122 protein-coding genes and 2 tRNA genes (2 of these 124 cut by a window edge) are annotated in these 108,442 nt (G+C 60.3%); 85 read left to right on the forward strand and 39 right to left on the reverse strand.

From position 1 onward, the window contains the following. Positions 1-1,742: the 3' portion of an ATP-binding protein gene (locus ACI3GR_RS12620; RefSeq protein ID WP_407494990.1), read on the forward strand. It extends 220 nt beyond the left edge of the window; the window shows 1,742 of its 1,962 coding nt (coding positions 221-1,962); its start codon lies off the left edge, out of view; its stop codon occupies positions 1,740-1,742. On the opposite strand, the gene ACI3GR_RS12625 is transcribed toward ACI3GR_RS12620, so the two are convergent. Together ACI3GR_RS12625 and ACI3GR_RS12630 are read right to left on the reverse strand one after the other, a co-directional pair. Beyond that, complete coding sequence (locus ACI3GR_RS12625) at positions 1,726-3,531, reverse strand: putative bifunctional diguanylate cyclase/phosphodiesterase (RefSeq protein ID WP_407494994.1); 1,806 nt, start codon at positions 3,529-3,531, stop codon at positions 1,726-1,728. The genes ACI3GR_RS12620 and ACI3GR_RS12625 overlap by 17 nt on opposite strands. A 194-nt stretch (positions 3,532-3,725) precedes the next feature. Continuing rightward, entirely contained in the window at positions 3,726-5,111 is a 1,386-nt protein-coding gene (locus ACI3GR_RS12630; RefSeq protein WP_407494995.1) for a cytochrome P450, read from the reverse strand. A gap of 169 nt (positions 5,112-5,280) precedes the next feature. On the opposite strand from ACI3GR_RS12630, the gene ACI3GR_RS12635 reads away from it, so the two are divergent. The 8 genes from ACI3GR_RS12635 (at position 5,281) to ACI3GR_RS12670 (ending at position 11,073) form a co-directional block, all read left to right on the forward strand. Beyond that, positions 5,281-5,871, forward strand: a complete 591-nt coding sequence (locus ACI3GR_RS12635; protein WP_407494996.1) for a hypothetical protein — start codon at positions 5,281-5,283, stop codon at positions 5,869-5,871. Between the two features lie 102 nt (positions 5,872-5,973). Further along, a complete protein-coding gene (gene tuf / locus ACI3GR_RS12640; protein ID WP_407494997.1) occupies positions 5,974-7,149 on the forward strand; it encodes an elongation factor Tu in 1,176 nt (391 codons plus the stop codon). A 204-nt stretch (positions 7,150-7,353) separates the two neighbouring features. After that, entirely contained in the window at positions 7,354-8,031 is a 678-nt protein-coding gene (locus ACI3GR_RS12645; protein WP_407494999.1) for a CatB-related O-acetyltransferase, read from the forward strand. 84 nt (positions 8,032-8,115) lie between these two features. Continuing rightward, positions 8,116-9,099 (forward strand): zinc transporter ZntB, encoded by a 984-nt coding sequence (locus tag ACI3GR_RS12650; protein ID WP_407495001.1) that lies wholly within the window; start codon positions 8,116-8,118, stop codon positions 9,097-9,099. Between the two features lie 80 nt (positions 9,100-9,179). After that, positions 9,180-9,255 (forward strand) — tRNA-Trp (locus tag ACI3GR_RS12655). A gap of 158 nt (positions 9,256-9,413) precedes the next feature. Next, positions 9,414-9,605 (forward strand): preprotein translocase subunit SecE, encoded by a 192-nt coding sequence (secE, locus tag ACI3GR_RS12660; protein ID WP_407495002.1) that lies wholly within the window; start codon positions 9,414-9,416, stop codon positions 9,603-9,605. Positions 9,606-9,803: 198 nt separating this feature from the next. Further along, positions 9,804-10,337, forward strand: coding sequence for a transcription termination/antitermination protein NusG (gene nusG / locus ACI3GR_RS12665; RefSeq protein WP_407495004.1), 534 nt, complete (start codon positions 9,804-9,806; stop codon positions 10,335-10,337). Between the two features lie 142 nt (positions 10,338-10,479). Continuing rightward, positions 10,480-11,073, forward strand: a complete 594-nt coding sequence (locus tag ACI3GR_RS12670) for a hypothetical protein (protein WP_407495005.1) — start codon at positions 10,480-10,482, stop codon at positions 11,071-11,073. Positions 11,074-11,128: 55 nt separating this feature from the next. Here the strand turns inward: ACI3GR_RS12670 and ACI3GR_RS12675 are convergent, their stop codons facing one another. Beyond that, positions 11,129-11,704, reverse strand: a complete 576-nt coding sequence (locus ACI3GR_RS12675) for a hypothetical protein (protein ID WP_407495006.1) — start codon at positions 11,702-11,704, stop codon at positions 11,129-11,131. Positions 11,705-12,021: 317 nt separating this feature from the next. On the opposite strand from ACI3GR_RS12675, the gene rplK reads away from it, so the two are divergent. Both rplK and rplA read left to right on the forward strand, forming a co-directional pair. Beyond that, on the forward strand, positions 12,022-12,447 hold the full coding sequence (rplK, locus tag ACI3GR_RS12680; RefSeq protein WP_407495008.1) for a 50S ribosomal protein L11: 426 nt from the start codon (positions 12,022-12,024) through the stop codon (positions 12,445-12,447). A 1-nt stretch (position 12,448) separates the two neighbouring features. Then, entirely contained in the window at positions 12,449-13,147 is a 699-nt protein-coding gene (rplA, locus tag ACI3GR_RS12685; protein ID WP_407495009.1) for a 50S ribosomal protein L1, read from the forward strand. Between the two features lie 65 nt (positions 13,148-13,212). On the opposite strand, the gene ACI3GR_RS12690 is transcribed toward rplA, so the two are convergent. Both ACI3GR_RS12690 and ACI3GR_RS12695 read right to left on the reverse strand, forming a co-directional pair. Then, complete coding sequence (locus ACI3GR_RS12690; protein ID WP_407495011.1) at positions 13,213-13,809, reverse strand: protein-methionine-sulfoxide reductase heme-binding subunit MsrQ; 597 nt, start codon at positions 13,807-13,809, stop codon at positions 13,213-13,215. A 133-nt stretch (positions 13,810-13,942) separates the two neighbouring features. Beyond that, complete coding sequence (locus ACI3GR_RS12695) at positions 13,943-14,119, reverse strand: hypothetical protein (RefSeq protein WP_407495013.1); 177 nt, start codon at positions 14,117-14,119, stop codon at positions 13,943-13,945. A 160-nt stretch (positions 14,120-14,279) separates the two neighbouring features. Here ACI3GR_RS12695 and rplJ point away from each other — a divergent pair, with 160 nt between their 5' ends. From rplJ to ACI3GR_RS12725, 6 genes are all read left to right on the forward strand, one after another. Next, positions 14,280-14,792 (forward strand): 50S ribosomal protein L10, encoded by a 513-nt coding sequence (rplJ, locus tag ACI3GR_RS12700; protein ID WP_407495015.1) that lies wholly within the window; start codon positions 14,280-14,282, stop codon positions 14,790-14,792. Positions 14,793-14,861: 69 nt separating this feature from the next. Then, positions 14,862-15,245 carry a 50S ribosomal protein L7/L12 gene (gene rplL / locus ACI3GR_RS12705; protein ID WP_407495017.1) on the forward strand — a complete coding sequence of 128 codons (384 nt, stop codon included), beginning with the start codon at positions 14,862-14,864 and terminating at the stop codon, positions 15,243-15,245. 245 nt (positions 15,246-15,490) lie between these two features. Further along, positions 15,491-19,627, forward strand: coding sequence for a DNA-directed RNA polymerase subunit beta (gene rpoB / locus ACI3GR_RS12710; protein WP_407495572.1), 4,137 nt, complete (start codon positions 15,491-15,493; stop codon positions 19,625-19,627). 71 nt (positions 19,628-19,698) lie between these two features. After that, positions 19,699-23,937, forward strand: coding sequence for a DNA-directed RNA polymerase subunit beta' (rpoC, locus tag ACI3GR_RS12715; RefSeq protein WP_407495019.1), 4,239 nt, complete (start codon positions 19,699-19,701; stop codon positions 23,935-23,937). A gap of 299 nt (positions 23,938-24,236) precedes the next feature. Continuing rightward, a complete protein-coding gene (locus ACI3GR_RS12720) occupies positions 24,237-25,058 on the forward strand; it encodes a glycosyltransferase (RefSeq protein WP_407495021.1) in 822 nt (273 codons plus the stop codon). Between the two features lie 3 nt (positions 25,059-25,061). Then, on the forward strand, positions 25,062-25,958 hold the full coding sequence (locus tag ACI3GR_RS12725; RefSeq protein WP_407495023.1) for a DMT family transporter: 897 nt from the start codon (positions 25,062-25,064) through the stop codon (positions 25,956-25,958). A 3-nt stretch (positions 25,959-25,961) separates the two neighbouring features. Here ACI3GR_RS12725 and ACI3GR_RS12730 read toward each other — a convergent pair whose 3' ends face one another. Beyond that, the gene (locus ACI3GR_RS12730) at positions 25,962-26,765 is read right to left on the reverse strand and encodes a glycosyltransferase (protein WP_407495026.1); all 804 of its coding nucleotides are present in this window, start codon (positions 26,763-26,765) and stop codon (positions 25,962-25,964) included. A gap of 349 nt (positions 26,766-27,114) precedes the next feature. Here ACI3GR_RS12730 and rpsL point away from each other — a divergent pair, with 349 nt between their 5' ends. The 8 genes from rpsL (at position 27,115) to ACI3GR_RS12770 (ending at position 33,651) form a co-directional block, all read left to right on the forward strand. Continuing rightward, complete coding sequence (gene rpsL, locus ACI3GR_RS12735; protein WP_005862801.1) at positions 27,115-27,486, forward strand: 30S ribosomal protein S12; 372 nt, start codon at positions 27,115-27,117, stop codon at positions 27,484-27,486. A gap of 12 nt (positions 27,487-27,498) precedes the next feature. After that, positions 27,499-27,969: a 30S ribosomal protein S7 gene (gene rpsG, locus ACI3GR_RS12740; protein ID WP_407495029.1), complete on the forward strand. Its 471-nt coding sequence runs from the start codon at positions 27,499-27,501 to the stop codon at positions 27,967-27,969. Positions 27,970-28,005: 36 nt separating this feature from the next. Then, positions 28,006-30,129 carry an elongation factor G gene (gene fusA, locus ACI3GR_RS12745; protein ID WP_407495031.1) on the forward strand — a complete coding sequence of 708 codons (2,124 nt, stop codon included), beginning with the start codon at positions 28,006-28,008 and terminating at the stop codon, positions 30,127-30,129. 84 nt (positions 30,130-30,213) lie between these two features. After that, positions 30,214-31,389 (forward strand): elongation factor Tu, encoded by a 1,176-nt coding sequence (gene tuf, locus ACI3GR_RS12750; RefSeq protein ID WP_407494997.1) that lies wholly within the window; start codon positions 30,214-30,216, stop codon positions 31,387-31,389. Positions 31,390-31,541: 152 nt separating this feature from the next. Then, positions 31,542-31,850 carry a 30S ribosomal protein S10 gene (rpsJ, locus tag ACI3GR_RS12755; protein ID WP_407495032.1) on the forward strand — a complete coding sequence of 103 codons (309 nt, stop codon included), beginning with the start codon at positions 31,542-31,544 and terminating at the stop codon, positions 31,848-31,850. 15 nt (positions 31,851-31,865) lie between these two features. Then, positions 31,866-32,747 carry a 50S ribosomal protein L3 gene (gene rplC, locus ACI3GR_RS12760; RefSeq protein ID WP_407495034.1) on the forward strand — a complete coding sequence of 294 codons (882 nt, stop codon included), beginning with the start codon at positions 31,866-31,868 and terminating at the stop codon, positions 32,745-32,747. Further along, positions 32,744-33,358: a 50S ribosomal protein L4 gene (rplD, locus tag ACI3GR_RS12765; protein WP_407495036.1), complete on the forward strand. Its 615-nt coding sequence runs from the start codon at positions 32,744-32,746 to the stop codon at positions 33,356-33,358. The genes rplC and rplD overlap by 4 nt, the downstream gene beginning before the upstream one ends. Further along, positions 33,355-33,651 carry a 50S ribosomal protein L23 gene (locus ACI3GR_RS12770; RefSeq protein ID WP_407495038.1) on the forward strand — a complete coding sequence of 99 codons (297 nt, stop codon included), beginning with the start codon at positions 33,355-33,357 and terminating at the stop codon, positions 33,649-33,651. Before rplD ends, ACI3GR_RS12770 begins: the two co-directional genes overlap by 4 nt. Positions 33,652-33,725: 74 nt before the next feature. Here the strand turns inward: ACI3GR_RS12770 and ACI3GR_RS12775 are convergent, their stop codons facing one another. Continuing rightward, a complete protein-coding gene (locus tag ACI3GR_RS12775; RefSeq protein ID WP_407495040.1) occupies positions 33,726-34,439 on the reverse strand; it encodes an ankyrin repeat domain-containing protein in 714 nt (237 codons plus the stop codon). A gap of 416 nt (positions 34,440-34,855) precedes the next feature. Then, positions 34,856-35,272 carry an SRPBCC family protein gene (locus ACI3GR_RS12780; RefSeq protein WP_407495041.1) on the reverse strand — a complete coding sequence of 139 codons (417 nt, stop codon included), beginning with the start codon at positions 35,270-35,272 and terminating at the stop codon, positions 34,856-34,858. 297 nt (positions 35,273-35,569) lie between these two features. Here ACI3GR_RS12780 and rplB point away from each other — a divergent pair, with 297 nt between their 5' ends. From rplB to rplP, 5 genes are read left to right on the forward strand one after another with little or no spacing between them, the layout of a single operon-like run. Then, positions 35,570-36,412 (forward strand): 50S ribosomal protein L2, encoded by an 843-nt coding sequence (gene rplB, locus ACI3GR_RS12785; protein WP_407495042.1) that lies wholly within the window; start codon positions 35,570-35,572, stop codon positions 36,410-36,412. 3 nt (positions 36,413-36,415) lie between these two features. After that, complete coding sequence (gene rpsS / locus ACI3GR_RS12790) at positions 36,416-36,694, forward strand: 30S ribosomal protein S19 (protein ID WP_407495043.1); 279 nt, start codon at positions 36,416-36,418, stop codon at positions 36,692-36,694. A 3-nt stretch (positions 36,695-36,697) separates the two neighbouring features. Continuing rightward, positions 36,698-37,078 carry a 50S ribosomal protein L22 gene (gene rplV / locus ACI3GR_RS12795; protein WP_407495045.1) on the forward strand — a complete coding sequence of 127 codons (381 nt, stop codon included), beginning with the start codon at positions 36,698-36,700 and terminating at the stop codon, positions 37,076-37,078. Continuing rightward, the gene (gene rpsC, locus ACI3GR_RS12800; RefSeq protein WP_407495046.1) at positions 37,078-37,803 is read left to right on the forward strand and encodes a 30S ribosomal protein S3; all 726 of its coding nucleotides are present in this window, start codon (positions 37,078-37,080) and stop codon (positions 37,801-37,803) included. Before rplV ends, rpsC begins: the two co-directional genes overlap by 1 nt. Positions 37,804-37,815: 12 nt before the next feature. Further along, a complete protein-coding gene (rplP, locus tag ACI3GR_RS12805) occupies positions 37,816-38,229 on the forward strand; it encodes a 50S ribosomal protein L16 (protein ID WP_407495048.1) in 414 nt (137 codons plus the stop codon). Positions 38,230-38,306: 77 nt separating this feature from the next. Here rplP and ACI3GR_RS12810 read toward each other — a convergent pair whose 3' ends face one another. Then, positions 38,307-39,650: an alpha/beta hydrolase family protein gene (locus ACI3GR_RS12810; protein ID WP_407495050.1), complete on the reverse strand. Its 1,344-nt coding sequence runs from the start codon at positions 39,648-39,650 to the stop codon at positions 38,307-38,309. A gap of 171 nt (positions 39,651-39,821) precedes the next feature. Here ACI3GR_RS12810 and ACI3GR_RS12815 point away from each other — a divergent pair, with 171 nt between their 5' ends. From ACI3GR_RS12815 to ACI3GR_RS12885, 15 genes are all read left to right on the forward strand, one after another. Next, positions 39,822-40,442: a 2OG-Fe(II) oxygenase family protein gene (locus ACI3GR_RS12815; RefSeq protein WP_407495052.1), complete on the forward strand. Its 621-nt coding sequence runs from the start codon at positions 39,822-39,824 to the stop codon at positions 40,440-40,442. Between the two features lie 5 nt (positions 40,443-40,447). Continuing rightward, positions 40,448-40,903, forward strand: a complete 456-nt coding sequence (locus ACI3GR_RS12820) for a DUF3237 domain-containing protein (protein ID WP_407495054.1) — start codon at positions 40,448-40,450, stop codon at positions 40,901-40,903. 285 nt (positions 40,904-41,188) lie between these two features. Next, positions 41,189-41,389, forward strand: coding sequence for a 50S ribosomal protein L29 (gene rpmC / locus ACI3GR_RS12825; protein WP_407495056.1), 201 nt, complete (start codon positions 41,189-41,191; stop codon positions 41,387-41,389). Between the two features lie 12 nt (positions 41,390-41,401). Further along, the gene (gene rpsQ, locus ACI3GR_RS12830; protein ID WP_407495057.1) at positions 41,402-41,632 is read left to right on the forward strand and encodes a 30S ribosomal protein S17; all 231 of its coding nucleotides are present in this window, start codon (positions 41,402-41,404) and stop codon (positions 41,630-41,632) included. Positions 41,633-41,708: 76 nt separating this feature from the next. Then, positions 41,709-42,077 (forward strand): 50S ribosomal protein L14, encoded by a 369-nt coding sequence (gene rplN, locus ACI3GR_RS12835; protein WP_009805806.1) that lies wholly within the window; start codon positions 41,709-41,711, stop codon positions 42,075-42,077. Continuing rightward, the gene (gene rplX / locus ACI3GR_RS12840; RefSeq protein ID WP_407495059.1) at positions 42,077-42,388 is read left to right on the forward strand and encodes a 50S ribosomal protein L24; all 312 of its coding nucleotides are present in this window, start codon (positions 42,077-42,079) and stop codon (positions 42,386-42,388) included. Before rplN ends, rplX begins: the two co-directional genes overlap by 1 nt. Next, positions 42,381-42,944 (forward strand): 50S ribosomal protein L5, encoded by a 564-nt coding sequence (gene rplE / locus ACI3GR_RS12845; protein WP_407495061.1) that lies wholly within the window; start codon positions 42,381-42,383, stop codon positions 42,942-42,944. Before rplX ends, rplE begins: the two co-directional genes overlap by 8 nt. 17 nt (positions 42,945-42,961) lie before the next feature. Continuing rightward, on the forward strand, positions 42,962-43,267 hold the full coding sequence (gene rpsN, locus ACI3GR_RS12850) for a 30S ribosomal protein S14 (RefSeq protein ID WP_407495062.1): 306 nt from the start codon (positions 42,962-42,964) through the stop codon (positions 43,265-43,267). 13 nt (positions 43,268-43,280) lie between these two features. Further along, positions 43,281-43,673 carry a 30S ribosomal protein S8 gene (gene rpsH / locus ACI3GR_RS12855; protein ID WP_407495064.1) on the forward strand — a complete coding sequence of 131 codons (393 nt, stop codon included), beginning with the start codon at positions 43,281-43,283 and terminating at the stop codon, positions 43,671-43,673. Between the two features lie 12 nt (positions 43,674-43,685). Then, the gene (rplF, locus tag ACI3GR_RS12860) at positions 43,686-44,219 is read left to right on the forward strand and encodes a 50S ribosomal protein L6 (protein WP_407495067.1); all 534 of its coding nucleotides are present in this window, start codon (positions 43,686-43,688) and stop codon (positions 44,217-44,219) included. Positions 44,220-44,230: 11 nt separating this feature from the next. Then, positions 44,231-44,590, forward strand: a complete 360-nt coding sequence (rplR, locus tag ACI3GR_RS12865) for a 50S ribosomal protein L18 (RefSeq protein WP_407495069.1) — start codon at positions 44,231-44,233, stop codon at positions 44,588-44,590. Between the two features lie 173 nt (positions 44,591-44,763). Then, complete coding sequence (gene rpsE, locus ACI3GR_RS12870; protein ID WP_407495072.1) at positions 44,764-45,342, forward strand: 30S ribosomal protein S5; 579 nt, start codon at positions 44,764-44,766, stop codon at positions 45,340-45,342. 3 nt (positions 45,343-45,345) lie between these two features. Beyond that, entirely contained in the window at positions 45,346-45,531 is a 186-nt protein-coding gene (gene rpmD / locus ACI3GR_RS12875; RefSeq protein ID WP_093453146.1) for a 50S ribosomal protein L30, read from the forward strand. Positions 45,532-45,928: 397 nt separating this feature from the next. Continuing rightward, positions 45,929-46,657 carry a gamma-glutamylcyclotransferase gene (locus ACI3GR_RS12880; protein WP_407495077.1) on the forward strand — a complete coding sequence of 243 codons (729 nt, stop codon included), beginning with the start codon at positions 45,929-45,931 and terminating at the stop codon, positions 46,655-46,657. Then, a complete protein-coding gene (locus tag ACI3GR_RS12885; RefSeq protein ID WP_407495079.1) occupies positions 46,654-47,037 on the forward strand; it encodes a nuclear transport factor 2 family protein in 384 nt (127 codons plus the stop codon). The genes ACI3GR_RS12880 and ACI3GR_RS12885 overlap by 4 nt, the downstream gene beginning before the upstream one ends. Before the next feature lie 3 nt (positions 47,038-47,040). Here the strand turns inward: ACI3GR_RS12885 and ACI3GR_RS12890 are convergent, their stop codons facing one another. Beyond that, positions 47,041-47,781 carry a vWA domain-containing protein gene (locus ACI3GR_RS12890; RefSeq protein ID WP_407495082.1) on the reverse strand — a complete coding sequence of 247 codons (741 nt, stop codon included), beginning with the start codon at positions 47,779-47,781 and terminating at the stop codon, positions 47,041-47,043. A gap of 170 nt (positions 47,782-47,951) precedes the next feature. Here ACI3GR_RS12890 and rplO point away from each other — a divergent pair, with 170 nt between their 5' ends. The 20 genes from rplO (at position 47,952) to ACI3GR_RS12990 (ending at position 65,705) form a co-directional block, all read left to right on the forward strand. Next, entirely contained in the window at positions 47,952-48,422 is a 471-nt protein-coding gene (gene rplO, locus ACI3GR_RS12895) for a 50S ribosomal protein L15 (RefSeq protein ID WP_407495085.1), read from the forward strand. Between the two features lie 108 nt (positions 48,423-48,530). After that, positions 48,531-49,901, forward strand: coding sequence for a preprotein translocase subunit SecY (gene secY / locus ACI3GR_RS12900; RefSeq protein ID WP_407495087.1), 1,371 nt, complete (start codon positions 48,531-48,533; stop codon positions 49,899-49,901). Further along, a complete protein-coding gene (locus ACI3GR_RS12905; RefSeq protein ID WP_407495088.1) occupies positions 49,898-50,479 on the forward strand; it encodes an adenylate kinase in 582 nt (193 codons plus the stop codon). Before secY ends, ACI3GR_RS12905 begins: the two co-directional genes overlap by 4 nt. Positions 50,480-50,622: 143 nt before the next feature. Next, on the forward strand, positions 50,623-51,525 hold the full coding sequence (locus ACI3GR_RS12910) for an MBL fold metallo-hydrolase (protein ID WP_407495090.1): 903 nt from the start codon (positions 50,623-50,625) through the stop codon (positions 51,523-51,525). 10 nt (positions 51,526-51,535) lie between these two features. Next, positions 51,536-51,913, forward strand: coding sequence for a rhodanese-like domain-containing protein (locus tag ACI3GR_RS12915; RefSeq protein ID WP_407495092.1), 378 nt, complete (start codon positions 51,536-51,538; stop codon positions 51,911-51,913). A gap of 160 nt (positions 51,914-52,073) precedes the next feature. Next, a complete protein-coding gene (locus ACI3GR_RS12920; protein ID WP_407495094.1) occupies positions 52,074-52,556 on the forward strand; it encodes an alpha/beta hydrolase in 483 nt (160 codons plus the stop codon). A gap of 228 nt (positions 52,557-52,784) precedes the next feature. Beyond that, the gene (gene rpsM, locus ACI3GR_RS12925; RefSeq protein WP_407495096.1) at positions 52,785-53,153 is read left to right on the forward strand and encodes a 30S ribosomal protein S13; all 369 of its coding nucleotides are present in this window, start codon (positions 52,785-52,787) and stop codon (positions 53,151-53,153) included. Positions 53,154-53,168: 15 nt separating this feature from the next. Continuing rightward, positions 53,169-53,558 carry a 30S ribosomal protein S11 gene (rpsK, locus tag ACI3GR_RS12930; protein ID WP_009805788.1) on the forward strand — a complete coding sequence of 130 codons (390 nt, stop codon included), beginning with the start codon at positions 53,169-53,171 and terminating at the stop codon, positions 53,556-53,558. 110 nt (positions 53,559-53,668) lie between these two features. Then, entirely contained in the window at positions 53,669-54,685 is a 1,017-nt protein-coding gene (locus ACI3GR_RS12935; RefSeq protein WP_407495098.1) for a DNA-directed RNA polymerase subunit alpha, read from the forward strand. Between the two features lie 126 nt (positions 54,686-54,811). Further along, the gene (rplQ, locus tag ACI3GR_RS12940; protein WP_407495099.1) at positions 54,812-55,231 is read left to right on the forward strand and encodes a 50S ribosomal protein L17; all 420 of its coding nucleotides are present in this window, start codon (positions 54,812-54,814) and stop codon (positions 55,229-55,231) included. A 130-nt stretch (positions 55,232-55,361) separates the two neighbouring features. Then, positions 55,362-56,753 carry a trypsin-like peptidase domain-containing protein gene (locus ACI3GR_RS12945; RefSeq protein ID WP_407495101.1) on the forward strand — a complete coding sequence of 464 codons (1,392 nt, stop codon included), beginning with the start codon at positions 55,362-55,364 and terminating at the stop codon, positions 56,751-56,753. After that, the gene (locus tag ACI3GR_RS12950) at positions 56,753-58,060 is read left to right on the forward strand and encodes a replication-associated recombination protein A (RefSeq protein WP_407495103.1); all 1,308 of its coding nucleotides are present in this window, start codon (positions 56,753-56,755) and stop codon (positions 58,058-58,060) included. Before ACI3GR_RS12945 ends, ACI3GR_RS12950 begins: the two co-directional genes overlap by 1 nt. Positions 58,061-58,191: 131 nt before the next feature. Further along, positions 58,192-58,566: a fluoride efflux transporter CrcB gene (gene crcB / locus ACI3GR_RS12955; protein ID WP_407495105.1), complete on the forward strand. Its 375-nt coding sequence runs from the start codon at positions 58,192-58,194 to the stop codon at positions 58,564-58,566. After that, entirely contained in the window at positions 58,563-59,606 is a 1,044-nt protein-coding gene (locus ACI3GR_RS12960; protein WP_407495106.1) for an RluA family pseudouridine synthase, read from the forward strand. Before crcB ends, ACI3GR_RS12960 begins: the two co-directional genes overlap by 4 nt. Then, positions 59,606-60,274, forward strand: coding sequence for an HAD-IA family hydrolase (locus ACI3GR_RS12965; protein WP_407495107.1), 669 nt, complete (start codon positions 59,606-59,608; stop codon positions 60,272-60,274). Before ACI3GR_RS12960 ends, ACI3GR_RS12965 begins: the two co-directional genes overlap by 1 nt. Beyond that, positions 60,271-60,990: an ATP12 family chaperone protein gene (locus ACI3GR_RS12970; RefSeq protein ID WP_407495108.1), complete on the forward strand. Its 720-nt coding sequence runs from the start codon at positions 60,271-60,273 to the stop codon at positions 60,988-60,990. The genes ACI3GR_RS12965 and ACI3GR_RS12970 overlap by 4 nt, the downstream gene beginning before the upstream one ends. 241 nt (positions 60,991-61,231) lie before the next feature. Next, entirely contained in the window at positions 61,232-62,251 is a 1,020-nt protein-coding gene (locus tag ACI3GR_RS12975) for an amino acid ABC transporter substrate-binding protein (protein WP_407495109.1), read from the forward strand. 133 nt (positions 62,252-62,384) lie between these two features. Beyond that, positions 62,385-63,605 carry an amino acid ABC transporter permease gene (locus ACI3GR_RS12980; protein ID WP_407495112.1) on the forward strand — a complete coding sequence of 407 codons (1,221 nt, stop codon included), beginning with the start codon at positions 62,385-62,387 and terminating at the stop codon, positions 63,603-63,605. A gap of 3 nt (positions 63,606-63,608) precedes the next feature. Next, positions 63,609-64,907, forward strand: a complete 1,299-nt coding sequence (locus tag ACI3GR_RS12985) for an amino acid ABC transporter permease (protein WP_407495113.1) — start codon at positions 63,609-63,611, stop codon at positions 64,905-64,907. Between the two features lie 27 nt (positions 64,908-64,934). Continuing rightward, complete coding sequence (locus ACI3GR_RS12990; RefSeq protein WP_407495574.1) at positions 64,935-65,705, forward strand: amino acid ABC transporter ATP-binding protein; 771 nt, start codon at positions 64,935-64,937, stop codon at positions 65,703-65,705. A gap of 66 nt (positions 65,706-65,771) precedes the next feature. Here the strand turns inward: ACI3GR_RS12990 and ACI3GR_RS12995 are convergent, their stop codons facing one another. The 4 genes from ACI3GR_RS12995 to argB all read right to left on the reverse strand — a co-directional run bounded on the left by ACI3GR_RS12995 (position 65,772) and on the right by argB (position 68,219). After that, positions 65,772-66,101: a DMT family transporter gene (locus tag ACI3GR_RS12995; RefSeq protein WP_407495115.1), complete on the reverse strand. Its 330-nt coding sequence runs from the start codon at positions 66,099-66,101 to the stop codon at positions 65,772-65,774. Between the two features lie 67 nt (positions 66,102-66,168). Further along, complete coding sequence (locus tag ACI3GR_RS13000) at positions 66,169-66,678, reverse strand: SixA phosphatase family protein (RefSeq protein ID WP_407495117.1); 510 nt, start codon at positions 66,676-66,678, stop codon at positions 66,169-66,171. Positions 66,679-66,691: 13 nt separating this feature from the next. Then, positions 66,692-67,381 carry a ferredoxin gene (locus ACI3GR_RS13005; protein WP_407495119.1) on the reverse strand — a complete coding sequence of 230 codons (690 nt, stop codon included), beginning with the start codon at positions 67,379-67,381 and terminating at the stop codon, positions 66,692-66,694. Continuing rightward, the gene (gene argB / locus ACI3GR_RS13010; RefSeq protein ID WP_407495120.1) at positions 67,353-68,219 is read right to left on the reverse strand and encodes an acetylglutamate kinase; all 867 of its coding nucleotides are present in this window, start codon (positions 68,217-68,219) and stop codon (positions 67,353-67,355) included. The genes ACI3GR_RS13005 and argB overlap by 29 nt, the downstream gene beginning before the upstream one ends. Before the next feature lie 184 nt (positions 68,220-68,403). Between argB and ACI3GR_RS13015 the strand changes: the two genes are divergently transcribed. Further along, positions 68,404-68,985 (forward strand): outer membrane protein, encoded by a 582-nt coding sequence (locus ACI3GR_RS13015; RefSeq protein WP_407495122.1) that lies wholly within the window; start codon positions 68,404-68,406, stop codon positions 68,983-68,985. A gap of 6 nt (positions 68,986-68,991) precedes the next feature. Here the strand turns inward: ACI3GR_RS13015 and yihA are convergent, their stop codons facing one another. From yihA to ttcA, 5 genes are all read right to left on the reverse strand, one after another. Beyond that, positions 68,992-69,645, reverse strand: a complete 654-nt coding sequence (yihA, locus tag ACI3GR_RS13020) for a ribosome biogenesis GTP-binding protein YihA/YsxC (protein WP_407495123.1) — start codon at positions 69,643-69,645, stop codon at positions 68,992-68,994. Beyond that, on the reverse strand, positions 69,642-70,370 hold the full coding sequence (locus tag ACI3GR_RS13025; RefSeq protein WP_407495124.1) for an MOSC domain-containing protein: 729 nt from the start codon (positions 70,368-70,370) through the stop codon (positions 69,642-69,644). The genes yihA and ACI3GR_RS13025 overlap by 4 nt, the downstream gene beginning before the upstream one ends. Before the next feature lie 8 nt (positions 70,371-70,378). Continuing rightward, positions 70,379-72,193, reverse strand: a complete 1,815-nt coding sequence (gene yidC, locus ACI3GR_RS13030; RefSeq protein WP_407495125.1) for a membrane protein insertase YidC — start codon at positions 72,191-72,193, stop codon at positions 70,379-70,381. 166 nt (positions 72,194-72,359) lie between these two features. Further along, positions 72,360-73,907 (reverse strand): putative bifunctional diguanylate cyclase/phosphodiesterase, encoded by a 1,548-nt coding sequence (locus ACI3GR_RS13035; protein WP_407495126.1) that lies wholly within the window; start codon positions 73,905-73,907, stop codon positions 72,360-72,362. A gap of 57 nt (positions 73,908-73,964) precedes the next feature. Beyond that, positions 73,965-74,828, reverse strand: a complete 864-nt coding sequence (gene ttcA / locus ACI3GR_RS13040) for a tRNA 2-thiocytidine(32) synthetase TtcA (protein WP_407495127.1) — start codon at positions 74,826-74,828, stop codon at positions 73,965-73,967. 114 nt (positions 74,829-74,942) lie between these two features. Between ttcA and ACI3GR_RS13045 the strand changes: the two genes are divergently transcribed. Continuing rightward, positions 74,943-76,187 (forward strand): NAD(P)/FAD-dependent oxidoreductase, encoded by a 1,245-nt coding sequence (locus ACI3GR_RS13045; RefSeq protein ID WP_407495128.1) that lies wholly within the window; start codon positions 74,943-74,945, stop codon positions 76,185-76,187. A 3-nt stretch (positions 76,188-76,190) separates the two neighbouring features. On the opposite strand, the gene ACI3GR_RS13050 is transcribed toward ACI3GR_RS13045, so the two are convergent. The 5 genes from ACI3GR_RS13050 to rpmH all read right to left on the reverse strand — a co-directional run bounded on the left by ACI3GR_RS13050 (position 76,191) and on the right by rpmH (position 78,444). Further along, complete coding sequence (locus ACI3GR_RS13050) at positions 76,191-76,397, reverse strand: hypothetical protein (protein ID WP_407495129.1); 207 nt, start codon at positions 76,395-76,397, stop codon at positions 76,191-76,193. Further along, entirely contained in the window at positions 76,394-77,554 is a 1,161-nt protein-coding gene (locus tag ACI3GR_RS13055; protein ID WP_407495130.1) for an aromatic ring-hydroxylating oxygenase subunit alpha, read from the reverse strand. Before ACI3GR_RS13055 ends, ACI3GR_RS13050 begins: the two co-directional genes overlap by 4 nt. Before the next feature lie 100 nt (positions 77,555-77,654). After that, on the reverse strand, positions 77,655-77,876 hold the full coding sequence (gene yidD, locus ACI3GR_RS13060; RefSeq protein WP_407495131.1) for a membrane protein insertion efficiency factor YidD: 222 nt from the start codon (positions 77,874-77,876) through the stop codon (positions 77,655-77,657). Then, positions 77,873-78,214, reverse strand: a complete 342-nt coding sequence (gene rnpA / locus ACI3GR_RS13065) for a ribonuclease P protein component (protein ID WP_407495132.1) — start codon at positions 78,212-78,214, stop codon at positions 77,873-77,875. Before rnpA ends, yidD begins: the two co-directional genes overlap by 4 nt. Before the next feature lie 95 nt (positions 78,215-78,309). Next, positions 78,310-78,444, reverse strand: coding sequence for a 50S ribosomal protein L34 (rpmH, locus tag ACI3GR_RS13070; protein ID WP_005980833.1), 135 nt, complete (start codon positions 78,442-78,444; stop codon positions 78,310-78,312). A gap of 335 nt (positions 78,445-78,779) precedes the next feature. Here rpmH and ACI3GR_RS13075 point away from each other — a divergent pair, with 335 nt between their 5' ends. From ACI3GR_RS13075 to ACI3GR_RS13090, 4 genes are all read left to right on the forward strand, one after another. Then, complete coding sequence (locus ACI3GR_RS13075) at positions 78,780-79,493, forward strand: TVP38/TMEM64 family protein (protein ID WP_407495133.1); 714 nt, start codon at positions 78,780-78,782, stop codon at positions 79,491-79,493. Then, the gene (locus tag ACI3GR_RS13080) at positions 79,490-80,908 is read left to right on the forward strand and encodes a dihydrolipoyl dehydrogenase family protein (protein ID WP_407495134.1); all 1,419 of its coding nucleotides are present in this window, start codon (positions 79,490-79,492) and stop codon (positions 80,906-80,908) included. The genes ACI3GR_RS13075 and ACI3GR_RS13080 overlap by 4 nt, the downstream gene beginning before the upstream one ends. 22 nt (positions 80,909-80,930) lie before the next feature. Further along, the gene (locus ACI3GR_RS13085) at positions 80,931-82,331 is read left to right on the forward strand and encodes a sensor histidine kinase (protein WP_407495135.1); all 1,401 of its coding nucleotides are present in this window, start codon (positions 80,931-80,933) and stop codon (positions 82,329-82,331) included. A 71-nt stretch (positions 82,332-82,402) separates the two neighbouring features. After that, positions 82,403-82,479 (forward strand) — tRNA-Arg (locus ACI3GR_RS13090). A 29-nt stretch (positions 82,480-82,508) separates the two neighbouring features. Here the strand turns inward: ACI3GR_RS13090 and ACI3GR_RS13095 are convergent. After that, on the reverse strand, positions 82,509-83,384 hold the full coding sequence (locus tag ACI3GR_RS13095) for a glycosyltransferase family 2 protein (protein ID WP_407495136.1): 876 nt from the start codon (positions 83,382-83,384) through the stop codon (positions 82,509-82,511). 186 nt (positions 83,385-83,570) lie between these two features. On the opposite strand from ACI3GR_RS13095, the gene ACI3GR_RS13100 reads away from it, so the two are divergent. The 9 genes from ACI3GR_RS13100 to ACI3GR_RS13140 all read left to right on the forward strand — a co-directional run bounded on the left by ACI3GR_RS13100 (position 83,571) and on the right by ACI3GR_RS13140 (position 91,701). Then, positions 83,571-84,500, forward strand: coding sequence for an ABC transporter ATP-binding protein (locus ACI3GR_RS13100; RefSeq protein WP_407495137.1), 930 nt, complete (start codon positions 83,571-83,573; stop codon positions 84,498-84,500). Further along, positions 84,497-85,258, forward strand: coding sequence for an ABC transporter permease (locus ACI3GR_RS13105; protein WP_407495138.1), 762 nt, complete (start codon positions 84,497-84,499; stop codon positions 85,256-85,258). The genes ACI3GR_RS13100 and ACI3GR_RS13105 overlap by 4 nt, the downstream gene beginning before the upstream one ends. A gap of 90 nt (positions 85,259-85,348) precedes the next feature. After that, positions 85,349-86,146, forward strand: coding sequence for a S49 family peptidase (locus ACI3GR_RS13110; RefSeq protein ID WP_407495139.1), 798 nt, complete (start codon positions 85,349-85,351; stop codon positions 86,144-86,146). A 159-nt stretch (positions 86,147-86,305) separates the two neighbouring features. Then, positions 86,306-87,256 (forward strand): calcium/sodium antiporter, encoded by a 951-nt coding sequence (locus ACI3GR_RS13115; RefSeq protein ID WP_407495140.1) that lies wholly within the window; start codon positions 86,306-86,308, stop codon positions 87,254-87,256. 9 nt (positions 87,257-87,265) lie between these two features. Next, on the forward strand, positions 87,266-88,042 hold the full coding sequence (locus tag ACI3GR_RS13120) for an SDR family oxidoreductase (RefSeq protein ID WP_407495142.1): 777 nt from the start codon (positions 87,266-87,268) through the stop codon (positions 88,040-88,042). 297 nt (positions 88,043-88,339) lie between these two features. Further along, complete coding sequence (gene uvrC / locus ACI3GR_RS13125; protein ID WP_407495143.1) at positions 88,340-90,205, forward strand: excinuclease ABC subunit UvrC; 1,866 nt, start codon at positions 88,340-88,342, stop codon at positions 90,203-90,205. A gap of 147 nt (positions 90,206-90,352) precedes the next feature. Next, complete coding sequence (pgsA, locus tag ACI3GR_RS13130) at positions 90,353-91,015, forward strand: CDP-diacylglycerol--glycerol-3-phosphate 3-phosphatidyltransferase (RefSeq protein ID WP_407495576.1); 663 nt, start codon at positions 90,353-90,355, stop codon at positions 91,013-91,015. Next, the gene (gene moaD / locus ACI3GR_RS13135; protein ID WP_407495144.1) at positions 91,015-91,260 is read left to right on the forward strand and encodes a molybdopterin converting factor subunit 1; all 246 of its coding nucleotides are present in this window, start codon (positions 91,015-91,017) and stop codon (positions 91,258-91,260) included. Before pgsA ends, moaD begins: the two co-directional genes overlap by 1 nt. 3 nt (positions 91,261-91,263) lie before the next feature. Further along, on the forward strand, positions 91,264-91,701 hold the full coding sequence (locus tag ACI3GR_RS13140; protein WP_407495145.1) for a molybdenum cofactor biosynthesis protein MoaE: 438 nt from the start codon (positions 91,264-91,266) through the stop codon (positions 91,699-91,701). A gap of 4 nt (positions 91,702-91,705) precedes the next feature. Here ACI3GR_RS13140 and ACI3GR_RS13145 read toward each other — a convergent pair whose 3' ends face one another. The 3 genes from ACI3GR_RS13145 to ubiA are packed head-to-tail and all read right to left on the reverse strand — an operon-like array spanning position 91,706 to position 94,975. Then, the gene (locus tag ACI3GR_RS13145) at positions 91,706-92,035 is read right to left on the reverse strand and encodes a hypothetical protein (RefSeq protein ID WP_407495146.1); all 330 of its coding nucleotides are present in this window, start codon (positions 92,033-92,035) and stop codon (positions 91,706-91,708) included. After that, the gene (locus ACI3GR_RS13150; protein WP_407495148.1) at positions 92,032-93,933 is read right to left on the reverse strand and encodes an OmpA family protein; all 1,902 of its coding nucleotides are present in this window, start codon (positions 93,931-93,933) and stop codon (positions 92,032-92,034) included. Before ACI3GR_RS13150 ends, ACI3GR_RS13145 begins: the two co-directional genes overlap by 4 nt. A 58-nt stretch (positions 93,934-93,991) precedes the next feature. Continuing rightward, positions 93,992-94,975, reverse strand: a complete 984-nt coding sequence (gene ubiA, locus ACI3GR_RS13155; protein ID WP_407495149.1) for a 4-hydroxybenzoate octaprenyltransferase — start codon at positions 94,973-94,975, stop codon at positions 93,992-93,994. Positions 94,976-94,987: 12 nt separating this feature from the next. Between ubiA and ACI3GR_RS13160 the strand changes: the two genes are divergently transcribed. From ACI3GR_RS13160 to ACI3GR_RS13170, 3 genes are read left to right on the forward strand one after another with little or no spacing between them, the layout of a single operon-like run. Continuing rightward, positions 94,988-95,713 (forward strand): 16S rRNA (uracil(1498)-N(3))-methyltransferase, encoded by a 726-nt coding sequence (locus ACI3GR_RS13160; RefSeq protein WP_407495150.1) that lies wholly within the window; start codon positions 94,988-94,990, stop codon positions 95,711-95,713. Further along, positions 95,713-96,228 carry a hypothetical protein gene (locus ACI3GR_RS13165; RefSeq protein WP_407495578.1) on the forward strand — a complete coding sequence of 172 codons (516 nt, stop codon included), beginning with the start codon at positions 95,713-95,715 and terminating at the stop codon, positions 96,226-96,228. Before ACI3GR_RS13160 ends, ACI3GR_RS13165 begins: the two co-directional genes overlap by 1 nt. A gap of 60 nt (positions 96,229-96,288) precedes the next feature. Then, a complete protein-coding gene (locus ACI3GR_RS13170) occupies positions 96,289-97,659 on the forward strand; it encodes a glutamate--cysteine ligase (protein WP_407495151.1) in 1,371 nt (456 codons plus the stop codon). Positions 97,660-97,698: 39 nt separating this feature from the next. Here ACI3GR_RS13170 and ACI3GR_RS13175 read toward each other — a convergent pair whose 3' ends face one another. The 6 genes from ACI3GR_RS13175 to ACI3GR_RS13200 form a co-directional block, all read right to left on the reverse strand. Next, a complete protein-coding gene (locus ACI3GR_RS13175; RefSeq protein ID WP_407495152.1) occupies positions 97,699-98,256 on the reverse strand; it encodes a GbsR/MarR family transcriptional regulator in 558 nt (185 codons plus the stop codon). Positions 98,257-98,331: 75 nt separating this feature from the next. Next, positions 98,332-98,940, reverse strand: coding sequence for a glycerol-3-phosphate 1-O-acyltransferase PlsY (plsY, locus tag ACI3GR_RS13180; protein ID WP_407495153.1), 609 nt, complete (start codon positions 98,938-98,940; stop codon positions 98,332-98,334). Then, positions 98,937-100,199 (reverse strand): dihydroorotase, encoded by a 1,263-nt coding sequence (pyrC, locus tag ACI3GR_RS13185; protein ID WP_407495154.1) that lies wholly within the window; start codon positions 100,197-100,199, stop codon positions 98,937-98,939. Before pyrC ends, plsY begins: the two co-directional genes overlap by 4 nt. After that, positions 100,196-100,744, reverse strand: coding sequence for a hypothetical protein (locus ACI3GR_RS13190; protein WP_407495156.1), 549 nt, complete (start codon positions 100,742-100,744; stop codon positions 100,196-100,198). The genes pyrC and ACI3GR_RS13190 overlap by 4 nt, the downstream gene beginning before the upstream one ends. Next, positions 100,741-101,691 carry an aspartate carbamoyltransferase catalytic subunit gene (locus tag ACI3GR_RS13195; protein ID WP_407495157.1) on the reverse strand — a complete coding sequence of 317 codons (951 nt, stop codon included), beginning with the start codon at positions 101,689-101,691 and terminating at the stop codon, positions 100,741-100,743. Before ACI3GR_RS13195 ends, ACI3GR_RS13190 begins: the two co-directional genes overlap by 4 nt. A 244-nt stretch (positions 101,692-101,935) precedes the next feature. Beyond that, entirely contained in the window at positions 101,936-102,952 is a 1,017-nt protein-coding gene (locus tag ACI3GR_RS13200; protein ID WP_407495158.1) for a ribose-phosphate pyrophosphokinase, read from the reverse strand. Between the two features lie 105 nt (positions 102,953-103,057). Between ACI3GR_RS13200 and ACI3GR_RS13205 the strand changes: the two genes are divergently transcribed. Continuing rightward, positions 103,058-103,660 (forward strand): 2-hydroxychromene-2-carboxylate isomerase, encoded by a 603-nt coding sequence (locus ACI3GR_RS13205; protein ID WP_407495160.1) that lies wholly within the window; start codon positions 103,058-103,060, stop codon positions 103,658-103,660. After that, complete coding sequence (locus ACI3GR_RS13210; RefSeq protein ID WP_407495161.1) at positions 103,657-104,466, forward strand: alpha/beta fold hydrolase; 810 nt, start codon at positions 103,657-103,659, stop codon at positions 104,464-104,466. The genes ACI3GR_RS13205 and ACI3GR_RS13210 overlap by 4 nt, the downstream gene beginning before the upstream one ends. A gap of 101 nt (positions 104,467-104,567) precedes the next feature. Here the strand turns inward: ACI3GR_RS13210 and ACI3GR_RS13215 are convergent, their stop codons facing one another. The 5 genes from ACI3GR_RS13215 to ACI3GR_RS13235 form a co-directional block, all read right to left on the reverse strand. Next, a complete protein-coding gene (locus ACI3GR_RS13215; protein ID WP_407495162.1) occupies positions 104,568-105,614 on the reverse strand; it encodes a threonine aldolase family protein in 1,047 nt (348 codons plus the stop codon). Next, the gene (locus ACI3GR_RS13220; protein WP_407495164.1) at positions 105,614-106,099 is read right to left on the reverse strand and encodes a YcgN family cysteine cluster protein; all 486 of its coding nucleotides are present in this window, start codon (positions 106,097-106,099) and stop codon (positions 105,614-105,616) included. The genes ACI3GR_RS13215 and ACI3GR_RS13220 overlap by 1 nt, the downstream gene beginning before the upstream one ends. Next, the gene (locus ACI3GR_RS13225; protein ID WP_407495165.1) at positions 106,096-107,034 is read right to left on the reverse strand and encodes a bifunctional riboflavin kinase/FAD synthetase; all 939 of its coding nucleotides are present in this window, start codon (positions 107,032-107,034) and stop codon (positions 106,096-106,098) included. The genes ACI3GR_RS13220 and ACI3GR_RS13225 overlap by 4 nt, the downstream gene beginning before the upstream one ends. A 161-nt stretch (positions 107,035-107,195) precedes the next feature. Continuing rightward, positions 107,196-107,639, reverse strand: a complete 444-nt coding sequence (locus ACI3GR_RS13230; protein ID WP_407495166.1) for a MaoC family dehydratase — start codon at positions 107,637-107,639, stop codon at positions 107,196-107,198. A 114-nt stretch (positions 107,640-107,753) separates the two neighbouring features. After that, positions 107,754-108,442 carry the 3' portion of a TIGR01459 family HAD-type hydrolase gene (locus tag ACI3GR_RS13235; RefSeq protein ID WP_407495167.1) on the reverse strand. It continues 187 nt past the right edge of the window, so 689 of the gene's 876 nt are visible here — the last part of the coding sequence; its start codon lies beyond the right edge, outside the window — the gene reads right to left on this strand; it ends in the stop codon at positions 107,754-107,756.

Genomic DNA, 108,442 nt, shown 5'->3' on the forward strand with positions numbered 1-108,442 from the left:
CCGTTGCTGCGATTTTCAGCCGCCCCAGATCGACTTGGTTGTCGATCTTGGTCGCGCCCGGCGCAGGCGGGCGATTGGCACGCCGATATTTGCCCTGGGCCTTCGTGATCCCGATCTTGCTGGGCCAATTCGCCGTTGTCCTGACCGAGTCCGGCATTGTGGACAGCGGGTTGCGATTGCTTGCCTTTACTGTCGTCTTCGTGGTGCTGGCGTCTTGTGCGGTGATCGTCTTGGCGCATGTGCTGTCCGCGTCAGAACGGCGGGATCTCGGGTCTCGGCAGAACTTGCAGGCAATCCTCTCTGGGTTGAACGCGGCGATCTTTGTTTTGGACGAAAAAGGTGAAGTCTTGGGCCGCAACCAAGCGGCGGATCAGATGTTCGGCGTGAATGTCGATCGCATCGAGGATCTGACCCAACTGGCCTTTTATTCCATGCCGGATCGCGTTGACCTGACAGCGGCGCAACACCCTGTGACGAAGGTGTTGCGCCAGTCTCAGCAAACAATGGCCGGGTGGCTTGACCCGATGGGGAACGAAAAGGTTCTCCGATTTACGTCTTTTGACACGGAAGGTGAGGCGACGCGCTTTCGGGTGGTCGTCATTGCCGATGTGACAGAACCGTGGATGCTGCAGCAGACCGTCGCGCAGTCAGAGCGTGCGGATGCGCTGGCGCAATTGGTCAGCGGCGTGTCGCATGAGATGCTGAACGTTTTCGGTGTGATCAATCTGGCCGCAGGCAGCGTGGAGCCCGTCGCGCCAGACGCATCGCGGGTCATCACCAAGGCCAGCACGCGTGGCAGCGATCTGGCGGAGAAGCTGCAAAAGTTGACGATGGTCCACAACGGCGCCGTGACGGTGGTCGAAACGGGTGATTCTCTGCATTCCGCCGTTGAACTGGCGCGGCGGGCCTTGCCGGACAGTATCATTCTGGACGCAAACATTTCCGACGTCAGAGCCCCGGTTGCCTGCGAAGGAAGCGAGCTGGAGCTGGCAATACTGAACCTGATCCTGAACGCCCGGAACGCGATCGTGGACGCAGGACAGGAGGATGGGCGGATCAAGGTTTCGCTACGCACCAATTCGGCGGAGGCGATCATTTGGGTATCCGACAACGGCCCCGGTATCCCCGCGGCCTTGATAGACCGGGTAAAAGAGCCGTTCTTTTCCACGCGTCGGGACAGGGGCGGCACTGGGCTGGGGCTGGCCACCGTATCGGATTTCGCTGCCAAAAACGGCGGGCAGTTTCTGCTTGGGGATGGGGAGAATGGCGGGGCCGTGGCAGAGGTTATCCTACCCATCAGTCATGAATTGGCGGACCCGCAGGATGATGGGCAGATGCTGCAGTCGCTGGACGGCCTGTCGATCTTGGTCAGCGATGGAGACCCGGATTTTCTGGCGATTCTGTCGGACACGCTGATCCTGTTGGGTGCCAAGGTTGCGCGGGCGGCATCCGGCCAAGAGGCATTGGCGGCGCTGTCAGACGGTGCGCAGTTCGATCTGGTGATCACGGATCATGTGCTGACTGGGCCCATGGACGGTGGGCAGTTGGTCGAAACGCTGCGGCGTAGGTGTCCGGGGCTTGCCGTGATCTACATGGCCAGCGGGATGCGTGGCAGCGCCCCTGTCGATGTGTCTGTTGCGGGAATGACGCTGCGCAAGCCGATCAACATGGCGCATCTGACGAATGCTATTCTTAAGGTGTGCGGCCGCGAAGGCGGGGTGCGCGTTATGGCGACAGAGTGATCGGGGCGACTGTCTGGAAATAACTCGCTAGAACGGCGCGATCCAATGGGGCGTCGAACAGGAAACCTTGCCCGTACTGGCAGCCGCCATCGCGCAGCAACACGGCCTGATCGGGGGTCTCGATCCCTTCGGCGACGACCGTGATCTGCATATTGTGCGCCATGTCCAAGATTGCCTCTAGAACGGCGCGGGCGCGGCTGCCGGTCTCAAGACTGTCGACAAAGAACTTATCGATCTTGAGGACATCAATCGGCCAATCTGCCAGATGCCTGAGCCCGCCGTAGCCCGTGCCGAAATCATCCATAGCGATCTGGGCACCGCGGGCGCGCAGCTCTCTCAGCGTGCGGAGGATCTGGCCTTTGGGTTCGTCCAGAATGATCTGTTCCGTAACTTCGATCGTCAGCAGGGACCAATCGAAGCCGGTTTCATTTACCAACGATTGCACCTCGAACACGAACTCGGGATTCATCAGATCAAAGAAGGTCACGTTCAGGCCAAGGCGCGGGGTCCGACCCGTTGGGGCGATGTCGGATTTATAGATTTGAAACGCCTTTTCCATGATCGTGCGGGTCATTCTTTCTGCCAGCGCGTGGTCACGGAAAATGGTCGAAAACTGCGCTGGGATCATGTCTTTGCCCATGGCGTCGCGCCAGCGGGCCAAGACCTCGAACGCGGCGCATTGGCCGGTTTTCAGGTCGATAATGGGCTGGAAATTCGGGTGAATGTCGCCGTTCTGGGTCGCGGTGTGAAATTGCTGGGTCAGTTCGGCGGTGTTGTAGCGCAGATGCTTGTTGGGGTGGTAGACCGCGCTTTTGCCGCGGCCCGCGTTCTTGGCGGAATAAAGCGCGCTGTCGGCCAGTTCATACAGCATGGCATAGCTTGTCGCGTCCTTTGGCGTCTGACTGGCCCCGATGCTGACGTGACCAAGGTCCGGTTTGCTCAGCATGGCCGTTGCGCGCTGAATGTGGCTGCGGCAGCGTGACAGAAGCCCGTTCAGATAGGCTTTGCCAGACGAAGGTAGCGGCGTGAAAACCCCGAATTCGTCGCCGCCCAGTCGCCCGACGATACTGGTTTCGGGGAAGGAGCTGCGCAGAGCGCGGGCGATGGTTTTCAGGTACCGGTCGCCGAACTGGTGGCCATAGATGTCATTGATCAGCTTGAAGTGGTCGATGTCGATCACGATGAAGGCATGGTCGATGTGGCTGTCGTCCAGTGCCGCGCGGACCTTGTTTTCAAAGTAATACCGGTTGTTCAGTTGGGTCAGCGCATCGGTTTCCGACAGCCGTTGCAGCCGCGTCGCGCGGCTGGAAAGGGTCATCATGTCGTAGGTCAGGTCCGACAGGTTTTCCTGCGCTTTCCAGATCGCCTGTAGGTTCTGCGCCAGATGTCCGCAGATTTGCAGCCCGCGCGTCTCAACCCATGCGTCGGGGAGAAAGGCGAAGGCCAGCACGCCGACATAGTCGCGGTCCGGCCCTTTGACGGGCAGACACAGCGTGTCATAGTCGATGCCCTCGGCAGTGGTTGTCCCCCGGGTCGGCCCGGGTTGCGCGGCTGGCGGGGCGGACAGATCGGCGGTCAGCACCGGAGGCGGGGTGCGCGCCAGAGCGTCCAGCAGTTTCATTCCGGGGCCGTACAGCGATCGCGCGATGAGGTCGGTACTGCCCAGAGACATGGAGGGAGAGACATTAGCCAGCCCGGTCGGCGCGGCCAAGAACAGCGTGGCGACGGCGCCACTGACCACCTCGGCCGAAGTGCGGAACTGGTCCAGCGCTGTTTCAAGTTCGGTCACGGAAGCCATGTCCTGTGAGGATGGCACTGGTTTAACATAGCTGGACATCGGTGGCACGGTTCCATGCAAAATGACGAATAGGTCACGGCAGGCGCACCTGTCGTTCGTTGCTTCATCATTTGGTCAGAACGCTTAACAAAGGGTTAACAGGGCGTGCGCTGTACAAGAACCGGTTAACCAATTTCGCCCTATGATCAGTCGTCTCGGGGTTCTGCGGTCAGCCAGACGCCGCCTTCGGGGCGCGTTGTGATGATCAGCACGGGCTTGGGCGTGCGCCCCCGGACCTGATCAAAGCGGAACCGCGACAAAAGCGTGGACAGGATGATCACGGCCTCTTGGATGGCAAAGCTTGCGCCGATGCAGATGCGCGGACCGTCGCCAAAGGGCAGGTAGGCGTAACGCTCGGGCGTGGTGTTCAGGAACCGGTCGGGATCGAACTGGTCGGGGTTGTCCCACAGCAGTTTATTGCGGTGCAGCACGTAAATCGGGATCATGACCGTATCGCCCGGTTTGATTTCCCGGTCGCAAAGCGTGTCGGCAACCTTCGCCGTCCGAGAGATGATGCCCGCCGGGGGATACAGCCGCAGGGATTCGTCAACGATGGCCCGGATCAACGGCAAGTCTTTGACATCTTCAGCCGTGGCCGCGCGGCCCTGAAGAACGCCGCGTGCCTCTTCTGCCGCACGCTCCTGCACACCCTTGTCGAATGCGCAGAGGTAGAGCGCCCAAGCCAGTGTAAGCGCGGTGGTTTCGTGTCCTGCGACGATGAAGGTCAACAGGTTGTCGCGGATTTCCGGCGTGCTCATCGCCTGTTTGGTTTCCGGGTCGGCGCCCGCCATCAACAGGTCCAAGAGGTCGGGCGGCGATTTCGCTTCGGCCCGGTCGGTGATGGCGGTGTCGGCCATCATCTTCATCTTTTTGACCGCGTTGCCGGAAAACATCCGACCGGGGCGGGGCACCCAGCCGGGCATGCCCGCCATATCCAGCAACGACACGCGACCGGCCACGTCGATGTAATTGTCGATGGCGCGGTGCATGGCATCACGGTCGAACCGCCGTTCGCCGGAAAGCGTCACGTCAGAGATCACTTCGAACGTGGCTTGGACCATGTCGGCGTAGACATCGACCGCGCGCGGCCCGGCGTTGGCGATCCGTCTGGCGCTGGCTTCGGCCGCCATGGTCATCACGGGGCCAAGGGCAGCGACGTTGCGGGCGGAAAAGGCGGGGGCGGCGGCGCGGCGCTGCCAGCGCCAGTGGGCGCCTTCGGCGATGAACAGCGATTCCCCGATGGCGGGGCGCAGCAGGTTCTTGGTGACCACCGACTTCGGGTAATCGTCGACCTTTTCCAACAGGACGCGGCGCAGGGCGGTGGGGTCCATGACCATGTGCCAGCGCACGCCGGTCTTGCCCGATACCATGGGTTGTTTGACGGCCAGTTCCGGAAGGATTTCCAGCAGATTAGACCGCGCGGCTTTCAGGCTGCCGAAAAACCCAAGGGGTTGCGTGGCCAGCGCGGCCTTAACCGGCTCTGCCCGCGGGGTGGCATCGGTGTCTGGGCGGTCGGCTGTGGTGGTGTCCATCTGATCGTCCTTACCGGCGAGGGGCCATATCGTGACTGGGATGCGTTAAAGATAGGTCTGCCATGGCAGTGCGCCAAGCCGGGCGTCGTGATTTGCATGATCCGCGCCCTTGGGCTATGCGGAACAAAATGCGCCGTAAGCGATCTGGCGCGGGATGAAGGGGACCATGATGATCCGTAAATTTGCCGCGCTGGCCCTGATGGCCTTGGCTGTCGCCTGTACCGACGTGTCCGACCTGAACGAAGCGCCTGCCGATCTGGGCGATTTCCGCTTGGGCCATAACGTGGTTGTCGCGTCTAAGATGCGTCAGGCCGCACTGTCGCGTTCAGCCAGTGAAGAGGAATGGGTCGATAGCTTGAAAACTGCGATCGACGAACGGTTTGGCCGCTATGAGGGTGACCGTCTGTACCATCTGGGCGTGTCGGTCGAAGGCTTCTCTATCGCGCCTCCGGGGGTGCCTTTGGTGGCGTCGCCCAAGTCCATCCTGATCATCCGCGTCACTGTCTGGGACGACGCGCTGGGCCGGAAACTGACGGACGAACCGAAGCAGATCACCGTGTTTGAATCGCTGTCGGGCGAAACGCTTGTAGGGTCTGGGCTGACGCAGTCCAAGGAGCAGCAGATGCGCAATCTGTCGCGTAATGCGGCCAAGCTGATCCAGAACTACATGCTGCAAAACCCCGAATGGTTCCCCGGCATCGGTGAGGCCGAGGCGGCCAAGCCCGAAGAGACGGTGGAAGAAGAGGTCGCCGAGGGCTAAGCCCCGGTTCTTTACTTGATTATCCCTCCAGAACCTCTTAAATCGCCGCCGAAGTAAAACCGGGCTTTGGCGGCCCCCCAATTCACGAGGCTCCTGAGGAAGATGGGTAAGGAAAAGTTTGAACGCGGCAAACCGCACTGCAACATCGGCACGATCGGTCACGTTGACCACGGCAAGACGACGCTGACGGCGGCGATCACGAAGTACTTCGGTGACTTCAAAGCCTACGACCAGATCGACGGCGCACCGGAAGAAAAAGCACGCGGCATCACGATCTCCACCGCACACGTGGAATACGAAACCGACGCGCGTCACTACGCCCACGTCGACTGCCCCGGCCACGCCGACTACGTCAAGAACATGATCACCGGTGCTGCCCAGATGGACGGCGCGATCCTGGTTGTGAACGCAGCTGACGGCCCGATGCCCCAGACGCGTGAGCACATCCTGCTGGGCCGCCAGGTGGGTATCCCCGCCATGGTCGTTTTCATGAACAAAGTTGACCAGGTCGACGACGAAGAGCTGCTCGAGCTCGTCGAGATGGAGATCCGTGAACTGCTGTCCGAATACGACTTCCCGGGCGACGATATCCCGATCATCGCGGGGTCCGCTCTGGCAGCCATGGAAGGCCGCGATCCGGAAATCGGCGAAAACAAGATCAAGGAACTGATGGCCGCAGTGGATGAGTACATCCCGCAGCCCGAGCGTGCTGTTGACCAGCCGTTCCTGATGCCGATCGAAGACGTCTTCTCGATCTCTGGTCGTGGTACGGTTGTGACCGGCCGTGTTGAGCGCGGTGTTGTGAACGTTGGTGACGAACTGGAAATCGTCGGCATCAAAGACACGCAGAAAACCACCTGCACGGGCGTTGAAATGTTCCGCAAGCTGCTGGACCGCGGTGAAGCCGGCGACAACATCGGCGCGCTGCTGCGTGGTATCGACCGTGAAGCGGTTGAGCGTGGTCAGGTTCTGTGTAAGCCGGGTTCCGTGAACCCGCACACCAAGTTCGAAGCCGAGGTCTACATCCTGACCAAGGAAGAAGGTGGCCGTCACACGCCGTTCTTCGCGAACTACCGTCCGCAGTTCTACTTCCGTACGACCGACGTGACCGGCACCGTGACCCTGCCTGAGGGTACGGAAATGGTTATGCCCGGCGACAACCTGAAGTTCGTTGTTGAGCTGATCGCCCCGATCGCCATGGAAGACGGCCTGCGCTTCGCCATCCGCGAAGGTGGCCGGACCGTTGGTTCGGGCGTTGTGTCTAAAGTCGTCGAATAATCGACGTCGGTGCGTGGTGGGTGGTAAAGCCACCCTACGCCTACTGAGATTGATAAATACGAAACGCCGCCCTTACCGGGGCGGCGTTTTGCTTTGCCTTGACCCGCTGCGGCGCGGTCACCTAGACAGGCGCCACAACCGATGGAGGGTGCTGTGGAGCAGTAACTGAATTTCCAATTTCAACCGAAATGTCAGGAGATCAGTATGCCCAATGCTTCCAGTGGCGCGTTTTTGAACGCGAACCTCACCCATCCCATCACTCTGCCGGATGGCAGCACCTATCCCAACACCGTCTGGCTGAACAACGTCATCGACCATCCGAATATTCATGTCGGCGCGTTCAGCTATTACAACGATTTTGATCCGGTCAGCGATTATGCCGCGCGGATCGCCCCCTATCTGCATCCCGGCGGGCCAGAGCATCTGTACATCGGGCGCTACGGCCAGTTCGCGCATGGCGTTCGGTTCATCACCTCGTCCGCCAACCACCCACTGGACTGGTTCACCACCTTTCCCTTTGCCGTCTTCGATCACGATCAGATGGAATATTTTGGTGATGAGTTCGCCAAAGGGCAGGACACACGGATCGGCCATGACGTCTGGATTGGCCATAACGCGCTGATCATGCCCGGCGTGACGATTGGCAATGGGGTCATCGTGGGCGCAGGCTCCGTGGTGACGCGGGATGTGCCCGATTGGTCCATCGTGGCGGGCAATCCGGCGCGTGTGATCCGGCGGCGCTTTGACCAGCCGATTTGTGATATGCTGGATCGTCTAACGTGGTGGGACCGCGACCCCGAGGACGTGCGCGAGTTGATCCCTTTGCTGGCCACTCAGGATCAAGATGCGCTTCGCCAGACTTTGGAACACTTGGGCCTCTAAGCGCTGCCTGCGCGGGGCAAAGGTTTCCCCTTTCCCCGCGTAGGCATTGATCTAAACTCAGCGGACGCAACACATAGGACTTCGATGACCGACACGCCACACAGCCCCATTCGTTTCGCCTATGCTCTGTCCGGTCCTTTGGCCGGGCAAAAGCTGGAGGGTGAGGATATCGACCGCACCCTGCGCGAAGACACCTTGGGCTGGGTGCATCTGGCCGCCGATCATGACGGGGCGGAGGAGTGGATCGCGCAGCATATGCCGTATCTGGACGATTCCATCCCAGAGGCGCTGACCGAAGCCGCGACCCGGTCGCGGGCGTCGCGGATCGGACGGGGGGTTCTGGTCGTCTTGCGCGGGCTGAACCTGAACGAGGGCAAAGACCCCGAAGACATGGTTGCCATCCGCATCTGGGCCGAGGCCGAACGCATCGTTACCCTGTCGCGTCAGCGGGTCCGGGCGCTGGAAGACATCGCTGCCGAGATTCAGGCCGGCGACGGACCAGATGGCACCGGAGATTTCCTTGTCCGGCTGGCAGAGCGGTTGAACGCGCGGCTGGAGCCGATGATCGAGGATCTGGACAGCGAAACCGACGCGCTAGAGACTCAGGTGATCGGCACGCCTGATCAGGACATGCGCCACCGGATCGTGTCGATGCGCCTGCAGGTGATCGAGTTGCGTCGCCACATGGCCCCGCAAAGAGAGGCGCTGCAACGGTTGGAGGGGGACGACATCGGGCTGTTGGACGAAAACGACCGTCGGCACATGCGCGAAGCGCGGGAAAAACTGGTGCGGCTGGTCGAAAACCTGGACGAGATGAAGGATTCTCTGGCGGTTCTGCGCGAAGAGCTGTCGGGGCAAATTTCGGACCGGCTGAACCGGCATATGTACATCCTGTCGATCCTGTCGGCGATCTTTCTGCCGCTTGGGTTCCTGACCGGATTGCTGGGGATCAACGTGGGCGGTATGCCCGGCGCGGATAACCCAAATGCCTTCTGGTACGTCTGTGGCGGGCTTGTCGGGGTCGTGCTGGTGCAGCTATGGATCCTGCGGCGGGCGCGGTGGTTGTGACGCTTTGAAAAGGTTGGGCGGAAAGGTGTGAATTCCCGCTTGATCTTGCCCGCTGGCTGCCCTATCCCACGTCACGGCCTAGGGGTATAGCTCAGTTGGTAGAGCATCGGTCTCCAAAACCGAGGGTCGCGGGTTCGAGTCCCTCTGCCCCTGCCAATTTCTTCCGGACATCGCGAAGGGTGCGCAACGCGCAGGCCGCCGGGGCCAAATGGGCCTTGGCATAACGACCTTGAATTCGCCACTTTGATTGGCTATCTCGGCCAGCACATATGACGCCTGATGAGGCGGCCCCATTGACCCGAGGCATAGACCAGATGGCAAATCCAGTTCAGTTCATCAACCAGACCCGCGCTGAGATCTCCAAGATCACTTGGCCGACCCGCCGCGAAGTTCTGCTGACCACCGTCATGGTCTTTATCATGGCTGCGCTGACGGCCGTGTTCTTTGCGCTGGTCGATCTGCTGATCCGGTCTGGCCTTCAGGGCGTGCTAAGCCTCTTTGGTTGACAATTGGCCCGGGGCAGGGCGGCGTTTTAACCTTTGGTGCCTTGCCTTCACGTCACAAACCTTTTAGGTGACGGCTATTCCCCCGACATGACGCGCGACGATTCGAGACGCGCGTCGCTTTGTTTCTGGGGATCGGATGTCAGGAATTTTCTGGCCCTTGGTTAGGCAACAGGGTCAGGCAGGAAGGAACGAAATCAGATGGCGAAGCGGTGGTACTCGGTCAGTGTTCTGTCGAATTTCGAGAAAAAGATCGCCGAGCAGATCCGGACCTCGGTCGAAGAGAACGGCCTTGAGGACGAAATCGAAGAAGTTCTGGTTCCTACAGAAGAGGTGATCGAAGTCCGTCGCGGCAAGAAGGTCACCACCGAACGTCGTTTCATGCCCGGCTATGTGCTGGTGCGGATGGAGATGTCGGACCGCGGCTACCACCTGATCAACTCGATCAACCGCGTCACCGGGTTCCTTGGTCCGCAGGGCCGCCCGATGCCGATGCGCGACGCCGAAGTGGCCGCCATCCTGGGCCGCGTGGCCGAGGGCGAGGAAGCCCCGCGCACGCTGATCCACTTCGAAGTGGGCGAGAAGGTCAAAGTCAACGACGGCCCGTTCGAAGACTTCAGCGGCATGATCGAAGAGGTCGACGACGAAAACCAGCGCCTGAAGGTGTCGGTGTCGATCTTCGGCCGCGAAACCCCGGTGGAGCTGGAATATACGCAGGTTACTAAGCAGGGGTGAGGCTCTGCTGAGGTGAGTTTGGGAAGAGGCGGTCTGAGAGGACCGCCTTTTTTGCGTTTGGGGGGGCGACCAATTGGGTCTGGCGTCGTTTGACCGCCTTGAACCGCTTCAAAGCGGCGGTTCTTTCTGCTAACTGATTTGTATGCAGCACAATACCCTTTACAAATTTCAACGTAATCAGAAGAAGGCTCTGTTTTGGCTCTCGCTGCTGTTTCTTGTTCTTTCTATCGCTTGGTGGGTCGCAGAAATTGCTGGCTGGTTGTTTCCACTTGAGCCACCGGTCGTTTTTGTCGGAGGACTAACAACCCTTGCTGCCATTCACTGGCCTTTCCAAGCCTCAAACATGGACAAGCGCTGCGCTGGAAGGAACACGTTTGCGTACAATACAAACGATGGATTGTTTAATATTGGACAAGGTGAAGTCGAAATAACACTGAAATTTACGAATGCTTCGGATGAGTCGATATACGTCTATTCAGATCCTGAAAATGTTCAACGTGTTGCTATAGCAAAAGGTGTCGGCCAAATAACGGACATCAAGGATGTGAGTGTTTTCGACTATTCCAGCCGACAAATAATTCCAAAAGAAGGTCAGATTGTCTGCCTTGAGAACATTAATGGAAGCTTTGCGTGCATTCATATTCACGACATCAAGGCTGAATCGCATGGTGACGATGTCTCAGAGCTAACCTTCTCTTATGTTATCAATCCCGCAGGCAACACAGACTTCTCTTAGGAGATGTCAGGTTCGTCCGCGTGGCGGCCACTCACTGGCTCATTGGCCAGAGCCCTTACTCCCCATCCCCATGGTTCGCCGCCCAAACCGGACCACCATTGAATAGTGCGAACCGCGCGTCGGACGGGCGTTTGTGCATCAGCCATGTGGCATGAGCGACGGCCTTAGCCGCCATCTCATCCGAAATTGCCAGAGCGGGCTGGCCTTCGACGATGCGGGCGTAAAGCTCCAACCCGCGGGTCGAGATGATGGGGGTGGAGGAATAGCGCATCGGGTAGGTGTCGGCGTTGATGCCCTCGACCAGTCGTAGGGCCAGCGATTTGATCGCGTCGGCGGAGGCCACTTCGGGGTAGATGCGCAGCAGAACGGCGAGGGCGATCCAGAAATCGGTCTGGGGATGTTCGGCAATGTCGGCGAGGGCCTGCATGTCGGTCACGCGGCCTCGGGACCAATGGCGCAGGACCAGAAAGCCCGCCAGATCGTCGTGATCGGCATAGGCAAGGGCCGCCGTCAGAACGTCGGGGCGGTCGTCGGCCAGATAGTTCAGGTATTCCGGCACGTTCACCATGGGAAAGGGCAGGGGGGCCACCATCAGGATGTGGTCGGGGAAGGTGTCTTCCGGGTAGTTCATGGGGCTGCCTTGGTCTTTGGTCGTTACTGCTCGGCGTGCTTAATCAATGGTTAATGCGGCAAGTTCGTGGCAGGGGCGGGGTGATGCGGGGGCATGGGGTGTTCTTTGAACGTGGCCGAGATTGGGCCGCGTTCGGCGCGTTGGCTGGGCGGGCTTGCAATATGGCGTCAGGGGCGTATAAGGCGCCTTCGTCCGCGCGGGGGGATTCCCGGCGCGGGCATCCCCGTGGGAGGCGAGGGTCGCGCGCGATCCAGACCTGACCACATCGACCATATCCTTCGGGACGCGTTCCGAAGGTGTTGAAAAGGAGAAGGCCAATGGCCAAGAAACTTGTGGGCAGCCTCAAGCTGCAAGTGCCTGCCGGTCAGGCAAACCCGTCCCCGCCGGTTGGTCCGGCACTGGGTCAGCGCGGCATCAACATCATGGAATTCTGCAAGGCGTTCAACGCCAAGACGCAGGAGATGGAGCCCGGCGCGCCCTGCCCGACGATCATCACCTATTACCAGGACAAATCCTTCACGATGGAAATCAAGACGCCGCCCGCGTCTTATTACCTGAAGAAGGCTGCCAAGCTGAAATCCGGTGCCAACGCGCCCGGTAAAGAAACGGCTGGCACGGTCACGGTTGCTCAGGTCAAGGAAATCGCGGAAGCGAAGATGAAAGACCTCAACGCGAACGACGTTGACGCAGCCATGCAGATCATTCTGGGTTCGGCCCGCTCTATGGGCATCGAGGTGAAGTAAGATGGGTAAGGTTGGAAAACGTATCGTCGCCGCACGCGAATCTTTCGCGGGCAAAGAAGATCTGACGGTTGAAGAAGCCGTGTCGCTGATCAAAGCCAACGCCAAGACGAAGTTCGACGAAACCGTCGAGATCGCGATGAACCTGGGCGTTGACCCGCGTCATGCTGACCAGATGGTTCGTGGTGTTGTCGGTTTGCCGAACGGCACCGGTAAAGACGTGCGCGTGGCTGTGTTCGCTCGTGGCCCCAAGGCTGACGAAGCAAAAGAAGCTGGTGCAGACATCGTTGGCGCCGAAGACCTGATGGAAACCGTGCAGGGCGGCAAGATCGACTTTGATCGCTGCATTGCAACCCCGGACATGATGCCGATCGTTGGCCGTCTGGGTAAGGTTCTGGGCCCGCGTAACCTGATGCCGAACCCCAAGGTCGGTACGGTGACGATGGATGTTGCAGACGCCGTCAAAGCTGCCAAGGGCGGCGAAGTGCAGTTCAAGGCTGAAAAAGCCGGTGTCGTGCACGCGGGTGTTGGCAAAGTGTCCTTCGACGAAGGCAAGCTGGTCGAAAACGTCCGCGCCTTTGTTGACGCGGTCGCCAAGGCCAAGCCGACGGGCGCCAAAGGGACTTACATCAAGAAGGTTTCCCTGTCGTCCTCCATGGGCCCCGGCGTGACCGTTGCCTTGGACAGCGCGACTGGCAACTGATCCTAGACGGATTTAAGAATTTGAAGCGGCGGGGCAGCGATGTCCCGCCGTTTTTCGTTGACTGCTTAGGCATGCGCAGGACGGGGGCGCAGGGTCCAGTACCAGATCCGGTAGCCTTCCAGCACCACCAGCGGTGCAAAGTGCACGAGTGCCACGGTCGGGTGACCCCAGTCATGCAAACTTGCCCAGTGCAGCAGCGTCAGCACCGCAGACGCGTAGGTGAAGCGCTGTAGCGTTTTCCAATGCCGCCCCATCAGCCGCTGGAAATAATCCATCGAGGTGACGGCCAGCGGGATGAAGACCGCGAAGGCCAGCCAGCCTGTCCAAATATAAAAGCGGGGCAATTCGCCGGCGATCCGATCAAGCGTGGATTTGTCGATCACGTAAAAGATCGTGTGCAGGGCGGCGTAGCCAAATGCCGCAACGCCAAGGTAGCGGCGGTTGCGCATCAGCCAGCGGGGCCAGGACTTGCCTTTGAATAGCAGGGTCAGCGGGGTGATCATCAGCGTCAGGATCAGGACGCGCGCGGCCCATTCCCCGGTCGGGTGCACAAGGATGTGGATGCTGCGGGCGTTGTCGGAAGTGGTGGCGGTCCAGATCCAATAAAGCGCGGGCGCGGTCAGAAGCGCCCATAGCCAGTAGGGTGTCTTGCGGGTGGTCATCGGGGGCTCCTTCTGCTGTGGGTTCAGTCCTGATACGGGGCGCTCCGATGTTTCCGTCGCGATCGTCAGCAAAAAGCATGGAAACCACTGGGCGCATTTTTTGCTGCACCTGCGTGCGTTTTGTGTTAATTATTCAGGGTCTACGAATAACTTCGGGATCGCCTTGGGGCAGATCACGAATGTTTTGACGATGTGAGGCGAATTTTGACTTCACATTCGTTTCCGGATTCTCTACACCGCGCACTTGTCGCAATGCCCCGGGTTCGGGGTGTTCGGCGATTCGTCCGAGATGGAGGGTGGAGAAATCCATAATTCCTTCCTGAGACGGGAAAGACCCAGATTTCTTCGGTCGCTCAGTCGAGCCCCGGGGCGATGATTTGGACGGACCCGTAAGGACCCGCATAGTCGGGGCTTTCGTCCCGGCTGAACTGAGCCGGAGGGTCTGACCCTCCACTACTTGGAGTGAAACTGTGGATAGAGCCCAGAAAGAGAAAGTGGTCGAGGAACTCGGCCAGATCTTTGAAAGCTCTGGCGTTGTTGTGGTTGCCCACTACACCGGTCTCACGGTTGCAGAGATGCAGACACTGCGCGCAAAGGCTGCTGAAGCCGATGCAAGCGTCCGCGTCGCCAAGAACAGGCTCGCCAAAATCGCCCTGGACGGAAAGCCTTGCGAAAGCATTGGCTCGCTCCTGACAGGCATGACCGTTCTGACCTATTCCGAGGACCCTGTCGCAGCCGCGAAAGTGGCCGAGGGCTTTGCCAAGGAAAACTCGAAATTCGAGATCCTCGGCGGTGCGATGGGTGAGAACGCTCTGGACCGCGCCGGTGTTGAAGCCGTGTCGAAAATGCCGTCCCGCGAGGAGCTTATCGCTACCATCGCTGGCATGCTTGGCGCACCCGCTTCGAATATCGCCGGGGCCATTGGCGCACCTGCTTCGAATATCGCCTCCATCCTGTCCACGATCGAGGACAAGGCGGCGTAAGCAACCATTGAGTCGGCGTAGGGTTGAACACCTTAACGTTGGAACACATCTAAATACGGAAACAGTAAAATGGCTGATCTGAAGAAACTGGCTGAAGAGATCGTTGGTCTGACGCTTCTCGAAGCACAAGAACTGAAAACCATCCTGAAAGACGAGTACGGCATCGAGCCCGCAGCTGGCGGCGCAGTGATGATGGCCGGCCCGGCAGCTGGCGGCGACGCTGGCGCAGCAGCAGAAGAAAAGGACGAATTCGACGTCATCCTGAAATCTGCTGGCGCGTCCAAAATCAACGTCATCAAAGAAGTCCGCGGCATCACCGGTCTGGGCCTGAAAGAAGCCAAAGAGCTGGTGGAAGCCGGCGGCAAGGCTGTCAAAGAAGGCGCATCCAAAGCGGAAGCCGAAGAGATCAAAGCCAAGCTGGAAGCAGCTGGCGCAGAGATCGAACTCAAGTAATCCGGTCCGGGCATTGCGCCCGGCCAAGGATTTCAAGGCTGGACCCGGCAAAATCCGGGTTCAGCCGAACCTGTCTTAGAGAGAGCTTTTGCGAAAGCTCTGCCTAAGGCGCGGTTCAGCGGATCGGGAGGTCACCATACGGGAGGTGGCTAAGAATGGATCCGAACCCCCTGTTTCGAAAAGGGCGCGATGCTGAGGCCCGGCAGCAGTCGTTCCCCGATGTGAAACGAAAGGTGACTTACGTCATGGCTCAGACCTTCCTCGGTCAGAAACGTCTTCGGAAATATTACGGTAAAATCCGTGAAGTTCTTGAAATGCCGAACCTTATTGAGGTTCAAAAAGCGTCCTACGATCTGTTCCTGAAATCTGGCGACCAGCTGGATCCCATGGACGGAGAAGGCATCATGGGTGTCTTCCAGTCGGTTTTCCCGATCAAGGACTTCAACGAAAACTCGATCCTCGAGTTCGTTAAGTACGAGCTGGAAAAGCCCAAGTACGACGTTGAGGAATGTCAGCAGCGCGACATGACCTATTCGGCCCCGCTGAAGGTCACGCTGCGCCTGATCGTGTTTGATGTCGACGAAGACACTGGCGCGAAGTCCGTGAAGGACATCAAGGAACAAGACGTTTTCATGGGCGACATGCCCCTGATGACTCCGAACGGGACGTTCATCGTGAACGGCACCGAACGTGTGATCGTGTCTCAGATGCACCGCTCTCCGGGCGTGTTCTTCGACCACGACAAAGGCAAAACCCACTCTTCGGGCAAACTGCTGTTCGCCTGCCGCATCATCCCGTACCGCGGTAGCTGGCTGGACTTTGAGTTTGACGCCAAAGACATCGTGTTCGCGCGTATCGACCGTCGCCGCAAACTGCCTGTCACGACCCTGCTGTACGCACTGGGTCTGGACCAGGAAGGCATCATGGATGCCTATTACGACACCGTGGATTACACGCTGCGTAAAGGTCAGGGCTGGGTCACCAAATTCTTCCCGGAACGTGTTCGCGGCACCCGCCCGACCTACGATCTGGTTGACGCCGACAGCGGCGAAGTGATCGCCGAGGCCGGCAAGAAGGTCACGCCGCGCGCGGTGAAGAAGCTGATCGACGAAGGCAACGTCAAGAACCTGCTGGTCCCTTACGACCGCATTCTGGGCAAGTTCGTCGCCAAGGACATCATCAACGAAGAAACCGGCGCGATCTATGTCGAAGCGGGTGATGAGCTGACGCTGGAATACAACAAGGACGGTGAAGTCACTGGTGGGTCCCTGCAAGAGCTGATCGACGCAGGCATCACCGATATCCCGGTTCTGGACATCGATAACGTGTCCGTCGGTCCGTACATGCGCAACACCATGGCGCAGGACAAGAACATGGACCGCAACAGCGCGCTGATGGACATCTACCGCGTTATGCGTCCGGGTGAGCCGCCGACCGTCGAAGCGGCGTCGGCCCTGTTCGACACGCTGTTCTTCGACAGCGAGCGTTACGACCTGTCCGCCGTTGGCCGTGTAAAGATGAACATGCGTCTGGCACTGGATGCCGAAGACACCGTTCGTACCCTGCGCAAGGAAGACATCGTCGCCTGTATCAAGGCGCTGGTTGAACTGCGTGACGGCAAGGGCGACATCGACGACATCGACCACCTTGGTAACCGTCGTGTCCGCTCCGTTGGCGAACTGATGGAAAACCAGTACCGCGTCGGTCTGCTGCGCATGGAGCGCGCGATCAAAGAGCGTATGTCGAGCGTCGAGATCGACACCGTCATGCCGCAGGACCTGATCAACGCGAAACCGGCGGCTGCGGCTGTGCGTGAATTCTTCGGCTCTTCGCAGCTGTCGCAGTTCATGGACCAGACGAACCCGCTGTCCGAAGTGACGCACAAGCGTCGTCTGTCGGCGCTTGGGCCGGGCGGTCTGACCCGCGAACGTGCTGGCTTTGAGGTCCGCGACGTTCACCCGACCCACTATGGCCGGATGTGCCCGATTGAAACGCCGGAAGGCCCGAACATCGGTCTGATCAACAGCCTCGCGACCTTTGCCCGCGTGAACAAGTACGGTTTCATCGAAACGCCTTATCGTAAGGTCGAAAACGGTCAGGTTACGGACGAAGTCAAATACATGTCCGCGACCGAAGAAATGCGTCACACCGTGGCGCAGGCCAACGCGAACCTGGATGAAAACGGCAAGTTCGTGAACGAGCTGGTGAACACCCGTCAGTCGGGTGAATACACGCTTGCCCCGAACGAGTCGGTCGACCTGATCGACGTGTCGCCGAAACAGTTGGTGTCGGTTGCGGCATCGCTGATCCCGTTCCTTGAAAACGACGACGCTAACCGCGCCCTGATGGGTTCGAACATGCAACGTCAGGCGGTTCCGCTTCTGCGGGCCGAGGCGCCGCTGGTCGGCACCGGGATCGAAGAAATCGTGGCCCGTGACTCTGGCGCGGCGATCATGGCGAAACGCGCCGGTGTCATCGACCAAGTCGATGCGCAGCGTATCGTTGTGCGCGCGACTGAAGATCTGGAACTGGGCGACGCTGGCGTGGACATTTACCGTCTGCGTAAATTCCAGCGGTCGAACCAGAACACGACGATCAACCAGAAGCCGCTGGTCAAGGTGGGTGACACCGTGGTCAAGGGCGAGGTGATCGCCGATGGTCCGTCGACGGATATGGGTGAACTGGCCCTTGGTAAGAACGTGGTCGTCGCGTTCATGCCGTGGAACGGTTACAACTACGAAGACTCGATCCTGATCTCCGAGCGGATCGCGCGTGATGACGTCTTTACCTCGATCCACATCGAGGAATTTGAAGTCGCCGCCCGTGATACCAAGCTGGGGCCGGAAGAAATCACTCGCGACATTCCGAACGTCGGTGAAGAAGCGCTGCGCAACCTCGACGAGGCGGGCATCGTTTACATCGGTGCGGACGTGGAGCCGGGCGATATTCTGGTCGGTAAGATCACGCCGAAGGGTGAAAGCCCGATGACGCCGGAAGAAAAGCTGCTGCGCGCCATCTTTGGTGAAAAGGCATCTGACGTCCGTGACACTTCGCTTCGTGTGAAGCCGGGCGATTACGGTACGGTTGTCGAGGTTCGCGTGTTCAACCGCCACGGCGTCGAAAAGGACGAACGTGCCCTGCAGATCGAGCGTGAGGAAATCGCGCGTCTGGGCCGTGACCGTGACGACGAGCTGGCGATCCTGGATCGTAACATCTATGCCCGTCTGCGTGACCTGATCATCGGCAAAACCGCTGTGAAGGGTCCGAAGGGCGTCAAGGCGAACTCGACCATCGACGAAGACCTGCTGGCCTCGCTGCCTCGGTCGCATTGGTGGCAGCTGGCGCTGGCCGAGGATCAGGATGCTCAGGTCGTTGAGGCCCTGAACGAGCAGTACGAGATCCAGAAGCGCGCGCTTGATGCACGGTTCGAAGACAAGGTCGAAAAGGTCCGTCGCGGCGACGATCTGCCCCCGGGCGTGATGAAGATGGTCAAAGTCTTCATCGCCGTGAAGCGTAAGCTTCAGCCGGGCGATAAGATGGCCGGTCGTCACGGGAACAAGGGTGTTATTTCCCGCGTGGTTCCGATGGAAGACATGCCGTTCCTCGAAGACGGGACGCCTGTCGACTTCTGTCTGAACCCTTTGGGTGTGCCGTCGCGTATGAACGTTGGTCAGATCCTTGAAACCCACATGGGCTGGGCCGCACGCGGTCTGGGTATCCAAGTAGACGATGCACTGGGTGAATACCGCCGTTCCGGCGATCTGACCCCGGTCAAGGATGCGCTGAAGATCGTTTATGGCGACGACGTCTATGAAGAAGGCTTTGCCGACATGGACGAAACCCTGATGGTCGAAGCGGCAACCAACGTGACCCGCGGTGTTCCGATCGCCACGCCCGTCTTTGACGGTGCGAAAGAGGCGGACGTGAACGACGCGCTGGCACGTGCTGGCTTTGATACCTCGGGTCAGTCGGTGCTGTACGATGGCCGGACCGGCGAGCAATTCTCGCGCAAGGTCACGGTTGGCGTGAAGTACCTGCTGAAGCTGCACCACCTTGTGGACGACAAGATCCACGCCCGTTCGACCGGGCCGTACTCGCTCGTTACTCAGCAGCCGCTGGGTGGTAAGGCGCAGTTCGGTGGTCAGCGCTTCGGGGAAATGGAGGTCTGGGCTCTGGAAGCTTACGGCGCCGCCTACACCCTGCAGGAAATGCTGACGGTCAAGTCGGACGACGTGGCTGGCCGGACGAAGGTCTATGAATCGATCGTCAAGGGCGAGGACAACTTCGAAGCGGGCGTTCCCGAGAGCTTTAACGTTCTCGTGAAAGAAGTCCGTGGCCTCGGCCTGAACATGGAACTCCTGGACGCGGAGGGAGAGGAATAAGGCGCATGCCTTTGGGCGATCTTCGGATCGCCCGCCCTCATCCTTCCCGCCCTGTCACTTAGGATAAAGACATGAACCAGGAACTGACGAACAACCCATTTAACCCGCTGGCCCCCCAGAAGGTTTTTGACGAAATCAAAGTGTCTCTGGCATCGCCCGAGCGGATCCTTTCGTGGTCCTATGGCGAGATTAAAAAGCCCGAGACCATCAACTACCGGACCTACAAGCCCGAACGCGACGGCCTGTTCTGTGCGCGTATCTTTGGCCCGATCAAAGACTACGAATGCCTGTGCGGCAAATATAAGCGTATGAAGTATCGCGGCGTTGTCTGCGAAAAATGCGGTGTGGAAGTCACGCTGCAAAAGGTCCGCCGTGAGCGGATGGGTCATATCGAACTGGCCGCGCCCGTTGCGCACATCTGGTTCCTGAAGTCCCTTCCCAGCCGGATCGGCCTGCTGCTGGACATGACCCTGCGCGATCTGGAGCGTGTGCTCTATTTCGAAAACTACGTCGTCATCGACCCGGGTCTGACCGACCTTACCGAAGGCCAGATGCTGACGGAAGAAGAGTTCATGGACGCGCAGGACGCCTATGGCATGGACGCCTTCCAGGCGAACATCGGTGCCGAAGCGATCCGCGAAATGCTGGCCAAGATCGATCTTGAGCTGGAAGCAGAAACGCTGCGCGCCGACCTCAAAGAGGCGACCGGTGAGCTGAAGCCCAAGAAGATCATTAAGCGTCTGAAAGTCGTTGAGAGCTTCCTGGAATCCGGCAACCGTCCGGAGTGGATGATCCTGACCGTGATCCCCGTGATCCCGCCAGAACTGCGCCCGCTGGTTCCGCTGGATGGCGGTCGCTTTGCGACGTCGGACCTGAACGACCTGTACCGCCGCGTGATCAACCGGAACAACCGTCTGAAGCGTCTGATCGAGTTGCGCGCGCCTGACATCATCGTCCGCAACGAAAAGCGGATGCTGCAGGAATCCGTGGACGCGCTGTTCGACAACGGCCGTCGTGGTCGCGTGATCACCGGGCAGAACAAGCGCCCGCTGAAATCGCTGTCGGACATGCTGAAAGGTAAGCACGGTCGTTTCCGTCAGAACCTTTTGGGTAAACGCGTCGACTTCTCGGGGCGTTCGGTCATCGTGACCGGCCCAGAACTCAAGCTGCACCAGTGTGGTCTGCCCAAGAAGATGGCGCTCGAGCTGTTCAAGCCGTTCATCTATTCGCGTCTGGAGGCCAAAGGTCTGTCGTCGACCGTGAAGCAGGCGAAGAAGCTGGTGGAAAAAGAGCGTCCCGAAGTTTGGGATATCCTTGACGAAGTCATTCGTGAGCACCCGGTTCTGCTGAACCGCGCGCCGACGCTGCACCGTCTGGGTATTCAGGCGTTCGAACCCACGCTGATCGAAGGGAAAGCCATTCAGCTGCACCCGCTGGTCTGTTCGGCGTTCAACGCTGACTTTGACGGTGACCAGATGGCCGTTCACGTGCCGCTGTCGCTCGAAGCGCAGCTGGAAGCCCGCGTTCTGATGATGTCGACGAACAACGTTCTGTCGCCTGCAAACGGCGCACCGATCATCGTTCCGTCGCAGGATATGATCTTGGGCCTGTACTACACGACCATCGAACGCGCTGGCATGAAGGGCGAAGGCATGACCTTCTCCTCGATCGAAGAAGTGCAATACGCGCTGGATTCCGGTGCGGTGCACCTGCACGCCAAGATTCAGGCGCGCATTCCGCAGATCGACGAAGAAGGCAACGAGGTCATGGTGCGGTTTGAAACCACGCCGGGCCGTGTCCGTCTGGGCGCGCTGCTGCCGATGAACACCAAGGCACCTTTCAGCCTGGTGAACCGTCTGCTGCGGAAACGCGAAGTGCAGCAGGTCATCGACACCGTCTACCGTTACTGCGGTCAGAAGGAATCCGTGATCTTCTGTGACCAGATCATGACCATGGGCTTCCGTGAAGCGTTCAAGGCCGGGATTTCCTTCGGCAAGGACGACATGGTTATTCCCGACAACAAGTGGAGCCTTGTTGAAGAAACCCGTGAACAAGTTGCGGATTTCGAACAGCAGTACATGGACGGCCTGATCACTCAGGGCGAAAAGTACAACAAGGTGGTCGATGCCTGGTCGAAGTGTAACGACAAGGTGACTGAGGCCATGATGTCCACCATCTCGGCTGTGGAAACCATCGACGGGCAGGAACAGGAACCGAACTCGGTTTACATGATGGCCCACTCCGGTGCGCGTGGCTCGGTTACGCAGATGAAGCAGCTGGGCGGGATGCGCGGCCTGATGGCGAAGCCGAATGGCGACATCATCGAAACGCCGATCATCTCGAACTTTAAAGAAGGTCTCACCGTGTTGGAGTACTTCAACTCCACCCACGGTGCCCGTAAGGGTCTGTCGGATACCGCTTTGAAAACGGCGAACTCAGGTTACCTGACCCGCCGTCTGGTGGACGTGGCGCAAGACTGCATCGTGCGCGAAGTGGATTGCGGCACCGACCGTGCCGTGACCGCCGAAGCGGCCGTCAACGACGGTGAAGTGGTTGCCACGATTGGCGAACGTATTCTGGGTCGTGTCACGGCCGAGGATGTCCTGCGCCCCGGTACCGAAGAGGTGCTGTGCGCCAAGGGCACGCTGATCGACGAACGCATGGCCGACATGATCGAAGACGCGAACGTGCTGTCGATGCGCATCCGCTCTCCGCTGACCTGTGAGGCCGAAGATGGCGTCTGCGCCATGTGCTACGGTCGTGACCTTGCACGCGGTACGATGGTGAACCAAGGCGAAGCCGTGGGGATCATCGCGGCACAGTCGATCGGTGAGCCGGGCACGCAGCTGACGATGCGGACCTTCCACATCGGCGGTGTTGCGCAGGGTGGTCAGCAGTCGTTCCTTGAGGCGTCCATGGACGGTAAGGTCGAGTTCGAGAACCCGAACCTGCTGGAAAATGCGTCCGGTGAAATGCTCGTCATGGGCCGTAACATGAAGTTGCGGATCATGGACGACACCGGGACCGAGCGTGCCAGCCACAAACTGGGCTACGGTACCAAGGTTTTCGTCAAAGAAGGCGAGACGATCACGCGCGGCACCAAGCTGTTCGAATGGGATCCCTATACCCTGCCGATCATCGCCGAAAAGGCTGGTCAGGTTCGCTATGTCGACCTGGTCACCGGTATCGCCGTGCGGGAAGACACCGACGAAGCGACGGGCATGACCCAGCGGATCGTGGCTGACTGGCGTGGCTCGCCCAAGGGCAATGAGCTGAAGCCGGAACTGCTGATCGTCGGCGACGATGGCGAACCGGTCCGCAACGAAGCGGGCAACCCGGTGACCTATCCGATGTCCGTGGATGCCATTCTGTCCGTCGAAGACGGGGCGGATATTCAGGCAGGTGACGTTGTCGCGCGTATCCCGCGTGAAGGCGCCAAGACCAAGGACATCACCGGTGGTCTGCCGCGTGTGGCCGAACTGTTCGAAGCCCGTCGTCCCAAGGACCACGCGATCATCGCCGAAATCGATGGTTACGTGCGCTTTGGCCGCGACTACAAGAACAAGCGCCGCATCGCGATCCAGCCGGCGGACGAGTCGATGGAACCCGTCGAATACATGGTGCCCAAGGGCAAGCACATCCCGGTGCAGGAAGGCGACTTCGTGCAGAAGGGTGACTACATCATGGACGGTAACCCGGCACCGCACGACATCCTTGCCATTATGGGTGTCGAGGCGCTGGCCGAGTACATGATCGACGAGGTGCAGGACGTCTATCGACTGCAGGGTGTGAAGATCAACGACAAGCACATCGAGGTGATCGTTCGCCAGATGCTGCAGAAGTGGGAGATCTCGGACTCGGGCGATACGACGCTGCTGAAGGGCGAAACGGTCGACAAGATCGAGTTCGACGAAGCCAACGCCAAGGCACATGCCCGTGGTGGTCGTCCGGCCGAAGGTCAGCCGATCCTGCTGGGTATCACCAAAGCGTCGCTGCAGACCCGGTCGTTCATTTCGGCTGCGTCCTTCCAGGAAACCACGCGTGTGCTGACCGAAGCTTCGGTTCAGGGCAAGCGCGACAAACTGGTCGGCCTGAAGGAAAACGTCATCGTGGGTCGTCTGATCCCGGCCGGGACGGGTGGTGCCACGCAGCGCGTGCGCCGCATCGCATCCGACCGCGACAACGTCGTGCTGGAAGCCCGCCGGGAAGAGGCCGAACAGGCCGCAGCCCTGGCCGCGCCCGAAGGCAGCGATGTGGTTGGTGGCGACGATTTCGACACGCTGGTGGAAACGCCGGACAGCCGCGATTGATCGCAGCCTTGCTGTAAGATTTGAAAAGGCCCCTGCTTCGGCGGGGGCCTTTTTGCTTGTGGGGTTTCCATGTTGAGGCCGGGCAGGGGGCGCTGCCCCCTCGGCGCTGTGCGCCTCACCCCCGGGAATATTTGTGGGACCAAAGAAGCAGGGGCGGCGTGCCCATATCCTCTTGCGGGGAATATCCCGGGAGGTCCGGAGGGCTGGCCCTCCGGTTTTGCGGTTTCCGATGACGGGCGCGTTGGTCTTTTCTTTGGCGTGGCAAAGTGCGACCACTAGGGCAAATCGCGGGAGGCAGCATGGCAGAGTACAACGGAGTCCAGATGGTCGGGGTCTGTCGCTTTTCCGTGCTGACGACCGATTTCACGACCCAGAAGCGTGGCACGCCGGAAGAGATTGCCGAGCGTATTTTCCAGCCCACGCCGATGGAGTTGAGGTTCAAGCTGTTCGAAGAGCTGACGCTGGCCACCATGCTACGCCAGACGGACATGGATTTCCGGCTTGTGATCCTGACCTCGGTCGAGATGCCGAAACCCTATCTGGATCGGTTGCGGGATCTGGTGGCGGGCTATCCCAATGTCGAGGTCTGGGCCGCGCCGCTGGATCGTCATTACAAGCTGCTGCGCGTGTCCTTTGATCGGGTCGAAGCGCCAGAGGCCGGGCATCGGCTGTCCTTTCGGATCGATGATGATGACGCGGTGGATCTGGAAATGGTGGCCCGGGCCAAGATGATGGCGCGGCGGATCATCGACTGGCAAGAGGATCACACGCCCAGCATTCTATGCTGGAACAAGGGGTTCTATTTCGACGTGAACGCGGATGGCCCCAACCAGCTGACCGACACATATCTGCGCGCGCCTCTGGCTATTGGCAACGTGCTGATCCATAGGGCAGGGGATGGGCATAATCCCTACCGCTACAACCACAAGAACTTCGCGGCGCATTATAATTGCTATTCCGATATCTCGCAGCCCGGCTTTATCCGGTCGATCCATATGAACAACACATCGACGCCTCAGCTGGAGCCGCGGCGGGGAGAGTTGGAGGACGACAAGATCAATCGGCAAATCCGGCGGCACTTCGGGCTGGATGCGGATGCGTTGCGTGCTTTGAAAGTCTGACGCATGGCTGCTGACAACCTGCGCGCCGCGCTGATCATGGTGCTGTCGATGGCACTGTTCACAATTAACGATGTGCTGATGAAACTGCTCGCCGGAGAGGTGCCGCTGCATCAGATCTTGTTGTTGCGCAACGGGGCAGCGACGTTGGTTTTCCTTGCTTTGGCCTGGCGCAGTGGCGCGTTCGTGCGGGGCCTATCAGGTCGCGATGCAAGGTTGGCTTTACTGCGGGGGCTGGCCGAGGTTGCGACGGCCTATTTCTTCCTGACCGCGCTGTTCAACATGCCACTGGCCAATGTGACCGCCGTTTTGCAGTCGGCGCCCCTGATGGTGATGGTCGCAGCGGCGTTGTTCCTTGGAGAACCGATTGGGTGGCGGCGAATTCTGGCCGTCGTCATAGGGTTTTCCGGTGTTCTTCTGATCCTGCGCCCCGGTCCGGACGGTTTTAACGTCTTTGCGATTTACGTTCTGATTTCAGTTATGTGCCTGACGGTGCGGGATATCGTGACGCGGAACATCTCGAAGGAAGCGCCGACACTGCTGGTAACCGCCATCACCTCGGGGATGGTGGCGATCTTTTTCGGAGCTAAGGGTATCGGAGGCGAGTGGATTGCTTTGGACGCGCGATCAGGCGGGCTGGTTGCCGGATCGGCCCTGATGGTACTGGGAGCCTATCTGGCGTCGGTTCAGGCGATGCGGCTAGGCGAGGTCAGTTTCGTTTCACCCTTCCGGTATACTGCAATGATCTGGGCGCTGGTGCTGGGTTATGTGGTCTTTGGCGACTGGCCGACCAATCTGACGCTGATCGGGGCGGGAATTGTCGTGGGGTCGGGGATGTATTCTTTCTTCCGCGAGATGCGGGTGACCCGGCGGGTGCCAGTGCCGCCCGTACGAAACGAATAAGGTTTAGGTCGTGTAGAGGCGGGCGACCTCCGCCTCGTCGATGGCGAACCTGTCGCGAAAGGTTTGTTTCGTCGCGGGTGTCAGGGGATGGAGGTCCTCGGGTTGAATACCGTCCCCCTGTCGGCTGTCGTTCCAGCGGTTGTGGCCGCGCACGTACATGCGGTCGCCATGGACTGCAAAGCACTGCATGAACTTACCCAGTTTGACATGGCTGTAGTTCATGACCGTGGACCTTACGCCGGGTTCAAAAGCGATGGCGAGGGCGGCAGTCATGAAAGGGTTGCTGGTTTCCATGGCGTGGATACCGTCGGCGCCGGGTGAGGCGATATAACCGTTGCGGAAATCGATCGCGATGTGGCGATTGCCCTGCAGATCGTCGGCTCGCGCGAAACCTTCGGCTTTCAGCCGCGCGACGAAATCCACCGCAACGGCGTCGTCGTCATCCAGCCGGAATTGCAGGGTGGCTTGGTCGTGATCGCGGACAGAGTTGATGGCCTCTTTCATGATCTCACGATGTGGGCCGGGGGCGTATTCACGGATCACCACCTGGGGGATGTCTTCGACCAGATCCCACAGGCGATTGCCGTAATCCACGGCCAGGTCGTAGCCCACCACGATGACGAAGGTGAAATCGGGGTCTGTCTGGGCGCGCAGGGCGGGCAGGGTGAAGGCCTGAAACGTGCGAAAGCGGTCTTCCATCCGGTCAGGCGCGTAAAGATAGGCGGCGCGATCGGCTGCCGTTTCATGCAGGACCTGAAAGCCGCCGATCGCGGGATAGGAAAAGCGGCAGATGCCGATAACCTGCATGTCAGCCTCTTTGTCGCAGATACGCTTGCCGCACCTTGTGCCCGGTGCGTGATCGCAGTATTGCACCGCTCTGCCCATGCGACAAGCAGGGCGGGGGGCGTGTTGACACGGGGGGCGACTCTGCGTATACGCGCGCCAATCGGCCCGGGGTATCCCCGCCGGCTATCAGAATCGAAGTGGTCAAGATCCGGGTTGCAACGCCCCGATCCTCTGGAACACCCGCCGCGTCGTTCCCCGCGAACGAGGGGACGCATGCGGTTTTTTATGCGTTGCGTGGACGCGCGCAGCGTGAAGAGAGAAACAGCACCGCAAGGTGCGCACATATGTGAGAGATGGGGAACGACGCCCAATGCCAACGATCCAACAGCTGATCCGGAAGCCCCGGCAGCCGAAAGTTAAACGCTCTAAATCCCAGCACCTGGAGCAGTGCCCGCAGAAACGCGGCGTTTGCACCCGTGTTTACACCACCACGCCTAAGAAGCCGAACTCGGCTATGCGTAAGGTGGCCAAGGTGCGTCTGACCAATGGCTACGAAGTGATCAGCTATATTCCGGGTGAAAGCCACAACCTGCAGGAACACTCGGTTGTTCTGATCCGTGGCGGCCGTGTGAAAGACCTTCCCGGCGTCCGTTACCACATTCTCCGCGGCGTACTGGATACCCAGGGCGTCAAAGACCGTAAGCAGCGTCGCTCCAAGTACGGCGCGAAGCGTCCGAAGTAAGAGGATTTACAGATGTCCCGCCGTCACGCCGCTGAAAAACGCGAAGTTCTGCCCGATGCCAAGTATGGTGATCGGGTTCTGACGAAATTCATGAACAACCTGATGGTCGATGGTAAGAAATCCGTCGCCGAAAAGATTGTTTACAACGCCCTCGACCGCATCGAAGCCAAGGTCAAGCGCGCACCGGTTGAGCTGTTCCACGAAGCGCTCGACAACATCAAACCGTCGCTCGAAGTTCGTTCGCGCCGTGTTGGTGGTGCAACCTACCAGGTTCCGGTCGAAGTTCGCCCCGAACGTCGTGAAGCCCTGGCGATCCGCTGGCTGATCAACGCTTCGCGCGCACGCAACGAAAACACGATGGAAGAACGCCTGGCGGGCGAGCTTCTGGATGCCGTCAATTCGCGCGGTTCTGCTGTCAAGAAGCGTGAAGACACGCACAAGATGGCGGATGCGAACAAGGCATTCAGCCACTACCGCTGGTAATCCTTCTTTTAATTATCCGATCAGAGGCTGCACATCATGGCACGCGACTATCCCCTCCAGCGGTACCGGAACTTTGGTATCATGGCGCATATCGACGCCGGCAAGACGACTTGTTCCGAGCGTATTCTGTTCTACACCGGCAAGTCCCACAACATCGGTGAAGTGCACGATGGTGCCGCCACCATGGACTGGATGGAGCAGGAGCAGGAGCGTGGCATCACGATCACGTCCGCTGCGACGACCACTTTCTGGCAGCGACAGGAAGAGCCGACCGCTGACGGTACCTCGGACACGAAGTACCGCATGAACATCATCGACACCCCCGGCCACGTTGACTTCACCATCGAAGTCGAGCGTTCGCTGGCGGTTCTCGACGGTGCAGTCTGTGTTCTGGACGCCAACGCTGGTGTTGAGCCGCAGACCGAAACCGTGTGGCGTCAGGCTGACCGCTACAAGGTTCCGCGTATCGTCTTCGTCAACAAGATGGACAAGATCGGTGCCGACTTCTTCAACTGTGTGAAGATGATCGAAGATCGTACCGGCGCTCGCGCCGTGCCCGTCGCTCTGCCCATCGGTGCAGAGAACGAGCTGGAAGGTCTGATCGACCTCGTCACCATGGAAGAGTGGGTCTGGAAGGGCGAAGATCTGGGCGCATCCTGGGTTAAAGAGCCGATCCGTGACAGCCTGAAGGATCAGGCCGACGAATGGCGCGGTAAGATGATCGAAGCGGCCGTCGAAGAAGACGACGACGCGATGATGGAATACCTGGAAGGCAATGAGCCCGACGTCGACACCCTGCGCAAACTGCTGCGCAAGGGCACGCTGGCTCTGCACTTCGTTCCGGTTCTGGGCGGTTCCGCGTTCAAGAACAAAGGTGTCCAGCCGCTGCTGAACGCCGTGATCGATTACCTGCCGTCCCCGCTGGACGTTGTCGACTACATGGGCTTCAAACCCGGCGACGACAACGAAGAGCGGAACATCCCGCGCCGCGCAGACGACGATATGCCGTTTGCTGGCCTGGCGTTCAAAATCATGAACGACCCCTTCGTCGGTTCGCTGACCTTCACCCGGATTTATTCGGGTAAGATGAACAAGGGTGACTCGATCCTGAACTCGACGAAGAACAAGAAAGAGCGCATCGGTCGTATGATGATGATGCACTCCAACAACCGTGAAGAGATCGAAGAAGCCTTTGCAGGCGACATCATCGCGCTGGCCGGTCTGAAAGACACCACTACGGGTGACACTCTGTGTGACGCGAAAGATCCGGTGGTTCTGGAAACGATGACCTTCCCCGATCCGGTGATCGAGATCGCGGTTGAGCCGAAGACCAAAGGCGACCAAGAGAAGATGTCTCAGGGTCTGGCCCGTCTGGCCGCTGAAGACCCGTCCTTCCGCGTGGAAACTGATCTGGAATCCGGTCAGACCATCATGAAGGGCATGGGCGAACTTCACCTGGACATCCTGGTTGACCGTCTGAAGCGTGAATTCAAGGTCGAAGCGAACATCGGTGCGCCTCAGGTTGCTTACCGTGAGACGATCTCGAAAGAGGTTGAGCACACCTACACCCACAAGAAACAGTCGGGTGGTTCGGGTCAGTTTGCCGAGGTTAAGCTGATCATCACGCCAACCGAGCCTGGCGAAGGTTACTCCTTTGAATCGCGCATCGTCGGTGGTGCCGTTCCCAAGGAATACATCCCCGGTGTCGAAAAAGGGATCAAATCGGTCATGGACTCCGGTCCGCTGGCTGGCTTCCCCGTGATCGACTTCAAGGTTGCCCTGATCGACGGTAAATTCCACGACGTTGACTCCAGCGTTCTGGCCTTCGAAATCGCAGCTCGTATGGGGATGCGTGAAGGCATGAAGAAAGCTGGCGCCAAGCTGCTGGAGCCGATCATGAAGGTCGAAGTGATCACCCCCGAAGAATACACGGGCGGTATCATCGGCGACCTGACGTCGCGTCGCGGTCAGGTGTCGGGCCAAGAGCCTCGCGGTAACGCAATCGCCATCGATTGTTTCGTGCCGCTGGCGAACATGTTCGGCTACATCAACACCCTGCGTTCCATGTCCTCGGGCCGTGCGCAGTTTACGATGCAGTTCGATCACTATGATCCGGTTCCGCAGAACATCTCGGACGAGATCCAAGCGAAATACGCATAAGCCGGGTGGCGGGGTGAACCCCGCCCTACCCAAAACCGTAGGTCGGGTTTCATCCCGACATCCGTAACGAAAAGGGAGCCTACTATGGGCAAGGAAAAGTTTGAGCGCGGCAAACCGCACTGCAACATCGGCACGATCGGTCACGTTGACCACGGCAAGACGACGCTGACGGCGGCGATCACGAAGTACTTTGGTGACTTCAAAGCCTACGACCAGATCGACGGCGCACCGGAAGAAAAAGCCCGCGGCATCACGATCTCCACCGCACACGTGGAATACGAAACCGACGCGCGTCACTACGCCCACGTCGACTGCCCCGGCCACGCCGACTACGTTAAGAACATGATCACCGGTGCTGCCCAGATGGACGGCGCGATCCTGGTTGTGAACGCAGCTGACGGCCCGATGCCCCAGACGCGTGAGCACATCCTGCTGGGCCGCCAGGTGGGTATCCCCGCCATGGTCGTGTTCATGAACAAAGTTGACCAGGTCGACGACGAAGAGCTGCTCGAGCTCGTCGAGATGGAAATCCGTGAATTGCTGTCCGAATACGACTTCCCGGGCGACGATATCCCGATCATCGCGGGGTCCGCTCTGGCAGCCATGGAAGGCCGCGATCCGGAAATCGGCGAAAACAAGATCAAGGAACTGATGGCCGCAGTGGATGAGTACATCCCGCAGCCCGAGCGCGCTGTTGACCAGCCGTTCCTGATGCCGATCGAAGACGTCTTCTCGATCTCTGGCCGTGGTACCGTTGTGACTGGCCGTGTTGAGCGTGGTGTTGTGAACGTTGGTGACGAACTGGAAATCGTCGGCATCAAAGACACGCAGAAAACCACCTGCACGGGCGTTGAAATGTTCCGCAAGCTGCTGGACCGCGGTGAAGCCGGCGACAACATCGGCGCGCTGCTGCGTGGTATCGACCGTGAAGCGGTTGAGCGTGGTCAGGTTCTGTGTAAGCCGGGTTCCGTGAACCCGCACACGAAGTTCGAAGCCGAGGTCTACATTCTGACCAAGGAAGAAGGTGGCCGTCACACGCCGTTCTTCGCGAACTACCGTCCGCAGTTCTACTTCCGTACGACCGACGTGACCGGCACCGTGACCCTGCCTGAGGGTACGGAAATGGTTATGCCCGGCGACAACCTGAAGTTCGTCGTTGAGCTGATCGCCCCGATCGCCATGGAAGACGGCCTGCGCTTCGCCATTCGCGAAGGTGGCCGGACCGTTGGTTCGGGCGTCGTGTCCAAAGTCGTCGAATAATCGACGTCGGTGCGTGGCAACACGCATCTAACGGATTGCCAAATACCGGAGCCCCGACTATTCGGGGCTCCAATCAATAAAGGGTTCGACGAAGGGGCAGGGTGGTCCTGTTTCTTCCTCTCAACTCAAACGCCGAAGAAGGCTGAATTGACATGTCTAGTCAAACCATTCGCATCCGGCTGAAGGCATTCGATTACCGCGTGTTGGACACCTCCACGCAGGAAATCGTAAACACGGCAAAGCGCACCGGCGCGACCGTCCGTGGCCCGATCCCGCTGCCCAACAAGATTGAGAAGTTCACGGTTCTCCGTGGCCCTCACGTTGACAAGAAATCCCGCGATCAGTTCGAGATCCGGACGCACAAGCGTCTGCTCGACATCGTAGATCCGACCCCCCAGACGGTGGACGCGCTGATGAAGCTCGACCTGGCCGCTGGTGTGGATGTCGAGATCAAGGTGTAAGGGAGGGACCACCAGATGCTCCGTTCCGGTATCATCGCTAAAAAAGTTGGCATGACCCGTCTGTTTATGGAAGACGGCAAGCAGATTCCCGTGACCGTTCTGCAGCTGGACAAGCTGCAGGTAGTGGCGCAGCGGACCGCTGATGCGCATGGCTACACTGCTGTCCAGCTGGGCGCAGGCACGGCCAAAGCCAAGCGGACCTCGAAGGCAATGCGCGGCCACTTCGCCGCTGCCAACGTGGAACCCAAGCGCAAGATCGCAGAATTCCGCGTCGACCCCGACAACCTGATCAAAGTTGGCGAAGAAATCACCGCTGACCATTACTTCGAAGGCCAGTTCGTAGACGTCTGCGGCACTTCGATCGGTAAAGGTTTCGCCGGTGCCATGAAGCGCCACAACTTCGGCGGTCTGCGTGCAACGCACGGCGTGTCGATTTCGCACCGTTCGCACGGTTCGACTGGTCAGTGTCAGGACCCCGGCAAGGTGTTCAAGGGCAAGAAGATGGCAGGCCACATGGGTGCCGTCCGCGTGACCACGCAGAACCTGCAGGTCGTCAAGACCGACAGCGAACGTGGCCTGATCATGATCAAGGGCGCTGTGCCCGGGTCCAAAGGTGGCTGGGTCACCGTGAAGGACGCGGTCAAGAAGCCGTTCCCCGAGAACGCGATCCTGCCCGCCGCTCTGAAATCCGCCGCTGAAGAAGCTGCAAAAGCCGCCGAGGAAGCTGCAGCCGCAGCCGCCGCAGAGGCCGAAGCAGAAGCACAGCGTCTGGCAGAAGAGCAGGCCGCACAGGAAGCAGCCGCTCTGCAGGAAGCTGAACAGTCCATCGAAGCCGATAAGGCCGAAGAGGGCGGTGAAGCTGCTGCTGAACCCGAGAAGAAGGAAGGCGACGAATGAAACTCGACGTGATCAAACTGGACGGCTCCAACGCCGGTTCCGTCGATCTCGGCGACGAGATCTTCGGCCTGGAACCGCGTGCCGACATTCTGCACCGTGTGGTCCGCTGGCAGCGTAACAAAGCGCAAGCCGGCACCCATAAAGTGCTGACCCGGTCCGAGGTGAGCTACTCGACCAAGAAGATCTATCGCCAGAAAGGCACCGGCGGCGCACGCCACGGGTCCCGCAAGGCGCCTATCTTCCGCAAGGGTGGTATCTACAAAGGCCCGACGCCGCGTTCGCACGCTCACGACCTGCCGAAGAAATTCCGCAAGCTGGGTCTGAAGCACGCGCTGTCTGCCAAGGTCAAAGAAGGCTCGCTGGTGATCATCGATGCCGCGGAAGCTGGGGCAAAAACCTCGGCTCTGGCCAAGCAGGTGAAAAACCTGGGCTGGAAGCGCGCGCTGATCATCGACGGTTCCGTCAACGAGGATTTCGCAAAGGCCGCGTCGAACATCGCTGGTCTGGATGTGCTGCCCTCGATCGGTGCCAATGTTTATGACATCCTGAAGCGCGACACTCTGGTGTTGACGAAGGCAGGTGTCGAAGCCCTACAGGAGCGTCTGAAATGAGTGCGAAGGCAGAACATTACGACGTAATCCGCAAGCCGGTCATCACCGAAAAAGCAACCATGGCTTCCGAAGCCAACGCAGTTGTTTTCGAAGTGGCCCCGGATGCGAACAAGCCGCAGATCAAAGAGGCCATTGAGGCGCTGTTTGGTGTGAAGGTGAAGGCCGTGAACACGACCATCACCAAAGGCAAGGTCAAGCGCTTCCGCGGTAAGCTGGGCACCCGTAAGGATGTCAAAAAAGCTTACGTGACGCTGGAAGAAGGCAACACGATCGACGTCTCCACCGGTCTTTAATCCGGTCTGGTGGGTTGCAAACCCACCCTACGAAATTGGGAACCCCTCGCTGAAAAGCGGGGGGTTTTCTTCTTTCAAGAGACTTGGCCGGGCGTTGCCACCGGGGCGGTGCGGGTGACGGGGCGAAGGATCGCCTCAGCGCGGGCACTGCTTTCGTTGATGGCGTGATCAAGGGCGGTCCATCCGTCGGCCCATTTCAATCGGCATAGACGGTCCGGGTCTGCGCCAGCGTCCAGCAGGGCTTGGACCATACCGGGCAGGTTTGCCCGAGCGGCGAGCATCAGTGGTGTCTGGTGCGCATCGCCCGAGCCGTCCGGGTTTGCGCCTGCGCGCAACAATCGTGCCGTGACTGCGGTTGCGCGGGCGTCGTCTTGGCAGTGGGTCGCAAAGCTGAGGGGCGAGGCGTGGTCGGTGCTACGGAACAGGTTCGGGTCGGCCCCAAGTTCTAGGATCAGCGCGACTTCGTCCGGGTATCCCTTGGCGGCGGCGGCCAACAGGGGTGTCACAGCGCCGGGTGGTTCCGAGAAGCGGTCGATTTCAGCCCCGTAGGAGATCAACAGGCGCGCGGCGTCTGCGTGACCTTCGGCCACGGCGACATGTAGAGGCGGAACGTTGGCGGCGGCGGAGATGATGCTGCCGTGTGGCGCGTTCACGGCAGAGGGGTCATCCTCCAGAAGCCGTCGGAGGCGGGTGACGTCTCCGGCGAAGGCCGCGCGGTGCAGACTGTCGCGGGTGGTGTCCGCGTCGTTTTGTTTGCGTAGGAATTTGTCGAGGAGACGTTTCATCATGCGACGATACTGTACCGGCTCTTTCGTGTAGAAACAGGGTTATGTGAGCGTCGTTCAGAGGTTGGCGGCTTGGTGGGGGCGGCAGCTGTTCTGATTAGCTTTGGGCTGAGCAAGTATTGAGGTGCAGGCCAAAGGTCGGACGCTAATAAAACGGGCGCCAGAGCGGTCGCGGTATGACCGGCCCTCGAAAGGTTGTCAAAAGCTTCCCTTTCGCTGGAATACGGCAACACGACGGGCGTCTCCAACGGTCTGGTGGGTTGCAAACCCACCCTACGAGATTGGGATGGCCGTGCGGAAAGGCTAGGGTTTTCTTTCGGGATGAGATGCGCTGGTTTGGCCGTTCCGGTTGATGAGCCAAAGAGTTTTGAGACGGGTTTCGGAGGTGGCGGGGTGAACCCCGCCCTACGTGTCGCGTCTCACAGGCTTTCCGCGTGCGTCTTGAAGTTGTTCAGGATCGCCTGCCAACCTTCGCGCTGCATCTCGACGGGGTTCTGCGTCTCGGCGTCGAAGGTGGTCGTGACGCGAGTTGTGTCATTCTGGGGGTCGAAGGTCGTGGTGACTTTGCGCCCGTCCTCCATCGTGTAGGTGAAGGATTTGGCGGGATCGACCGCGTCGTAGATCGCGGTGAAGTCGAAACCAAAACTGCCGTCTTTTGCCTCCATCCGCGCGGAATAGGCGCCGCCTACGCGTAGGTCGTTGGAGGCTGTGGGACAGCACCAGTCGTCACTGGCAAAGTTCCACTGGGTAATATGATCGGGGCTGGTGTATGCGGTCCAGACGGTGTCGGGGTCAGCTGCGACATCGGCAGAGATCGTGATCTGGTTGGTGCTCATTTCGGGCCTTTCAGGCATATACATACGTGTGGGGGCTTGCCGCCAAGGGTAATCCACACCGTTGCCCTTGACCTAACCCCAAAGTGACTCTAAACGACCCCATCCGCAAAGCCCCGGATTCGTCCGGGGCTCTGCTTTTGTTTGGGTGGCCACGTCACGCAAACATCTCACCGGGCACCTTCGGGGGCCTATACCAACGGTCACCTAGCTGGTTCGCAGACGAATACAGCAGGGGGCTAACACATAGGCCGCCGCCACACTACGCGGGGGCCGCTTGCTAAACGGAAGACAGAAAGCATGGCACTTAAGTCGTATAAGCCGACGACGCCGGGCCAGCGCGGGCTGGTGCTGATCGACCGTTCGGAGCTGTACAAAGGACGCCCCGTCAAAGCCCTTACCCAGGGTCTGACGAAGAACGGCGGCCGGAACAACACCGGACGGATCACGATGCGTCGCAAAGGCGGCGGGGCGAAACGCCTTTATCGGATCGTTGATTTCAAACGGAACAAATTCGATGTGACCGGCACGGTCGAGCGGATCGAGTACGATCCCAACCGGACCGCATTCATCGCGCTGATCAAATACGAAGACGGCGAACAAGCCTACGTCCTGGCGCCTCAGCGTCTGGCAGTTGGCGACAGCATCGTTTCGTCGCAGAAGGCCGACATCAAGCCGGGTAACGCAATGCCGTTCTCGGGCATGCCGATCGGTACCATCGTCCACAACATCGAACTGAAGCCCGGCAAGGGCGGTCAGATCGCACGCGCCGCGGGCACCTATGCCCAGTTCGTCGGCCGTGACGGTGGCTACGCTCAGATCCGCCTGTCCTCGGGCGAACTGCGTATGGTGCGTCAGGAATGCATGGCCACCGTTGGTGCCGTGTCGAACCCCGACAACTCGAACCAGAACTACGGTAAAGCGGGCCGCATGCGCCACAAGGGCATCCGCCCCTCTGTGCGTGGTGTCGTGATGAACCCGATCGACCACCCCCATGGTGGTGGTGAAGGCCGGACCTCTGGTGGTCGTCACCCGGTTACCCCTTGGGGCAAACCGACCAAAGGTGCACGGACCCGTGACAAGAACAAAGCGTCCTCGCGGCTTATCATCCGCTCCCGGCACGCCAAGAAGAAAGGGCGCTAAGATATGTCTCGCTCTGTTTGGAAAGGCCCCTTCGTTGATGCTTACGTGCTGAAAAAAGCCGAAGCATCCCGCGAATCCGGGCGTAATGAAGTCATCAAAATCTGGTCGCGCCGCTCGACGATCCTGCCCCAGTTCGTGGGTTTGACGTTTGGCGTCTACAACGGCCAGAAGCACGTTCCTGTGAACGTCTCCGAAGACATGATCGGTCAGAAATTCGGTGAATATTCGCCGACCCGTACCTACTACGGGCATGCTGCCGACAAAAAAGCGAAGCGGAAGTAAGTCATGGGCAAGGATAAAAACCCCCGCCGCGTGGCCGATAACGAAGCAATGGCAAAACTGCGCATGCTCCGTACGTCCCCGCAGAAACTGAACCTCGTCGCGCAATTGATCCGCGGCAAGAAGGTTGACAAGGCCCTGACGGACCTGACCTTCTCGAAAAAGCGGATCGCCGAGGATGTGAAGAAGTGCCTTCAGTCCGCGATTGCGAACGCCGAAAACAACCACAACCTGGACGTCGATGAACTGATCGTCGCCGAGGCCTATGTGGGCAAGAACCTGATCATGAAGCGTGGTCGTCCGCGGGCACGTGGCCGTTACGGCAAGATCATGAAGCCGTTTTCGGAAATCACCATCAAGGTGCGTCAGATCGAGGAGCAAGCCTAATGGGTAATAAAACCAATCCGATCGGCATGCGCCTTCAGGTCAACCGCACCTGGGACAGCCGATGGTACGCGGATACGAAGGACTACGGTGATCTTCTGCTGGAAGACATCAAGATCCGTGAGTTCATCAAAGAAGAATGCAAGCAGGCCGGTGTGGCCCGCGTGATCATCGAACGCCCGCACAAAAAGTGCCGTGTGACCATTCACACCGCACGTCCGGGTGTCATCATCGGCAAGAAGGGCGCGGACATCGAAGTTCTGCGTTCGAAACTGGCCAAGATGACCGATAGCGAACTGCACCTGAACATCGTCGAAGTCCGCAAGCCGGAACTGGACGCGCAACTGGTTGGTGAGTCCATCGCTCAGCAGCTGGAACGCCGTGTGTCTTTCCGTCGTGCGATGAAGCGTGCTGTTCAGAACGCCATGCGCATGGGCGCCCTGGGTATCCGGGTGAACGTTGCTGGCCGTCTGGGTGGTGCAGAAATCGCGCGTACCGAATGGTACCGTGAAGGCCGTGTGCCGCTGCACACGCTGCGCGCGGACATCGACTATGCACATTCCGAAGCCTCGACCGCCTATGGCATCATCGGCATCAAGGTTTGGATCTTCAAAGGTGAAATTCTGGAGCATGACCCGCAGGCGCGTGATCGCCGTGCGCAAGAGCTTCAGGACGGACCTGCCCCCCGTGGCGCCGGTGGTGGTAACCGCCGCGACCGCGACCGGTAAGGAGAACGTAAGATGCTTCAACCGAAACGCACAAAATACCGGAAACAGTTCAAGGGTCGCATCAAAGGCGAAGCCAAGGGCGGTTCTGACCTGAACTTCGGTACCTACGGCCTGAAAGCCACCCAACCCGAGCGTGTCAGCGCCCGTCAGATCGAAGCCGCCCGTCGGGCCATGACGCGTCACATGAAGCGTCAGGGTCGTGTCTGGATCCGGATTTTCCCCGACGTGCCCGTCACCGCGAAGCCCATCGAAGTTCGTATGGGTAAAGGTAAGGGTTCCGTGGACCGTTGGGTCTGCAAAGTGAAGCCGGGCCGCGTGATGTTCGAAATCGACGGTGTGAACGAAGAAATCGCGCGCGAGGCTCTGCGCCTTGCTGCGATGAAGCTTCCGGTCAAAACCCGCGTCGTCGTCCGCGAAGACTGGTAATCCGGTCTGACTGAAAAACAAAAAGCCCCCGCCGTGTGAACGGCGGGGGCTTTTCTATTTTGCGAGGGGTGGCGGGGTTATTCGCCTGCCTTCAGCCACTCCATCCGCAGACCACGGCCCCAGCCTTTGTCGAAGCCTTTCCAGTAGGTGTGCTCGGGCTTGAAGGTGCCGTCGTCGTTGGCGGCCCAGACGCCCTCATTGGCGACCGGGACAAGGTCCAGAAAGGCCTCTTTGTCTGTGTCGTCCTTCAGGTGCCAATCCAGCCAGGCAGTGATGAAGTGTTGCGATATGTTGTTCATCCGCGTGGTATCCCACACCGCATCCAAGTAGTGGTCGCTGCCGCTGACGCCGGGTTCCAGCGCTTCGGATGGGACAGGCATCGGCGCACCGGCGTTATGGCCTGCGCTGTTGAAGGTCAGAAGCGCACGGTCGACACCGGTGGTTTCCTTCCAGATTTGGCGCACACCGTTTTCGTAGCCCGAAACTTCGTCCATGGACCCCGCGATCATCAGGGCAGGGACGCTGACACCAGACAGACCTTCTGCATCCCACATGTTCCAGTTGCGCCCCCAGGGGCCGAGGGTGACGATCGTCTTGATACGATCATCGGGCAGGGCGTCATGTGTGTCGCTGCCAGCACTATGAATATCCAGCAGACCATGCGACGCGCCAAAGGGCAGGTTGACCCCCGCTTCGCTGACGCCGCCGCCAGCCGTGACCAATGCCCCATAGCCGCCCATGGAATACCCAATCAGACCTGTGGTCGAAGCATCGACAAGACCGTTCAGGAACGAGCTATCATCGCCGGACATCTGGGCGATCTGGTCCAGAACGAACAGCTGATCCAAGGGGCGATTGACCAGCGTGGAGCCGAAGGTGGCGAAGTAATTGTCCGACACCTGGAAGGTTCGGTAGGTGGATTCGTTGTGGTCGATCGAGGCGACCACATACCCTTTGGACGCAAGATTTTCGCCCAGATGGGACATCAGGTACCGGTTGCCCGGCCAGCCGTGGGACACCAGAACGAGTGGATAGGTGCCCGCGGCAGGTTCGGCATCGCGATGGGCCGATCCGGCGATCTCGATCTCGGTCTGGCCGTCGCGCAGATAGGTCTGAATCGTCGTGTCGCCTTCGGCGTTGTCTGCGGCCGGGTACCAGACCTCTATGGTTAGCTCGCGGTCGTAGGTGGGCAGCGTTTCTGGCTTCTCGGAACTTGGATCAACGGCCACGACGTCGATCTGGTCGGGGTTGACCAGATCGAGCGTGCGAACGCCAACCTTCATGTCACCATATGCCGCCAGTTCCGGCGCAAAGGGACGTTGCCCATCAATCCTGTTTTCGGCCATGACTGCGCTTGCCGCCAGACCCAAGTCTAGACACAAGGCCACTGCGAAGAGGCCCCTCCCGGTTGAATGTCGCATTTACTCCTCCTTATGCGATGGTGTTTGTTTGCCGTCGGATAGTTGGCTGATAGGCCTGGTAAAGCAACATCAGCGATTGATGTTTTCGACGGGTGCCGTGGCGGAAGGGCAATTTTGCCTTGCTCGAATTGGTCCCTGTCGCCGATCCTAGAACCACGTTAGGAGGACGACATGTCAGAGATAAGCACCCTATTCGTCACCCCTCTTTATCGCGCGAAATTGTCCGAACACGGCCCCGCCGTGGACACGGACGAGCTGGAAGCTTCCTGCTATTCCATCGCCGAGGATGACAAGGCCGGGCAGGAGTGGTGCGAGACGCAGGGCTATCCCGGCTACACCTCTTACGCCTCACTGACCGATCTGCCGTGGCGGTTCCCGATCTTTGCGGATGTGGTCAAGTCGCTGGACAAACACGTCGCGGCCTTTGCCAAGGAATGTCAGTTCGATCTGGGCGACAAGGCGTTGGTGCTGGAAGACCTCTGGATCAATATCCTGCCCGAGGGCGGGACGCATTCCAGCCATATCCACCCGCATTCGGTGATCTCGGGCACGACTTATGTTGCCATGCCCGATGGCGCATCGGCCCTGAAGCTCGAAGACCCTCGGTTGCAGATGATGATGGCCGCGCCCACGCGGACCAAGGACGCGCGGGAAGAGTTGAAGCCTTTCATCTACGTCGCGCCAGAACCCGGTGAGGTTCTGTTGTGGGAAAGCTGGCTGCGGCACGAAGTGCCGATGAACATGTCCGAAGACGACCGGATCAGCGTCAGCTTTAACTATAAATGGGAGTGACCAAGGTGCCCGAATTGTCCACACGTCCGCTGATGAAGGTGTTTCTAGACGTCGGCCCCGCCACCGATCTGCGCGGCGGCAACACCGAGGGGCGGCTGATCTATCACGTCACCGGCGGGTCGTTCGAGGGCGAGCGGTTGCGCGGTGTGGTGAAGCCAGTCAGCGGCGATTGGGTCAGTGTGAAGGACGGATTTGCGCGCATCGATGTGCGGCTGTTGCTGGAAACCGACGACGGTACGGCGATCTACATGGCCTACGAGGGCGTCCATACACTGAGTGCCGAGCATCGTGAAATCCTTGCGCAGGGGCAGATGCCTGATCCGGGAAGCTATTATTTCCGCGTCGCGCCGTTTTTCGAAGCGGCCGATCCGAAGTACCAGTGGCTGAACAAGATCGTGACCGTCGGGGTAGGGACCCGGACACAGCAGGGTGTCGAATACGACGTCTACGAGGTGCTTTGAGCACGGACCTGCGGGCTGGATTGCTATTCGGGAAGGCGGGGTGAACCCCGCCCACCCTTCGCTGGTGTCGTAGGGCGGGGTTCACCCCGCCACCGCGCCTAAGTCTCCATGGCGGATCAAGCGATCCAGACCATGGGGTCAGCCGCCCAAGTTTTCCCCCAATGGGGCTTGCTTCAAAAGGGAATCGCGCCTATACGGCCCGCTCATCATGACTCCACCGGAATCAGGGTGACCCGGCGCATGCGCGCTATGGGGCCTACCGGTGATGTTGAAAGGAAGATTACCATGAGCGCGAATGACCTTCGTGACAAGACCCCCGATCAACTGCGCGAGCAGCTGACCGAACTGAAGAAAGAGCAGTTCAACCTGCGCTTTCAGCAGGCCACTGGCCAACTGGAAAACCCTGCACGTATGCGTGCGGCCCGCCGCGAGGCAGCCCGTGTGATGACCGTGTTGAATGAAAAAGCCGCTGCGGCTGCTGAATAAGGGAAGACCCAGATGCCCAAACGTATCCTGTCCGGCGTCGTTACGTCCGATGCCAACGCCCAGACCGTTACCGTGTCGGTGGAACGCCGCTTCACGCACCCGGTTCTGAAAAAGACCATCCGTAAGTCCAAGAAGTACCGGGCTCACGATGAGAACAACACCTTCAAAAAAGGTGATGAGGTCCGCATTCAGGAATGCGCACCGAAATCGAAGACCAAACGTTGGGAAGTCATCACCGCCTAAGCGGGACGACCCAATCTAATCGAAACCCTGGGGGCAAGGGGCGCTGCAGCCCTCCCCAAAGGTCGGGAGAAACCAAATGATCCAGATGCAGACCAATCTGGATGTTGCTGATAACTCTGGCGCGCGCCGGGTTCAGTGCATCAAGGTCCTCGGCGGTTCCCACCGTCGTTATGCGTCGGTTGGCGACATCATCGTTGTTTCGGTGAAAGAAGCCATTCCGCGCGGCCGTGTGAAAAAGGGTGACGTCCGTAAGGCCGTCGTCGTTCGCACCGCCAAAGAAGTTCGCCGTGAAGACGGCACCTCTATCCGTTTTGACCGCAACGCCGCCGTCATCCTGAACAACGCAGGTGAGCCGGTCGGTACCCGTATCTTCGGGCCGGTCGTTCGTGAGCTGCGTGCCAAGAACTTCATGAAGATCATCTCGCTTGCTCCGGAGGTGCTGTAATGGCTGCTAAACTCCGCAAAGGTGACAAGGTCATCGTGATCGCCGGCAAAGACAAAGGCAAAACCGGGGAAATCACCCAGGTTCTGCCCCAAGATGGCAAGGCCATCGTCGACGGTGTGAACATGGCTGTTCGCCACACCCGCCAGACCCAGACCCAGCAGGGTGGCCGTCTGCCCAAGGCTCTGCCGATCCAGCTGTCCAACCTGGCGCTGGTCGATGCCAACGGCAAACCGACCCGCGTTGGTTTCAAAATGGAAGGCGACAAGAAAGTCCGCTTTGCCAAGACGACGGGAGACGTGATCGATGCTTGATACCGCGAACTATACCCCGCGTCTGAAGCAAGCCTACGTCGACAGCATCCGTGCTGCGATGAAGGAAGAATTCGGCTACAAAAACGACATGCAGATCCCGCGTCTGGACAAGATCGTCCTGAACATCGGCTGCGGTGCTGAAGCTGTCAAAGACAGCAAGAAGGCGAAATCGGCTCAGGAAGATCTGACCGCAATCGCCGGTCAGAAGGCAATGGTCACCAAGGCGAAGAAGTCCATCGCAGGCTTCCGCGTCCGTGAAGAAATGCCTCTGGGTGCAAAGGTGACCCTGCGCGCCGACCGCATGTACGAATTCCTGGACCGTCTGATCACGATCGCAATGCCCCGCGTCCGCGACTTCCGCGGCGTCTCCGGCAAGTCCTTTGACGGCCGTGGCAACTATGCCATGGGTCTGAAAGAACACATCGTGTTCCCCGAGATCAACTTCGACAAAGTCGACGAAGTCTGGGGCATGGACATCATCATCTGCACCACCGCGGCAACTGACGCGGAAGCAAAGGCGCTGTTGAAGCATTTCAACATGCCCTTCAACAGCTGATCGCGGGAGAGAACGATATGGCTAAAAAATCCATGATCGAGCGCGAGAAGAAGCGCGAGCGTCTGGTGAAGAAGTACGCTGAAAAGCGCGCTGCTTTGAAAGAGATCATCAACGACGAATCGAAGCCGATGGAAGAGCGTTTCCGCGCGACCCTGAAGCTGGCCGAGCTGCCCCGCAACTCGTCCCCGACCCGTCTGCACAACCGCTGCCAGCTGACCGGCCGTCCGCACGCTTATTACCGTAAGCTGAAGATGTCCCGTATCATGCTGCGGGAACTTGGCTCCAACGGCCAGATCCCCGGTCTTGTGAAATCCAGCTGGTAAGGGAGGGTATGATATGAACGATCCTATCGGCGATATGCTCACCCGTATCCGCAACAGCCAGTTGCGCGGCAAATCCACCGTTTCCACCCCGGCGTCCAAGCTGCGGGCATGGGTTCTGGATGTGCTGGCGGACGAAGGCTACATCCGCGGTTATGAAAAAGGCACCGACGTCAACGGTCACCCGACCCTTGAAATCAGCCTGAAGTACTATGAAGGCGCTCCTGTCATTCGCGAACTGAAGCGGGTCTCCAAGCCCGGTCGTCGCGTGTACATGGGTCGCAATGACATTCCGCAGGTCCGTCAGGGTCTGGGTGTGTCGATTGTCTCCACGTCCAAGGGCGTGATGTCGGATGCAAACGCACGCAGCCAGAACGTTGGCGGCGAAGTGCTTTGCACCGTCTTCTAAGGAGGTCCCGCAATGTCTCGTATCGGTAAAAAACCAGTCGAGCTGCCCTCGGGCGTCACCGCGACGATCTCGGGTCAGAAGATTGAAGTGAAGGGCCCCAAGGGTACCCACACGTTCACCGCCACTGACGATGTGACCATCGCGCAGGAAGACAACGCCATCACGGTTACCCCGCGTGGCAAGTCCAAGCGCGCACGTCAGCAGTGGGGCATGTCCCGCACGATGGTTGCGAACCTGGTCCAGGGCGCAACCGAAGGCTTCAAGCGCGAGCTTGAGATCAACGGTGTGGGTTATCGTGCCGCTGTTCAGGGCAATGTCCTGAAACTGAACCTTGGCTACTCTCACGACGTCGACTTCGACATCCCGGCCGGTGTGACCATTACCACGCCCAAGCCGACCGAAGTCATCATTGAAGGCTCTGACGCTCAGCTTGTGGGTCAGGTTGCGGCAAACATCCGCGACTGGCGCCGTCCCGAACCCTACAAGGGCAAGGGCATCAAGTACAAAGAAGAGTACATCTTCCGCAAGGAAGGTAAGAAGAAGTAAGGATCAGGCAAATGGCTACTACAAAACGTTCCCTGTTCCTGAAGCGCCGCATGCGCGTCCGGAGCAAACTCCGCAAGGTCAACGCTGGTCGCGTTCGTCTTTCGGTTCATCGGTCCTCCAAGAACATCAGCGTTCAGCTGATCGACGATGTGGCTGGCGTTACGCTGGCATCCGCATCTTCGCTGGAAAAAGACCTTGGCGTTGTCGGCAAGAACAACATCGAAGCGGCAACCAAGGTTGGCGCGGCGATTGCCGAGCGCGCGAAAAAAGCTGGCGTTGAAGAAGCATACTTCGACCGCGGCGGCTTCCTCTTCCACGGCAAGGTGAAGGCTCTGGCCGACGCTGCCCGTGAAGGTGGTCTGAAAATCTGATGGTGCGGCGGGGGCAACCCCGCCTTGCCACATCCCGTAGGGCGGGGATTTCCCCGCCTTGCGTACTTCTGAGGGCTGCAATGCCCCGATGATCCGGGAGGGTGCCTCCCTCACCAAGGATCGGACAACCGGGTCGCCTGATGGCATGGACCCACGATTGAAAAGGAGAGCCCATGGCTCGTGAAAACAACCGCCGGGAAAACCGTCGCGACCGCGAGGAAGCCCCGGAATTTGCAGATCGCCTTGTCGCGATCAACCGTGTGTCCAAGACCGTTAAGGGTGGTAAGCGTTTCGGCTTCGCTGCTCTTGTCGTCGTGGGCGACCAGAAAGGCCGCGTTGGCTTTGGTAAGGGTAAAGCCAAGGAGGTCCCCGAGGCCATCCGTAAGGCAACCGAGCAAGCCAAGCGCAAAATGATCCGTGTGCCGCTGCGCGAAGGCCGCACGCTGCACCACGACATGGAAGGCCGTCATGGCGCTGGCCGTGTCGTAATGCGCACCGCACCGACCGGTACTGGTATCATTGCCGGTGGTCCGATGCGTGCCGTGTTCGAAATGCTGGGCATTCAGGACGTGGTCGCCAAGTCGATCGGTTCGCAGAACCCCTACAACATGATCCGCGCCACGCTGAACGGCCTGGAAAAAGAGGCGTCGCCCCGTCAGGTGGCACAGCGTCGTGGTAAGAAAGTCGCCGACATTCTGCCCGCACGTGACGAAGCGCCTGCGGAATCGTCGCACGTCGCTGAGGAGGCCTAATCCATGGCTACTATCGTTGTTAAACAGATCGGTTCGCCGATCCGCCGCCCCGAAATCCAGCGCAAGACGCTGATTGGTCTGGGCCTGAACAAAATGCACCGCGTGCGTGAACTGGAAGACACCCCTTCCGTTCGCGGCATGATCAACAAAATCCCGCATCTGGTAGAGATCGTCGAAGAAAAGGCCTGAACGGCCCACGATCTTTGATCTGATTGGACAGTGATTGAACACCCCGGACCGCAAGGTCCGGGGTGTTTGCTTTTGTGTGCGGTGATTGAGCAGTAATGCAGCGCCGGGTGTACGCCACAGTATGGTGCGCATTTCTTGACTTGGTGCTGCTTGGCATCACCAAGTTAACCACTCTTAACGTGAGTCTGGTATGCGAACTCTTTTGATAGCGTCTTTTTTAGTTCTTCCGTTTTCCGTAGGCGCCGCAATTCCCGTACAGGGTGTGCGACTGTCTAGTGATGTTGTTGGCCATGGTGGGGGCTGCCGTAAAAGTTCTCCTCCGGGCCAGTGCTGCCACATGGAAACCCGCACAGGCCGTGTGCATTGCCATTAGCGTCTGCGCGGGCATAAAGGGTTTATGCCCATTCCCGACGACGCCTTCCGCCACCATCCAAATCTGAAATGCCTGATCCGCGATCCGGAGCAGAGCTTTTTCCGCGATCTCGATCTGAACGAGATGGACCAGAGAATGATCGACCGGGGCGTGCCCATGCCGTGGCGTCGGACGGATGAGGATCGAGAGGCGAACCGACGCGCGTTTTTTGCCGATCACCAAGGTCCGGTCTGGGTATTCGCCTATGGGTCGTTGATGTGGGATCCAGCGATCCTTTTTGATGAGGTGCGGCACGCGCAGGTGCAGGGTTTTTCCCGGTCGATGTGTCTGGTGGATCGCCGGGGCGCGCGTGGCTCGGCCGAGGCGCCGGGATTGATGGCCGGTCTGGCCGAGGGGGGCACTTGCGACGGGCTGGTGTTCCGCATCCCCGCGGAGCGGGTCGAGGATGAAACCGAACGCCTGTGGCGGCGCGAGATGATCGCGCAGGCCTATTACCCGGCTTTTGCGACTGCGCGGACGGCGCAGGGCGACGTCCAAGCCGTCTGTTTCGTCGCCGACCCTGAGGCTGACATGATCGAAACGGATCTCAGTCGGGACGAGCAGGTCCGCTTTATCGCCACCGGAGAGGGGTTTCTGGGCACCAGCTTTGAATACCTCGACAACATGCTGGCGCATTTCGATACGATGCAGGTGGATGATCCGGTGCTGCGGGCGCTATTGCAGGACGTTCAACAAGTCAGGAACGGCGGATGAGTGATCTGGAGCGAAACAAGCAGACTGTGATGGCCTTCTATGACCTGATGTTCAACCAGTGCCAGCCGCGCGAGGCGATCGAGCGGTATGTTGGCGCCGAATACATCCAGCACAATCCGCATGTGGGTGACGGCAAAGAGGCCTTCATCGACTATTTCGAACGTATGGCCCGCGATTACCCCGGCAAACGGGTGGATTTCAAACGCGCCATGGCCGAAGGCGACAAGGTTGTGTTGCATTGCCATCAGGTCTGGCCCGAAGGGCTTGAGTATGCCGGGATCGACATCTTCCGTCTGGATGAGGCGGGCAAGGTGGTCGAACACTGGGACGTGCTGCAGGAAATTCCGCCGACCAGCGCGAATGACAACGGGATGTTCTAGGGCTTAGCCGGGCAGGGCGAAGCTTTGGTCTTCCAGCCGACCGTATAGGGGGCAGCCGAGGGTCGCCTGTAGCGCCTCGACCAGTTCCTGAACGGTCTGCGCGGTCACGTACAGGCCGCCTGTGCGCTCGGCCAAGCACTTGGCCACGGTCCCGTCTCCACCGTGGATCTCTTGTTCCGGGTTGTCCCATGTCCAATAGTCCACCAGCGCCCGGAAGCCGATGACATGGATCGTCAGGTCCTGTGCCTCGCTCATCAGAGTATCGCTCATCGCGCAGGGGCGGCCACCGCAGGTTTCGTTGCCGTCGGTGACTACGACGATGACGCCGGGACGGTCACGATGGCGCAGCACCTCGGCCGCGGTGCGGACGGAATTGGCCAAAGGCGTCAGCCCGCCCGGAGACAGGGCCTGAACGTCGTCAATTACCGCCTTTGCTGCGTCGGGGCGGGGGGCAAAGCGGACGTCGATCCCGGAACAGCTGTCCCCGTCGTTGGGTCCGTAGATCAGCAGGCCGATCCGGCGGAAAGGTGCGACCTGGGGCAGGGCGATCTGGACGGCCTGGCGCGCTTCGGCGATACGTGTCACCTGTCGGTAGTCATAGCCAAATTCGACCATAGACCCCGATCCGTCAAAGACCAGCATGGCATCGGTCGCGCAGCCCCCGTCGCCCTGCGACGCGGCCCCGAAAGGCCAGAGGCAGAGACCCGCCAAGGCCAATGCCCTTATGGGATGCGCGATCTGCATGACGTAGTGTCGCCCTGACACCGCTTTCGGTCAATGCAGAATGACTTGATTGCCCGGGCCAGAGGTCCTATACGCCCCCGGTGGCCATAGGGCCGCGTGAGAATCAACCAAGAAACGCCGTGTGCCGCCCGTATCGCTTCGGGGTGGTTTTCCGGCAAAGGAGAAGCGACATGAAACTGCACGAACTTCGTGACAATCCCGGCGCAACCAAAAAGCGTATGCGCGTTGGCCGTGGCCCCGGCTCTGGCAAGGGTAAAATGGGTGGCCGTGGTATCAAGGGTCAGAAATCCCGCTCGGGTGTGGCGATCAATGGCTACGAGGGTGGCCAGATGCCGCTCTACCAGCGTCTGCCCAAGCGTGGCTTTAACAAGCCGAACCGCAAAGAATTCGCCGTGATCAACCTGGGCATCATCGCCAAGTTCATCGAAGCCGGCAAACTGGACGCAGGTAACATCACCGAAGACACGCTGGTCGCGTCGGGTGCTGTGCGCCGCAAGCTGGACGGTATTCGCGTTCTGGCCAAAGGTGAGCTGGCCACCAAAGCAACCATCGAAGTGACCGGCGCATCCAAAGCCGCGATCGAAGCCGTCGAAAAAGCCGGCGGGTCGCTGAAGGTCACGGCTGCGCAAGCCGCTGAGTAAGCGGTTGTGGGCGGCCTCAGGGCCGCTTACATAAGCTCAAGTTTTCCCAAAGCGCCGCCGGCCCGGAAAACCCGGTCCGGCGGCGTTTGACTGAAAGAGAGACGCTGAATGGTATCCGCAGCAGAACAGATGGCGGCCAACACTAGCTGGGCCGCACTGGGCAAAGCCACCGACCTGCGCAATCGCATCCTTTACACCATCATGTTGCTGATCGTGTACCGGCTTGGGACCTGGATCCCGGTTCCGGGGATCGACGGCGCAGCTCTTCGTGAATTCATGGAAGGCGCAGGCCAGGGCATCGGCGGCATCCTGTCGATGTTCACGGGCGGCGCCCTTGGCCGTATGGGCATCTTTGCCCTTGGCATCATGCCGTATATTTCGGCCTCGATCATCGTGCAGCTTCTGGGGTCCATGGTCCCCGCGCTGGAGCAGATGAAGAAAGAGGGCGAGCAAGGCCGCAAGAAGATGAACCAGTACACGCGCTACGGCACCGTGTTTCTGGCCACGCTTCAGTCCTACGGTCTGGCTGTGTCGCTGCAATCCGGCGATCTGGTGCAGGCGGAAATCCCGTACTGGTTCTTCATCGCGGTCTGCATGATCACGCTGATCGGCGGCACGATGTTCCTGATGTGGCTGGGCGAACAGATCACGGCACGTGGTCTGGGCAACGGTATCTCTCTGATCATCTTCGTGGGCATTATCGCTGAACTTCCTGCCGCGCTGGCACAGTTCTTTGCCTCGGGGCGTTCGGGTGCCATCAGCCCTGCGGTGATTATCGGCGTGATCCTCATGGTGATCGTGACGATTGCCTTCGTGGTCTTCATGGAACGCGCGCTGCGCAAGATCCACATTCAGTATCCGCGCCGTCAGGTGGGTATGAAGGTTTACGATGGTGGGTCGTCGCACCTGCCGATTAAGGTGAACCCGGCAGGCGTTATCCCGGCGATCTTCGCGTCGTCGCTGCTGTTGCTGCCGGTCACGATCTCGACCTTCTCGGGCAATCAGACCAGCCCGGTGATGTCGACGATCCTTGCCTATTTCGGACCGGGGCAGCCGCTGTACCTGCTGTTCTTCACGGCGATGATCGTATTTTTCGCATATTTCTACACGTTCAACGTGGCGTTCAAACCGGACGACGTGGCGGACAACCTGAAGAACCAGAATGGCTTTGTGCCGGGCATCCGTCCGGGCAAGAAAACCGCCGAATATCTGGAATACGTGGCCAACCGCGTGCTTGTGCTGGGCTCGGCCTACCTTGCGGCAGTTTGTCTCCTTCCTGAGATTCTGCGTAGCCAACTGGCGATCCCTTTCTATTTTGGCGGCACGTCGGTCCTCATCGTTGTTTCGGTGACGATGGATACGATCCAGCAGGCGCAATCGCACCTTCTGGCGCACCAGTATGAAGGGCTGATCGAGAAATCTCAGCTGCGCGGCAAGGGGAGCCGCCGTGGCAAACGGAGGGGGGCAGCACGCCGATGACCAATATTATTCTTCTTGGACCGCCGGGCGCGGGCAAGGGCACTCAGGCCGCACGTCTGGTCGAAGGCCGCAACATGATCCAGCTTAGCACCGGCGACATGCTGCGTGCGGCACGGACCAGCGGTACCGAGATGGGCAAGCGCGTCGCCGAGGTGATGGACCGCGGTGAGCTGGTCACGGACGAGATCGTCATCGGTCTGATCCGCGAACAACTGGAAGGCGACGAAAAGGGCGGCTTCATCTTTGATGGCTTCCCCCGCACGCTGGCCCAGGCCGATGCGCTTGAAGCGCTGATGGCCGAGATGGGCAAGACGCTGGATTGCGCGATCGAGCTTCAGGTCAATGACGAGGTTCTGGTGGACCGGATCGTCGGTCGTGCCGCCGAAGCAGCTGCCGCTGGCAAGCCGGTTCGGGCCGACGACAACGAAGAAAGCCTGAAAATCCGTTTGATGGAATATTACAAGAAGACTTCTCCGCTGCTGGGCTACTACCACGCGAAGGGTAAGCTTGAAGGCGTTGACGGTCTTGCTGAAATGGACAAGGTCGAAGCTTCGATCGCTGCGATCCTGGACGCCTGATCCGTTCCAAATCTGAAAGTTCTGATCCCCGCCAGTGCCATCGCACTGGCGGGGATTTTCGTTTTTTGGAACTCATTTGCTTTGAGGTGGTTGATACATTCACAATTCATAATATGTTCCCCTCTGAAGAAGGAGACTGAGATATGGCAATGTATCAAAACACCAGCGCCTCTAACGGCCCGAATTCGCCGCGCGTGACCGGGTTTTACGACAAGGCCAGCGGATCGGTGCAGTACGTCGTCGTAGACGAAGCGACCAAGCAGTGCGCCCTGATCGATGTCGTGCAAGACTTTGACCCGCGGGCTGCGCGCTCTGGTTTCGATAGCGCGTCCGAAATTCTGGAATACGTCCGGGCAGAGGGGCTGAGCGTGCAGTGGGTGCTGGACACCCACCCGCATGCAGATCACCTGATGGCCTCGACCTGGCTGAAGGAAAAGACCGGCGCACCGAACGCGATCGGGGTGAAGGCGCGCGACATCGCGCGGCTCTGGGCCGAGTATTACAATCTGCCGGACGCGTTTAACGTCGACATCGACTTTGACCACCTGTTCGCGGATGGCGATACCTTCCAGCTGGGCAATCTGGACGTGAAGGTGATGCTGTCGCCGGGTCATACGCTTGGGTCCATCACCTATGCGATTGGTGACGCGGCTTTTGTTCACGACACCTTCATGCACGTAGACAGCGGCACCAGCCGGGCGGATTTCCCGGGCGGGTCGTCCAAGGACCTTTGGGATAGCTTGCAGGCCATCCTTGCACTGCCCGATGAGACGCGTCTTTTCGTAGGCCACGATTATCCGCCCGTGGGCGACCGTCAGGATCCTGCTTGGGTCGCAACGGTGGCCGAGCATCGCGCGAACAACAAGCATATCGGCGGCAACGTCAGCGAAGCCGAGTTCCGCAAGCTGCGTGATGACCGCGACGCCACCTTGGCGCTGCCGGACCGGATGCTACATGCCTTGCAGGTTAATCTGAGGGCAGGGCAGTTGCCACCGCCCGAGGCCGATGGGCATAGTTACTACAAGATCCCCGCGAACAAGTTCTGAGGAGACAGACATGGAAACGCAATCCACCGACGCAGGCGACATCGAGGTCTGGACCGCAGACGAAGTCGCAGAAGCAAAAGCCAAGGGCGAGATCGTCTTGGTCGATGTTCGCACGCCGCAGGAATATATGTTCGAACACATCGAAGGCGCGCTGCTAATGCCGATGTCGTTCTTTGATGCGGGCAGCCTTCCGGGGCAAAGCGACAAGCGGATCGTGCTGTACTGCGGGTCGTCGATGCGCTCGGGCAAGATGGCGGAAAAGGTTCTGGCATCGGGCGCTGGTAAGATAGCGCACCTCAAAGGCGGGTTCGGCGGCTGGAAAGAAGCCAAGAAACCCTACATCGGAACCGAAATGTCCACCGGCGCGCCCAAACGGGTCGACGGCTAAGCCTCTGATCGGGGCGGCAAAAATATTGCCGTCCCGGTCTGGCCGTCTTGTGTTTGTCACATGCTCGGCCTAGCCCTTCGATAATTTTCGAAAGGGCATTGTCCCAACTCAGATTAAGGCACCGCGTCGCGACGTAGCGCTGGACATTATCGTCTGGTACTTGGCGCGACTGGGCGCAGAGCCTGAGTTGGTGGCGCAGAATGCGCTGTTCTACGGACATTATGCCCTGCGCGACGCGGCGCCCGTGGACGGGGCGTATCCGGTCGTCGTGCTGTCGCATGCATCGGGCGGGAACGCGCCGCAACTTGGCTGGATCGCGTCTAATTTTGCCAAGCGAGGCTTGATTGTCATCGGTACGGATCACCCCGGCACCCGGTCTCGCGACGGCGATCCGCATCGCACCGTGCATATCTGGGACCGCCCGGCCGATCTGACTTTCTTGCTGGATTGGATCGCGGCATCGGCACTGAACGGCCTGACGCGTGACATGGCCCGCGTCAGGGCGTTGGGGCGGATCGTGATTGGCATCGCGGGGGACGACAATATCTGTTCCGATGCCGGGATGCGGGATCGCGGTATTCTGCACGAGGAATTGCAGACGGAAATCGGGGATTTCCTTGCCGCGACGCTCTTGGTAGAGTGATGGCGTCCGACCAACCCGGACAGATGCACCTTGATTGCGCTGAATCGCGTTTTCGGGGGTTGACCCGGGTGCGGAACGCTTCTACCACGCGCTATCTCGAACGTAGGGCCGATTCCGGCCCTTCTTCGTGTTTCGTCATATGACCCGTTGAGAGGCGCTGCTGCCAGACCGACGTGTTGTGAAAAAAGGGCCTGGGACTACGGGCTCGCAACAAAAGGAAGACAGACATTGGCACGTATTGCCGGCGTTAACATCCCCACTGCAAAGCGGGTACCGATCGCCCTGACTTATATCACCGGTATTGGCCCGGCTTCTGCAAAATCCATTTGCGAAGCAGTCAACATCGACCTGACCCGCCGGGTCAACGAACTTTCCGACGCAGAAGTGCTGGCCATCCGCGAGCACATCGACGCGAACTTCACCGTCGAAGGTGACCTGCGCCGCGAAGTTCAGATGAACATCAAGCGCCTGATGGACCTTGGCTGCTACCGCGGTCTGCGCCATCGCCGCAACCTCCCTGTTCGCGGTCAGCGGACGCACACCAACGCTCGTACCCGCAAAGGCCCCGCAAAGGCCATTGCTGGCAAGAAGAAGTAAGGGAGGTCCGCACCAATGGCACGTGATACCCGCCGCGTTAAGAAGAAGGTTTCCAAGAACATCGCCGCTGGCGTTGCTCATGTGAACTCTTCGTTCAACAACACCAAAATCCTGATCTCTGACGTTCAGGGCAACGCCATTTCCTGGTCCTCCGCAGGGACCATGGGCTTCAAAGGCTCGCGTAAGTCGACGCCCTATGCTGCTCAGATGGCTGCCGAAGACGCAGGCCGCAAGGCTCAGGAGCACGGCGTGAAAACGCTGGAAGTCGAAGTTCAGGGCCCCGGTTCGGGTCGTGAATCGGCTCTGCGCGCTCTGGCCGCTGTTGGGTTCAACATCACTTCGATCCGTGATGTGACCCCGATCGCACACAACGGCTGCCGCCCGCCAAAGCGCCGCCGCGTCTAATTATAGACAAGGTTTCAGGGGCCGCGTCAGCGCGGCCTCTTTCCGTCATTTAAACCTCGGGTGTTTCGTCCTTAGGGACATGGGGACGAGACGAGCATGGAGGGACGCACATGATCCACAAGAATTGGGCAGAATTGATCAAGCCGACCCAGCTTGACGTCAAGCCGGGCTTTGACCCGTCTCGGCAGGCAACTGTTGTTGCCGAACCGCTGGAGCGTGGCTTTGGCCTGACGCTTGGCAACGCGCTGCGCCGCGTTCTGATGTCGTCGCTGCAAGGTGCCGCGATCACGTCCGTACAGATCGACAACGTTCTGCACGAGTTTTCGTCCATCGCGGGTGTCCGCGAAGACGTGACCGACGTGGTTCTGAACCTCAAGGGTGTTTCCCTGCGGATGGAAGTCGAAGGGCCCAAGCGCCTGTCGATCAATGCTAAGGGTCCGGGCGTTGTGACTGCGGCCGAGATTTCGGAATCCGCTGGCATCGAAGTGCTGAACAAAGATCACGTGATCTGCCACCTTGACGAAGGTGCGTCGCTGTTCATGGAACTGACTGTGAACACCGGTAAGGGCTATGTCCCTGCCGACCGCAACAAGCCCGAGGATGCGCCGATTGGCCTGATCCCGATCGACGCGATCTATTCGCCGATCAAGAAAGTGTCGTATGACGTGCAGCCGACCCGTGAAGGTCAGGTTTTGGACTATGACAAGCTGACCATGAAGATCGAAACCGATGGGTCGATCACGCCGGACGACGCCGTGGCCTTTGCTGCGCGTATCCTGCAGGACCAGCTGTCGATCTTCGTCAACTTTGACGAACCGGAATCCGCATCGCGTCAGGATGACGACGACGGTCTGGAGTTCAACCCGCTGCTGCTGAAGAAGGTCGATGAGCTTGAGCTGTCGGTCCGGTCTGCAAACTGCCTGAAGAACGACAATATCGTCTACATCGGTGATCTGATCCAGAAAACCGAAGCAGAGATGCTGCGCACCCCGAACTTTGGCCGCAAGTCCTTGAACGAGATCAAGGAAGTGCTGTCGGGCATGGGTCTGCACCTTGGCATGGACGTCGAGGATTGGCCGCCGGACAACATCGAAGATCTGGCTAAGAAATTCGAAGATCAGTTCTGATTTTCGACAGGGGGCGCCCCGGCGCCCCCGACGACTGGGCCCTAACGCCCCAAGGAGAGCCGGTGACACGCATCGCCGGTCAGACAAAGCAAAACCGCCCGTAGAGGGCACATTAGGAGAAGACACATGCGTCATGCACGAGGCTACCGCCGCCTGAACCGGACCCACGAACACCGCAAAGCGATGTTCTCGAATATGTCCGCATCGCTCATCGAACATGAGCAGATCAAAACCACCCTGCCCAAGGCCAAAGAACTGCGTCCCATCGTGGAAAAGCTGGTGACCCTGGCGAAAAAGGGTGATCTGCACTCCCGCCGTATTGCGCAGTCGCGCATCCAGCAGGACGAAGCAGTCAAGAAACTGTTCGACATTCTTGGCCCCCGCTACGCCGAGCGTAAGGGCGGCTACATCCGCATCATGAAAGCCGGCTTCCGCTACGGCGACATGGCGCCGATGGCCATCATCGAATTCGTCGACCGCGACGTCGACGCCAAAGGCGCTGCTGATAAGGCACGCCTGGCCGCTGAAGAAGCAGCCGACGAATAATCTCCGGGGCGTCTCCCGCAGATCGGGCCCTCGTCCTATTGGACGGGGGCCTTTTTCTTTGTCAGGAGTGTGCATCGCAAAGGCAGTGTCCGGGTTGCTTTTCCCGTGGCCGCTTCGCATATCTTTCCCGATGAAACGATTGATCCCCCTTGCCGCAATGGCCCTGTCGCTGGCCGTGTCGCCCGCGCTGGCTGAAACCCGCGTGCCGCAATCCATGGCCGAGGTGCAGCTGTCCTTTGCCCCGGTCGTCAAGCAGGCGACCCCTGCGGTTGTGAATATCTACGCCCGTCGCGTCGTCGCGCAGCGCAGCACACCGTTTTCGAATGATCCCTTCTTCCGCGAGTTTTTTCGAAACTTTGGCCCCTCGCGGCCCGAGGTTCAGAATTCTCTGGGCTCTGGCGTGGTACTGACAGACGACGGGATCGTGGTGTCGAACTATCACGTGGTCGGACGGGCGGATGACATCCGTGTGGTGTTGAACGACCGGCGCGAATTCACGGCGCAGGTGTTGTTGTCGGACGCTGAATCCGACCTTGCGATCCTGAAGATCGATAATGCGCCCGACGACATGGCGCATCTGGACCTGCGCGACAGCGACTCGGTCGAGGTGGGCGAACTGGTGCTGGCCATTGGCAACCCGTTCGGTGTGGGTCAGACGGTATCGTCGGGCATCGTGTCGGGCTTGGCGCGTTCGGGCACCGCAACGGGCTCTGCGCGCGGATATTTCATTCAGACTGACGCACCGATCAATCCCGGCAACTCGGGCGGGGCGCTGATTGATATGCAGGGTCAGTTGATCGGAGTGAACACCTCGATCCTGACGCGATCCGGCGGGTCGAACGGGATCGGCTTCGCCATCCCCTCGGCGCTGGTCGCGCAATTCGTCGATCAGGCGCAACAGGGCGCCGACCGGTTTCAGCGCCCTTGGGCTGGTATCTCGGGCCAAGAGGTCGATGCGGGCATGGCCGAAACACTGGGGCTGGACCGTCCCGGTGGTGTCATCGTGGCCGAGCTTCATCCGCTAAGCCCCTTTACGGCCGCAGGGCTGGAGGTTGGTGACGTTATCACCGCGGTCGACGAGCTTAGCGTCAACACCCCGCCCGAAATGATCTACCGCATGTCGGTCGCAGGCCTCGGTGCCTCGGCAGACGTGACCTTCGTTCGTAACGGTAAGGCGCAAAACGTATCCGTCGATCTGATCGCCGCGCCCGAAGACCCGCCGCGCAACCCGGTGACGACCGCCAGAAACGCGGCGATCCCCGGGGTCACGTTCGAGACTGTGAACCCCGCGGTGGCGTCGGAACTGACGCTGGACACGGGGACCCAAGGTGTCTTGATCGTTGATCCCGGTCCTTTGGGGGCGCGGGTGGGGCTGCTGCGGGGCGATGTGATCCAACGGGTCAACGGCATCGACGTGGCGGATAGCGAAACGCTGGCCGAGATCCTGACGCAGATCACTGGCCGGATGGAGTTGGGCCTGATCCGGGGTGGCCGCGCGATGACGCTGCGACTGCGCCTCTGATGGCTGATCTCTTCGACGATCCCACGGCCGAAGATAAGGCCCCACGCCCCCTGGCTGATCGGCTGCGCCCCAAGGCATTGGCGGATGTGATCGGGCAGGCACAGGTGTTGGGGCCGGACGCGCCCTTGGGCGTCATGCTGGCCTCTGGGTCTTTGTCTTCGCTTGTTCTGTGGGGACCGCCGGGCGTGGGTAAGACCACGATCGCGCGGCTATTAGCGGATGAAACCGATCTGGCCTTTGTCCAGATTAGCGCGATCTTTACCGGCGTCGCCGATCTGAAAAAGGTGTTTGAGGCCGCCAAACAACGCCGCCGCGCGGGGCAAGGGACACTGCTGTTCGTGGACGAGATCCACAGGTTCAATAAGGCGCAACAGGATGGGTTCCTGCCGCATATGGAGGATGGGACAATCCTTCTGGTCGGCGCCACGACGGAAAACCCGTCGTTCGAGCTGAACGCCGCCCTTCTAAGTCGTGCGCAGGTGCTGGTTCTGGAACGACTGGACCATGCCGACCTGACACGCCTGATGGACCGGGCCGAGGCAGAGTTGAAGCGCACCCTTCCGCTGACCGACGCTGCTAGGGTCGCATTGCAGGATATGGCCGACGGTGACGGGCGCGCGCTGCTGAACCTGATCGAACAGGTGGCGGCATGGAAGGTCAAAGACCCGTTGGACCCGGATGCCTTGGCCACCCGGCTGATGCGGCGCGCGGCGAAATACGACAAGTCCGGGGAAGAGCATTACAACCTGATCTCGGCCCTGCATAAATCCGTGCGTGGGTCCGATCCGGATGCGGCGCTGTATTGGTTTGCGCGTATGCTTGCAGGCGGCGAAGACCCCCGGTTCCTCGCCCGCCGCCTTGTTCGCATGGCGGTCGAAGACATCGGGCTGGCCGACCCACAGGCGCAGACCGTTTGTCTCGATAGCTGGAACACCTACGAACGGCTCGGGTCGCCAGAGGGGGAGCTGGCGCTAAGCCAGGCGGTCATCTATCTGGCCCTCGCCCCCAAATCGAACGCGAATTATGTGGCCTACAAGGGCGCGATGAACCTTGCGAAAAAGACCGGCAGCGCCATGCCGCCAAAACACATCCTGAACGCGCCGACCTCGATGATGAAGGATCAGGGCTACGGGTCGGGCTACAATTACGACCACGACGCCGAAGATGCCTTTTCCGGCCAGAACTACTTTCCGGACGGGGTCGCGCGACCTGACCTTTACCAACCGGTCGAGCGTGGCTTTGAACGCGATCTGAAAAAACGCGTCGAGTATTTCAACAAGCTGCGCCAGAAGCGTGGCGCTGACTGATCCCTTCATCTTTCCCGAAATACTCCAGGGGGCGGGGCGCAGCCTCGCGGGGGCAGCGCCCCCTCTGGCGTCGCAACACGCACGGACCTCAATACATTGACTCCGGCCCGATCCTTGGCCATGACCCGCGCATGATCCAAACCCTGATATATGTGGCGCTTGGTGGCGCGGTCGGCGCGTCGGCGCGGTACCTGACGGGCCTTGCGGCGATCCGCATCATGGGCCCCGGCTTCCCATGGGGGACGCTGGTGGTGAACGTGATCGGGTCATTCCTGATGGGCGTGCTGGTCGTCGCTCTGGCGCAGTTTTCGGCGAACCGTTTCGCGCCGCTGCTGATGACAGGCCTTCTGGGTGGGTTCACGACATTTTCGGCCTTTTCGCTGGACGCGGTGACGTTGTGGGAACGCGGCGACACAAGCGCAGCAGCGGCCTATGTGGCCGTATCGGTCATTCTTTCGCTCGCCGCTTTGCTGGCAGGGCTATTCATTGCAAGGGGCCTCGGATGAGCGGCGTTCAACATATCACGGTGCCCGATGCGGATGCGGATCAGCGGCTGGATCGTTGGCTGCGGACGCTTTTCCCGCAGCTGACGCAGGGACGGATCGAAAAGATGTGCCGCAAGGGCGATCTGCGCGTCGACAAGGGGCGGGTGAAACCCGCCACGCGGCTAGAGCCTGGGCAGGTCGTGCGCGTGCCGCCGATCCCCGACACGCAGGCCCCGGCGCCAGAGCCGAAATCCAGGCTCAGCGAAGACGACGCACGGATGATCCGGGACTGCGTGATCTACAAAGACGACCACATCATCGCGTTGAACAAACCGCCCGGCCTGCCGACCCAAGGGGGCAGCAAGCAGACCCGCCATGTTGACGGCCTGGCCGAGGCGTTAATGTTCGATCTGGATGAAAAGCCGCGGCTGGTGCACCGGTTGGACAAGGATACCTCGGGTGTTCTGGTGTTGGCGCGGACGCGGGCGGCGGCGCAGGGGCTGACGGCGGCGCTACGCCACAAGCAAACGCGCAAAATCTACTGGGCCTTGGTCGCAGGTGTCCCGACCCCGTATCTGGGTGAAATCCGCTATGGTCTGGTCAAGGCTGGCGGTCACGGCAAAGGCGGGGAGGGCGAGAAGATGCGCGCCGTTCACCCGAACGAGGTTGCCTCCACCCCCGGTGCCAAGCGGGCGCATACCTATTACGCGACGCTCTACCGTGTGGCGGGGCGCGCGTCTTGGGTCGCGCTAGAGCCGCTGACGGGCCGGACACACCAGTTGCGGGCCCATATGGCCGAGATCGGGCATCCGATTATCGGCGATGGGAAATACGGCGGCTCGGGTCAGGACAACTTGGGGGATGGCTGGGGCGCGCAGTTGGGCGGGGTGATTTCCCGCAAGCTGCATCTGCATGCCCGGTCAATGACGTTCGAGCATCCGATCACCGGCAAGCAGATGACGGTGACAGCCCCGCTGCCCGATCACATGGCGCAAAGCTGGGACACCTTGGGCTGGGCCGAAGATATCGCCGCCGATGACCCGTTCGAGGAGCTGCATTAATGCGGCTTGTGATCTTCGACGTGGATGGGACGCTGGTGGACAGTCAGGGCGACATCGTCGCCTCGATGGGCGCGGCATTTCAGGCGGTGGGGATTGAGGCACCGGATCGCGCGGCGATCCTGTCGATCGTGGGCCTGTCGCTGGACCATGCGATGCTGAAGCTGGCGCCCGACGCGGATGCCGCCACGCGCGATACAATGGTCGCCGAATACAAGTCCGCCTATCAGGCGCTGCGGATCAAGGCCGGCGCGGCGTCTAGCCCGCTATACCCGGGCATCCGCGACGCGGTTGAGGCGCTGGCCCGGCAGCCTGAAACCCTGCTGGCCATCGCCACCGGAAAATCGCGGCGGGGGCTGGTGTCGCTGTTGGACAATCATGGTTGGTCGAACCTGTTCCACAGCCAGCAGGTCGCGGATGACCATCCGTCGAAGCCAAACCCATCGATGATCCTGACCGCGCTGGTCGAAACCGGGGTCGAGGCAAGTGATGCGGTGATGATCGGGGACACGACGTATGACATGCAGATGTCCGCTGCGGCTGGCGTGCCCTTTATCGGCGTTGACTGGGGCTATCACCCCGCGACGTCGCTGACCGAGGCGCGTGAAATCGTGTCTGAGGCCGGTGATCTAATCCCGGCCATCGACCGCGTATTGGGAGAGCGAGCATGAGCGAATGGGCCCCGAAACGGTTCTGGAAAACCGTCGACGTCACCGAAGTGGATCAGGGTTTCTCGGTCACTTTGGACGGGCGTCCGGTTAAAACGCCTGCAAAGCGCGCGTTGACCCTGCCGACGCGGGCGATGGCTGATATGGTGGCTGCGGAATGGGACGCGCAGGTCGAAAAGGTCGATCCTATGACCATGCCGGTCATGCGCGGTGCGAATGCGGCAATCGACAAGGTGGCGGTGCAACATGCCGAAGTGGCCGACATGCTGGCCGCCTACGGGGACAGTGATCTGCTGTCCTACCGCGCGGACAGCCCCGCGGGTCTGGTTGCGCGGCAGGCAGAAGGGTGGGACCCGCTGTTGGACTGGGCCGAGGGACGATTTGGCGGTCGTTTGAAGGTGTTCAGCGGTGTCATGCACGAACCTCAGGATCCGATCTTGTTGGCCGCCATGGCCAAGAGTGTCCACGATATGAGCGATTTCGAACTCGCCGGGTTTCACGATCTTGTGTCCCTGTCGGGGTCGTTGATCATCGGGTTTGCCGCCGCGTGGGACCAATCCGCTCCCGAGGCCCTGTGGGACCTGAGCCGCATCGACGAAGACTGGCAGGCCGAGCAATGGGGCGTTGATGAAGAAGCGGCCGAAGCGGCGGGAATCAAACGTGAATCGTTTCTGAATGCGAAACAGTTCTTTGACGCCTCTCGCGGCGAAAACGGGTAAACCAGACAATTCTCCGCATGGATTTGACCAAATGGTCCGCCGACGCCTCTTGGGCGGTCAATTGACTCTGGGTCAACGCGCGATTGTTTGATTTTCTTGATGTTTCACTTGACCCTTTGAAATGAATCGACCCAAACTCTTGCCATGCTGACGGGAGGATACCCACAGTATCGTACAGGGCCGAACACAGGTCCTAACGTTCCACACCCGAATGGGCGTGGTTAAACAGGAAGAGGTAAAAATGAAAAAATCCGTACTTTTCGGCGCACTGACCGTTGCTGGCCTCGCGGCTGGCGCAGCTGGCGCGGCGACCCTTGACGACGTCAAGGCGCGCGGCAAGCTGAACTGCGGCGTGACGACCGGTCTGACCGGCTTTGCAGCCCCCGACGCCAATGGCGAATGGGAAGGCTTCGACGTTGCCGTCTGCCGTGCCGTTGCCGCAGCCGTTCTGGGCGATCCCACCGCGGTCGAATTCGTTCCCACCACCGGCAAGACGCGCTTTACCGCGCTGGCCTCGGGCGAAGTCGACATGCTGGCACGTAACACCACGTGGACCCTGTCCCGTGACGTTGACCTGAAGTTCACCTTCGTGGGCGTCAACTACTACGACGGTCAGGGCTTCATGGTTCCCAAGGCACTGGGCGTTTCGTCTGCCAAGGAACTGGACGGCGCGACCGTCTGTATCCAGACCGGCACCACGACCGAGCTGAACCTGGCCGATTTCTTCCGCGCCAACAACATCAGCTATGAGCCGGTTCCGATCGAAACCAACGCCGAAGCGCAGCAGCAGTATCTGGCTGGCGCATGCGACGTTTACACGACGGACGCATCCGGTCTGGCCGCAACGCGTGCCACGTTCGAAGCACCGGGCGACCACGTCGTTCTGCCGGAAATCGTGTCCAAAGAGCCGCTGGGCCCGCTGGTCCGTCACGGCGATGACGAGTGGGGCGATGTCGTCCGCTGGTCGCTGAACGCGATGATCGCAGCAGAAGAGCTGGGCATCACCTCCGAGAACGTCGAAGGCATGGCGTCCGAGGCTGGCAGCAATCCGGAAATCAACCGGATCCTCGGCACCGAGGGCAACCTGGGCGAAATGCTGGGTCTGGACGCTGACTGGGCCAAGAACATCATCGCATCCGTGGGCAACTACGGCGAAGTGTTCGAGGAAAACATCGGTGAATCCACGCCGATCGGTCTGTCGCGCGGTCTGAACGCACAGTGGACCAACGGTGGTCTGCTGTACTCGCCGCCGTTCCGCTAAGACTTAAGGGAAGGGCGCGGACAACCTCCGCGCCCTTTTCACTTTTGTAACCCGGGCCATAACCGGGGGCATGATTGCCGGCCACTTGCGCACAGACGCAGCTGAATAACAGGCCGGAGAACGGGGAATTTGCATGACCACTTTGACCGACCCTCCTCAGGAGTCGTTCCGGCTATCCATGCTGTTGAACGATACGCGGTATCGTTCGCTGACACTTCAGGCCATCACAGCTGTCTTGCTGGCATTGGCCATCTGGTATCTGGCGGGGAACCTGATCCAGAACCTGCGGGCAGCCGGGCTGAACATCGCCTTTGACTTCCTGAAAAACCCTGCCGGGTACGACATCAACCAGACCCTGATCGACTACACGAACCAATCGACGCATGGACGCGCGGCTGTTGTTGGGATCCTGAACACACTCCTCGTTGCTTTCTTGGCCTGTGTCACCGCGACGATCTTTGGGGTGATCGCGGGCGTGCTGCGGCTTTCGAACAACTGGCTGATCAAGAAGCTGATGGCCTTTTACGTCGAGATCTTTCGCAACATTCCGGTTCTGATCTGGATCATCATCATCTTCACCATCATGACAGCGGTCATGCCCGGTGCGCGTGCCTATCTGGGGGAAGACCCGGATAAGAACCTGCTGTTGGGGCTATTTGCCTTCACCAACCGCGGTGTCTATGTGCCAGCGCCTGTATGGGGCGACGGATCGTGGGTTGTCGTGGCGGTCTTTTTGCTGTCGGTCGCCGCGGTCTTTGCCTATCGGCGCTATGCGAAAAAGATGCTGTATTCGTCGGGCAAACTGCTGCCGACGGGCTGGCCATCATTGCTTATTCTGATCGTGCCGTCGGTTCTGGTGTTCTTTATCATGGGCCAGCCGATCGGTCTGGACCTGCCGGACCCGCTGGCCAACCGCTTTAACTTGCGGGGCGGCTTGCAGATCGGTGCACCGCTGATCGCCTTGTGGTTCGCGCTGTCGATCTACACCGGCGCCTTCATCGCGGAAAACGTTCGGGCCGGGATCCTGGCCGTCAGCAAGGGTCAGTCCGAAGCGGCTTCGGCCCTTGGGTTGCGGCCGGGTCGGGTCATGAACCTTGTGGTTCTGCCTCAGGCGCTGCGCGTGATCATCCCGCCGTTGATTTCGCAATACCTGAACATCACCAAGAACTCGTCTCTGGCAATCGCCGTGGGCTACGCTGACATCACCGCAACTCTGGGCGGCATCACGCTGAACCAGACGGGACGGGCGATCGAATGCGTGCTTCTGCTGATGCTGTTCTATCTGACGATCTCACTGCTGATCGCGGCGTTCATGAACGTCTACAATGCATCCATCAAGCTGAAGGAGCGCTGAGTTATGTCTGATACCCATGCTCAAACCGTTGCCTTCGTGCGCGACACTCAGATCCCGCCTTCGCCGCCTCCGGCGTCCGAGGTGGGGCCGATCAAGTGGATGCGGACCAACCTGTTCGCGACGATCCCCAATGCCATTCTGACACTGGTCGCGCTGTACGTGATCTATATCGTGCTGGCCAAGACCCTGCCTTGGATTCTGAACGGTGTCTGGGATGCGCCCAGCCTGACGGCATGTCGCGAGATTCTGGACGGAGGCCGGGGCGCTTGTTTCGCGGTGCTTAGCGAACGCTGGCACCAACTGATCTACGGCTTCAAATACCCAAGCGAAGAATACTGGCGTCCGAACCTAGCCTTCGTGCTGTTCCTGTTTGCCGCTGCACCGGTGCTGTTCTACCGGTTGCCGCGCAAGCTGCTGATCGGCACGGCGCTGTTCCCGTTCGTGGCCTACTGGCTGATCTGGGGCGGTTCGATCCTGATCCCGCTGATCGCGCTGGCCGGGTTTGTCGCGGGCGCGTTGGTGTACCAGAGGTTCGTTGCAGGTAGCTTTGCCGCCGGGTTCTTCGGCGCTGTGGCTGTGGCGATGCTGGTTTGGATCATCGGCGGTAAGCTGTTGCCGGAAGGGATTTCTGAAAACGCCTTCCTGCCGGCCGTGCCGTCCCGTGATCTGGGTGGGTTCATGCTGAACTTTATGCTGGGGGTGACCTGTGTGTCGCTTTCGGTGCCCTTGGGGATCGTGCTGGCGCTGGGGCGTCAGTCGTCGATGCCGTTGATCAAGTGGATCTGCGTGATCTTTATTGAATTCATCCGGGGCGTGCCGCTGATCACGCTGCTGTTCGTGGCATCGGTGATGCTGGCGTATTTCTTCCCGCCGGGCACGACCACCGACCTGTTCCTGCGCGTGGTGATCATGATCACCATGTTCTCCTCTGCCTATATCGCCGAGGTGATCCGGGGCGGTCTCGCTGCCCTGCCGCGCGGCCAGTACGAAGCAGCGGACAGTCTGGGTCTGGATTATCCGCAGGCGATGCGGCTGATCATCCTGCCGCAGGCGCTCAAGATCTCGATCCCCGGGATCGTGAACGTCGCAGTGGGCCTGTTCAAGGACACGACACTGGTGTCGGTGATCTCGATGTTCGACCTGGTCGGCATGATCCGTGGCCCGATCTTGGCGTCGTCGGAATGGAACGGCGTCTACTGGGAGCTGTTTGGCTTTGCCGCGCTTCTGTTCTTTGTCGTCTGCTACGGCATTTCCCAATACTCGCAATGGTTGGAGCGGCAGCTCGCAACCGACCACCGCTAAGGAGTGGCTGCAATGAATGATACTGTGATGACGCCTGCCGCAACTGGGATGAAAATCTCGGACGAGGTCGCCATTGATATCGTCAACATGAACAAGTGGTACGGAACGTTCCATGTTCTGCGCGACATTAACCTGACGGTGAACCGGGGCGAACGGATCGTTATCGCGGGCCCGTCCGGGTCCGGTAAATCGACGATGATCCGCTGCATCAACCGGCTGGAAGAACACCAGAAGGGCAAAATCGTCGTCGACGGGACCGAACTGACCAGCGATCTTAAGAACATCGACAAGATCCGGTCCGAGGTTGGCATGTGCTTTCAGCACTTCAACCTGTTCCCGCATCTGACGATCCTAGAGAACTGCACGCTGGCCCCGATCTGGGTGCGTAAGACGCCCCGGAAAGAGGCCGAAGAAACGGCGATGCATTTCCTTGAGAAGGTGAAGATCCCTGAACAGGCCGACAAATATCCCGGCCAGTTATCCGGTGGTCAGCAGCAGCGTGTGGCGATTGCCCGGTCGCTGTGCATGAAGCCGCGGATCATGCTGTTCGACGAACCGACCTCGGCGCTTGATCCGGAGATGATCAAAGAGGTGCTCGACACCATGATCGAGCTTGCCGAAGAAGGCATGACCATGCTCTGCGTGACGCACGAGATGGGCTTTGCCCGTCAGGTTGCGAACCGCGTGATCTTTATGGATCAAGGTCAGATCGTCGAACAGAACGAGCCTGAAGAATTCTTCAACAACCCGAAAAGCGAACGGACCAAGCTGTTCCTGTCGCAGATCCTTGGGCACTGAACCTTTCGTCAGAACCATGCAGCGGGGCGGCCATTCGGTCGCCCCTTTGCGTTGGTGGCCTTAGCCTTAGTGGACTGAGGTCTTGGACATCAGGTTCAGGATCAGAACGCCTGCGATAATCAGCGCCATGCCAAGCACGCCCCAGAGGTCCATTTTCTGCCCATAGATCAGCCACCCGGCGATCGCGACCAGAATGATCCCGCAGCCCGACCAGATGGCATAGGCGGTGCCCACGGGCAGTGTCCGCAGGGTGATCGACAAGAAGTAGAAGGCAAAGCCGTATCCGACGACAACCAAAGCAGAGGGCACGGCCTTGGTGAACCCATCCGCCGCCTTGAGAGATGTCGTCGCGATCACCTCGCTGATGACAGCGAGCAGCATGTAGATATAGGGCATTGGGGCCTCCGGCACTGTAGACAGGTCCGGGCTATCAGGCCGGGGCAGGGGTGTCACGCCATGGCGGTCAGGCGTCGGTGTCTTTCCCGATCAATTCGCGCGGGGTGATAAAGTTCACGACCCGCGACGTGCCGAAATGACCGGCCTTCCAATCCTCTAGCGGCACATCGACCACCAAGGTCGCGCCAGTCGGATAATCGGCAAAGCGGGCGTGGGGCGGCGGCGTTGTTACCAGACGTTGGGCAAATTCACCGATGCCGGGATTGTGGCCGATGATCATCGCGCTGGCCCCTTCGGCCTGTTGCAGCACCTGAAGGATGCGGTCGGGTTCGGCAAGGTACAGATCAGGACGCAGGATCAGCTGGCCGTCCATTTTCAGGTTTTCGAACGTTTCGATCGTACGTGCGGCGTCAGAGCAAAGGATCACCTCTGGCGCGATGCCATTGTCGCGAAACCACTTGCCAAGCGCCTTTGCCGACTTGCGGCCGCGTTTGTTCAGGGGGCGGTCATGGTCGTCTTGGCCGGGGGTGGCCCAGCTGGACTTGGCGTGCCGCATAAGGATCAGACGTTTGGTCATTAACCGGGCCGGACTAACTAAACTGGGACATGTGGTACGCTGAATGTGCCTCCACTCTGCCATAGGATTTTCCGATCGGGCAAGCGCGGCGTGCGCGGCAGCCTGAGGACATGCAATCGTTATCAGGCGTCCCAACCAGATAGCTTTTACAAGATTTAGTGTCATAGCCCGCGCCGCCAAGGGCGCTGACCGGGCAGGCCGTCAGGCAGGGGCGGTCAGCGCAGCTTGTGCAGGGGCTGGGCCCGGGCGCTGGCACATCTATGGCCTGCGATAGGGCTAGCGCGCCGCGAAACGACAGGAACAGGCCTGCGCGGTCATGGACAAGCATCCCGACCGGAGAGCTGTGGGCAAAGCCCGAGGCCAGCGCCCAGCCGATGAATGGCTGAAAAGGTGGGCCACCAAAGGGATAAAGCGGCGTTGCGCCTAACTTAGCGGCCAAAGCGTCAATGACACGGCGCGACCAGCGGTCCATCGGGTCGGGCTGTCCATCCCTGTATTCCGGGGTGTCGATGAACATCGGCCAAAAGCGCGGCTCGTCCGGGGACAGCATCAAAAGCGTCTGCGTCCCCGGTGGCAGGTCGTCGCGCGTGGCACATTTGTCAGTGCCAAGGGCTGCTGTGATCGTCAGGTGCTGCTGGTTGGCCTGACGCTCAAGCTGCGCCAGCGTTGGCACCTTAGCCGCGGATGATGGAACCGGCGCCATGTTCGGTGAACAGTTCCAGCAGGGGGGCGTTCGGCAGTTTACCATCCATGATCACGGCCGCGCGCACGCCCTTGGCGACCGCTTCCAGCGCGGTTTCGACCTTGGGGATCATCCCGCCCGAGATAGTGCCGTCCTCGATCATCTCGCGCACATCGGCCGAGGTCAGTTCGGTGACAACGTGCCCTTCCTTGTTCTTCACGCCCGGCACGTCCGTCAGTAGCAGCAGGCGGTCGGCTTTCAACGCGCCAGCGATAGCCCCGGCGGCGGTGTCGCCGTTCACGTTGAAGGTTTCGTTCGAATCCATACCGGTCGCAACTGGCGCGATCACGGGGATGATGCCCGCGCTGAACAGATCGTGAAGGACCTGAACGTTCATTTCGACCGGTTTGCCGACAAAGCCCAGTTCCGGGTCGTCCGCTTCGGCCACCATCAGGTCGTCGTCCTTGCCGGACAGGCCGACTGCGCGGCCACCTTCGTCCATGATGGCCTGAACGATGCGCTTGTTCACAAGGCCGGTCAGGACCATTTCGACCACTTCGACGGTGGCTTGGTCAGTCACACGCTTACCGCGGACAAAGTGGCTTTCGATGCCCAGCTTATCCAGCATCTGGTTAATCATCGGGCCGCCACCATGCACGACAACAGGGTTCACACCCACCTGCCGCATCAGAACGATGTCGCGGGCAAAATCGGCCATTTCTTCGACGCCGCCCATGGCATTGCCGCCAAATTTGACCACGACAATCGCCCCCGCAAAGCGCTGCAGATAGGGGAGGGCTTCGGACAGGGTGCGGGCGGTGGCGATCCAGTCGCGGTTCATGGTGTTCTGTTTTCTCATTTTCCGGGCCCTTCGGTGGGTCAATCCCGTTGATACGGCCAGTTCCCGCCACTGCCAAGGGCCCAATAGGCACATTTATGCCACATGTTTCGCCGGCTTTTGACAGTGCGGGACCCGAAGCGCACATACCGCGTTGACGTCATGAGAGCGCAAAACGCGCCCAACGGAATGAAGGAGACGTTTCATGAAACGCATCAAGACATTTGTCATCGGGTCCGCCATCGCAATGACCGCAGGGACTGCCGCATTGGCTGGCAACCCGGTCGAAGCCCCCGCCGATCCGGTTATTGTTGAGCCGGTCACCCCCGTGATCGCCAGCCGCGACTGGACTGGTCCCTACCTCGGCACGTCGCTGGGTTATGGCGACTATGACGCCGGTGGTGCAAACGGCAGCGGCGCAAGCCTGGGTGGTTTTGCCGGTTACGACTATGACTTTGGCAGCATCGTCGCAGGTGGCGAAGTTCAGTACTTTGGCAACGACATCACCATCGGTGGCACGGCGCTGAACCAAGTGACGCGCGTCAAAGGCCGTCTCGGCTATGATGCGGGCAACGTGCTGCTGTACGGGACCGGTGGTTACACCAACGCGCAATCGTCGGCCGGTAACGGCGACGGCTACGTTGCTGGTTTCGGCATGGACTACCAGTTCGCCAACGGTGTGACGCTGGGTGCCGAATATCTGTACAACGAATACGACAACTTTGCCGGTACGGGCACCAAGCTGACCGGCAACACGATCGAAGCGCGCCTCGGCTTCCGCTTCTGATCTAGGTTAGTCGATCCCTGCGATGATGCTTCGCAGGGTCGCAATTCCTTCGCCTTTTTCCGAGCTGGTCAGAACCAGTTCGGGGAAGGCGGCAGGATGCTTGGCAAGAGCCTCTCGTGTAATGCGGAGGCTCTTTTCCAATTCCGTCTTCCGGACCTTGTCGGTCTTGGTCAGGACGGTCTGAAAGGTCACGGCTGCGCTGTCCAGCAGGCTCATGATCTCCTCATCCACCTTTTTCACACCATGGCGTGCGTCGATCAGCACGAAGGCCCGGCGCAGCGTCTGGCGACCACTGAGGTATTGTTTCAGCAGGCGTTGCCATTTTTCGACGATCGGAAGCGGCGCATTGGCGTAGCCATAGCCCGGCAGGTCGACCAGATAGCCGCGTTCGGCAAGCGTGAAATAATTGATTTCCTGCGTCCGGCCCGGCGTGTTCGACGCACGGGCAAGGTTTTTGGTACCTGTCAGCGCGTTGATCAGGCTGGATTTGCCCACGTTCGATCGGCCAGCAAAGCACACCTCCATCCTATCGGCGGGGGGCAAGCCATCCATGGCGACGACGCCTTTGACGAACTGGGTTTCGCCCGCGAACAGCAACCGGCCATTTTCCAGTGCCTGCGCGTCTGGCTCTTCAACCTCGGGAAAGGGTAGCTGAGTCATTTTATGGTCACCTCATCACCGATGCGAAGTTTTCCGCCTTTGGTCACAATCAACCCGACAGAGAAATCCTGATGACCATAGTCTTCTAGAATATCGAGTGTCGGGACATCGCGGACGCCCGTATCCGTGTTGACGGTGGTCGCCATGCAACGGTCGATCCGTTGGGCAACGCGGGCCTCGGCCTCTCCGATCTGTACAATCTTGCCGACCCAATCGAATTCTTCCCAGGGCTTCAGCCCGTCCAGGAAGATGTTGCACCGCCACCGGTGGATTTGAAACGGATGTGCGGCCTTGGCCGCAACGGCGTCGTGACTGGCAAGGCTGGCCATAGTGATCGTGGGGGCCATGGTATCCGTCAGGCCACGCTCGGCCGGGGCTGGTACTAATTGCGTCGGGTCAGCGCGTCCGGCATCGACAAGGGGGCGCACCCATTCGATCAGGGCCGGACCATCGGTCGTGGGATCAATCGACAGGTCAGGACGGTCGGGGTGGCTTAGGTGAAGTTTGTCGCCTTCGGTGCGCAGCGATACCGCCATCAACTGCGGCGATGACGCGCCACGGATGAAATTCACGCAACGGTTCCAATCGCCATCCACCAGCTTCGCAGCCTCATGCGCCACGCCAAAACGACGGTCGCCGGGCAATGTCTGCCCGGCGATCAAGTCGACCTCCGTCACCTCTTCGCGGCTAATGGCCTTGATGGGGTGACGGTATATCGCGGCCACGCGGGCCGTCATTTTTCAGCGGCTTTCTTGCGGCTAAAGCTTTTCCGGATATTGCCGAAAACGTCCGGCTTGAACCCGTGACTGCGCATGATCGCGTACTGCTGGATGAACGTAATCGTGTTGTTCGTAATCCAGTAGAGAACCAGACCGCTGGCGAAGTTGCCCAGCATGAACATGAACACCCAAGGCATCCAGGCAAAGATCATCTGCTGGGTCGGGTCGGTGGGCGCCGGGTTCAGTTTCTGCTGCAGCCACATGGAGATACCCAGCAGGATCGGCAGAACGCCAAGGCTGATGATCGCCAAGAAGCTTTCCGGATCGGGTGCTGCGAAGGGCAGCAGGCCGAACAGGTTCAGGATAGACGACGGATCGGGGGCGCTAAGGTCGCGGATCCAGCCGACCCAAGGGGCGTGGCGCAGCTCCAGCGTGACGAAGATCACCTTGTAGAGGCTGAAGAAGATCGGGATTTGCAGAAGGATCGGCAGACAGCCCGATGCGGGGTTCACCTTTTCCTTCTTATACAGCTCCATCATGCCTTTCTGCATCTTCTGGCGGTCGTCGCCGGCCTTTTCCTTCAGCGCTTCCATCTGCGGTTGCAGTTCGCGCATCTTCGCCATGGAGGCGTAGGATTTGTAGGCCAGCGGGAACAGGATCGCCTTGAGCAGGATGGTCAGGGCGATGATCGACCAGCCCATGTTGCCGATGATGCTGTTCAGCCAGTGCAGGACAGCAAAGATCGGCTTGGTCAGGAAGAAGAACCAGCCCCAGTCGATCGCGTCGACAAAGCGGGTCACGCCTTCGTCGTTTTCGTAGTGGCGGATGGTGGTCCATTCCTTGGCCCCCGCAAACAGGCGCGTTTCGCTGGAGGCCGAGGCGCCGGGCGCGACGTCAAGCGTCGGCAGAACGGCGTCGGTTTGGAAAATCGCACGGCTGGGGAAGTACTTGGCGGTCGACCGGAAAGATCCGTCCGGAATGATCGTCGACATCCAGTAGTGGTCGGTGAAGCCGATCCAGCCGCTTTCGGCCACTTCCAGACGTTCTGCAGGCACGCCTTCGCGGTCGTCGATGTCGTAATCTTCGATATTGCCGTAGCTTTGCTCTTCCAGCTCACCATCGGACATGCGGATCAGGCCTTCGTGCAGGACGAAGAATTTTTTCAGATCCGACGGGATGCCATGGCGACGCAACAGCGCGTAGGGCCGCAGCGAAATGGCATTATCTGTCGTGTTCTCAACGCCTTGCGTGACGGTGAACATGTAATCTTCGTCGACAGAAATTTCGCGGGTGAAGATCAGGCCAGAGCCATTATCCCAGGTCAGCGTGACCGGGGTGTCGGTCGTCAGGGTCGTGTTGCCGCGCGGCGTCCAGATGGTGTCTTCGCCGGGCAGGGCACCTGCGTCGACGCCAGAGACCGGGATCCAGCCGTAAAGCGCGTAAAACGGGTCGCGGGCGCCTTCGGGGCGCAGCACGGTGACCTCGGTCGCGCCGGGCTCCAGGCTGGTCATGTAGTCCTTAAGGCTCAGATCATCGATCTTGCCGCCGCGCAGGTTGATCGACCCGTCGATGCGGGCGGTGTCGAAGGTCAGGCGCGGGGCATCTTCTTCGGCGTCGGTGACGGGCGCGGTCGGCGCGGTGGCACCGGCCGTATCCTGCGAGGTCTGCGGGGTCATGGGCGCGGCTTCGGCGTTTTCGGCCTGCTGCGTAGTTTCGGGCGCGTTGGGATCCTGCGTCGCCTCGGGCGGCGGGAAAAAGATGAACCACGCGACGATCACGATAAAGCTGAGTACCGTTGCGAGAATGAGGTTCTTATTCTGGTCGTCCATTGCGCCCGTTCCGTTCGAATTGAAAGGTAGGTGGGTTCAACAGACGTAGGGGTCAAAGGTCAAGGCGGAATCGGGAAAACGTGACGAACTGGCCTGTTTTCTTGATCACCCTGCGGTGATCGGATCGGCCTTTGGCGGGACAATGCGTTGGTATCGGAGACCGGCCTTACCCGTTCTTGCGCGTGATCCGAGGCGCATCTTCCAGAGTGGCATTGTGATTGCGCAGCCAGTCCCCCGTCGCCTCGAACGGCATGGGACGGCCGATCCCGAAGCCTTGCACGTGGTCGCATCCGAGTTGCGCCAGCATCGTATGCTCCCCGGGCGTTTCGACACCTTCGGCCAGCGTTTCCAGCCCCAGCCGTTCCGCCATCGTGAGGATGGCAGAAATCATCCGCTGTTGCTCTGCATCGCGGTCGACCTTCATGACAAAGCTGCGGTCAATCTTGATCCGGCTGACAGCGAAGCGGCGGATGGAAGAGATCGAGGCGTGACCCGTGCCAAAGTCATCCAGATCGATACGACAGCCCAAACGGGCGAGGCCATTGACGTTGCGGGACACGACATCCTCGGGCGAAGCGGCGACCACGGTTTCCAACACCTCGATCGACAGGCGATGCGGCGCCAGATCATATCGGTCCAATTCCCATTTGACCTTATCGATCAGCTTGGGATTGCGCAGTTCATCCGATGAGAAGTTGACGGCGACCGTCGGCACATCCAGCCCGGCCTCGTCCCACTGGCGCAGGGCAGCGAGGGATTGTGTCAGCATGACTTCGCCCAACCGGGCGAGTTTTCCGGCGTTTTCCAGCACGGGCAGGAAGTCGGCAGGGGCGATGGGGCCACGATCGGCGTGGGTCCAGCGGGCCAGCGCCTCGAACCCCGTAATGCGACCGGTGTCGGTCGAGATCTGCGGTTGGAAATTGGGGTGGATTTCCCCGTTTTCCAGTGCAGCCGCAGCCTCATCCGCGAAGATGTGGCGCGACCGTTCGGTGCGTCGCAATTCGTCAGAGTAGGACCGAATCGCCGAAGGCGCGTTGCGGATGGCTTCGCCCAAGGCGGTCGCTGCGGCGTCGATCAGGCCTTCGCCCGTCGGTTCCGATGCGCGGCTGCCCATGCAGAACCCGATCGAGGCGGACACGTAGATGATGGTGTTGTCCAGAACGATCGGCTCTTCCACGGCGGATTGCAGGCGGCTGGCCATTTGGATGGCTGTTTCGATGTCCAGATGTGCGACCGGCGCGATCGCGATGCCAAAGCTGCTGCCGCCCGTTCGGCAGATCAGGTCCTGATCGCGCAGGGCACCGCGTAGCCGTTGCGCGGTTTTGATCAGCACGTGATCGGCGGCAGAGCGTCCATATCGGTCTGAGATCACGTCGAAATCGTCCAGAGCGACCATGTAACAAGCGGTCGCCCGCCGCGACGACAGGGTACCCGCCATCACCGCCGTCGTCATGGCCTGCAGCGAATCGCGCAAGGGCAGGCCGGTGACGCTGTCGCAGCCGCGGATCGGGGCGATGGGTTGGGCGGAAAAACCACCCAGCAGGGCGAAAAGCACCGGCAGGCCTAAGGCGGTGGCGATCAGGCCGGGTTCGCCCGCGAACCAGAAGGCCGCCAAGGCCAGCGCGGGCAGAAAGGCCAGCGTCTGAGGCCCGATGAGCATCTGGCGCAGGCGGTGCCGCACGGCCGCTGCATGCTGTTTGATTGGCCGATCCATCTGGCCCCCGAAAACATCTGTTCAGGGGCAGGCTAGAACCAAGTGCCTTACATCAATTTAACGCAAGGTCGGGATATCGTCTTTTTCTGCTGCGCTTTCGGCCCGCATCAGCCCGGCAAAGTCGAAAAGCTTGGGGTCGAGCATGTGTGACGGTCTGATATTCATCAGGCTGCGGAACATAACCTGCCGCCGACCAGGGGAGTTTTTCTCCCAGCCATCAAGGATTTGCTTCACCTGCTGGCGCTGCAAACCGTCTTGCGACCCGCACAGGTCGCAAGGAATGATTGGGTAATTCATAGCGCGGGCGAATTTTTCGCAATCGGCCTCTGCCACATGGGCTAGGGGGCGGTAGACGAACAAATCGCCCTCTTCATTCAACAGTTTGGGCGGCATCGTCGCCAGACGGCCGCCGTGGAAAAGGTTCATGAAGAACGTCTCGAGGATATCGTCGCGGTGATGGCCTAGCACGACTGCGGAACAGCCTTCTTCGCGCGCGATGCGATACAGGTTGCCCCGCCGAAGTCGTGAGCATAGGGCGCAATAGGTGCGGCCTTGGGGCACCTTATCCACCACGATGGAATAAGTGTCCTGATATTCGATACGGTGCGGCACCTGCATCTTTTCCAGAAACTCTGGCAGGACGGTCGCGGGGAACCCGGGTTGCCCCTGATCAAGGTTGCAGGCCAACAGATCAATCGGCAGCAGGCCGCGCCACTTCAGCTCGTACAGGATTGCCAGAAGGGTATAGCTGTCCTTGCCGCCCGACAGGCACACCAGCCAGCGGCTGCCCGGTTCGACCATGCCGTATTGATCCACCGCCTCGCGCACGTTTTGCACGATGCGTTTGCGCAGCTTCTTGAATTCGGTGCTTTTGGGCGCACCGTGAAACAGGGGATGGATATCGTCGAGGTCGTCCAGCATGAGGCGGCTATCGCATTTTGGCGCGTCTAACGGAAGAGGCGACGGCGGGGATGGCGTCTTTTGTCGGGGCAAGGCAAGCTAATGCTCGACAGGATGCTAAGGATCGGGCGGGGCATGAGCGATTTTGATCTGGCCATCATTGGCGCCGGGGTCGTGGGGACCAGCACGGCGCTTTGGGCGGCGATGCGGGGACACCGGGTGGTGTTGATCGATCCGGCCACGCCGGGGTCAGGGACGTCTTCTGGCAATGCGTGCACCATCGCGACCTATGGCTGTTTGCCGGTCAACGATCCTTCTGTGCTGACGGGCTTGCCGGGATTGCTGCTTGGCGGAGACTCTCCGCTATCGGTCAACTGGGCCTATGCCATGCGCCATCCGGGTTGGATGCTGCGGTTTTTGTCGAACTGCCGCGCGGTGAAGTCCGAACGGATTGCGCGGCGTCTGGCGGGATTGTTGTCACATGCGGATGCAGGGTTGAACCCGCTGATCGAAGAGGCCGGGGCAAGCGATCTGATGGTGGAGCGCGGTCAATTGTCGGTCTGGTCTACAGACACGGCGGCGCGGGCGGCTGAGGCCGGATTGCAAAGGCGGCGACAGTTGGGTGTGTCCTGGGTCGAGGTGTCGCCAGAAGCGGTGCCAGAGATCGAGCCGGGCCTTGCGCTGCCGATCGCGCGGGCTGTGCATTTCCCTGACGCGCGGCATGTGCAGGACCCGGAGGCCTTGGTGCAGCGGTTCTACGCACGGTTTCTGGCTTTAGGCGGGGACAGCGTTGCGCAGACGGCTGCAAAGGTCGAGGACCGTGAGGGTGGCGCCATCGTTCACCTACTAACCGGCGATAGCATATCGGCTGCGCGCGTCGTCGTGGCGGGTGGGGCGTTTTCGGCGCGGATCACAGGCGGCGGGGCGACGGATCTGCCGCTGGGCGTGGAGCGGGGGTACCACGTGCTTTACGCGGGCGAAGGGCATCGCGTCACGCGACCCGTCGGATGGGGAGAGGGCGGGTTTTATGCCGTGCCGATGGCCAAAGGGCTAAGGCTGGCGGGCACGGTCGAGATCGCGTCGCTGGATGCGCCACCGAACCGGAAACGTTTGGCCTATCTACAGCGGCGCGGCCAAGAGATGTTCGGCGATCTGCCTGCCCCCTCGGGTACTTGGCTGGGCCATCGCCCCACGATGCCGGATTCCTTGCCAATGATCGGGTTCGCGCACGGATCGTCGCGTATTCTGCATGCCTTCGGGCATCAGCACCTTGGCCTGACGTTAGGCGGGATCACCGGGCGGATCATCACCGATCTGGCCGAAGGGCGTCAGCCGAACATGGACATCAAAGGCTTTGATCCGGCACGCGCCTTTGCGTGACGCCTAGATGCAGCCCAACTGGCGCAGCTCATCCTCGATCATTTTGGCGGTCTGGCTTCCGGCCTCCAGCGCGTAGACCAGCGCATGGGTCAGGTAGAAGGCGCGCGGCGTGCCCTGTGACGTCTGTCCGGCCTCGTGATAGAGGCCCGACAGGGTCAACGGATCGGCCCCCTGATGGGCGGCCAGTAGCCGGGTATCTAGATCGCTCATTCCGCGGCCATGGGTTTTGCGGCCATACGCTCGGCCACCCAAAGGTGGAAGCAGTGCGTCGGGCCGTCCATTGCAGGTGAAAAGCGGCCACCGTCAAAACCTGCCGCGTGCCGCCCGCGTTGCATGCCTTCGACGACAAAGATGTCTTCTTCGAAGACCTCTTTCCAAAGGGCAGCATTCTTCTGGCGCAGGGCTGGGTCGGTCTGGTCGGTGGCGTAGTACAGGTGGATATGCTCGGCCGTTGCCTCGGTACCCTTAGGCTCCAGGATGATCGCGAAGGCATGGTCCTTTTGCACGCCCAGCAGCACGTTCGGATAGAGCGCGACGTATTCTGCGCCCGTCTTCCATTGCGATGACAGTCCGGGGAAATCGGGAAAAACGGTGCCGTCCTCGGCTTTGATCTGACGATAGAGGGTCGATCCCTGTCCGGAATATTGCCCCGGCGCTTCGATATTATAGTGGTCTTCCAGTCGGGAATAAGAATTCAGGCCGGGATGCACCCAAGGCAGGTGGTAGCTTTCGCAGTAATTTTCGACGGCCAGCTTCCAGTTCGTGCGGACGTCCAGCGTGAAAGTACTGTCGGGGCCGCCGTGCGACAGGGGGCTGTCAAAGTCCGACCAGCGGGCGATCAGGTCAGCGTGACGGTCTTCGAACGCCGGGGCATCGCCGCTGAGGTTCACAAAGACGATGTCGCGCCAGATGTGCGTGCGCACGGGTGTCAGGCCCAGTGTGTCGCGATCCAGATCGGCGTGGGTGTTCATGCCCGGCCCGCCGACATGGGGCGTGGCGACCAGCTTGCCTTTCGTCGAATAGCACCACGAATGATAGGGGCAGCGAATGGCGCCTTCGATCTTACGCGGTTCAGACACAAGGATCATGCCGCGATGGCGGCAGGTGTTATAAAAGACGCGGACATCGCCATCCTTGTCTCGGATCAGCAAAAGCGGCGTACCAAGGAAATCGAGGGGCAGCGCGTCCCCCGGTTCGGGGACCTGAGAGGCCACGGCCAACCCGGCCCATTGCGTGGCGATTAGCGCCTCGCGTTCGGCGGCAAAGACGGCCGGGTCGATGTAGTGGCTGTTGGGCAATCCCTGCGCCACCGCGATCGGGCGGGCAACCGCGGCAAGGGCGGTGTCGGGCGACAGATCGTCTTTCATCAGGCTCCCTTTCGGCTGGGTGCCCAATGCTAGGAAATCCGCGGCGATAGGGTCTGGTACAGGGGCGACATACATGTGTCGCTTTGCGAACGCGGGCGGGTTAGTCGGGGACGTCGTCCACGCCTATGCCGCCCCAAGGGTGACAGCGCGAGATTCGCCGCAGCGTCAGCCATCCGCCCTTAAGACCGCCATGTTTGCGCAAAGCTTCCAGCGCATAGGCCGAACAGGTCGGGTCATAGCGGCAGTTGTGTCCAACCCAGGGCGAAAAGACCGCGCGATAGGCCCGGACCGGAAGGGAGAAGAGGGTGGCGAGGGGACTCATCCATGCAGCTTTCGCAGGGCGTACAGGAAATCCGACTGCAGGTCGGTGAAGGCACGGTCAGCCGTATTGCCACGATTGCCGATCAGCACGTAATCCCAGCCGGGCTTGCCGTGCTTGGCCACCAGTAGGCGGGCCACTTCGCGCAGGCGGCGCTTGGCACGGTTCCGCGCGACTGCATTGCCGACCTTCTTAGAACAGGTAAAGCCAACACGGATCGTGTCGTCGTCATCGCCGCGTCGTCGCCCCTGCACCAGCATGCCCTTGGTCCCCTGACGCCGCGCGCGGGCGCAGGCAAGGAAATCCGGGCGCTTTTTCAGGGTCTCGACAGGTGTCGTCATCGCAATGGTCCGCACAAGCGAAAACCGCCCGGGCAGTTGCCCCGGCGGTTTAAATCTTCACTGTCCCGATGCCCGAGCATGTCGGGCGTCCGGACTTATGCGCTCAGCGACTTGCGGCCGCGGGCACGACGTGCGTTTAGGATCTTCCGGCCGGCCTTAGTGGCCATGCGTGCGCGGAAGCCGTGACGCCGTTTGCGCACGAGGTTCGAGGGTTGGTAGGTGCGTTTCATCGCTCCGTCTCCGTATACTTGCGCCTTGCGGCGGATGGCGCGCCATGCGCGGCGCAAGGGGTCTGATGTGCGAAGCCGGGCCGGGTAAAAGGAATCGCCCGCCGGTCCGCAGGTGTTCGAAGCCCGGTCTATAGAAGGGGGGTGATCATATGTCAAACGGGCAGATCGCGGTTTGCGCAGATTTTCCCACAGCGTCAAGCTGGTCGGCCGGACATGCTGGTCCTGTTGCAATAAAGCCTTAGGTTTCAGGTGATCAAGGCCTCGTGATGGGGCTTTTCACACTGCCCCGCGCTGGTCATTCTGCGTCGGTCCATCCCTGACGCGCAAAGGCCGCCATGTCTGACAGTTCTCCTTCTGCCCTACGTCGCTTTGGGCCTTTGATCCTGCTGATCGTGCTGGCGGTTCTGGCCTATTGGCAATTCGGCGATCGACTGAGTTTTCAAACGCTTCAGACAGGGCACGAAGCTTTAGAAGCCTACCGGGATCGCCATTACGCGCTGACCCTGATCCTGTTCGTCCTTGTTTACGCAGCGATTGTCGCATTGTCCTTGCCCGGTGCAACGGTCGCGACGCTGACGGGTGGGTTCCTATTCGGCATGTGGCCCGGCACGCTGTTGAACGTGCTGGGGGCCACCATCGGTGCGATCTGCATTTTTCTTGCCGTGCGGGCAGGGTTTGGCCGTGTGCTGACCGCCAAGATCGATGCGCAGCAGGGCCGGATCGCGCGGATCAAGCAAGGTCTGGACCGCAACCAGTGGCCGATGCTGTTTTTCATTCGGTTGGTGCCCGTCATTCCCTTCTTTGCGGCGAATCTGCTGCCCGCATTGCTGAACGTGCCGCTGTCACGCTTTGCGATCTCGACAGCTTTGGGCATCGTGCCGGGGGCGCTGGTCTATACCTCGGTCGGGGCGGGCTTGGGCCGTGTGCTGGAAGAGGGCGGCAGACCGGACCTCGGTATCATTTTCGAACCCTTCATCCTCTTGCCCCTTCTGGGTCTTGCGGCACTGTCGCTGATCCCGATCTTTTTTCGCGGAAAGGCGCCCGTATGACCACTGACAAGAATGATGTGGATTTGATCGTCATTGGCGCGGGCGCGGCGGGGCTGTCGATGGCGTCAGGTGCGGTTCAGATGGGCCTGCGTGTCGTGCTGGTCGAAGGGCGCGAGATGGGCGGGGATTGTTTGAACTATGGCTGCGTGCCGTCCAAAGCGCTGATCGCGGCGGCTGGTCAGGCGCAGGCAATGCGCGTGGCGGACAAATTCGGGATCAAGGCGGTGTCTCCGCAGGTCGATTTCAACGCGGTGATGGAGCATGTGGCCGATGTGATCGCGCAGATCGCGCCGCACGACTCGGTAGACCGGTTCGAAGGGCTGGGGGTTCAGGTGATCCTTGGGCACGCCCGGTTCACCGGCGCTGACACGATCCAAGTGAACGGCGAAAGCCTGCGCGCCCGCCGTATTGTTCTGGCCACCGGATCACGCCCCTTCGTGCCGGACATTCCCGGGCTTGATCAGGTGGATTACCTGACGAACGAAACGATTTTTGACCTGCGCGCACAGCCCGATCATCTGATTATTCTTGGCGGCGGGCCTATTGGGACTGAACTTGCGCAGGCTTTCGCCCGTTTGGGATCGCAGGTCACGCTGATCGAACGCGGCACGATCCTGAAGCGCGAAGACCCGGAGGCCGTCGATCTGGTGCGTCAGGCGCTGATTGCCGATGGGGTGCACCTGCGCGAAAACGTGGACGTGGAACAGGCTGGCAAGGGCGCGGGCCCGTGGGTTGAGGCCGGGGGGGAGCGGATCGAAGGCTCTCATCTATTGGTTGCGACGGGGCGGGCGGCGACGGTGGATGGCCTTGGTCTGGATAAGGCTGGGGTCGATCACGACGCCAAGGGGATAAAGGTCGACGCAAGCCTGCGCACGTCGAACCGCAAAGTCTATGCTATTGGCGACGTCGTCGCGGATGCACCCAGTTTCACCCATGTTGCGGGCTATCATGCGGGCGTGGTGATCCGTCAGGTCGTCCTTGGATTGCCAGCCAAGGCCGATCACAGCCTGATCCCGCGCGTCACATATGCCGCCCCGGAGCTGGCCCAGATCGGGATGACAGAGGCCGAGGCGCGACAGGCGCATGACGACATTCAAGTGATCCGGCAGGAGATGTCTGCCAATGACCGTGCCCGTGCGGATCGGTCCACCACCGGCTGGATGAAGCTGATCCTTCACAAGGGTAAGCCCGTGGGCGTCACGATTGTCGCCCCGCATGGAGGAGAGATGCTGGCCCCGTGGGCGCAGGCGATGGCAGCCAAAACCCGGCTATCCAAGCTGTCGGGCATGGTTCTGCCCTATCCCACGGTGTCGGAACTGGCGAAATCGGCCGTGGGGACCTATTTCTCAGGTAAACTATTTGGTAATCCGTGGGTTGAAAGGGCAGCGCGTCTGATCCAGCGGATCATACCCTAAGCCCCGTAGACCGGACCCGACTATGCTAAGATCACTTTCCGGACGCTTTTTGATCCTCACGCTGATGTTCGTGATGCTGGCCGAGATCATGATCTTCGTGCCCTCTGTCGCGCGCTTCCGTCAGGATTATCTGCTGTCGCGTCTGGAACGGGCGCAGATCGCGTCGCTGGCCCTGCTGGCAGACGATTTCATCAGCGCCGATCTGGAAGAAGAACTGCTGCGCAATGCCGAAGTGTACAACGTCGTGCTGCGCCGGGACGAAGCGCGGCAGTTGATCCTGTCGTCGCCCGTGCCGGGGGCGGTAACCGAAACGTTCGACCTGCGCGATGCTTCGCCTTGGGCGCTGATGGGGGACGCGATCGGTCGGCTTTGGGATCCTGAACCGCGGGTGATCCGCGTCATCGGCAACCCCGTGCGCGAAGCGGGGTTGCTGATCGAGGTGACGATGGCCACCGACGGGTTGCGCGCGGCGATGGTGGAATACGGTTGGCGCATTCTGGGGCTCAGCCTTGCGATTTCCGGCATTACTTCGGTCTTTTTGTTCCTCGCCGTGCGGGCGCTTCTGGTGCGCCCGATCAAACGAGTGATCGCGCAGATGCAAAGCTATGCCGCCGCACCCGAAGACACGCGGAGGATCATCGAGCCATCCGCAGGTGTGACGGAACTGCGCGAGGCCGAGCAGGCCTTGAAACAAATGGAAACCGAACTGACCGCAGCGCTGAAGCAGAAAGAGCGGTTGGCCCAATTGGGGGGCGCGGTCGCCAAGATCAGCCACGATCTGCGCAACATCCTGACCTCGGCCCAGTTGTTCACCGACCGGATTGAACAATCCGAAGACCCGACCGTCAGCCGCCTTGCGCCTAAGCTTGTGAATTCAATCACCCGTGCTGTGAACCTGTGCGAAAGCACACTGGCTTTCGGACGGGCCGAAGAACCCGCGCCGCGTCTGACCATGGTCCCGCTGGCGGAGCTGGTGGGCGACGTGATCGATGGCGAGCGTCTGGCTGTGGGGGAGGGCGATCTGAGCTTTTCCGAAGATATCCCGGCGACATTGTCTGTCCGGGCCGACGCCGAACAATTGCACCGCGTGATCCTCAACCTAGTGCGTAACGCGCGGCAGGCGGTACTGGCCACGGATGGGGCTGGCGAAATCTCTGTCTCGGCCGAGGAAGACGAAGCCGCATGGATGATCCGTGTCACCGACACAGGCCCCGGGTTGCCCGCCAAGGCGCAGGAAAACCTGTTCCTGCCGTTTCAGGGCGGCGCACGGCGTGGCGGGGCCGGTCTTGGACTTGCCATCTCGGCCGAGCTGATCCGCGGGCACGGCGGCCAGCTTTTGTTGGAACGTACCGGGGACGAGGGCACACGGTTCTGCATCGTCTTGCCGAAAACCGTCGTCAATCTGGATGCCGTGGCGGAATAATCGACGCGGCGCTATTTCGATGAACTTTCTGCTTGAACTCACTCCGGACGGCAGCTACATGCACGCCCTACGGACCGATAGCTCAGCTGGATAGAGTACTTGACTACGAATCAAGGGGTCGGGGGTTCGAATCCTCCTCGGTCCGCCACCTTGACCCGACATTTAAAGCTTTATAGCTCAGCGCCGTTTGGTTGCGTGCCTGATGGAGCGTCTGATCTGGTAGCTCAGTTTCAACGATGTGATTGATAGCGTAGCTATAGGGTACAAAAAGATTAGCAGAATCCGTTCCAAACGACTGCTTTCGGGTAAAAATTCGGTTAGCATCGTGTGCCTGAACGGTTTTTTCCGGTTTAGCGCAATTGGAGCGGCTTCTGGCGGGCGAGGAACTGGGCGTCGTTTCGAAAAGGTAACGTCTGTCCCGGCTACGATTTCGCAATTTTCCAACACGCGATACATCATCAGCACATCCGCTGCGTGGTGGTCGGCTCTGAATCTTTCTTGGACATAGGGAGTCAGTATGTCCTTGGGGTAAATGCCGTAGATTGTATTGGCTCGACCACGGAACGAAGGAAAAAGGTAATATTTCATTCTTCGAGCGAGTCTCGGTCCGGTGAAACTCAAATCTCGATGGTTTACAGGGTGCTCGACAGTGTTGCTTCCAGCGTCGATCGTCTGAACTCTACCGAAGGCGACGCAGTGCTTTTTCCGTGCGATTGGCAGCAATTCAGAAATCCAGTTGCGATCCCAAACGTCATCATGCGCGGCCCACATGAAATACGGGGCGCGAGCCTGTGACAGTACAAAAAGAAAGTTCCCTGCTGCTCCGAGGTTCTTGGCTTGTCGGACGTACCGTACACGGGAATCTTGTTCCGCAAATGCACGACAGATTACTTCTGTCGTATCCGTGGACCCGTTGTCAGAAATGATAAGCTCAAAGTCTGTGAAAGTCTGTTCGAGAAGCGAATGAACAGCTTCAGACAAAAAATCTGCGCCATTGTAGACAGGCATGCCAATACTGATGGCAGGAGACGTCCGCGGAGTGTCAGTTGTCATCACAGAACTTCCTATTTTAAGGGGTTCCAAGTACTCGGACCTATGCAAATAGGCAACCTGACAACTGCCCGCTTTTCCATGAATTGGGACAAGTCTGAAAACCTTTGAGAGCTAAACCGATCGGTTTAGCTCTGGAATATACTGTCGGCCGACACTACGTTCCGCCCTCGAACAGGAGGCTTCACCATGGCACCGATCTTGCAGATCGACGATCTGAAAAAGACCTACAAAGGTGGGTTCGAGGCGCTGAAAGGCGTGACATTGGACATCGAGGCCGGAGAGATCCTTGCCTTGCTGGGTCCAAACGGTGCCGGGAAAACTACCCTGATTTCAACGATCTGTGGCATCACGATGCCGACCAGTGGCAAGGTCCTGGTGGGCGGCTTCGATACGGTCAGCGAATACCGTAAGGCCCGTGGCCTGATCGGGCTGGTCCCGCAAGAGATCAATCTGGAACCCTTCGAGACTGTCTGGAACACGGTGCGTTTGACGCGGGGGGTGTTCGGCAAAACGCGAGATGATGCGTTGTTGGAAAAAATCCTACGCCGCCTGTCGTTGTGGGACAAGAAAGACAGCCGGATCAAGGAATTGTCCGGCGGAATGAAGCGTCGGGTGCTGATCGCCAAGGCGCTGAGCCATGAACCCAAAGTGCTGTTTCTGGACGAACCCACCGCCGGTGTGGACGTCGAACTGCGCAAGGACATGTGGGACATTGTCGCCGATCTGAAGCGCGACGGCGTGACCGTCATCCTGACCACCCATTATATCGAAGAGGCCGAGGCGATTTCTGATCGTGTCGGTGTGATCAGCGCGGGCAAGTTGCTGCTGGTCGAAGAAAAGGACGCGCTGATGGCGCGGATGGGGCAGAAACAACTGAAGATCGAGTTGCGCGAGACCTTGGATCAGGTGCCCCCGGCGCTGTCGGACCACGATCTGGAACTGGCCGATGACGGACAGGCGCTGATCTACACCTACGACACGCGCAAGGATCGCACGGGCATCACCACACTGCTGTCTGAACTGTCTAAGGCGGGTATTGTCCTGCGTGATCTTTCGACCCGGCAGTCGTCGCTGGAAGAGATCTTCGTCGGTCTGGTGAAGGAGAATGCAGCATGAAATTGACAGCTGTCTGGGCCATCTACCGATATGAAATGACGCGGTTTTTCCGCACCCTGCTGCAAAGCTTCATCTCTCCGGTCATTTCGACGTCGCTGTATTTCGTCGTCTTCGGAACCGCGATCGGCAGCCGCATCCAAGAGGTCGAGGGCGTGAGCTATGGCGCGTTTATCGTGCCGGGGCTGATCATGCTGTCAGTCATCATGCAGTCGATCTCCAATGCGTCGTTCGGCATCTATTTCCCCAAGTTCATCGGCACGATCTACGAACTGCTGTCGGCCCCGATCTCATTTCTTGAGATTGTCGCGGGCTACGTCGGGGCAGCGGCGACTAAGTCGTTGTTCATCGGGGTCGTGATCCTTGGGACGGCATCACTGTTCGTCGATCTGTCGATCCAGCACCCGGTTGCGATGATCGCCTTTCTGGTTCTGACCTGCGTGTCCTTTGCCCTGATGGGGTTCATCATCGGCCTTTGGGCCGGTAATTTCGAACAGTTACAATTGGTTCCGCTGTTGATCGTGACGCCCTTGGTGTTTCTTGGTGGATCATTCTACTCGATCTCGATGCTGCCAGAATTCTGGCAGACCGTTACGCTGTTCAATCCGGTGGTCTACCTGATCTCGGGCTTCCGCTGGGCGTTTTTTGGCATGGCGGATGTGCCGATCGCGGTCAGCCTGTTTGCCATCGCGGGTTTTACCGCGCTTTGCATGGGCATCGTTTGGTGGATTTTCCGCACGGGTTGGCGTCTGCGCGACTGATCGCGCCATTAGGTGATCTTGTCGGATTTATCTGCACCTTAGCCAGCCCCCTGCCTTGTCGGCGGGGGGCATCGCCTCTACATCGGCTTCATGCAGATCATCGACCGTATCAGGAAACGCCCACCCCTTGTCGCCGTTATTCGGTTGCAGGGCATGATTTCATCGGGACCACGCGGACCTTTGTCGGACGAGGCGATGGCCCCGGTCATCGAAAAAGCCTTTCGCCGCGGGAAACCCGTTGCGGTGGCGTTGGTCATCAACTCTCCGGGCGGATCGCCGGTACAGTCGTCGTTGATCGCCGCAAGGATTTCGCGGCTGTCCAAGGAAAAGGATGTGCCCGTCTATGCCTTCGTCGAAGACGCCGCCGCCTCGGGCGGGTACTGGCTGGCCTGTGCGGCGGATGAAATCTATGCGGACCGCGCGTCGGTCATCGGGTCGATCGGGGTGATTTCTGCGGGCTTTGGGGCACACGTCCTGTTGGCCCGGCAAGGGGTAGAGCGTCGCGTCTATACCGCGGGAAAGTCCAAGTCGACTTTGGACCCGTTCCAGCCGGAAAAAGAAGAAGACGTGGCCAGACTCAAGAGCTTGCTGGATGATATTCACGTCACGTTCATTGACCACGTGAAATCCAGTCGTGACGGAAAACTGCAAGACTCCGACGATATTTTTACCGGAGAGTTTTGGCTGGCCGAGAAGGCGAAGGCGCTTGGACTGATCGACGGGATCGGGCATCTTGTGCCGATGATGAAGGACAAGTTCGGCGACAAGGTGCGGTTCCGCCGCTACGGTCCGAAACGCGGCTGGTTCGCACGCTTCGGGGCCACATTGGCCCAAGATGCGGTGGCGGGCATAGAAGAACGGGCTGCGTTTGCCCGGTTCGGCCTTTGACGTGATCCTGAAGATCGTAACCCTGTTTCTTGTCGCCATGGGCGTCCTGGCGATGTTTGGCAAGCTGCGGCTGCCGAAGCCCGGCATGTCCCGGCGGAAATGTCCGTCATGCGGGCGCTACAAAATTGGCAAAGGGGCCTGCCCCTGCGGAGATAAATCATGATGCCATGGGTGATGACCGGTCTGGGTCTGGCCATCCTTCTGCTGGCGGGCGACGTGCTGGTGCGCGGTGCTGTAAACCTTAGCCTGCGGATCGGGATTCCCGCGCTGATCGTCAGTCTGACGATCGTTGCGTTTGGGACTTCGGCCCCTGAATTGCTGATCGGCATCAGCGCGATCCACGAAGGTAAACCGGGTCTGGCCTTGGGCAACGTTGTGGGGTCGAACACAGCCAACGCGCTGCTGGTGCTGGGTTTGCCGGCGATCCTGTCGCGGATGCATACCGGGCGGATCGATACCAAGCGCAGCTATTACATGATGATGATCGCCACGCTCGGCTTTATCGCGCTGGCCTTCATGGGGACGCTGACCTGGATCACGGGTCTTGTCTTGCTGGGGGGCTTGGCACTGGTCCTTGGGGATCAGGTGCGCGAGGCGCGGGGGCATATGTCCGCCACCGTCAGCGACGAAGATATCGCCGATCTGGAAGGCGCGGACCCGGATATGCCGTGGTGGAAGATCGGGTTGTATCTGGTATTGGGCCTGATCGGGTTGCCGCTAGGGGCCGATCTGTTGGTCGACAACGCATCGATCATCGCGCGCGAATTCGGGGTGTCCGACGCGGTCATCGGTCTGACGCTGGTGGCGTTGGGTACGTCCCTGCCAGAGCTTGCGACAACCGTCATGGCGGCCTGGCGGAACCAGGCGGATGTCGCCATGGGCAACGTTATCGGGTCGAACATCTTTAACCTGCTTGGCATCGTCGGTGTCACGACGCTGTTTGGGCCGATCCCGGTCGATCCTGAATTTCTGCGCTTTGATCTGTGGGTGATGTTGGGCGCATCGCTGGTGCTGGCGCCGTTTGCCCTGATGGGGCGCGATATTGGCCGTCGGTGGGGCGCGGCCTTGACCTGTCTGTACCTGACCTACGTCCTCCTTGTTCTAATCTAAGGAGAGACCATGAAAGCGCTTGTCACCGGAGCAGGGCGGCGCATTGGCCGGGCCATCGCACTGGACCTTGCGGATATGGGCTATGACGTGGCGGTGCATTACGGGACCTCTGCCGATGAGGCGGAAGAGGTCGCGAAGATGATCCGCGACAAGGGGCGCACGGCATGCTGCGTTCAGGCCGATCTGATGCAGGAAGATCAGGTTCAGTCGCTGGTGTCGCAGGCCGCCAAGGGTCTGGGCGGTCCGCTGACCTGTCTGGTCAACAACGCGTCGACCTTTGAACATGACCAGCTGGAGGACGCCACGCGCGACAGCTGGGACAAGCATATGGAGTGCAATCTGCGCGCGCCCTTCGTGCTGACGCAGACCTTTGCCGCGCAATGTCCGCCCCCCGTGAAGGATGAGCGGGATGAGCCGGTCGCACGGGGCGCGATCATCAACATGGTGGATCAGCGCGTGCGCAAGCTGACGCCGGACTTTATGACCTACACCCTGTCGCGCGCGGCGCTGTGGACCATGACCCAGACGACGGCGCAGGCTTTGGCCCCTGCCGTGCGTGTGAATGCGGTCGGTCCGGGGCCCACTTTGCGAGGCGGTCGGCAAGATGAAGATCAGTTCGCAAATCAGCGTGCAGCCACGATTCTTCAGCGTGGCAGCAACCCCGAGGACATGTGTCAGGCGGTGCGATATCTGCTGTCAGCGCGGGGCGTGACGGGCCAGTTGATCTGCGTCGACGGGGGGCAGCATCTGGGATGGGAAACGCCCGATGTCGTCGGAATGGAGTGACGTAAAGGTCATTTCGCGAAAAGTTTTGCACCTGTCACGGAGCTGTCATCAAGACGTTACCTAAATGTTAATGTTTTCAGATGTTTGACATGAGCGCAAAATTTTTCCTTTTGATATCAGCGACTTGAAAATATGCCTAAAATTTAGGCAGTCTCTTTAATGGGCCATAAACCAACGGATTTTTCTCAATGGAAAGATTTTGCCCCCGTAGTTATCCACAGAAATGGTGGACAGCTTTGGCCTTGTCCATGTGGTCAGAAATTTGCAGCAAGGGGTGAGAATCATCACGCGACTCGAATGACTGACGACAGCGCCAAAACTTTGACCGGACACGAGCTGATCCACTCTTACCTGCCGACTCTTGATTCGTCGCCGGGGGTGTATCGCATGCTCGATTCGGAAAGCCGCGTGCTGTACGTCGGCAAGGCGCGAAATCTGAAGGCGCGGGTGTCGAATTATGCGCGGCCGTCGGGGCATTCCGGGCGGATCGCGCGGATGATCCGCGAAACTGCGTCGATGATGTTCCTGACCACGCGCACCGAAACCGAAGCGCTGCTGCTGGAGCAGAACCTGATCAAGCAGCTGAAGCCTCGGTACAACGTGTTGCTGCGGGACGATAAGTCCTTTCCGAACATCATGGTCACGAAGGACCACGATTATCCGCAGATCGTAAAGCATCGGGGCGCGAAGAAACGCAAAGGGGCCTATTACGGGCCATTTGCCGGGGCAGGGGCCGTCAACCGGACGTTGAACCAGCTTCAGCGGGTCTTCATGCTGCGCAATTGCACCGATTCCATGTTCGCCAGCCGGACGCGGCCCTGCTTGCTGTACCAGATCAAACGCTGCTCGGCCCCGTGTACCGGAGAGATCAGCAAGGCCGACTATGCCGCCTCGGTCGCCGATGCGGAGCGGTTCTTGCAGGGTCGGTCCACGCAGGTTCAGGAAAAACTGGCCGCCGAGATGGCCGAGGCGTCAGAGGCGATGGAGTTCGAACGCGCCGCCGCCTTGCGCGATCGGATCAAGGCGCTGACGAATGTTCAGTCATCGCAGGGCGTGAACCCCCGCTCGACCCCCGAGGCGGATGTGATCGCATTGCACATGGAAGGCGGGCAGGCCTGTGTGCAGGTCTTCTTTATCCGGGCCAACCAGAACTGGGGGAACCGCGATTTTTACCCGCGTGCCGGCGCGGACGTGAGCGAGGCCGAGGTGCTGGAAGCCTTCATGGGCCAGTTTTACGATACCAAGGACCCGGCGCGGCTGATCCTGCTGTCGCATCCCATCGAGGACACCGACCTGATGGAAGAAGCCCTGTGCGAAAAGCTGGGGCGCAAGGTCGAGATCGCGGTGCCGCAGCGCGGTGAGAAGGCTGAACTGGTCGAGAATGCGGCGCGGAACGCGCGGGAAAGCCTGGGCCGCAAGATGTCGGAGTCTGCGACGCAGGCGAAGCTGCTGGCCGGCGTGCAGGACGCCTTCGGGCTGGAGACGACCCCGCAGCGGATCGAGGTGTACGACAACTCTCATATCATGGGGACGAACGCGGTTGGCGGGATGATCGTTGCGGGGCCGGAAGGTTTCATGAAATCCCAGTACCGCAAGTTCAATATCAAGGGCGATGACCTGACGCCCGGCGATGACTTTGGCATGATGAAAGAGGTTCTGACCCGTCGTTTGACCCGGCTGCTGAAGGAAGACCCGGATCGGGACAAGGGGTTGTGGCCGGACCTGTTGTTGATCGACGGCGGGGCCGGGCAGGTATCTGCGGTGCAGGAGATTCTTGAGAAAATGGGCGTGCCGGACCTGCCGATGGTCGGTGTCGCCAAGGGGGTGGACCGCGACCACGGGAAAGAAGAATTCCACCGCCCCGGCCAGCGCCCCTTTGCCCTGCGGATGAACGACCCCGTGCTGTACTTCGTCCAGCGACTGCGGGATGAGGCGCACCGTTTTGCCATCGGCACCCACCGCGCCAAACGCGCCAAGGCGGTGTCGGCGACCCCATTGGACGAGGTGCCGGGCGTAGGGGCCACCCGCAAGCGCGCGCTCTTGGCGCATTTCGGCTCTGCCAAGGCGGTCAGCCGCGCGGGGCTTTCGGACCTGAAAGCTGTCGATGGCATTTCAGACGCGATGGCCGAAACGATCTATGCCCATTTTCACGAGAAGGGCTGAGGGCGCTGCATAGCACCGGCGTCCTGACCTTTGGTGCGTGACTGGAGGGCTCTGCCCTCCAGACCTCCCGAGGGTATTTATCAACCAGAAGAACAGGGGCGCGTGCTGGTCCTTTTCCCGGCTGCGGTTCCGCGCTACGTATCGCCTATGAAAATGACTTTGCCCAATATTCTGACGCTGTTCCGCCTGCTGGCGGCGCCTGCGGTGATCCTGTCCTTTCTGATCCTGCCGCGGCCCTTCGCCGATTGGCTGGCCTTCACGCTGTTCGTCGGTGCGGCGGTGACCGACTATGTGGACGGATATTTGGCGCGTCGCCTGAACCAAGTCAGTAAGATCGGCACGATGCTGGACCCGATTGCCGATAAGGCGATGGTCGCATTGGCGCTGTTGGCGCTGGCCGTCTGGTCGCCGCTGGCGGCGGCGGTTGTCTTGCCCGGCGCTGTCATCCTGTTTCGCGAGGTGTTCGTTTCGGGCCTACGAGAGTTTCTGGGCGACGTGGCAGGAACGCTGAAGGTCACCAAGCTGGCCAAATGGAAGACCGCCGTGCAGATGATCGCCATCGCGCTGTTGCTGGCGCATGGCGCGTTCAATTCCAACCTTGGTATGGCCGTCTTTGGCATGGACGCAGAGATGGTGTCGGCCGTTCTGGACGGTAGCGTGGATGATCCCGTCGGGGTTCGTGGCAAATTGTTTCGGGCGGAATGGTCAGGCTATATCGGGCTGGGCCTGATCTGGCTGGCGGCCGTTCTAACTGGGATCACCGGCTGGGATTACTTTTCCAAGGCCCGTGCGCATCTGGGGGAAGACTGATGGACGTATTGTATTTCGCCTGGGTCCGCGAAAGGATCGGGATTCCGAAAGAAACCGTGGCAACATCCGCCGGAACCGTGGCGCAGTTGGTTGAAGAACTGAAAGCCCGCGAAGAGCGGTATGAGGCCGCCTTTGCCGATCTGAGTGCGCTGCGCGTGGCGCTGGATCAGGAATTGTCCGATTTCGACGCGCCTTTGGATGGTGTGCGTGAGGTCGCGTTCTTCCCCCCGATGACGGGTGGTTAAGCCATGAAGATCGCCGTTCAGGACACGCCCTTTGCCCCCGGAGACGAGGTCGAGGCCTTTACAAAAGGGCACACCGAAATGGGTGCGATCGTCACCTTTTCCGGTCTGGTCCGGGGCGATGGTGGGCTAACCCGGCTAGAGATCGAACATTATCCCGGCATGACCGAACGCGCGATCCGGGCCATCGCCGAAGAGGCGCAGGATCGATGGGCCTTGGGGGACGTGCTGGTGATCCACCGCTACGGTCCCCTTGTCCCCGGCGACCCGATCATGATGGTCGCCACCGCCGCGCCGCACCGTAAGGATGCGTTCGAGGCGGCGGAATTTCTGATGGATTACCTGAAAAGTCGCGCGCCGTTCTGGAAAAAGGAATACGGGCCCAACGGCGAAGATTGGGTTGCGGCCAAGGATGAGGACGAGGACGCGCTGACCCGCTGGTAACGGCTTAGCGTTGTGCGTGGACCCGTTCGACGTAGGACCGCAGTTCTTCGGCTTCGTGACGTGCTTCTCGCAGGCCTTCCATGGCGGCAGACAGTTCTGCCTCGGTCTGGGATAGCTGGTTGGTCAGTTCTGCTTCGCGCTGTTGCAGGTAGGTGATCGCCTGATCGCGCATTTCTTCGGCTTCGTGCAATTCCTGCGCCATGCGTTCCAATTCGCCCATGTCGGATTTGGACACGCGGGTGAAACGATGGATCAGCCAGTAGGCGAACCAGCCAAGACCAAATGCGATAAACAGGATGATCGCGATGGCGATCACGAACTCGGTTCTGTTCATTCGCTTGTCGTCTCCTCGGCGGCGTCTTCTGGCGTGGTTTCTTCTGCGCCGTTTTCCCCGTCGGTTTCAAGCCCAGAATCCCCACCATCGGCTGCGGCATCAAGCAGATTGAACTCGATCCGGCGGTTGGCTTCGCGGCCCTCTTCGGTCGAATTGTCTTCGATCGGTTGGGTTTCGCCGAAACCGGTTGCGACGAACAGCTCTACCGGGGCGCGGCGCATCCGCAGTTCGGACAGGACGGTGTCGGCCCGCTGCTGCGACAGTTCAAGGTTCATCGTTTCGCGACCTTGGCTATCGGTATGACCGCCGATTTCCAGCGCGACGGGGCCGCAGAAGGTCAGAACGCGGGCGAGATCGTCAAGGATCACGCGGCTGTCGCCCGTCACGGTGGCCGAACCGGGTTCAAAGTTGATCTTTCGGTTCTGTTGGATCGCCTGCACGTCGGCAATGCATTCTTCGGGTGTGGGGCGCGCGGCGTCCGGGTCTAGCTTTTCGTCATAGGTTACGTCGATGGTGAAGTCCTGACCTTCGCCCAGTCGTTCCGACAGGATGCGCGCAATATCGGCGCTGGCGTCCTGATTTCCGGTGGTGCCGCGGGTGGCGATGTTGTCTTCAGTGACGATGACGGTGCCGTTTTCCAGATTGGTCAGCGCCTCGATCCCCGCCAGAACACGCAGTGACCATCCTTCGGGCAGGGTGTCGTCCATGCGGGCAGCGAAATAGACGTTGTCGCTGCCAAAGCGGGATTTTGCGTAGCTGTCGGCGCCGTCACGGGACAGATCATCCCGCACCCGACCGCGCAGTTGCACCTGACCTTCGGGGGACAGGATCGCGGTGAATTCGGCCGGGCCCTGCGGGGCGGCGTCATCATCGGGATAGACGGCGTGCAGCGCGAAGACTTCTGGCAGGGTGTTCTCAAGCTCTCCGACCACCCGGTCGAAGGTGGCGCGGTCCGCAGATGCGCCAGCGATCAGCGTCACATCGGTGTCGGACAACGTGACGGACCCCTGACCGATACGACCAAGGGCAAGGATGGCTGAACTTGTCGCTTCGGCCCATTGCGGGGACGGCACGCCAAGGCCAAGGACGCAGCGGTCTTCGCCATCGTATCCGGTGCCGCGTGCGGCGGTGATGATGCGGGTGCGCGAGGATTCGGTATCTGCCGAACAGGCGTCAAAGCGCGCGCCTTGATCGTCGATCAGATAGCGCAGGGTAAAGGGTGTGATCACCGGGCGCGGCGCCGAGATGTCAAGCGTCAGGTCGATCGGACCACGGGCGCGCCGTTCCAACGTGCTTTCCAGCTCGCGCTTTCTGTCGGTGCTGGCCGCCATGGCTGTAATCGTCACCTCACCCGCGCTGAGCGAGATCTTGGATCGCGGCAGGTCGCGCAGGGCGGTGACGGCATAATCTAGCGTCAGGGGCCAGCTTTCTGGCATCGGATAATCGGCGGTTTCCAAAAGGTCAGAAACATCCGTGACACCGGGCAGCTTGGACAGGCGTTCAATCAGCGCGTCCCGGTCGGTTGCGGCGGGGATCAGACCGATCAGGTTCAACCGTCCTTCATTGCGCAGCAGTTCGATCGAAAAGCGGGGCGGGGCGATACCTTTGCTGGCGACCACTTCCATCCCGTCGATCACGCGGCTTGCGTCGACAACCTTGCCCGCGACGGTCATGGCGCGAAAGCGGTCAGCCTCGGACGGGGCGGTGCCGGTCAACTGGATACGCAGCCCGTTCGCCGTGACATCGGCCCAGGCCAAAGCCTCACGGTCCAGTTCGAACCGCACGTCATCGGCCGAGGTCCGTTCGACCGCCAGCGCCGCGAACATCGCGACAACCACGGACAGGCCAGCAGCAGCGGCGAAAGTTCCACCCAGGATGGTGATCGTAGACAGGCGCATCGGCCCCCCGCTTTTGTTGCGTTGCAAGGGGTTTAGTCAGGATTGCGGGGCGGTGCAATCACACCATCATGGCGACGGCGAAAAACGGCAAAGGCAGCAGCCCCGCGTCGCGGTTGGACCGGAAGAGCATCAGCTGGCGGTCGTGGTCTTCCATGTCCAGCCGACGCATCTGCCATGCCATGTGCCAGCCAAAGGCCCAAGGCCCGGCCAGCGCGATCACCAGCGCCAAGGGGTTGGCGCCGGGCAACATTGCACCCAGCACGACGAACGCCATCAGCGCGACCGACGCGATCAGGAAGCGGCGCAGCCATTGCGGGGTCCTTTCTTCGAACAGGCGCGCGGTGGATTTCACGCCGATCAGCGCATCGTCTTCTTTGTCCTGAAGCGCGTAGATCGTGTCGTAGAACAGCGTCCACGCGATCCCTGCGATGTACAGAACAATCGGCGGCCATGACAGGCTGCCGGTGTGAGCGGCCCATGCCAGCAGGGCACCCCAGTTGAACGCGAGGCCAAGAAACACCTGCGGCCACCACGTGAACCGCTTGGCGAAGGGATAGATCGCGACGGGGGCCAGCGACAGGATGCCAAGGCCGATGGCGAAGGGCGGGAAGGTCAGCAGGATCACGAAGGCTACGAGCGACTGGATCACCATCCATGCCACGGCCTGCTTCGTCGTCACCTGTCCCGACGGGATGGGCCGGGACCGGGTGCGCGCAACGGAGGCGTCGATCTTGCGGTCACTGATGTCGTTCCACGTGCAGCCTGCACCACGCATCAAAAAGGCGCCGATGGCGCAGCCCACGCCGATCCAGAGGTCGTAGAACGAGGCCCGCCCATCTGACAGCATCGCCAGCATCAGCCCCCACCAGCAGGGCAGTAGCAACAGCCACGTCCCGATGGGCCGGTCCGCGCGGCTAAGGCGCAGGTAGGGGCGGGACCATGCGGGGGCCAGACGGTCGACCCAATTGCCTTTGACCGCATCGGCCACCTGTCCGGTGGAGCCTGTGGTCTCTTGCTCTGGCGTTGCGCCGGGTTGGGTCATATGTAGTGCCTCATGGACCGTGCAAAAATCAGGCTCTGTGTAGATCACCCTTTGGGGGCAGGGCAAACCGTTCCTGTGGATCGGGATCAGGCGAATTATCTGTTCAACGTCATGCGCCTTGGCGTCGGCGATGCCGTGGCCTTGTTCAACGGCCGCGACGGCGAATGGCGGGCCGAGGTGACGGCGGGCAACAAACGCAGCGGCGTGCTGACCTGTGTCGGGCAATCTGCGCCCCAGTCTGATCCGCCCGATCTGTGGCTGATCTTTGCACCCATCAAAAAGGCGCGCACCGATTTCATCGTTGAAAAGGCGGCTGAAATGGGCGCACGGCGGATTTTGCCGGTGCTGACCGATTACACCAATTCCGAACGGGTCCGTGTGGATCGCCTTCAGGCGCATTGCGTCGAGGCGGCAGAGCAATGCGGCGGCACCTTCGTGCCCGACGTGGCCGAGCCGGTGAAACTTAATGCGCTGCTGTCGGGCTGGGATGCTGGCCGCCAGATCATGTTCTGTGACGAGGTTCTGGCAGACGACGTGTCGCCCCTCACGCTGGACAAAGGTGGCGCTTGGGCGATCCTGATCGGGCCAGAGGGCGGGTTTTCCGAGGCCGAGCGGAAACGCCTGCGCGGGCTCGACTTTGCGCATCCCGTGTCACTGGGCCCACGCATCCTTCGCGCCGATACGGCGGCGGTCGCGGCGATGGCACTGTGGCAGGACCGTCTGGGCGATTGGTCGTGATGGGTTACGTCCGGCCTGAGTTGCGCGCATGGGCGAAGCGCTGGCAAGAGGCGCTGCTGGCCGTGGCGGTCGGCATCATCGGGGCCTATCTGCTATTCACCAGCATGGGCATCCTTAGGTGGATCGGTGGGGCCATGGTCGCCATGGCCCCGTTTCAGCTGTTCGCCGGTATCCAGCGCGGGCGGTTCCGTGGGCGCAGCGATGGCCCCGGCGTGGTGCGCATCGACGAAGGGCAGATCGCCTATTTCGGCCCGCTGACCGGGGGCGTGGCAGCACGCAGCGAAATGTATCGGTTGTCGCTGGATGGACGATCCTCTCCGCCCGTGTGGGTGCTGGAACAACATGGCCAGCCAGAGCTTGCGATTCCGCTGACCGCCGACGGCGCGGATGAATTATTTGATGTTTTCGCGGCTCTTCCCGGCATCAAGACGGACCATATGCTTGAGCAAATGCGCACAGTTGGGCCTGCTCACCGTGTCGTGATCTGGGAAAGATCGCAGCTGCGGTTGCATTGACACCCTGTCGAATTACGACCATCCCTACCTTGAAGACCAACGATCGGAGACCCGGCGACAATGTCCATTCCCCAGTCCGGAGGCGGCCCGATCGAGCGGCCCGAACAGCTTGCTGAATACTTGGAAAGCGGCTGTAAACCCAAGCAGGATTGGCGCATCGGGACCGAGCATGAGAAGTTCGGCTACTGCAAGGACACGCTGAAACCGATCCCATACGAAGGGGAACGGTCGATCCTGACAGTGCTGGAAGGTCTGCGTGACGGCCACGGCTGGGACCCGTTGGAAGAGGGCGGCAAGCTGATCGGCCTGACCAAGGACGGGGCCAATATCTCTTTGGAACCGGGCGGTCAGCTGGAACTTTCTGGTGCGCCGTTAGAGACGATCCACCAAACCTGCGACGAGGTGAACGACCACCTGCGCGACGTCAAGGATATCGCGGACAAGGTCGGCGTCGGCTTTATCGGTTTGGGCGCCGCGCCCGACTGGACACACGAAGACATGCCGCTGATGCCCAAAGGACGGTACAAGCTGATGGACGCCTATATGCAGGACGTCGGCACCACCGGGCAGATCATGATGCGCCGGACCTGTACGGTTCAGGTGAACCTCGATTTTTCATCCGAGGCAGACATGGTTCAAAAGATGCGCGTCGCCGTGGCGCTGCAACCTGTGGCCAACGCGCTGTTCGCCAATTCGCCGTTTTTCGAAGGCAAGCCCAACGGGGTGAAAAGCTATCGGAACTACGTCTGGCGCAACCTTGATGCGGACCGGACAGGCATGGTGCCTTTCGTCTTCGATGATGGATTTGGGTTCGAATCGTGGGTGCAATACGCGTTGGATGTGCCGATGTACTTTGTCTATCGCGACGGCAAATACATCGACGCGCTTGGCCAGTCTTTTCGCGATTTCCTGAAGGGCGAATTGCCCGCGCTTCCGGGTGAGGTGCCGACCCTGTCCGACTGGGCGGACCATCTGACCACGCTGTTCCCCGAAGCGCGTGTGAAAAAGTTTATCGAAATGCGCGGCGCCGATGGTGGCCCGTGGCGTCGTCTGTGTGCTTTGCCCGCGCTTTGGGTTGGCCTGACCTATGACCAGACCGCGCTGGATGCGGCTTGGGATCTGGTGAAAGGCTGGACCACCGAACAACGCGCGGCGCTGCATGTCGAAGCCGGGGTTCATGGACTGCAGGCCAAGGTGGACGGCATCGACATGCTGGATCTGGCCAAAGAGGTCGTCGACATCGCTGAGGCCGGGTTGAAGGCGCGCGCCTGCCCCGGCGCGGGGGGGCTGGTCCCGGATGAGACGCATTTCCTAAACGCGCTGCACGAAAGCGTGGAGTCGGGTAAGGTTCCGGCCGATGAGCTTTTGGAAAAGTACCACGGCGACTGGGCGGGCGACGTATCCCGCATCTACCCGGAGTTTTCCTACTAAGCCCGGGTAGCCACAAGCACCGCTAACGAAAAGGCAGACCTATTTGTCTGCCTTTTTCTTTTTCTTCTTGGGTTTCGATCCCGACAAAAGCGACCCGATCTTGCCGCCGATCTTAAGCAGACCCAGTTTGCTGGCGCGGGGCAGGGATGCCACGTCGGCGTACCAATCATCCAGCGTCTTCATCGTTTCGTACGTTTCGGCCATGCGGGCGCGAATTTCGGGGGGCGTATCGTCCGCCTCGGCTGTGCCCTGTATCTGGTGCAAGGCGTCCAAGGTCGGGGCAAATTCCCGTTCGCGTCGCGCCTCGATCAGGCGTTCGACGATGTCGAACATGTCGCCGTGACTGGTGAAGTAATCGCGCCGGTCGCCCAAGGGACGGTTCGCCTGAACAAGGTTCCAAGCCTGCAATTCCCGCAACCCGGTCGAGATATTGGACCGCGCCAAATTCAGGGTCGAGGAGATTTCTTCCGCGGTCAGCGGCCCGGGCGACAGGTGCAAAAGCGCGTATATCTGCGCGACTGATCGGCTAAGGCCCCATCTGGGGCCCATATCACCCCAGTGAAGGATAAAGGCTTGCATGGATGGGCTGAGCTGCATCGGCTCCCTCCCTCCTTGTTCTGTCCTTTCAGAAATACCATTCCGGGAGGAAATTCGCAATAAATGCCTGAAAAATCACTTTTTGCCGATTTTCGGCTCGGTCCCGGCAAGCAGTCTTTGGATGTTCTGGCGATGCCTGATGAAGACAAGTATCGCGAGAACCAGAAGCATCAGAATTGACTGGCTTAGGCCGAGCATCGCCGCCCAGACGGGGGCCAGCGCCGCGGCGACCAGCGCCGACAGTGACGAGATACGCAGGATCACGGCGGTTGCCAGCCAAGTCGCGCAGGCGGCAAGGCCTAGGGGCCAGGCGTAGGCCAGAAGCAGGCCAAGGAAGGTCGCCACGCCCTTGCCGCCTTTGAACCGCAGCCAGACGGGGAAGCAATGGCCCAGGAAAGCGGCCAGCCCGGCGATCTGTACGGCATCTTCGCCCGCTAGGGACCTTGCGATCAGGACGGCGACCGCACCTTTCGCGCCGTCCAGCACAAGCGTCAGCAGGGCGGCGGTCTTGTTTCCGGTGCGCAGCACATTGGTCGCGCCGATGTTGCCTGACCCGACCTTGCGCAAATCGCCCAGACCGAACAGGCGCGACAAGATCACGCCGAAGGGGATCGCGCCCAGAAGATAGCCCGCCACGGCCCAGATGATCAGGGCGGTTACTGGGGTGACAAGGTCTGGGGTCATAGCGGTTCTCCAAAGACTTGGGTGCCGCCGACCCATGTTGCGCGAACGCGGCCTTGCATACGCGCTTCGTCAAAGGGCGTGTTGCGCGATTTGGACAGCAGCTTGAACCGGTCAAGGATGAACGGCGCGTCAGGGTCGAACAGCACCAGATCGGCGGGCGCGTCCACGGCCAAGCGGCCAGTGTCCAACCCAAGCCTGCGCGCCGGGTTCAGCGATAGCGCACGCCACAGTTGCGGCAGGGTCATATCGCCGGAATGAACCAGACGCATGGCGGCGGGCAGCAGGGTTTGCAGGCCAACGGCACCGCTGGCGGCGGCCTCGAACGGCAGGCGTTTGCTTTCTTCGTCCTGCGGGGTGTGCATAGAACAAATGACGTCGATCAGACCGCTGGCGACGGCCTCGACCACGGCCTGCCGATCATCTTCGGACCGCAGCGGCGGCTTGACCTTAAAGAACGTCCGATAATCCGCGACGTCCAGTTCGTTCAGCGTCAGGTGATGGATCGACACCCCGGCGGTGATATTCAGCCTGTTATTCTTTGCCCGTTCCAGCGCGGGCAGGGCGCGGGCGGTGGTGATCTGATCGATATGATAGGCGGCGCCCGTCATCTCTAGCAGCGCGATGTCACGGTCCAGCCCCATGCGTTCCGCCATGGGCGACACCGCAGGCAACCCGCGCAGCGACGCGAATTTGCCGCTGGTGGCCGCAGCCCCGGCGGACAGGATCGGTTCCTGCACATGGCCGATCACCAGCGCACCGCGTGACCGGGCGTAGGTCAGGGCGCGGGACAGGACCTTGGTATCGCTGACGACATGATCGCCATCGGTAAAGGCCACGGCACCTGCGTCCATCAGAAAGCCGATTTCCGTCATCTCGCGACCAGCACGGTCCTTGGTCAGCGCGGCCATGGGCAACACGCGGACCGGAGAGGCCTCGCGCGCACGGCGGGCGACGAATTCCAGCGTTTCGGGGTTGTCGATGGTAGGCGTCGTGTCGGGGCGGGTGACGATGGTCGTCACGCCGCCGGCCGCCGCAGCCTGCCCGGCCGAGCCAAAGCTTTCCTTATGCCGTTCGCCCGGTTCGCAAACCTTCACGCCGATATCGACGATCCCGGGGGCCAGGGCGAGGCCGCCACAGTCGATGCCGTCGATGGGCGCATCGTGCAGGGCGGTGATCTTGCCGTCCTTGATCGTCAGGGCGCCAAGTGTTTCAGTCCCGGCCTCGGGGTCGATCAGGCGGACATTCGTCAGGGTGGTCATAGGACGGCTCCGATCACGACGGCGATCAGGATGGCAAGAAAGATGCCGACCATGATCCACAGGGTCATCCGGTCGCGCGGGCCGGATGGGGCCGGCGTCGCAGGCGGCGGTGTCAGGATGTCGCCTTTTGCGCTGTCGCTGTGCAGCTGTTCGAACGTGTCGGGGGCGGGCGTCATCTGCCAGCTGCCAATATTGGTCAGCGGCGGTTTTGGGGTCAGCGGGACATGCGCGCCATCGAAAGCCGCGCCTTTGACCAAGACCACTGCCCCCGTCAAACCGTCGATGCGGGCGCGATCCGCAGCAATAGCGGTTTCATCCACGCCGACGCCTTCGATCATAAATCCGCTAAGGCCGATGCCCGCCAGATCCTCGGCCACCGCGCCTTCGATCTGCTTGTCGTCCAGATGGTCCACGCCCAAAGCATCGCGCAGCGGGAAAGTGCCCGCGTCGCGATCATGGTCGATAAATGCCCAAAGCTGGTCTTCGGGCAAGTCGACCGAAAACAGGTGGACAGTTTCGCGGGTGCCTGAGGTCAGATCGCTCATGCTGCACCCTCCTGCCGTCTGGCTTTGAGGTTACGGGCCAACAGGTCCATCGCGGCCATGCGCACGGCGACGCCCATTTCTACCTGCTCCTGAATGACGGATCGGTTGATGTCGTCGGCCAGCGTGCCGTCGATTTCGACGCCGCGGTTCATTGGGCCGGGGTGCATTACGATGGCGTCCGGCTTAGCATGTGCAAGCTTTTCTTCGTCCAGACCAAACAGGTGGTAATATTCGCGTTCAGACGGAATGAACCCGCCGTCCATGCGTTCCTTTTGAAGGCGCAGCATCATGACGACATCGACGTCTTTCAGCCCTTCTTCCATGTCCTCGTAGACCTCGCAGCCCAGCTCTGCCATGCCCGAAGGCATCAGCGTGGGCGGCCCGACCAGCCGCAGCCGGTTTTCCATTTTGCCCAGCAAAATCAGGTTGGACCGGGCAACGCGGCTGTGGGCGATGTCGCCGCAGATGGCGATGGACAGGCGGTGCAGACGCCCCTTTTTGCGGCGGATGGTCAGCGCGTCCAACAGGGCCTGCGTTGGGTGTTCATGCCGTCCGTCGCCCGCGTTCAGAACCGCACAGTTCACCTTTTGCGCCAGCAGGTCCACCGCGCCGGAATGCGGGTGGCGCACGACCAGCAGATGGGGCTGCATGGCGTTCAGGGTCATCGCCGTATCGACCAGCGTTTCGCCCTTTTTGATCGACGAAGCCTCGAGCCCCATGTTCATCACATCCGCGCCCAACCGCTTGCCCGCCAGTTCGAAACTGGCCTGCGTGCGCGTGGAGTTTTCAAAGAACATGTTGATCTGGGTCAGACCCTTCAGCGCGTCACCGTGTTTATCGGCGCTGCGCGACAGGGCGACGTATTCGTCGGCGAGGTCGAGGATTTCCTGAATCTCGTCTGGGGCCAGCTTTTCGATGCCAAGCAGGTGGTCCTGTCTGAAGCCCATGTGCCCCTCCATCCGGTTGGGGTGGTTATAGAAATGCGGGGGTAGAGGAACAAGGGGGAGAATGTTGCGACAGCTGATCTAGGCTGCTCGGCCGGCTAGGCCGAGCCTCGCCCGATCCTACCCCGGATCGGGCGTATGTGTGCCGTTGCGTGGACTACTTTGGTCAGATGACCAGACGCGATAAAGCGCGCCGGCACAGATGCTGCAAAACGCCAGACCAGGATCGGGCGCGGCTCTATCCGTCTTATTTGCGGAACACGCCCTCATAGATCGGTTCCATCGTCGCGGTTTCAAACAGCGACGACACCGACGTGCCGTTCCAGATGTTCAGCGTCGCCTGCGCGAACAGCGGCGCGGTCGGCAGGATGCGGATCTGCGGGCAATCTTTGACGGGCTGCGGGGCTTCGATCGTGTCTGTGATGACCATGGATGTCAGAACCGACCCGGTGATGCGTTCGACCGCCGGGCCAGACAGGACGCCATGCGTAACGTATGCGTGCACCTCTTTCGCGCCGTATTCCAGCAGCAATTCCGCGGCCTTACACAGGGTGCCTGCGGTGTCGGCCATGTCGTCGATCATGATGGCGATCTTGTCTTTGACGTCACCGATGACGGTCATTTCAGACACTTCGCCCGGCTTTTCACGGCGTTTGTCGACGATCGACAGCGGCGCGTTGATCCGTTTGGCCAGCTCCCGCGCGCGGGCCACGCCGCCGACGTCGGGCGATACGACCATGATTTCATCCATACGGTCCGCGAACTTTTCCTTGATGTCCAAGGCGAAGATCGGGCTAGCATAGAGGTTGTCGACCGGAATATCGAAAAAGCCCTGAATTTGCGCGGCGTGCAGGTCCATGGTCAGGACGCGGGATATGCCGGATTCGACCAGCATGTTCGCCACCAGCTTGGCCGTGATCGGCGTGCGGGGCTTGGACCGGCGGTCCTGACGGGCGTAGCCGAAGTAAGGGATGACAGCCGTGACCCGCTGGGCCGAGGACCGGCGCAGCGCATCGGCGATGATCAGCAATTCCATCAGGTTGTCGTTGGCGGGGTTCGATGTCGACTGGACGATGAACATATCCTCGCCCCGGACGTTTTCGAACACTTCGACGAAAATCTCGCCGTCGTTGAACCGTTCGACCCGCGCGTCCACGAGGTCGATGTTGACCCCCCGATGGATCGACATGCGCCGTGCGATGGATTTGGCCAAGGGCAGGTTGGCATTGCCTGCGATAAGCTTGGGTTCGACGACGTTCGGCATGGCAGCTCCGATTGCGAAGTGAAGTCACACGGGATGACAGATTCGTGACGTTGAACCCCGCTTACCACCCCGCTAGGGTCTTGCCAAACCGAGCGGGGGGGTAAGATGCCGCATATCGACTATTATTTCGTGACGATTTCGCCATGGACCTATTTGGCAGGCATGCGGCTGGAGGAGATCGCGGCACGGTATTCTGCCACGATCACCTACAAACCCTGCGATTTTAACCGTGTTTTCGCATCAACGGGCGGCCTGCCGTTGGCCGAACGGTCGCAGGCGCGCAAGGATTACCGCACGCAGGAACTGAAGCGCTGGCGCAAAGCCCGTGAAATGGACCTGACGCTGGAGCCGGCGCATTTCCCGACGAATCCTGCGCCCTCGGCCTATGCAATTATCGCGGCACAGGCGGCAGGCGGTGGCGATGTGGGGAAATTGACCCATTCGATCCTGCGGGCCTGTTGGGCCGAAGAAAAGAACGTGGCCGACACCGATGTGATCAAAGCCTGTCTGGAAGACGCCGGATTCGATCCGGGGCTGGCCGACAGCGGACTTTTGACCGGCGCGATGGCCTATGAAGCCAACGCAGAAGAAGCAGTCAAGGTTGGTGCTTTTGGTGCGCCCTTCTACCTTGTCGACGGAACCGAAAAGTTCTGGGGGCAGGATCGCCTTGGCATGTTGGACCTATATCTTTCGGGGCAATTAGATTGAATTTTCAGACATTTGCGGGGCACCGCACCGCCACCCGCCGATGGGAGGGCGGCCCCGGTCGCGCCCTGTTGGTGCATTGTTCGCTGGCCCATTCCGGGGCGTGGAAGGGCGTCGCATCCTATCTGACCGATACGCATGATTGCCGGGCCTTCGATATGCCGGGCCATGGAAGCAGTGCCGAATGGGATGGGCAGGGCATCTATCAGGATGTGGTCTGCGCCCAGATCCGCGGCATGATCGACGAATGGGACGCTCCGGTCGATTTGATTGGCCATTCCTTCGGCGCCACGGCAGCGCTGCGCGTGGCAGCGACATCGCCGGACTTGGTTCGCAAGCTGGTTCTTATCGAGCCGGTGTTCTTTACCGCCGCCTATCAGGCCGACCCGGCATTCGAGGCGCGAGCGGCCATTGAAGGCCTGCCGCTGAAGGAAGCCTTCGCTGAAAAGGATTACCACCACGCGGCGCAGATTTTTCTGGGCAACTGGGGCGGTGGTCAGCCTTGGGACGAGATGAGCGCAGCGCAGCAAGATGGGTTCGCCGCGCAGATGAAGCTGATTGAAGCGGTGACAGTGACCAACATGGGTGACCCTGACGGGTTGCTCGCGGACGGGCTGGTGGCGCGGATGCAGATCGAGACGCTGTTGATCGACGGTTCAGACAGCCCCGAGGCCAGCCACCGGATCAACCTTGCCCTGCAATCCCTGATCCTACCGTCGCGGATCGAGACGGTCGAGGGCGCGGCGCATATGGTGCCGATTACGCATTCCGATCAGGTGGGGCCGATGGTGGCAGAGTTCCTAGGGTGATTAAACCGGATCGGCCATGAATGCGCGCCGGAGGTTTTGCACCCCCGGACCCCCGCAGGAATATCTATCGCAGGAAGATAAGGCCGCCGGTCGGGTTCGCCTTAGCCTGCCGCGATGGTGAGGAAGCGGTCGATGTTGTCTTCGCTCATGCTCCAATCGCTGACGAGGCGGGTGGTGATCTGATCTTCGGCGGCACCGGAGCTGAGGTCCGGGGTGTCAGCGTGGAAGACAGCGCCTTGGGCCGCCAGACGTTGCAGCACGGCGCGGGGCATGTCGACAAAGGCCATGTTCACCTGCGGGTCAAACCGGAAGCTGACGCTGTCGATTTTGCGCAGGCCGTCGGCAAGGCGGGCCATATTGGCATTGGCCTGACGCGCGGTCGTCAGCCACAGATCGTCGGTCAGGTAGGCGTCCATCTGGGCCGAGAGATAGCGGTGTTTGGAGAAAAGATGCGCGCCCCGTTTACGGCGCAGCTCAAACTCCCATGCTTTGTCGGGGTTGAACATCACGACCGCCTCGACCCCCATGCAGCCGTTCTTGGTGCCGCCGAAAGACAGAACATCGACGCCCGCGCGCCACGTCATATCCGCGGGGGAGGCGTTCAGCGCAACTAAGGCATTGGCGAAGCGGGCGCCGTCCATATGGACGGGGATGCCAAAGGATTTTGTCACCTCGGTCAGGGCGGCGATTTCGGACAGGGTGTAAATCTGCCCCATCTCGGTCGCCTGAGTGATCGACAAAGGCCCGCGTTGGGGGCCGTGGACACCCCGATTGCCTTCGCCCTCAACGGCGGTGCGCAGGGTGTCAGGGGTAATCTTGTCCTGATCGCCCACAAGGGTCAGCTTGGCCCCGTTGGTGTAGAACTCGGGCCCGTTGCATTCGTCGACGTGGATATGCGCCTTGGGGGCGCAAAAGATCGTATGGGTTGGCGGGCAGTAGCAGGACAGGGCCAGCACATTGGCGGCGGTGCCTGTGGCCACCAGATATACGGCGGCCTCGGGCGCCTCGAAAATCTCGCGGACTTTGTCACGGACGCGGTCCATGATCGGATCGGCGCCGTAGGACCCGGTATAGCCGGTGTTGGCGTCGTTCAGGGCCTGCATCACCTGCGGCAATACGGGGCCTGTGTTGTCTGAACCGAAATACATCAGGTGGGCTCCTCTATAATGTGGTCTTCCCAGTCGTCGTCGGCAATCTCGTATTCCGAATAGGTCATCCCGCGCACGGATACGCCAGCGCGGTGGACCGTTTCCGGATCGCCCGAGAGCAGCGGGTGCCAGTCGTACAGCGGGCGACCCTCGTAGACCAAGCGATAGGCACAGGTCTGGGGCAGCCAGTACATGTGTTTCTGGATCGTCGCCGCATCTAGCGTGATGCACTCGGGCACGTACTGATGGCGCGTTTCGTACTTGGAACACAGGCAGGTGGCGTCGTCCAGCAGGCGACAGGCGACGCGGGTCAGCGCGACCTCTCCGGTGTCTTCGTCTTCCAGTTTGTTCAGGCAGCATTTGCCGCAGCCGTCGCAAAGCGCCTCCCATTCCGGGCGGGACAGCTGTTTCATCGGTTTGGTTTCCCAGAACCGGGGGGACAGGTTGTCGCGATCAATCGGGTCGTTAGAGGTGTGGTGCGTCATTCCGCGTCCAGGATCTGGCGGGCCTTCTGGCAATCCGCGTCCATCTGGTCGATCAGGCCCTGCAGGCTGTTGAACTTGGCTTCGGGGCGCAGGTAGTCGACCAGAGCGATCGAGAGGTTTTCGCCGTAAAGGTCGCCCTTGAAGTCAAACAGGAAAGTTTCGAGGTTCGGGGTTTCGCCATTGAACTGGGGCCGCATCCCAAGCGAGGCCGCACCCTGATACGTACCTTTGTGCGGTCCGGTCAGAACGTCGACCCAGACGGCATAGACGCCGAATTTCGGCTGGTGGAGACCTTCGATGGACATATTGGCGGTGGGATAGCCCAGATCGCGGCCGCGCTGATCACCGCGAATGACCGGGCCCTCGATGCGGTGCCAATGGCCCAGCATTGCCGCCGCATCGCGCGGGCGGCCTTCGGACAGGGCGGTGCGGATCGCGGTCGAAGAGACCTCTTCTGTGTCTTCGGCCACCAGATCGGCGATGGTGACGCCAAAGCCATGCTGCGTGCCAAGGTCTTTCAACATCTGCGTATCGCCTGCGCGTTTTGCCCCGAAATGGAAATCCGCGCCAACGACCACGTAGCACACGCCAAGGCCATCGACCAACACGCGTTTCACGAAATCTTCGGGCGTCAGGGCGGCGAGGGCGGGGTTGAACGTCAGTTCATACAGGACGTCGATGCCGATCTTTTCCAAACGGTGCGCGCGGGCGCCGGGGCCGGTCAGGCGAAAGGCGGGGGCGTCGGGTGCGAAAAGCTGACGGGGGTGCGGCTCAAAGGTGATGACGCCTAGGGGCGCGTTCAATTCCGTGGCCGCATCGCGCGCCAGATCGATCACCGCACGGTGGCCGATGTGGACGCCGTCGAAATTGCCGATGGCAACGGATGCCCCCCGGTCTTCGGCAGTGGTGTAGTGATAGTCGCGCACGATCCTCATGCCGGAAGGGGTAGCCCCGGGACGGGGGCGGTGCAAGAGGATGTGGGGGATATCCTTGGGTTAGATGAAGGGCAGCCCGAATGAGGGGCGCTGCCCCTCAGACGATACACGGCTCTCTGGCCCTCAAATCTCGGCTCAGGATATGTTTGGCGAAATGAGGATCAGTCGAACTTGCGCGACGGGGCCAGCACGGTGGCTTCGCCCATCAGAACCTTTTTACCGTCGACCATGCAGCGGCAATCCAGTTTCACGCGGCGCTTGGCGTGGTCGATGTCGATGACCTCGACCTCGGCCAGAACCATGTCGCCGGGGCGGACGGGGGCAAGAAACTTGAGCGTCTGGCCCATGTAGACGGTGCCATGACCCGGAAGCTGTTCACCGATCACGGCCGAGATCAGTCCAGCGGTCAGCATGCCGTGGGCGATGCGACCTTCAAAGATCGTGTCCTGGGCGTAGTCGTCGTCCAGATGGACAGGGTTCCGGTCGGTCGAAACCTGCGCGAACATCTCGATATCTTCGTCGGTGACGACTTTGCGCAGATGGCGGATCATCCCCATCTCGATGTCTTCAATGCAGATCGTGCCGCGCGGAAGGTTGTCCAACATGTTCTCCACCTTTTCAGTGGGCGGGTAATAAATGATTGCGTTCGCCCGTGATTGGGCAACTTTATTACTTTGCTGGTGCAGAAAATCAAGGGGCCGCATGCCCCACGCGGCAATTTATCTCAGGAAGCCTATCGCATAGGTCGGATTGGATTTTTCCTTATCCAGATAGGCATTTAGGGCCTCTTGGTCGGGTTGATCCTTGGTCTTCGTCTCGGACGCGGCAAGACCCCCGGTGATGAACAGGCTGTCGATGTCTTCGCCCATGGCCCCCTGAATGTCCGTGGCGATTCCATCCCCGATGGCGAGGATTCCCTCGGGGCCGACGGATTTGCCAAGCGCCTGAAGGCGTCTGCGGGCAAGGTCATAGATCGGCGGGTGTGGTTTCCCGAAATACAGGCTTTCACCGCCCATTTCGGTATAAAGCTGCGCCACGGCCCCGGCGCACCATTCGCGCCGCTCGCCCCGGTCGACAACGATGTCAGGGTTGGCGCACAGCAATTTCAGACCCTTAGTCTTGGCATACAGCAGGCCAGGTCGCAGGTCTTCGGGATCGGCCAGCGGATCGAAAGGGCCGGTACAGACGATGCCTTCGGCCTGATCCAGCGGGACGGTTTCGATGTGGATAGGTTTGTCCTGAATGGTCAGAGGCTTGAGAAAGCTGTCTTTTTCCTCTTCCAGACCAATGAAATAGACCTTATGGCCGACAGCCCCGTCAAAGGCGGCGGCGCGGGCGCTGTCGCCCGAGGTCGCGATAGCGTCCCAGGCGTCTGTCGGGACACCAAACCCATCAAGCTGTTTTTCCA

It is taken from the genome of Pseudooceanicola aestuariicola, from assembly GCF_045763785.1.
GTDB lineage: Bacteria > Pseudomonadota > Alphaproteobacteria > Rhodobacterales > Rhodobacteraceae > Pseudooceanicola.

Bases quoted from the DNA above. Each gene is read 5' to 3' on its own strand.
- ACI3GR_RS12630 (WP_407494995.1), bottom strand. From the start codon at position 5,111: ATGGACACCACCACAGCCGACCGCCCAGACACCGATGCCACCCCGCGG.
- ACI3GR_RS12635 (WP_407494996.1), top strand. From the start codon at position 5,281: ATGATCCGTAAATTTGCCGCGCTGGCCCTGATGGCCTTGGCTGTCGCC.
- tuf (WP_407494997.1), top strand. From the start codon at position 5,974: ATGGGTAAGGAAAAGTTTGAACGCGGCAAACCGCACTGCAACATCGGC.
- ACI3GR_RS12645 (WP_407494999.1), top strand. From the start codon at position 7,354: ATGCCCAATGCTTCCAGTGGCGCGTTTTTGAACGCGAACCTCACCCAT.
- ACI3GR_RS12650 (WP_407495001.1), top strand. From the start codon at position 8,116: ATGACCGACACGCCACACAGCCCCATTCGTTTCGCCTATGCTCTGTCC.
- secE (WP_407495002.1), top strand. From the start codon at position 9,414: ATGGCAAATCCAGTTCAGTTCATCAACCAGACCCGCGCTGAGATCTCC.
- nusG (WP_407495004.1), top strand. From the start codon at position 9,804: ATGGCGAAGCGGTGGTACTCGGTCAGTGTTCTGTCGAATTTCGAGAAA.
- ACI3GR_RS12670 (WP_407495005.1), top strand. From the start codon at position 10,480: ATGCAGCACAATACCCTTTACAAATTTCAACGTAATCAGAAGAAGGCT.
- ACI3GR_RS12675 (WP_407495006.1), bottom strand. From the start codon at position 11,704: ATGAACTACCCGGAAGACACCTTCCCCGACCACATCCTGATGGTGGCC.
- rplK (WP_407495008.1), top strand. From the start codon at position 12,022: ATGGCCAAGAAACTTGTGGGCAGCCTCAAGCTGCAAGTGCCTGCCGGT.
- rplA (WP_407495009.1), top strand. From the start codon at position 12,449: ATGGGTAAGGTTGGAAAACGTATCGTCGCCGCACGCGAATCTTTCGCG.
- ACI3GR_RS12690 (WP_407495011.1), bottom strand. From the start codon at position 13,809: ATGACCACCCGCAAGACACCCTACTGGCTATGGGCGCTTCTGACCGCG.
- ACI3GR_RS12695 (WP_407495013.1), bottom strand. From the start codon at position 14,119: ATGGATTTCTCCACCCTCCATCTCGGACGAATCGCCGAACACCCCGAA.
- rplL (WP_407495017.1), top strand. From the start codon at position 14,862: ATGGCTGATCTGAAGAAACTGGCTGAAGAGATCGTTGGTCTGACGCTT.
- rpoB (WP_407495572.1), top strand. From the start codon at position 15,491: ATGGCTCAGACCTTCCTCGGTCAGAAACGTCTTCGGAAATATTACGGT.
- rpoC (WP_407495019.1), top strand. From the start codon at position 19,699: ATGAACCAGGAACTGACGAACAACCCATTTAACCCGCTGGCCCCCCAG.
- ACI3GR_RS12720 (WP_407495021.1), top strand. From the start codon at position 24,237: ATGGCAGAGTACAACGGAGTCCAGATGGTCGGGGTCTGTCGCTTTTCC.
- ACI3GR_RS12725 (WP_407495023.1), top strand. From the start codon at position 25,062: ATGGCTGCTGACAACCTGCGCGCCGCGCTGATCATGGTGCTGTCGATG.
- ACI3GR_RS12730 (WP_407495026.1), bottom strand. From the start codon at position 26,765: ATGCAGGTTATCGGCATCTGCCGCTTTTCCTATCCCGCGATCGGCGGC.
- rpsL (WP_005862801.1), top strand. From the start codon at position 27,115: ATGCCAACGATCCAACAGCTGATCCGGAAGCCCCGGCAGCCGAAAGTT.
- rpsG (WP_407495029.1), top strand. From the start codon at position 27,499: ATGTCCCGCCGTCACGCCGCTGAAAAACGCGAAGTTCTGCCCGATGCC.
- fusA (WP_407495031.1), top strand. From the start codon at position 28,006: ATGGCACGCGACTATCCCCTCCAGCGGTACCGGAACTTTGGTATCATG.
- tuf (WP_407494997.1), top strand. From the start codon at position 30,214: ATGGGCAAGGAAAAGTTTGAGCGCGGCAAACCGCACTGCAACATCGGC.
- rpsJ (WP_407495032.1), top strand. From the start codon at position 31,542: ATGTCTAGTCAAACCATTCGCATCCGGCTGAAGGCATTCGATTACCGC.
- rplC (WP_407495034.1), top strand. From the start codon at position 31,866: ATGCTCCGTTCCGGTATCATCGCTAAAAAAGTTGGCATGACCCGTCTG.
- rplD (WP_407495036.1), top strand. From the start codon at position 32,744: ATGAAACTCGACGTGATCAAACTGGACGGCTCCAACGCCGGTTCCGTC.
- ACI3GR_RS12770 (WP_407495038.1), top strand. From the start codon at position 33,355: ATGAGTGCGAAGGCAGAACATTACGACGTAATCCGCAAGCCGGTCATC.
- ACI3GR_RS12775 (WP_407495040.1), bottom strand. From the start codon at position 34,439: ATGATGAAACGTCTCCTCGACAAATTCCTACGCAAACAAAACGACGCG.
- ACI3GR_RS12780 (WP_407495041.1), bottom strand. From the start codon at position 35,272: ATGAGCACCAACCAGATCACGATCTCTGCCGATGTCGCAGCTGACCCC.
- rplB (WP_407495042.1), top strand. From the start codon at position 35,570: ATGGCACTTAAGTCGTATAAGCCGACGACGCCGGGCCAGCGCGGGCTG.
- rpsS (WP_407495043.1), top strand. From the start codon at position 36,416: ATGTCTCGCTCTGTTTGGAAAGGCCCCTTCGTTGATGCTTACGTGCTG.
- rplV (WP_407495045.1), top strand. From the start codon at position 36,698: ATGGGCAAGGATAAAAACCCCCGCCGCGTGGCCGATAACGAAGCAATG.
- rpsC (WP_407495046.1), top strand. From the start codon at position 37,078: ATGGGTAATAAAACCAATCCGATCGGCATGCGCCTTCAGGTCAACCGC.
- rplP (WP_407495048.1), top strand. From the start codon at position 37,816: ATGCTTCAACCGAAACGCACAAAATACCGGAAACAGTTCAAGGGTCGC.
- ACI3GR_RS12810 (WP_407495050.1), bottom strand. From the start codon at position 39,650: ATGCGACATTCAACCGGGAGGGGCCTCTTCGCAGTGGCCTTGTGTCTA.
- ACI3GR_RS12815 (WP_407495052.1), top strand. From the start codon at position 39,822: ATGTCAGAGATAAGCACCCTATTCGTCACCCCTCTTTATCGCGCGAAA.
- rpmC (WP_407495056.1), top strand. From the start codon at position 41,189: ATGAGCGCGAATGACCTTCGTGACAAGACCCCCGATCAACTGCGCGAG.
- rpsQ (WP_407495057.1), top strand. From the start codon at position 41,402: ATGCCCAAACGTATCCTGTCCGGCGTCGTTACGTCCGATGCCAACGCC.
- rplN (WP_009805806.1), top strand. From the start codon at position 41,709: ATGATCCAGATGCAGACCAATCTGGATGTTGCTGATAACTCTGGCGCG.
- rplX (WP_407495059.1), top strand. From the start codon at position 42,077: ATGGCTGCTAAACTCCGCAAAGGTGACAAGGTCATCGTGATCGCCGGC.
- rplE (WP_407495061.1), top strand. From the start codon at position 42,381: ATGCTTGATACCGCGAACTATACCCCGCGTCTGAAGCAAGCCTACGTC.
- rpsN (WP_407495062.1), top strand. From the start codon at position 42,962: ATGGCTAAAAAATCCATGATCGAGCGCGAGAAGAAGCGCGAGCGTCTG.
- rpsH (WP_407495064.1), top strand. From the start codon at position 43,281: ATGAACGATCCTATCGGCGATATGCTCACCCGTATCCGCAACAGCCAG.
- rplF (WP_407495067.1), top strand. From the start codon at position 43,686: ATGTCTCGTATCGGTAAAAAACCAGTCGAGCTGCCCTCGGGCGTCACC.
- rplR (WP_407495069.1), top strand. From the start codon at position 44,231: ATGGCTACTACAAAACGTTCCCTGTTCCTGAAGCGCCGCATGCGCGTC.
- rpsE (WP_407495072.1), top strand. From the start codon at position 44,764: ATGGCTCGTGAAAACAACCGCCGGGAAAACCGTCGCGACCGCGAGGAA.
- rpmD (WP_093453146.1), top strand. From the start codon at position 45,346: ATGGCTACTATCGTTGTTAAACAGATCGGTTCGCCGATCCGCCGCCCC.
- ACI3GR_RS12880 (WP_407495077.1), top strand. From the start codon at position 45,929: ATGCCCATTCCCGACGACGCCTTCCGCCACCATCCAAATCTGAAATGC.
- ACI3GR_RS12885 (WP_407495079.1), top strand. From the start codon at position 46,654: ATGAGTGATCTGGAGCGAAACAAGCAGACTGTGATGGCCTTCTATGAC.
- ACI3GR_RS12890 (WP_407495082.1), bottom strand. From the start codon at position 47,781: ATGCAGATCGCGCATCCCATAAGGGCATTGGCCTTGGCGGGTCTCTGC.
- rplO (WP_407495085.1), top strand. From the start codon at position 47,952: ATGAAACTGCACGAACTTCGTGACAATCCCGGCGCAACCAAAAAGCGT.
- secY (WP_407495087.1), top strand. From the start codon at position 48,531: ATGGTATCCGCAGCAGAACAGATGGCGGCCAACACTAGCTGGGCCGCA.
- ACI3GR_RS12905 (WP_407495088.1), top strand. From the start codon at position 49,898: ATGACCAATATTATTCTTCTTGGACCGCCGGGCGCGGGCAAGGGCACT.
- ACI3GR_RS12910 (WP_407495090.1), top strand. From the start codon at position 50,623: ATGGCAATGTATCAAAACACCAGCGCCTCTAACGGCCCGAATTCGCCG.
- ACI3GR_RS12915 (WP_407495092.1), top strand. From the start codon at position 51,536: ATGGAAACGCAATCCACCGACGCAGGCGACATCGAGGTCTGGACCGCA.
- rpsK (WP_009805788.1), top strand. From the start codon at position 53,169: ATGGCACGTGATACCCGCCGCGTTAAGAAGAAGGTTTCCAAGAACATC.
- ACI3GR_RS12935 (WP_407495098.1), top strand. From the start codon at position 53,669: ATGATCCACAAGAATTGGGCAGAATTGATCAAGCCGACCCAGCTTGAC.
- rplQ (WP_407495099.1), top strand. From the start codon at position 54,812: ATGCGTCATGCACGAGGCTACCGCCGCCTGAACCGGACCCACGAACAC.
- ACI3GR_RS12945 (WP_407495101.1), top strand. From the start codon at position 55,362: ATGAAACGATTGATCCCCCTTGCCGCAATGGCCCTGTCGCTGGCCGTG.
- ACI3GR_RS12950 (WP_407495103.1), top strand. From the start codon at position 56,753: ATGGCTGATCTCTTCGACGATCCCACGGCCGAAGATAAGGCCCCACGC.
- crcB (WP_407495105.1), top strand. From the start codon at position 58,192: ATGATCCAAACCCTGATATATGTGGCGCTTGGTGGCGCGGTCGGCGCG.
- ACI3GR_RS12960 (WP_407495106.1), top strand. From the start codon at position 58,563: ATGAGCGGCGTTCAACATATCACGGTGCCCGATGCGGATGCGGATCAG.
- ACI3GR_RS12965 (WP_407495107.1), top strand. From the start codon at position 59,606: ATGCGGCTTGTGATCTTCGACGTGGATGGGACGCTGGTGGACAGTCAG.
- ACI3GR_RS12970 (WP_407495108.1), top strand. From the start codon at position 60,271: ATGAGCGAATGGGCCCCGAAACGGTTCTGGAAAACCGTCGACGTCACC.
- ACI3GR_RS12975 (WP_407495109.1), top strand. From the start codon at position 61,232: ATGAAAAAATCCGTACTTTTCGGCGCACTGACCGTTGCTGGCCTCGCG.
- ACI3GR_RS12980 (WP_407495112.1), top strand. From the start codon at position 62,385: ATGACCACTTTGACCGACCCTCCTCAGGAGTCGTTCCGGCTATCCATG.
- ACI3GR_RS12985 (WP_407495113.1), top strand. From the start codon at position 63,609: ATGTCTGATACCCATGCTCAAACCGTTGCCTTCGTGCGCGACACTCAG.
- ACI3GR_RS12990 (WP_407495574.1), top strand. From the start codon at position 64,935: ATGACGCCTGCCGCAACTGGGATGAAAATCTCGGACGAGGTCGCCATT.
- ACI3GR_RS12995 (WP_407495115.1), bottom strand. From the start codon at position 66,101: ATGCCCTATATCTACATGCTGCTCGCTGTCATCAGCGAGGTGATCGCG.
- ACI3GR_RS13000 (WP_407495117.1), bottom strand. From the start codon at position 66,678: ATGACCAAACGTCTGATCCTTATGCGGCACGCCAAGTCCAGCTGGGCC.
- ACI3GR_RS13005 (WP_407495119.1), bottom strand. From the start codon at position 67,381: ATGGCGCCGGTTCCATCATCCGCGGCTAAGGTGCCAACGCTGGCGCAG.
- argB (WP_407495120.1), bottom strand. From the start codon at position 68,219: ATGAGAAAACAGAACACCATGAACCGCGACTGGATCGCCACCGCCCGC.
- ACI3GR_RS13015 (WP_407495122.1), top strand. From the start codon at position 68,404: ATGAAACGCATCAAGACATTTGTCATCGGGTCCGCCATCGCAATGACC.
- yihA (WP_407495123.1), bottom strand. From the start codon at position 69,645: ATGACTCAGCTACCCTTTCCCGAGGTTGAAGAGCCAGACGCGCAGGCA.
- yidC (WP_407495125.1), bottom strand. From the start codon at position 72,193: ATGGACGACCAGAATAAGAACCTCATTCTCGCAACGGTACTCAGCTTT.
- ACI3GR_RS13035 (WP_407495126.1), bottom strand. From the start codon at position 73,907: ATGGATCGGCCAATCAAACAGCATGCAGCGGCCGTGCGGCACCGCCTG.
- ttcA (WP_407495127.1), bottom strand. From the start codon at position 74,828: ATGCTGGACGACCTCGACGATATCCATCCCCTGTTTCACGGTGCGCCC.
- ACI3GR_RS13045 (WP_407495128.1), top strand. From the start codon at position 74,943: ATGAGCGATTTTGATCTGGCCATCATTGGCGCCGGGGTCGTGGGGACC.
- ACI3GR_RS13050 (WP_407495129.1), bottom strand. From the start codon at position 76,397: ATGAGCGATCTAGATACCCGGCTACTGGCCGCCCATCAGGGGGCCGAT.
- ACI3GR_RS13055 (WP_407495130.1), bottom strand. From the start codon at position 77,554: ATGAAAGACGATCTGTCGCCCGACACCGCCCTTGCCGCGGTTGCCCGC.
- yidD (WP_407495131.1), bottom strand. From the start codon at position 77,876: ATGAGTCCCCTCGCCACCCTCTTCTCCCTTCCGGTCCGGGCCTATCGC.
- rnpA (WP_407495132.1), bottom strand. From the start codon at position 78,214: ATGACGACACCTGTCGAGACCCTGAAAAAGCGCCCGGATTTCCTTGCC.
- rpmH (WP_005980833.1), bottom strand. From the start codon at position 78,444: ATGAAACGCACCTACCAACCCTCGAACCTCGTGCGCAAACGGCGTCAC.
- ACI3GR_RS13075 (WP_407495133.1), top strand. From the start codon at position 78,780: ATGTCTGACAGTTCTCCTTCTGCCCTACGTCGCTTTGGGCCTTTGATC.
- ACI3GR_RS13080 (WP_407495134.1), top strand. From the start codon at position 79,490: ATGACCACTGACAAGAATGATGTGGATTTGATCGTCATTGGCGCGGGC.
- ACI3GR_RS13085 (WP_407495135.1), top strand. From the start codon at position 80,931: ATGCTAAGATCACTTTCCGGACGCTTTTTGATCCTCACGCTGATGTTC.
- ACI3GR_RS13095 (WP_407495136.1), bottom strand. From the start codon at position 83,384: ATGACAACTGACACTCCGCGGACGTCTCCTGCCATCAGTATTGGCATG.
- ACI3GR_RS13100 (WP_407495137.1), top strand. From the start codon at position 83,571: ATGGCACCGATCTTGCAGATCGACGATCTGAAAAAGACCTACAAAGGT.
- ACI3GR_RS13105 (WP_407495138.1), top strand. From the start codon at position 84,497: ATGAAATTGACAGCTGTCTGGGCCATCTACCGATATGAAATGACGCGG.
- ACI3GR_RS13110 (WP_407495139.1), top strand. From the start codon at position 85,349: ATGCAGATCATCGACCGTATCAGGAAACGCCCACCCCTTGTCGCCGTT.
- ACI3GR_RS13115 (WP_407495140.1), top strand. From the start codon at position 86,306: ATGATGCCATGGGTGATGACCGGTCTGGGTCTGGCCATCCTTCTGCTG.
- ACI3GR_RS13120 (WP_407495142.1), top strand. From the start codon at position 87,266: ATGAAAGCGCTTGTCACCGGAGCAGGGCGGCGCATTGGCCGGGCCATC.
- uvrC (WP_407495143.1), top strand. From the start codon at position 88,340: ATGACTGACGACAGCGCCAAAACTTTGACCGGACACGAGCTGATCCAC.
- pgsA (WP_407495576.1), top strand. From the start codon at position 90,353: ATGAAAATGACTTTGCCCAATATTCTGACGCTGTTCCGCCTGCTGGCG.
- moaD (WP_407495144.1), top strand. From the start codon at position 91,015: ATGGACGTATTGTATTTCGCCTGGGTCCGCGAAAGGATCGGGATTCCG.
- ACI3GR_RS13140 (WP_407495145.1), top strand. From the start codon at position 91,264: ATGAAGATCGCCGTTCAGGACACGCCCTTTGCCCCCGGAGACGAGGTC.
- ACI3GR_RS13145 (WP_407495146.1), bottom strand. From the start codon at position 92,035: ATGAACAGAACCGAGTTCGTGATCGCCATCGCGATCATCCTGTTTATC.
- ACI3GR_RS13150 (WP_407495148.1), bottom strand. From the start codon at position 93,933: ATGCGCCTGTCTACGATCACCATCCTGGGTGGAACTTTCGCCGCTGCT.
- ubiA (WP_407495149.1), bottom strand. From the start codon at position 94,975: ATGACCCAACCCGGCGCAACGCCAGAGCAAGAGACCACAGGCTCCACC.
- ACI3GR_RS13160 (WP_407495150.1), top strand. From the start codon at position 94,988: ATGGACCGTGCAAAAATCAGGCTCTGTGTAGATCACCCTTTGGGGGCA.
- ACI3GR_RS13165 (WP_407495578.1), top strand. From the start codon at position 95,713: ATGGGTTACGTCCGGCCTGAGTTGCGCGCATGGGCGAAGCGCTGGCAA.
- ACI3GR_RS13170 (WP_407495151.1), top strand. From the start codon at position 96,289: ATGTCCATTCCCCAGTCCGGAGGCGGCCCGATCGAGCGGCCCGAACAG.
- ACI3GR_RS13175 (WP_407495152.1), bottom strand. From the start codon at position 98,256: ATGCAGCTCAGCCCATCCATGCAAGCCTTTATCCTTCACTGGGGTGAT.
- plsY (WP_407495153.1), bottom strand. From the start codon at position 98,940: ATGACCCCAGACCTTGTCACCCCAGTAACCGCCCTGATCATCTGGGCC.
- pyrC (WP_407495154.1), bottom strand. From the start codon at position 100,199: ATGACCACCCTGACGAATGTCCGCCTGATCGACCCCGAGGCCGGGACT.
- ACI3GR_RS13190 (WP_407495156.1), bottom strand. From the start codon at position 100,744: ATGAGCGATCTGACCTCAGGCACCCGCGAAACTGTCCACCTGTTTTCG.
- ACI3GR_RS13195 (WP_407495157.1), bottom strand. From the start codon at position 101,691: ATGGGCTTCAGACAGGACCACCTGCTTGGCATCGAAAAGCTGGCCCCA.
- ACI3GR_RS13200 (WP_407495158.1), bottom strand. From the start codon at position 102,952: ATGCCGAACGTCGTCGAACCCAAGCTTATCGCAGGCAATGCCAACCTG.
- ACI3GR_RS13205 (WP_407495160.1), top strand. From the start codon at position 103,058: ATGCCGCATATCGACTATTATTTCGTGACGATTTCGCCATGGACCTAT.
- ACI3GR_RS13215 (WP_407495162.1), bottom strand. From the start codon at position 105,614: ATGTATTTCGGTTCAGACAACACAGGCCCCGTATTGCCGCAGGTGATG.
- ACI3GR_RS13220 (WP_407495164.1), bottom strand. From the start codon at position 106,099: ATGACGCACCACACCTCTAACGACCCGATTGATCGCGACAACCTGTCC.
- ACI3GR_RS13225 (WP_407495165.1), bottom strand. From the start codon at position 107,034: ATGAGGATCGTGCGCGACTATCACTACACCACTGCCGAAGACCGGGGG.
- ACI3GR_RS13230 (WP_407495166.1), bottom strand. From the start codon at position 107,639: ATGTTGGACAACCTTCCGCGCGGCACGATCTGCATTGAAGACATCGAG.